Genomic DNA, 114,102 nt, shown 5'->3' on the forward strand with positions numbered 1-114,102 from the left:
CGCTGGCAGCCCTTTGCTTATGTGCCTGGCAAGATGTCGACAACACTGTTCGGTACCTTCAGCAGTAAAACCGGTGTCAGCCCCTACGAGATAGATATCAATGAGCAGCTTTCAACGGGTAGTGGCTACTACTCCATTGGTGGCGGGGCGAGTCTTTCGAAGGTACTTGATCCGGTTGTTGTGTTCGGGTCGGTCAGTGCGACCTATAACCTGCCAGCCAAGGATCTGCAACAGGTTCGTGGTGCGCGGCTGCTTGAAGAAGTTGAGCCAGGGTTTGGGCTCTCCGGCTCTGCCGGTTTCGCATATTCGCTTTCCTACGATATATCCCTGAGCATTTCAGCTCAGCTGAGTTACAGCGACGAAACTATTCTCACGTTCTCCAATGGCGACCAGGCAATGGCCCAGGACCAGATGAGCGGTTTCCTGAGTATGTCACTGGGAACCCGTGTCAGCGATACCACAATAATAAACACCAGCCTTGGTATCGGCTTGACGGAGGACACCCCGGACTTCTCCCTGGGTGTGTCCCTACCCATTAATTTCTCCGGCCTCAAAGAGTGAATAGCGCCGCTGACAATTTAAAGGGAAGGGTAGGACTTCATGGGACATAACAGCCACAAGCGGCAGATTCTAGCGGCAATGGTAGCCACAACGCTTTCGTGTGGAGTACAGGCCCAGCTCGCGCAGAACCTGACCATTCACCCCAAAGCTCTGGCGCTGGGTAACGCTGTCACGGCGGATCCACCTGGACTAATGGCGATTCACTACAACCCGGCCGGCCTGACCAAGCTGGATGGCCGTCAGTTTGAAGTGAACCTGTTAAGCATCTATATGGACATTGATGCTGATTTTAATGCGCCAGATGGCTACGAAATATTTGGTATTGATGGCCTGGAAACTGACCCGCTTACAGGAAAGCAGCGAGACCCGGTTGCAAACACCCACAGTCACGCCAACAATGTGGCGCTTTATGTACCCGGCTACGGAATTTTGCGCATGCCCCCAGGGCCTGCTATAGCGCCTTCGGCAGGTTTCAGTATCAATCCTCCAGGTTCCAAGCTGACGTTTGGTAATGCGTTTTATTTGCCAATGGCAGCAGGTTTTTATCGTGAAAAAGATGACCCTGGCCGTTATCAGCCCCAGGCAACTGCACTACAGCGCACAACGTACCTTGCACCAACTGTGGGTTACAAAATCAATGATGAGTGGTCTGTAGGTGCCGGGATACACCTGTCTCACATGGGTATTGCTGCAGACCAGTACATGCGAGCTCCTAACATGCTGCTTGGCGTGGCAGAAGTTCTGCAAGACGCTTTCAACTGTGAAAGTGGTGATGAACCCCTGGCGCCATGGCTGGCACTTTGTGGTGGTAACGTAGGGCCTTGGGACGATATTGGTGCCTTGTCGATCAATGTTCAGGAAACCCTTTCGCCAACCTACACGCTTGGCGTTATGTGGGAGCCGGTGGACTGGTTTGCCTGGGGGGCAAGTTATACCTCCGAAGCCCAAATGAACATGAAGGGCACTTTTGAGATAGAGTACACCGATGACTGGTCCGGGTTCTGGCAGAGTGTTAACGGATCGGTTTTGGGCGCTATTACTTCTGCCATTCTGAGCTTGCCCTCGGGTGCGCCCAGAGAGTCCGGTAACGTGAGCATGGATCTGGTTTACCCCCAACATTTTCAAACCGGTATAAGCGTTGATGTTCACCCGAAACTCACGTTGAACGTAGACGTTGGTTGGACAGATTATGCCCAGTGGGATGCGCTTTTGTTCCGCTTTGACCGTAATCTTGAATTCCTCAATGCAGCGCGAATCCTTTCTCCGGACAACGCCACGCCGAACACCATACGATTACCACTGGGTTTCTCCAGCCAATGGAACTGGGCCTTTGGTGCAGAGTTTCACGCATCCTCACGCCTTGATCTGAGAGCCGGTGTCGAGATCCGGGATTCTGTAATACCGGACGACCAACGCTCGGTTATGGCCCCTTTTGGTGGTGCCAACCTGTACAGTGTTGGAATGGGGTATAAATGGGATAAAAATACAGAAATTGATATGAATCTCAGTTATCTGCATTCTGTAGAGTCGATTCCGGCAAATACCAGCTGTAATATTAACTGCGATAATATTACCAATATTATCTATAACCCATACGCAGGTCTGGATGTGAAAACATCTCTCCGCGTTGTGATGGCAGGCCTCAGCTTTCGGAAAAAATTCTGACGGCACGCCGTTTGGTGCTCAAAAAGGCGTATCCGTGACCACACGTAAATTACTGACAGTTGTTGCATGCATGGTTCTTGGTACGGCGCTATCCGGCTGTCAGATTGGTGGGTCAACGGTATCAGACAAGGAAGGTTATTTTTCCTGGGTGGATGAGCAAGGGCGTGTGCGATACTCGCCCATAGTCGAGGCGCCCGCTCAGGAGTCGCCTGTCAGTGAGAATACTGTCGAAGAGGAATTTACGACCGCCAACTATCCGGACGCAGAAGAGTTAAGGCGTAAGGGATACGTGCGCGATGGGGATGAGCAGCCTTATTTTACGTGGCGTGATGCTGACGGTACCCTTCGGACTACCTACTATCAGCCAGACACCCGAACGGATGAGGAAAAGGGCGCTACTGTGCCAGCCGTGGGTGCGACTCCGGCAACGGTGTATCTGGCCGGCGCCGTACTGGCTGAATCCGCTCCTGTGCCTGGTCACGATCCCGACGCTTTTGCCATTCTGGGGATAAAAGAAACGGGTGTTGATTATCTGACCCGGTTTTCCGAGACCTGTTGCAACACCCTGAACACGGAAGCTCATGAACGCTGGCAGGAAGGGCGTGAATTTGGCGTACGCTTGGAAGAGAGTTCTCCGGAACATCGGTTTCTTACCGGGGTGAGTCCTTACCAATTGATTGCCTTGCCCCAGACAGACCGGATTGGCGGCGAAATGTATCGCGTACGATCCTATGCTAACAAGGGTGTTGTGGTGCTATCCGTGTTGTTTCTCGATAGCGAATTGAAGCCGCTGCGTTTGGTAACCGATATGGTTTCCGATTTTGAACCCGAGAATTGGCACCGCCGTGGGTATCTGGAAACTCACATACCGGTTTCAAACACCCGTAAAAAGGAACATTGGATGCTCCTCTTTACCCGGGATGTGGATTTGCAGGGCCAGACAGTTATCGAAACCCGCCATGGCCTCCTTAGAATACCCCATGTGACCTCAGGTGAGATCGGGCTGACCACAGTGGACGCCCCCTAGGTGCTTCAGTCCTCCGGTTTGCTCAAATCCAGCCATTGTTGCGACAGCCAGTAAAAACCGCCTTCTTTGGCCGGGTGAGTGCAGTTATAGCGGAATCGGCGGCTATTGAAAGGCTTGGGTGCCTTGATTGCGATGTGATTCTCGGCCACCTTGAAATCGATTCTTCCCATACCCGAAGCAAAGCAGGTTAGCCTGGCAGGTTGAATTTCATCCGCGAGAGGTAGGGTAAGCGTTGGGGGGTTGGCCTCCATGATGCCATCAGGCAGATTGTTGGTGTTTATGGGAAAGGCTTTGCTGTTCAGCTTGTCTTTAAGGCCATTGAGTTGCCCATAGGTGTTGGCCATAGGAAATCGTGGCAACCGGGTCTTACCCGAAAGCGGCCCCGTAGCGCCGGAGTGTTGGCCGAACCCGTACCAGCCACGTTTGGCGACTTCTGCTTCAAGGGCTTCGTCGAATTCGCCATAAGGGTATGCAAACAGGGGAGGTGCAGCCCCAAGTTTTTGTTCAAGTTCAGCCTGTGCCGTATCCAGACTAAGAGTTATTCGTTTCTTCCAGTCAGCTTCTGACTCTCCCGGCTTTCGTGCCAGGTGACCGTGCCCGGCACTGTGGTTCGCAATTGTTACCCCATCTTTTGCGGCCACTTCTTTCAGTTGCGCCCATGTCATGTAGCCATGGTTCCCTACGGCGGCTGTGTCTACAAAAATCGTATAGGGCAAACCCCGCTCGTGGAGGATGTCCACACCTGTGCTGTAAACTGATTCGTATGCGTCGTCAAAGGTGATTGCGATGCGCTGGTCTGTCGATGGCGTTTCAGAAAACAGGTTGCTCGTGGCATCGTGTAAATCAACAACTGCAAGCCCCATCTCGGAAATCATGTCCAGTTGGGCTTTGAACAGTGATTCAGAGGTCGTAGTTGAAGGCGGAGTAGATTCGCTAATGTGATGATATTGAAGCACCACCAGATCAGCTTTTACGGAAAAGCTCGCCAGAATGAGTGATATCAGGGCGGCTGATAACCGGGTTTTTCTTGCGTTCATATCTGCTCCACCATTTGGCTGAAATGTGTTTTGAGAATGGCAAATGCCTGGTTAAGCGACTGTATCGCCTCTGTTTCTCCCCCGCGATCTGGATGAGCCTGCATTACGGCCCGTCGAAATGCCTGCTTCACCGTATTAAAGCTGTCGGGAATGGACTCGAATCCAAGAACTCTTGCTGCCTGTAAGGTCTCTGGCTTGCCGGGTCCTGAGCCTGTGTAGCCCGCCCAGAACCGGTCCATCATCTGTTGAACAGTTTCTTTCGGCAACTCGTACTGTGCCAGATCCAGGTAAAAGGTGCGCAGGTTGTCCACTTTACCAGGCACACCTTTCCCGGCGATTGTGTCCTGCCGCTCAATGCGAATACACAAGGGCGAGATATGCAGGCACTCACCTGCCTGTGCCAGAGTGTCTCTGAGAAGGTAAAGCACGTGGAACAGCAAAAAGTGCACCGGGTATAGCTTTTGGACGTCGTGGAACTCCAGATCGCCAATCAGATTCCAGGGCGAACGTTGAAGCTTTTTGATCAGGGAGAGCTCATCTATGCCTGCCGGCGAGCTGCGGAGCTCATGCTCAACAGCCACCAGCATATGCTGAATTTGTTGTTCCAGCAGTTTTTCGGACGAATTTTCGGCTAGCCTTTGTGTCGTGGCCGTAGAGGCCGATGTGATCTTCATAGCAGCAATGTTAGATTACCGGCTGCGTTCAGGGAAGGTTGCTCATCCCAGGAAGTCCCCCTTTGAACAGGGCGATCGAAAGATCGGTCGCCCGTTTTACCTCAATCTCGGTTTGCTCCGGATGTTGGTGAACCCGCTTTGCAACCAAAAGGCTGGTCTCGTAAGCAACGCCGAAGAAAATAGCGCAAAGAAATTCCGGATCGACATCAGGCAAGATGTTATGGGTAATGGCATCCCGAACATCATCTTCAAGGGATATCAAAATCAATTCGAGAATGCGCGAACCAAACAGTTCTTTAAGAGCGCGATCGTTACGGTGAGCAAGCTCGTATACCAGAGGATCCCTTGCGGTGGCACTGTAGAGCGCAAAATAGGAGCGCTGAATAAATTCCTCAAATGTTTCTGCAGAGCGCCGTGAGCTCGAGAGGTTTTCATTCAAGCCGCTAAGGAAGTCTGTGAGCAGAGCAGCAAAGATGTCCTGCTTGCTGCGAAAATAGTTGTAGAAGGTACCCGAGGCCAGATCCGTTTTCTTGATTAGGTCACGAATCGTCGTGTTCTCATAGCCTTTCTCTTGGAAGCAGATTCGTGCTGCACTGAGTATTGAGGCGTGATTACGTCTGCGGTTAAGCTCGCGCTTACCGATAGTTTCTTTCCCTGAGCTCAACATATCCATGTTAGTAACCTGTCCCTGAAAGAAGTGGATGCGTATAATCTCACGATCATTTCCCCACTGAACCCGAAAGATATGCCCGAAGTAATAAATGACAGCTCCGAACACACTTATAGTTCAGTATACGAACGTAATTTGAAATTGGAGCAAAATAAATTGCAAAAACGCCTGCGCCGTGACGTTGGCCAGGCAATTTCTGACTTTTCGATGATTGAAGCCGGCGACAAGGTAATGTGTTGTTTGTCTGGAGGCAAGGACTCATACGCCATGCTGGACATACTTCTCAATTTGCAGAAAAGCGCACCCGTATCGTTCGAGTTGATTGCTGTCAACCTGGACCAGAAGCAGCCGGGTTTCCCGGAAGAAGTTTTGCCGGAATACCTGGGCGCTATGGGAATTGAATATCACATCATCGAGAGAGACACATACAGCATCGTTACAGACAAGGTGCCTGAGGGGAAAACCACCTGCGGTTTATGCTCGCGGCTGCGGCGCGGTATTCTCTACAATTTTGCCGAAGAGCAGGGTGTGACCAAGATCGCACTGGGCCATCATCGTGATGATCTTCTGGAAACCCTGTTTCTGAATATGTTTTACGGTGGAAAGCTGAAAACCATGCCGCCAGTGCTGCACAGCGATGATGGGCGTAATACGGTAATTCGGCCACTGGCATACTGCCGAGAGAAGGATATCGCCAGATACGCAGAACTCAGGGAATTCCCGATCATCCCCTGTAACCTCTGTGGTTCTCAGGAAAATCTCCAGCGACAGGTTATCAAGGACATGTTTCAGCAGTGGGACAAGCAGCATCCAGGCCGGCTTGAATCCATGTTCCGGGCCTTATGTAACGTTGAACCCTCGCACCTTGCAGACCCCAATCTTTATGATTTTCGTGAGGGCAAGCGCCTGGGCGGTGTGCGCCAGGCCGTTCAGACTGCTACGCCCGAGCAAGGCACGGAGCAAAGCTATGGCCGCCTGGATGTTTTGAATATCTAGCGCCCATCGGGTTCACCCGTTGGGAGGTCGAAAGATCGGCTTAATGACCAATCAGTGCCATAAGCGGCAGCGTCCAGAGCCCAAAGAGAATCAGCAGGGCTCCGGTGAATTTGCGGAATGCCTGATTGCTTTTTAACCCGCTGATCCAGTTTGCAGCATAACCTGCGCCGAGCATGGAGGGCAGGGTGCCCAACCCGAAAAATACCATGGTCAGTGCGGCAGAACCCACTGTAGGTTGTAAGGCTGCCCAGCCCAGCGTGCTGTACACTAGCCCGCATGGCAGCCAACCCCAAAGGGCGCCGAGAGCGAGTGCCTGGCCCGCATGATTAATTGGTAGAATTCGGCTGGCGAGGGGCGATAAGCGCTTCCAGAGCGGAGCGCCAATGCGCTCCACATAGCGAATACCCTGCCACCATTGCCCCATGGATAGCCCCATAGCTATCAACAGTAGACCTGCAACCGAACGTAGCGCTATGCCGAGCTGTGTCCATTGATTTGCAGCGGTTGTGCTAAGCAGCGCGATCAGTGCCGCAATCAGTGCGTAACTGGCGATTCGCCCAATGTTATAGGCAAGCAGTAGTACCGACTGCCGTATGCGAAACCCCTTGCCAACGGGCAGCGCCATTGAGAGAGAAGCGCTTATACCTCCGCACATGGCAAGGCAGTGGGTGCTGCCAAGCAGTCCGATAAGAAAAGCACTGGGATAGCTTAGATACAGTTCCGGAGTCATGGCTGGCCAGGCTTGACCTCAGAACTTCCATCTTGATCCTGGGCGCCCTCGCTGGGTAAATCTTCAGCTTTTTTTTGCTCCTCTGTTCGCGCCTCCTCAGGAATCATGTCTTTGTCATCATCGTATAAAATCCGGTGTGCCGGGCCCTCCAGATCATCGTATTGACCATTCTTGACGGCCCAGGAAAACAGCAGAATGCCCATCACCACCAAAATCAGCATCACCGGTATCAGGAACACTACGACTTCCACGGAATAAACCTCATAATTAAAACCAGATGTTCAAGGTATCAGGGCGCAACCTGCGCGCCAACTTGCAATTTTTTGCTGTGAGTTTTGATGCGGGGTTGTGTACCAAGGCGCAACGCGTTGAGCACCACAATCAATGAGCTGAGCGACATGCCTATTGCTGCCAGCCAAGGTGGAACCAGGCCAGCAGCAGCGAGTGGCAAGGCGCTGACGTTATAGACCAATGCCCAAGCCATGTTCTGGCGGATGATTTTTCGTGTGCGGCGGCTGGTGTCCAGCGCCGCTACCAGTTGCATGAGCTGACCATTAAGCAACACTGCATCTGCTTTCAGCTGCGTCAGGTCTGCTGCCGTGCCCATGGCAACCGATATACCTGCACCAGCCATAGAGGGAAGGTCGTTGAGGCCGTCCCCAACCATCATTACCTGATGCCCTTCTGACTTCAGTTTTTGCAGAACCTCAAGCTTTTGCTCTGGTGAAGCTTGGCCAATCGCTTCATCGATACCCAGCATGTCAGCAATCTCGCGAACATGGCCGGAACGGTCACCACTGAGGAGCAAGGTTCGGATACCTGCATACTGAAGCGCTTTGACTGCCTGAGCTGCATCCTCCCGGGGCTGATCATCAAGCCAGAAACTGGCAAGCCACTCAGTGTCCGATGCCAGCCAGATTTCCATGCCTGTGTGAGGTTCAGATTCTGGCTCTGGCGCGTCGAGGTGTTGCGCTACAAAAGCTTTGTGTCCGATGAAAAGTGCCTGATCACCCAAGTGGCCAGAAAGTCCGCCGCCCAAGTGATTGCTTACCTTGTCAATTGCCGCTGATGGGCGGTTATGAAATACCTGTGCTATCGGGTGCTCAGAATGCTGCTCCAGGCCAGATGCCAAGCGTAAGCAGGTGTCTTTGTCTTTGCTTCCAATAACGCGGGTGTCAATCAGGCTCAATTTGCCCCGGGTCAGTGTGCCTGTTTTATCAAAGATCACCGTGTCGATGGCATTCATGGACTCAAGCGCATGGCCACGGGTGGGAAGAAAGCCCAGCCGCCGCAGTTTGACTGTGGCGGAGGTAATTGCTGTAGGCGTTGCCAGAGATAGAGCACAAGGGCAGGTCACCACAAGCACTGAAAGGGTAATATCAAAGGCATTGTCTGCCCCCGCCAGCCACCAGCCAATCCAGACTACGGGTGCCAGGATCAGCACGCGGCCCACAAACTTTCCTGCAATGCGGTCTGCCATGCGTGCCACGGGTGGTTTTTCCGACTGCACACGATCCAGTATCCGCAGAATGCCTGAGAGTCGTGTTTGAGCCCCTGATTTTTCTACCTGAATATCCAGCGGATTTTCACCATTAACGCTACCGGCATGCACCGTGTCCCCGGGAACCCGAGTCTCTGGCAGATACTCTCCAGTCAGTGCCGACTCGTTGAGAGTCGACTGGCCCTGAAGAATCACGCCATCAACCGGAAGGGTTTCTCCAGGGCGAATGCGCACCACGTCACCGGGCTTTACCTCGTGTGCTGGTATAACCTCTGTATCGTCGCCGGTAACCTTGGTTGCTACCGTTGGGTTAAAGCCTGCCAGGGCATTTCCGGTGAGTCCCGCGCGGTATCTTGCCTGCACTTCAATGTAGCGCCCAAGCAACAGGAAAAAGGTGAACATGCAAACAGATTCAAAATACACCTCTTCACCGCCCATGACGGTTACCCAGGCGCTGGCCACGTATGCGAGCCCGATAGCGATAGCGACTGGAACATCCATGGTCAGATGGCGGGTTTTCAAGTCCCTTAACGCATTACGGAAAAATGATTCAGCACTGTAAAAAACGACAGGAGTGGCTACCAGCAAACCAAACCAGCGGAAAAAAGACACAAGCTCGGGCGACAGGTCGCTGACCAACTCAAAATACAATGGGAACGCGAGCATCATGCTCTGGAAGGTCCCCATGCCCGCAACCGCCAAGCGAATCAGCATGGAGCGATTCTCTGCTTTGAGCTGATCCTCCACTGCATCCGGCTGATAGGGGCGGGCCGTGTAGCCAAGTTCATGTATGGCAATCAGCAAATCGCTCAGGCCAGCTTTGTCCTGTGCCCAAACGAGTCTGGCCCGCTGGGTTGTGTGATTCACAGAAAAAGAGAGCACACCGGGTTGTTTCTTCAGGTGGTTTTCCAGCAACCAGATGCAAGCTGCGCACGTGATACCGCCTATCAGAAGCTGCGCCTCCTGGCCTCCTTTGACCGGAGAAACAAATGCTTGTTGAACCAGTGGGTGGTCAAGCTCCCGAAGTCTGTCCAGCTCAGTGGCTGTAAGTTGGCGAGGAGTAACAGCGGTTTGTGTGCGGAGCTGATAAAAGCCGGTGAGGCCTTCAGTATGGATGGTCTCACACACAGCCTTGCAGCCCTGGCAACAGAAAAACCGAGTTTCGTCATCAAGCTGGAGACTAATGCGCGGCTCGCCATCAGCTGGCTCGCCGCAATGAAAGCAATCCACAGGGCTCACCCTTGGGCAGATCCTTTCGGGCTCATGTGAACCTTGCTGTCGCTCGGCAGGCGAGCCTCACCCTTGAGACGCCAGTGGTTGTCCGGGCCGCGAAGCTCGTAATACCAGCGCCCATTGATGTCCCCAAGCATATTGCCAGTGTAGTGACCATTGCCGTCGCTGCGGAACTGAATGGTGCGGTCGTTCTGGGAAAGCGTTGGGTGAAACAGGTTCAGGATCAGGTAGGGGAAATCAGCAGGCCCTTCCAGTGTGTTCACATTCAGCAGGATGCTGCGCTCTTCAAACGCCATGTCAGCGTTTAGCCCCATATCTGCAGCTGCCTGGTCGCGGGCTATCTCAAGGTTGATACCGCGGCCTTCCTTCGAGTAGTCATCGGTGACCATAGTGTCTCTCATGTTCGACGCTACAACCAGCATGAACATGCTAAAGGTAATGGCGGATAATGGCGCAATGGTCAGGAACCAGAACCAGGGCTGCCGATACCAGGGCGCTACTGTTGCTGTAGGTGCTTGTTGATTCATAACACTCAATCTCGTCTGTTTACAGATTGCCAACGGTGATCACTGAGGGTCACTGCGTTGGACCGACAAATCGGCTTTCAGTTTCCAGCTTCAGTGACGCATCCGTTCCAGACTGTGCATGGAATATTATTTCGTTATTCGACTGCGGGATCGATTCTGGCGGCACATCCACGACTGTCGGTAGTGAGCGGTTTTCGCCACTTGCTACTGACACCTGTGTTTGAGTCAGGATGCGGATGCCTTCGAGGCCCTTTACAGACAAGTTAAATGTCTGGGGTACTTCCGACATGTTCACGATTTTCAAGGTGTAAGAGTTTTCAATACGCCCCTCACCGTTAAAGTTGAACAGTGCTCCGCGATCCCTCAGAACATCCAGTTGGGCCGGAACGCGGGTAGCGATTACGAAGACTATTGCTCCGACCATGGCCGTAAGAACGGCGCCATAGCCAAATGTACGGGGCCGAAGGAGTTTTGACGGCTTCCCTTCGAGTTCGTTCTCGGTGGTGTAGCGAATCAGCCCGCGAGGATAGTCCATCTTGTCCATGATTTCATCACAAGCATCAATACATAGTGCACAACCAATGCACTCGTACTGAAGGCCGTCACGAATATCTATGCCAGTCGGGCACACGTGGACACACTGCCCGCAATCAATACAGTCGCCCAGGCCAACCTCTTCAGGCTTAACGTCCTTTTTACGACCGCCGCGGGGTTCACCCCGGTTGGGGTCATAGGAAACAATGCGAGTGTTGGGGTCAAACATAACAGACTGAAAACGTGCGTACGGGCACATGTACAGGCAAACCTGTTCACGCATCCAACCAGCATTGATGTAAGTGGCTGCAGTAAAAAACGTAACCCAAAAGTAGGCCCAACCATTAGCCTGAAGGGTGAAAAGATCAGAGATCAGTTCGCGAATCGGGTAGAAGTAGCCGACAAACGTAAGCCCGGTAAGCAAGGCAATGAGTAACCAGATTGTATGCTTGGTCGATTTTTTGAACATTTTTTCACGGGTGTTCGGGGCTTTGTCGAGCTTCATCCGCTTGTTCCGGCTGCCCTCAATGCGCTCTTCGACCCACATGAAGATAAACGTCCACACCGTTTGCGGGCAGGTGTAGCCACACCAGACACGACCAAAGAGTGTGGTGATGAAGAACAGGCCAAAGGCACAGATTATCAGCATGCCCGAGAGGAGAAAGAAGTCTCTGGGGTAGAAGGTTGCGCCGTAGAGGTGGAATTCCCGGGCGGGCAGATCAAAATGAATCAGCGGATTTCCGTCCAGGGTCAGCCATACGAACAGGAAATACATGCTCATAAGTACCAGCAAGCTAACGGTGCGGATGCGCTGGAACAGACCTTTTACTTCTTTAACGTAGATCTTCTTCCGGCTGGCATAAAGTTCAACCGTCTCTGGTTGTTTCTTTCCGCCCGGTTGCTCTGAGGAGGGATCGATCTGTTTGACCGGGATTTCATTACTCATGGGTACCTCCAGAAGGAGCTGTAAACGCAGGTGCGGAGCCTAAAAACAGGTTGATGATGATCTTTTCAAGCCTGTGCCCGCATAGACAGACACAGGGTTGAACAGACCATGCCGGGCTTGGCCCGGCAGGAAAGTCAGTTGGATAGGCTGTATACGTACGCAGCCAGAATCTGAATCTGATCGCTGGACAGACGACCGCTTTGGGCGGGCATCTCGTTCTGGCGACCGTGCAGAACTGTCTCTTTGATCCACTCGTAATTAGAGCCGTACAGCCAGATGTTGTCCGTCAGGTCGGGTGCACCAAGCGCCTGCATGCCTTTACCTTCAGGTCCGTGACAAGCAACGCAACCCTGTGCAAACACGGCTTTTCCAGCTTCTGCAGCAGCCGCATCTTTTTCACGACCACTAAAACTAAGAACGTAGTTGACCACTTGATCCACTTGCTCATTGGTCATGTTCGGCATAACGCCTTTAGCCGGCATGTTCCCCATACGGCCATTGCGCAGGGTCTCCAGGATTGCTTCAGGCGAACCGCCCCACATCCAGTCACCATCGGTCAGATTGGGGAAGCCAATCTGGCCACGTGCGGCAGTACCGTGGCAAACAGCGCAGTTGTTTGCGAACAGACGCTGGCCAATCTTTAGCGCGTCTTCATTCTTTGAAAGCTCCACTACCGGAGTCTGACCGAATTGCGCATAGATTGGGCCATACTTCTCTTCAGCTGCAGCAACTTCTGCTTCCCATTGATTGGTCGACGTCCAGCCTAACAGCCCCTTGAAGTTACCCAGTCCTGGGTACAAAGCCAAGTAACCGAGAGAGAAGATTACAGTTGCTACAAACAAGTAGAACCACCACTTGGGTAGCGGGTTGTCATACTCTTCGATGCCGTCGAAGGAGTGGCCCATGGTACGGTCGGTTTCCACATCAGTTGTCTGGCTCTTGCGTGTTGCGAAGAGTAGCCAGGCACAACCAAAGACCACCACGAGCACGATCACACTGATCCAGATGCTCCAAAAGGTACTCATTGTTTATTCTCCGTTTTTTCCTGTTCAAGAGTACGCTTTTCCACCTCGTCATCATCGAACGGCAGGTGGGCTGCTTCTTCGTTTGCCTTTTTGCGGTGGGCACTGAATGCCCACCAGATGATGCCGATAAAAACCGCCATCACCAAAAGGGTATGAACGCCGCGTAACTCGTTAATATCCATCAAATCACCGCTTGTCTGAAAGCACGGTGCCCAACTGCTGCAGATATGCGACCAGGGCTTCGATTTCAAACTTGCCTTCCACCTCACCTGGCCCGCTGGCGATTTGCTCGTCAGTGTAGGGCACACCCAGAGTCTGCAGAGCAGACAGCTTGGCTGCGGTGCCTTTGTGGTTTACCAAATCTTTAAACAGCCACGGGAAGGCAGGCATGTTGGACTCGGGAACCACGCTACGGGGGTCATACAGGTGCTGGCGCTGCCAGGCATCTGAATAACGTCCGCCAACACGGGCCAGGTCAGGCCCCGTGCGCTTGGAACCCCACAGGAACGGGCGTTCATAAACGAACTCGCCCGCAACGGAGTAGTGGCCGTAGCGCTCCGTTTCGGCGCGGAACGGGCGAATTTGCTGGGTGTGGCAGACGTGACAACCTTCACGGATATAGATGTCACGGCCTTCCAGTTCCAGCGCGGATAGCGGTTCAAGACCCTCAATGGGTTCGTTCACTTCCTTCAGGAAGAACAGCGGGAGTACTTCCGCCAGAAAACCGCCGCTAATGACCAGGATGATAAAGACAATCATCAGGCCAATATTTTTTTCTACAATTTCGTGTTTCATCTGGTCTCTCTCCGTTACGCCGCCTGAACCGCTGCATTGTCCTGGGCAACTGCATCTTTCTGGCGCACGGTCATGTAGACGTTATAGGCCATGAACAGCATACCGCTCAGGAAGATAACGCCGCCGAGGAAGCGCACAAAGTAGCCTGGGTAGGATGCTTCAAGGCTCTCAACAAAGCTGTAGGTGAGAGTGCCGTCGTCGTTGACTGCACGCCACATAAGGCCCTGCATGATGCCGTTAACCCACATGGCAACGATGTAAAGAACGGTACCGACTGTCGCCAGCCAGAAGTGAACGTTGATCATGCTGGTGCTGTACATTTCCTTGAGACCCCAAAGCTTGGGGATCAGGTGGTAGATCGCACCAATACTGATCATCGCAACCCACCCCAGAGCACCAGAGTGAACGTGGCCCACAGTCCAGTCAGTGTTGTGTGAGAGAGCGTTAACGGTCTTGATAGACATCATCGGGCCTTCAAAGGTGGACATGCCGTAGAACGACAGGGAAACCACCAGGAAGCGCAGGATGGGGTCGGTGCGCAGTTTGTGCCATGCGCCGGACAAGGTCATCATGCCGTTGATCATGCCACCCCAGGATGGAGCTAGCAGAATCAGGGACATGATCATACTGGCAGTCTGAGCCCAATCTGGCAGTGCAGAGTAGTGCAGGTGGTGACCACCAGCCCAAACGTAAGTCGCGATAAGTGCCCAGAAGTGAACGATAGAAAGGCGGTAGGAGTACACCGGGCGCCCAGCCTGCTTGGGAACGAAGTAGTACATCATGCCCAGGAAGCCGGCGGTAAGGAAAAAGCCTACGGCGTTATGGCCGTACCACCACTGCATCATCGCGTCGGTTACACCAGCGTATGCTGAGTAGGATTTGAAAGCACTGACCGGCAGCGCCATGTTGTTACCAATGTGGAGGGCGGCGATGGTGATGATGAATGCGCCGTAGAACCAGTTGGCAACATAGATGTGTGGCGTGCTGCGCTTGGTAATGGTGCCGAAGAACACCAGAGCGTAAGTAACCCAAACTATCGCGATAGCGATGTCGATTGGCCACTCCAGTTCTGCGTATTCCTTGGTGCTGGTAAAGCCCAATGGCAGCGTGATTGCTGCTGCAATAATGATGGCGGTCCAGCCCCAAAAGGTGAAAGCAGCCAGTTTGTCCGAAATCAGGCGGGCCTGACAAGTGCGCTGTACAACGTAGTACGATGTTGCGAACAGGGCACTACCACCGAAGCCGAAGATAACGGCGTTCGTGTGCAGCGGTCGCAAGCGACCGAAGTGAGTCCATGGCAGATCGAGGTTGAGGGACGGCCAGACCAGTTGTGCTGCAATCAACACGCCCAGTGCCATACCTACAATGCCCCATACCACTGTCATGATGGCGAATTGTCTCACCACCTTATAGTTATATGTCAGGTTCGGATTTTGTGTGCTCATAGCCTTACCAATGGGTTCAGAGAGGGAAATTATGCGGGCGCAAGTATGGAGAAACCATTAGCTGTTTGCAATGACGCGGGTCAACTCATGATAACCGTCAATTGCACCCAGAACAGCAGCATGGCACCTTTTCCCGTGCGTATACCCGCTGAGTTACTATGATAGCCTCGCAGTCGTTCAAGTTGAACTTGTCAAAATTGATTAAGAACAAAAAATACAGCGTGAGGCGAAATAAAACGTGTTGAATTTCAGGTTAAACGCCGCTCTGCGCAAGTACCGTGATGGCTTCATCTTTGTCCATCATGGGGACTAATTCAGCCATCAGATTGCGCCGGTCGTCGGAGTGGTACCAGCGGTTCCAGTCCGTTTCGGAGCGCCAGTTGGCCAGGGTGATCCGGTGGTTGGGGTCGTTTTTATCAACCAGCGTTTCACCGGAAATGAATCCCGGAGCTGCTACAGCACGTTGCAGAACCTTGCGGGAGCGTTCCTCATAGGCAGATTCAAGTGATTCAGCGATATGGCGTTCAATCAGAACCCGGATCATGCAAACCTCCAGATGTTTTAATGGTATAAACAGTAATTTAGCACGTATTTCTGAAAAAACAGATCATGCAGAAGAGGAGATTATTTGTGAGTGCTACCGAGTATGACGCTGAACTCGATACTAGTGGCCTGTTTTGTCCAGAGCCGGTGATGATGCTTCACAATCGCATTCACGACGTCGAGCCTGGAAAAGTTCTGCGAGTTACTGCAACAGACCCATCAACGACACGGGATATACCCAGATTTTGTCAGTTTCTGGGGCATGAACTGGTCACTCACATAGAGCAGGGCGACCAGTTTGTTTATTTCATACGCCGGGGTGAATAAAAGCATTTTTGTGGCTTTGATCTGGCTCGGGGATCAGATGGAGGGTGTGAGCCCATTTACATGATCCATGAACTGACTCCGGTTCATCTCACCCAGAACTCTCTGCTGCGCCATTTCTTCGCCATTGCCATTGTAGAACAGGATGGCGGGCGGCCCGAACAGCCCGAGCTCATCCAGCATGGCTTGCTGAGCCGGGGTGTTATCCGTCATGTCAATTTGAAGCAGCGTGAAAGGTTTGAGTGAGCTAATCACGTCAGCATGGCTAAACACGTTGCGTTCCATGATTTTGCAGGAAATGCACCAGTCTGCATAGAAATCCAGCATTACGGGGCGCCCCTCTTGCCGGGCTTGCGCTAGCAAGGCTTTGATCTCAGAAGGAGTTTCTACCCGGGCAAAGCCTGCGTGGCTATTGGCGTAATCCGCTGGTTGCCCCGGCTCCCCGCTGAAGGTTGTTTTGGCAACGAAAGGATCTAAAGGCGCGAGTGGATTGTTGGCGCCGGCAATAGCGCCTGCCAGCAATGCAAGGCCATAGGCAAAGAAGATCAACCCAAGGCCTTTCCTGGTCCGCTCCCAGCCGGCCTTGGCTGCATCAAAGGCTCCCAGTTGAACACCCGCGATAGCAACAAGTACGCCCCAGAGCGTCAGCCCAAGCCAGCCTGGAACCAGCCGCTCAATCAGCCATATAGCGACTGCAATCAACATAACACCATAAAAGTGCTTGACGGTGGTCATCCAGTGCCCGGTGGATGGCAGAAGCTTGCGCCCACCAACGGCCACAAGGATCAGTGGAATCCCCATGCCCAGCCCAAGCGCAAAAAGAGCGATACCGCCGACTGCAGCATCTTGCGTTGTCGATATGTAAAGCAGGCTGCCCGCGAGCGGCGCAGACACGCAAGGAGATACAATGAGTGCGGACAGAGCGCCTATTCCGAAAACACTGAAGACACGACCGCCCGTTAGTCGCTGGCTCGCGTCATTCAGAGGCTCGCGAATGAATCGAGGTAGTTGTATTTCAAACAAGTCGAACATAGATAGCGCAAATATCACGAACATCAGCGCGAAAACGCTGAGAACCCAAGGGGACTGCAGTTGAGCTTGCAAGTTAAAGCTTGCTCCGAGAAGTCCAGTGACAACGCCGGCCGCCGCGTAGGTGAGCGCCATTCCCAATACATAACTACACGCAAGCAGCATTGCATGCCCGGTTGTACGGGTGTTCTGGCTTGATACCAGTGATGAAATGATGGGGACCATCGGGAGGACGCAGGGTGTGAAGGTCAAACCAAGCCCCAGCAGCAAGAACAGGCCCGCGATCATTAAAGTGGACTGCTGGGATAAAAAGCCGGCAAGCCCGGTGGCGGAGCTTGTGTCTACTTTGGTTGGAGAGCCAGCTTGTCCTGAGCCCGTGTTATCGGGCGCCTGTGCAGCCGATCCAGAGTCCTGGCTCTGATAGAACAGTACCTCACGGGTCTGGGGTGGATAGCAGAGGCCGGCCTCCGCACAGCCCTGATAGGTTACTTCAAAGCGTGCTTCTCGAATGTTGTCAGGTAAAGTGACGGGCACTCTGGCTTCAACCGGGTTAAAGAAGACAGTGGTTTTTCCAAAAAACTCGTCTTCTGTTTCGGTGCCAGGGCTGGAATATTGTGGATTACCGGCACTCACCTCTGTGTTCAGAGGCTTGATGCTGATGCGATCCCTGTAAAGGTAATGCGCCGGTGTAATGTCCCAGAACAGGACAAGCGAACCATCTTCTATACTGTGGCTGAATGGAAGTGCCTCATCTGCCGGGAGGAATTGGTTTCCCTGACTGCCAAACAGGGAGTTACCTCCACTGAACGCCCAGGATGGGCCAGCGACTAAAAGCAGTAGAGCGAAGGCAAGCAGCAGTCTGACGGGGAATCGGCAATGGCGGGTGATGCTGGGCGCTGAGGATAATGCTGTCATGGAGTACACGATATTCCGTTTAGTGTCATGGCAAATTGGGATGCTGGCGTTACATAGTGGGCCAGCGACCCGTCGGTGGTCTGCGAGTGAGTGGACACGGTAGGTAACAGAAAGTTCCCTCTGGCATTGGGCGCGTTAAAGTCGCACAATAGCGCTCCAATGAATCACAGTCCAAACGATCTTATCATGCTGTTTAATGACCTGTTCCGGGAGACTTACCGGACAATTCTGGTCAGGGGCGGCGAAGAACCTGAATACCTGCCTGCAAGCAGTGCCAATGGGCTTGCGCAGATTGTTTTCGCTCACGGGTATTATGCCAGTGCTTTGCACGAAGTGAGCCACTGGTGTATTGCGGGTGAGCACAGGCGCACACTTCACGATTATGGCTACTGGTATTGCCCTGACGGGCGAACTGCTATGCAACAACACGCATTCGAGCAGGTTGAGGTGAAACCGCAGGCCATCGAGTGGCTGTTTTCAATTGCGGCAGGCTCGGATTTTCATATCAGTGTGGATAATCTGTCGGGAGCGGGAGCATCTGACGAGCAAGGCTTCCGATCCAGAGTGTTGGACCAGGCCACGAATTACCTGGCCAATGGCCTGCCGCAGCGAGCGCAAACCTTTTTTGATACGCTAAAGTATTTTTATGGAACCAGTGAGAATATCAGCACGGCTTGGCGCAAAGATGTCCGGCGAGTGGTTCCATTATATTCTGCTAAAGAACACTATGAGGCAAACTGAGACTCCATGACATCTGATCCAAAGAAAACCGCCAATCTGAGGTTCAGTGATCTGAATCTGGACAAGCGCCTGCTAGACGCTATTACTACTATCGGTTTCGAATATTGCACGCCAATACAAGCAGAAACCCTGCCCTGGACACTGGCGTGTCAGGACCTGATCGGCCAGGCTCAGACCGGAACCGGCAAAACGGCTGCTTTTCTTATCACCGCAATCCAGAGCCTTTTGGAAACGCCTATACCGGAAGGCGATCGTTTTGCTTCAGAACCTCGCGTTCTGGCGTTGGCACCTACCCGGGAGCTGGCTATGCAAATTGCCAAAGATGCAGAAGCACTGTGTAAACATACCGGTCATAAAGTGGTTACCGTAGTGGGTGGCATGCACTACGACAAACAACGTGAGCAGTTGCACAACGGCATTGTGGATATTCTGGTTGCAACACCCGGCCGCCTGATTGACTTCCTTGGTTCTCAGGATGTGTTCCTTGACCAGCTCGATATTCTCATCCTCGATGAGGCGGATCGTATGCTCGATATGGGCTTCATTCCGGATGTGAAGCGCATTATCCGTAAGTGCACTCCCAAGGATGAGCGCCAGACGTTGCTGTTCAGTGCAACCTTCAATCAGGACGTTCTGAATCTTGCATCCATGTGGACCAATAATGCCGAGTTTGTGGAAATCGAGCCGGAACAAAAAACCGCGGAACGAGTTGAGCAAACGGTTTACCTGGTGGGTGATGATGAGAAGCTACCCGTGCTTGTGAACTACCTCAAGCGGCCAGAAGTGGAAAAGGCGCTCGTGTTTGCCAATCGACGGGACCAATGCCGTGATCTGGAAGAGGATCTGCGCAATCAGGGCGTTAAAGTTGCTCTTATGTCTGGCGAAATTGCGCAGGCCAAGCGCCTGAAAACTCTTGATCAGTTTAAAGCAGGCAGTATTCAGGTTCTGGTTGCCACCGATGTGGCCGGGCGAGGTATACATGTAGACGGTGTTACCCATGTGTTCAATTATAATCTGCCAGATAGTGCTGAAGATTATGTACATCGCATAGGCCGCACTGGGCGCGCAGGAAAAACCGGCGTGTCTGTCAGTTTTGCAGGGGAAGATGATTCATTTGGACTTCCAGCTATTGAGAAATACATCGGACAGAAACTCAAAACAGCCGTTCCGGAAGAAGAGTTGATGGCCGAAATGGATAACCCGCCAATTACCCGTAGGCGCGGCCGTCGCCCGCAGCAAGGGCAGGGCGGACGTGGACCGGGTGGCCGTAGCCCACGCCCACGCAGAAACTGAGGCATCGAGAACTGACTATGTTGATTGTCGCAGATGAAAACATTCCGCTGCTGGAGGCTTTTTTCGGTGACATAGGTGAGATTCGGCGTGTCTCTGGCCGAACCATGAGTGCTGAGGATGTTCGGGATGCCGATGTCCTGTTGGTGCGTTCTGTTACCCGGGTTGATAGGGCGTTGCTTGAGGGAAGCCGTGTCTGCTTTGTTGGTACCGCTACAATAGGCACAGATCATGTTGACCTTGGATGGCTTGAGCAAAAAGGCATCCGGTTTTCAGCTGCACCAGGGTGTAATGCCAACAGCGTCGTAGATTATGTGCTGGCGGTTTTGAGTCTGTATGCTGAGCGTTGCGTGCTAGGTGATTGGACGCAGCTTAGCGTTGGCATTGTTGGTGTAGGTAATGTGGGAGGAGAGCTTGCAGAAAAGCTCTATCGCCTGGGGTTCAACGTTAAGCTTTGCGATCCACCCCGAGCGGAGCGCGAGCCTGATGGCGACTTTGCTTTTGTGAGTCTGGATGAAGCGCTGGCTTGTGATGTCATCTCGCTGCACACCCCACTGACGCGTGAAGGCAGGCATGTTACCTATCACATGATCGGTCAGAGGGAGCTTGCCGGATTAACCTCTGATCAGCTTCTGATTAATTCCGGGCGGGGCGAGGTGGTCAACAACGCCGAGCTGCGCGACCGTCTGGATGAAGCCGACGCGCCGCTGGTAGCTCTTGATGTTTGGGAGCAGGAGCCAGGGATCGATCCGGAATTGGTGAAAAAAGTCTGGCTGGCTACGCCACATATTGCCGGCTATAGCCTCGAGGGGAAGGTTCAGGGGACTGAGATGATCTATCAGGCGGTAAGCCAACTTCTTGGTCTGCCAACCCGCAAGCAGGCTGGACAATTTCTTCCAGAGCCAGCTCTGAGCAAAGTGTCGTTTACCAGTGCGGCGGAAGAGCAAGCCGCTATCTGTATTGCCTTGCGAGCTTGTTACGATCCGCGTCATGACGATGCGCGCCTGCGACATGCAATGAAGAAAACCTCGGAAGAAGAGCGCAGTGTCGCATTTGATCGACTTCGCCGTGATTATCCGGTTCGGCGGGAGTGCTCAAGCCTGAAAGTGCAGCTAAAAGGCACAAGCAAGTCCCTTCAGGATAATTTTCGCGCCATAGGTTTCAAACTGAAAGTTTGAGTGGTGAAGCTGCAGGCTAGTTGTCGCTGAGCCGCGGTTTAATAGCTTGGTTTGTTCGTGAATAGAGTAGCTCGCACAGCCTGCGCAATGTGCAAGGAATGGCGGTTTTTCAGTGTGGTGCGCAGAAGGTGAATGTGGCTGGAGAAATCTTCCTTTAGCGAAGGCGGCAATGGCCCCCCCGCAAGGTCGCCCGGGCCACTGAGTTCCTGCACCAGAGTGTCGGGCGCTGGCGTGCTCAAGCGTATAAAGGCCTCTTGGCTAAGCACTGCCTGATCAAGCGCGTCTTGCCGTATGGTATCCACATATCGAAGAAACCCTTCTTCTGCCAGCCATAACAGAGTGCCAAAACATGCCATGTGGCGTTTGCTGTGCAGGCCGAACTCATCTGGCTCGTCCGGGCCCGCAATATCCTCTACAAACAAGTTTACCCGCCGGGGGAAGGCGCTGTATAACTGCACAAGAGCAACGGCTGCGTCTTTGTAGAACTCTTCGATATGTATGTCAGCCATAAACCACTTCTTATTTTGCCTGTCGTTTTACTGTCTGTATTTGCTCAGGAAGTTACCGAGCCTGAGCATGGCATCTTCCAACGTGTCTTTGCGGGGCAGAAAAACAACCCGAAGATGTTGCTTGTCATCGACATTGAATGCAGAGCCCTGAACCAGAAGAATTTTCTCTTGTAGCAGCAGATCCAGAACCAGTTTTTCATCATTGACAACCGGGTGTATTTTCGGATCCAGTCGCGGGAACAGGTACAGTGCACCCTGGGGTTTAACGCAGCTCACACCAGGGATGTCGTTCAGCATTCTCCAGGCTGTTTCTCTTTGTTCATAAAGCCGCCCGCCTGGCGCGACAAGATCGTTGATCGACTGGTAACCGCCCAACGCTGTCTGAATCGCTAATTGTGCGGGAACGTTAGCGCACAGCCGCATGTTAGAAAGCATGTCTATGCCTTCCAGCAGATCCTTGGCCCGGTGCTTCGCGCCGCTGATGATCATCCAGCCAGAGCGGTAACCTGCAGCCCGGTAGTTTTTGGAAAGCCCGTTATAGGTAAAGAAGAGCACGTCATCTGCCAGCGAAGCAGTAGAGACGTGCTGTGTGCTGTCGTAGAGGATTTTGTCGTAGATCTCGTCTGAAAGCACAATCAGGTTGTGCTGGCGGGCAAGCTCGATAACTTGTTCCAGCAGTTCCTGGCTATAAACAGCGCCCGTGGGGTTGTTGGGGTTGATCAGCACGATCGCACGGGTGCGGTTTGTTATCTTTTTCCGGATATCGTCGATGTCCGGGAACCAGTTCTGTTCCTCGTCACAACGGTAGTGCACAGGTTTGCCGCTGGAAAGCGTTACGGCTGCTGTCCACAACGGGTAGTCCGGTGCAGGGATAAGCACCTCATCGCCGGTGTTGAGCATGGCCTGCATGGTCATCACGATCAGTTCGCTGACACCATTACCCAGGAAGATATCGTCTATGTCGACCTTCTCGATGCCTCTTTGTTGGCAGTAGTGCATGACCGCCTTGCGAGCAGAAAACAGGCCTTTCGACTCTACGTAGCCCTGAGCTTGCTGCATGTTGTAGATTACGTCTTGCTGGATCTCTTCGGGAACATCCAGCTCAAATGCGGCAGGATTGCCAATATTGAGCTTGAGTACCCGGTGTCCTTCTTCTTCTAACCGGCGCGCTTCCCGCATCACTACGCCACGTATTTCATAACACACGTTATCCAGTTTGGCGGATTTGTAGTAGTTCTGCATAAGACCCGGGCTTCCTCAGTCAATAAACGTAAAACAGGCAGCTGCCGTAAAGGCAAACCTCTATTCTAGCGGAGGCGGGGGTAACGGCAACAGGGGAATTGTGATGAATTATGGCGGGTTAGCACTATATTGCTTCAAAATTGCTTCAATTTCTGCTTGAGAAAAACCTTGCATGACTATGCTTTCCCATATAGCCTCCAATTAAATCGTGCACAATATAAAAGTGCCAGCGTGAAAAGCACCTGCATTCGCAGGTATTCATGATTCAGCCTAGGAGAAGCAGGTGGCTAGCAATTCCATATATGACTTCACTGTTCGAGACATCAAAGGCAATGAAAGGGCCATGGCCGATTATCAGGGCAAGGTTCTGTTGATAGTCAATACCGCGAGCAAATGTGGATTGACACCGCAGTTTGAAGGCTTGCAGTCGTTGCATGAAGAGCTGGGTGAGCAGGGCCTGGAAGTGCTCGGATTTCCGTGCAATCAGTTCATGAATCAGGATCCTGCTGATGACGATGCTATCAGCGAGTTCTGCAGCCTGAACTACGGTGTCGATTTTCCGATGTTCTCAAAAATTGACGTAAACGGAGATACCGCACATCCCTTGTTCAAGTTCCTGAAGGCGGAGGCGAAAGGGCTTCTTGGATCGGAAAAAGTGAAATGGAATTTCACGAAATTTCTGGTAGGTCGCGATGGTAAGGTTTTGCACCGTTACCCGCCCACCACCAAGCCTGAGGACATCAAGGCCGATATTGAGAAACTGCTGTAGGTAGTGATTTTGGACGATTTGCTAGCGCTGGATAACCAGATTTGTTTTAGTCTTTATACGGTCAACCGGGCGATTACCTCACGGTATCGGCCCTTGCTGGCAGAGCTTGGGCTAACTTATCCCCAGTATCTTGTGATGCTCGTACTTTGGGAGCGCGCCCGAACGGGCCAGGCAACTCGGGTTTCAGATCTTGGGAGCCGGTTACGGCTTGATTCAGGCACGCTTACGCCATTGCTGAAGCGACTGGCTCTGCGCGGACTCATCAATAGAGAGCGTAGTCGGGCAGACGAACGAGTGGTGGCAATATCGTTGACCCTTCAGGGTTCAGATCTCCGAAAGCGTGCGGCAGAGGTACCAGTGAAACTGCTCTGCGGCCTGGATGTTGAACCAGAGCGCCTGATTGCTCTGAAGCATGAGTTGGATGACGTGCTAAGGGCTATTGAGACTCAGGGTGCTGGAGCGGTGCCCAACGAGTGATCGCCTCACTCAGTTGGCTGCGGTTGTAGGGTTTGGTGATGTAATCATTCATGCCGCTGGCAAAGCAATCATCCTTGTCTCCCTGCATCACGTTGGCTGTAACTGCGATTATCGGCAGGTTTTTCCAGGAAGGGTTTTTGCGGATTCTTCGTGTTGTTTCGTAGCCATCCATCACTGGCATCTGACAGTCCATAAGCACCAGGTCGTAATGCAGTTGCCCTAGAGCTTCCAGTGCCAACTGGCCGTTCTCTGCAATGTCGACGTGGTGCCCCATTTTTTTCAATAGGGAGCGGGCCACCATTTGATTTACTTCATTATCTTCAACCAGCAGTATCCGTAACGGGTCTTGGGACGACTCCGTGCCCTTGGTTAAACCGAAGGCCTTTGAGGGTTGTTCCGTGCTCTTGATGTCCTTGTTGTTATATACCGGCAAAGGCAGGGTCACAGTAAAGGAGGTCCCTTGGTGTTCTTTGGATTCGACTGTTATTTTACCATGCATGCGCTCAACTAATTGGCGGCAAAGTGTCAGGCCCAAGCCTGTGCCGCCATACAAACGTGTGGTTTGTCTGTCGGCCTGAGAGAAGGGCGAGAAGATCCGGCGCAGGCCTTCTTTGCTCATTCCTATACCGGTATCGGACACGTTAATAGTCACGGTGCCAGCGGCGTAACTTGCGTCTATGCGAACGCTGCCCTTATCAGTGAACTTGATCGCGTTGCTTAACAGGTTGTTCAGTATTTGACGGACCCGGGTCGGGTCACCCAGGAATTGGCTCGGAAAGCCAGGTTCGGTTTCTGCAACGAGTTCAATCTCCTTTTTCCGGGCTTGCTGAGTATGCAGTGTTGCACACTCGTCAATTAAGCCGCGCACATCAAAGGGAATGGTTTCCAGGTTGAGCTTTCCGGCTTCGACTTTTGAAATGTCGAGAATGTCGTTAAGAATGCCAAGCAGGCTTTCACCTGCAGAAAAAGCGATTTCAAGGCGGTGGCGTCTGCTGGCGTCAGGCTCACTCTCCATAGCGAGTCCCAGCATGCCAAGCACGCCGTTCAGGGGGGTGCGTATTTCGTGGCTCATGCTGGCGAGGAAGTTTGCCCTTGCCCGGGCTCTGCGCATGGCGTCTTCTTTGGCTCGTATCAGTGCCCGGTTGCCCCGCTGCAGTGCCTGATTCTTGTCGGATATTTCCCGCGTCCGGCTTTCGACCTCATGCTCCAGTTCGCTGGAGTAATTTTTCATGGCACTTTCTGCTTCCCGCAGTTGGGCCAGGGTGATATCTATTGTTTCCAGATGCTGGTTGATGATCCCCACCATTGCGCCAATCTCATCCTGTTGGTGGCCTGGGGGGATGGGTAACCGTATCTTTTCCGGCGAACCTGCCTTTACTTCGCTCAGTGTGCTGATGACACTGAGCATTGGTCTTGTCAGCAACAGATAAAAAATGCCAAGTAAGGAAGCTGAAAGAATCAGGCTTTTCAGAAACCCGCTAATCAGCGTGTAACTCGCGCGCTCTAAAAACTGCAAGCCGTAGTGGTAAGTATCAATGGTTACAACAAGTTGCCCCAACGAGAGGCTGCTTAGCTGGGTAACCCGCAGTTGCTGGCTGAACACCATGCTTGAGCCAAACAGCCGGTCACTGATCCAACGATAGGGTGAGTCCTGGCTGCGCTTGCTGGCAGCCGCCATGGTACTGCCATCACTATCGACAATTCTGGCGTCAATGGTGGCCGGGTGTCGGAGGAGCCCGTGCAGCAACTCTTCAGCCAAGCGAATATCGATGTTATAGGCAATCTGGGAAGCGGGGCTGTGGCTGATTTCTATCAGCGCTTGAATGTCTCCCTCCATGGAGTGCCGGGCGGCAAAGTAATCCAGGGTGATTTGTACAATATTAAGAATAACCCCAAGCACCATCGCGATCAAAACCGTGTCGCGGGTCAGGCGATACGAAAGGCGGTGTTTGAAGCCTTTAGTCATCGTAGTCGGCTTTTTTCTTCCAATCTTCATCGTGAAGAAAATCGTCCCACTGTTTGTCGAGCTGTGAGCCAGATTCTGAAGCTTTGGCGTTATCCCCTTCTATGATCAGCGCTTCCAGCTCCTTGATCCGTATTCTGAAGCTTTTGACTGCTTTAACGGCAAGCGGGTTGTCCTGGGATTTGCCCATTTCTGTACTGGCCAGATGGTAAGCGTGGATGGCTTTGCGTATCTCGTTCTGACGGATAAGGTCGCGGGCCTGGAAAACATGCAAATCGGCATGAGTTTTGTGTACCAGAAACAAAATGTACTTGAGGTTTTTCCTGGCTGTTGCGCCGTCTATGCGGCCACTTTTGTGCATGGATTCAATCAGTTTGAACAGGTTTTGCAGCAGCTCTTTGGCGTAGTTCGATTTCTCAACTGAGTCGATCTTTACAGGCCTTACCTCGTCGCGGTTTTCCCGAACCAGGGTTTTTCTTTGTTGTGCAGACTCGCGCCACTTCCCGATGGGCAGGTCAGATTTGAGGCCGGCCAGGTCATTGCAGATATCTTCCATGCGTTTGAGCAATAAAAGCTTGAGTTCAGGAGTCAGATATTGCCCGGGAATATCAGAAAGAAGGCGGTCACACCGCTTATAGTTGTCTCTGAGCGCATTGATTTTCCGAAGACGCTCAATTCGTGCCTTTTCGCGCATTTGACTGACGACAATAACGACAATCGATATTACAACAATGGCTGCCAAGGCAAGAACAATAGTAGTGGTATTCATTTTAGTGTGATAACCCCGGCTTAATGGCGAGCAAGACTCGCGACAGAATTCTGGCGCGGCAGACCGATACTTCCGACAAGTGTCAGAAAGATTAGCAGAAATTCCGCATTGAATCCTGAATCATAAATGAAAGATCGTTTTGTTTATTGATTCTGTGAATTGTTCGCATGCTGTATATTAAAGGAATGAATGGTCGCGAGGCATGTATTCGGCCAATGGTTTTCCTTATGTCCGGGAGTTGCTTATGAATCTTTCACGTATTGATCTCAACCTGCTTGTTTATCTTGATGTTTTGCTGAGGGAGCGTAACGTAACCAAAGCGGCAAATCATCTTGGTATTACCCAGCCGGCAATGAGCAACAGCCTGCGCCGTTTGCGGAATTTGTTTGGAGATCCTTTGCTGGTGCGAACAAGCGAAGGCATGACCGCTACAGAGCGCGCACAAGAACTGCAGCCGTTGGTAAGAGGTATCCTGGCTGACATTGAGCAGGCAGTGCAGGAAAAAACGCCTTTTGAAGCCCTTGAAAGCCAAAGGGTGTTTCGCATTATGGCCAGTGACTATGCAGAATCCTGTCTGATGCCCAGGGTATTACGGCGAATCCGGCAGGAGGCGCCCCATGTAACTCTGGACGTTCTGACTCCGAGTGATGTCAGTTTTCTGGATGTGGAGCAGGGGCGTCTGGACATGGCCATTAACCGATTTGACAAAATCCCCCAATCGTTTCACCAGAAAACACTGTGGATCGAGTACTTTGCCTGTTTAATGAATGCCCGGAACCCGATACTCAAGCAGCCTTTTACCTTGGATACCTATTTGGATGCCAGCCATATATGGGTTAGCAAAACCGGCTTTGGTGTAGGTGTCGGGGTGAACCCGAACGATGTGCAACGGCTTGGTTGGGTTGATGAGGCTCTGACTCGCATGGGTAGCAAACGCCAGATTTCAGTGTTCACCCGGCATTATCAGTCAGCGATGCTGCTAGCGGAGCAGCACGATCTCATTGCCACGCTGCCGTCCCGGGCTGCCTGGCTGCAAAAAGACAATGCCAACCTGGTTGTAAAGATTCCACCTTTTGAGATTCCCCCTTTCGAATTGAAAATGGCTTGGAGCCCATTGTTGCAGCATAACTCGGACCATCAGTGGCTGCGTCGGTTGATAACAGAGGTGGCGGAAGAGGTTGATGAAGAGTTTGCACCCTTTGGAGCACGCTTTGAGTCGGCAGACACGCCCATGGCGCACCAATCAGATAGGGAGTTCCCGTAGTTCAAGGGAATTGTGACCAGTGTTCCACATACGCTGGAATTCTTCAGACAGCATCCGCACACGTCCGTTGTCGGAGAAGCCTGCAAATCCCGTTGGGCGGGTAAAGTCATGCCGATATAATACGCCTTCGCGGTCCGCAAGAAGGAATGGATGGTCTTCATGGGAGAGGTTACTGTTGATCAGCCTGAGGTCAATACGACTGGGCAATCGCCGCATAAGCTCCACGAGTTGGTGACGGCGCTTTATCAGCGGCTTGTCATCATGGATCAGCAGGCGAATTTCACTGTGCCTATGACGGCGGGCAAGGCCGGATATCAGTTCCCGGAACCTGGTGCGGTCATAAAGATCATGGTCCAGTATCCGGTCATACAGCCACAGCCGCTGGCTGGTTTGGCCAACCATAGAGTCCATCAGGCCAACAAGACTGCTCGCATCATCAAAGAGCCAGGAGTGGGCATCTGCACCCAGTTGCAAGGGCTTAGGTCTCTCCAAGCTGATTTTGAGCCCAATTAGCGCTGGTGCCAGACAGCGCATGTCCAAATGAGGTATGCCGGCATCGTCGTAGGGCTCGGAGCAAACATGAAACCCGGAGCGCTGATAAAACTCAATGGCGTGCTGCTGAGCAGACAGTTTTAATTCCTGGTACTCCCCGGCGGACGCTGTGATCAGGTGCTGAAGCAGAGCCTCACCGATACCTCGTCCGCGAAACTGCGGCAGTACGGCCATGCGCCCTATGTGGCCGGTTTCGTCCAGGGTTGAAAACAGTCTGGCCACGCCTGCCGGTGTGTTGTCTGGTAGCACCGCAAGAAAGTGATCGGCGATTTCGTCAGTGCTGTCCCATTCCAGCTCTGGCGGGACCCTCTGTTCTTCAACGAAGACTTTCTGGCGGATCTCCCGGATATGCCGCGGAGCAAGTTGCCAGCTGTATTTGCGAATCCTTATGGTCATGGCTTCACTCGAAATATACAGAGCCTTGATTATAAAGGTTGGTCAGCAGGCCGAGCAGAGCGGAGTCTTCGGCAAATTGCTTTAGCGCGTCCTTGTCGATGCGCGCCCCGGCACATATTAAAGGCGCAAAAGGGCGTGCTTCGCCTCTGAGCAAGAATTGCTCACCGTCAACAAACAAGGCAGTTTCGTCGTTTATCTCGTGATACGCAAAGCGGGAACCTTCATTCCAGCGTAATTGCTCGCCCGCGCGCATGGCCTCCGCCAGGTCGTGATCAGTCGCAGGTTCGTCGGCTGGCACCACCACATCCATGTTTTTGGGTGCTGTAGCGTATTGCCCAAACCATAAGGCTAGCTGGCGCTTATCCTCAAGCTTCTCGGTCAGAATGGCTTGTAGCCGGTCAATTACCGTCGGGGCGATAGTGCCGGGGTTCTCCTGAACCTGCAGGTCCGGGTCATTCATGTGCTCATCAGCCCCGGGCTGATTACACAGGAAGTCGGTAAACCCCGTAAGCAGGTCGTCTATGGTAGGTGCACGAAACCCTACGGATAAGGTAATACAATCATTTTCGGCAATGCCGTGATGGCCAATACCCGGGGGTAGATACAGCATATCGCCGGGTTCCAGAGTGACGGTTTCTTCGCCTTCCCAGCTGCTGAGGATGCGTAGGGGCGTGCCGTCTACTCGGGGTGACGTTGCGTCGCAGCGACCACCGAACGTCCAGCGACGATTGCCCTGTCCTTGCAGCAGGAATACATCGTATTGATCGTAGTGAGGGCCTACGCTGCCACCCTTGGGCGCATAGCTGGCCATAATGTCGTCCAGGCGCCAGTTGGGAACAAAGCGAAAGTGCTCCAGTAGATCGGCAACCTCAGGAACCCAATGATCCAGCCCCTGAACCAGCAGTGTCCAATCTTGCGCCGGCAGCTTGCTGAATCGATCTTCCGGGAAGGGGCCGTTATGCAGCTGCCAGGGCTTACCGTTATCATTTTCGATAATGATGCGGGACTCCACACCCTCTTCGCAGGCAAGGCCCGCCAGTTCTTCTGCATCGACAGGGCACTGGAAGCCGGGAAATGCCTGGCGGATGACCAGAGGCTTTTTCTGCCAGTAGTCCCTCAGAAATTCCGAAGGCGAAAGTCCGCCAAGCATATCCATGGTGCGCTTCCTCAAGTTAGATATTGCGAGCCTGATCAACGGCGTTGCCGATGTAGTTGCCCGGAGTGAGTGCCATCAGTTCCGCTTTGGCGCTGTCTGGCATCTCAAGGGTTTCCACAAAGTTCTGGATCACCTCGGGCGTCATGGCTTTACCGCGGGTCAGTGCCTTGAGTTTTTCGTAGGGCTTCTCAATGTTGTAGCGGCGCATTACCGTCTGGATCGGCTCTGCAAGCACTTCCCAGGCGTTGTCGAGATCTTCGTCAAGGCGCGCAGGGTTGATCTCCAGCTTGCCCAGGCCTTTCAGGGTGGCTTCGTAGGCAATCAGGCTGTGGGCAAAGCCGACGCCCAGGTTGCGCAGAACGGTGGAGTCGGTCAGATCGCGCTGCCAGCGGGAAATCGGTAGCTTGGCAGACAGATGTCCAAGCACTGCGTTAGCAATCCCGAGGTTGCCTTCGGAGTTTTCGAAATCAATCGGGTTAACCTTGTGGGGCATGGTGGAGGAACCCACTTCGCCTTCAATGGTTTTCTGCTTGAAGTAACCCAGTGAAATATAGCCCCAGATATCCCGGTCGAGATCAATCACGATGGTGTTGAAGCGGGCAACGGCATCGTACAGTTCGGCGATGTAGTCGTGGGGTTCAATCTGTGTGGTGTACGGGTTGAAGTCGAGGCCGAGGCTTTCAATAAACGCCTTGGCGTTGGCGGCCCAATCTACTGCAGGATAAGCAGAGATGTGCGCGTTGTAGTTGCCTACGGCGCCGTTGATCTTGCCCAGTATCTCTATGTCACCAATCTGCTTGATTTGCCGGCGCAGGCGGTACACCACGTTGGCGAACTCTTTGCCTACGGTGGTTGGTGATGCAGTCTGGCCGTGGGTGCGAGACAGCATGGGCTGGTCAGCGTGCTCTTTGGAGAGGTCGCCCAGCATATCGGCAACCCGGTTCATGGCTGGCAACAGGCCTTTGTCCAGACCTTCACGTAGCATCAGGGCGTGGGACAGGTTGTTGATGTCTTCCGAGGTGCAGGCGAAGTGAACGAATTCGGTGACTGCGTGCAGTTCCGGAACCTCGGCGATTCGCTCCTTGATAAAATACTCAACGGCTTTTACGTCGTGGTTTGTGGTGCGCTCGATCTCCTTGATACGCTCAGCATCTTGCAGGCTGAAACCATTGACCATTCCATCAAGGAAAGCGTTCGCTTCAGTGCTGAATGCTGGAACCTCAGTGATCTCTGGGTGCGCCGCCAACTGCTGGAGCCACCGGATTTCTACCGTCACACGGTTCCTGATCAATCCGTACTCGCTGAAAATACCGCGGAAAACGCTGACTCTGCTGCCATAGCGTCCATCGACCGGGGAAATGGCGGTCAGGGCGTTGAGTTCCATTGAAAACCTCTCAAATAATCAAAGAATCGAATCAGAAAAAAATGGGATAATCCATAATACACCAGCATGGCTGGTGAATCAGTCGCAACAGATCAGTTATCAAAAGAGCGGTTGGCTTTCTCTGCGAGTTGCCGGGCATGCTGGATCACCTTGCGGCGTGCCAGAATCAGTTGCCAGCGGCGTCCTCCGGATTGCCTCCAGAGCACTGCTGAGCGGATGCCCGCAAGCAGGAGTGCGCGAACTTTTGCTGCATTATCATCCTGTTGTAGCAATGATGGGTTACCGCTAACCTGGATGCGCAGGCTGAAGGTGCTGATGGTATCTGTGTAAATAGAGGCCAGATTGCTGATCAGGTTCGGATGCACAAAACCAAAATGACTGGCGGTGTGCCGGGCCTGCTCAATGCGGCTGCCAATCACTTGCAGCATATCCTTGTTCCGGTTGAGCTTGGATTCCAGGTGAATGAGGTTCAGTACATAGCGCAGCACCTCGATATCCTGCTGTTTTTTTTGTTCGCTCATAACCGCCGAAAGCGTAATCAGGCCTTCACGAATATCCGTCAATTCACCGCCATAAACATCAAGGGTGTTAGCGGGTTGGGTGGCAAACAGTGAGCGCAGGCAGGTTTCCATGCTGGTTTGGTTACAGCTACCGTTATTGGCAATTTGCTGGACCAGGTTGGCAGCTTGAAATACGCCCGCAAGTGCAAGGGTCTGGTCGTGTATCGACCGGCTCATAGGTGAGAGTCCTGAGTATGTGCAATGCGATCTGGCAGGGCTTCTCCGTCGCGCCAGGTTTCCGTAATAACGCCACCACCCAAGCAGATGTCACCGTCATAAAAAACAACGGACTGCCCCGGTGTTACAGCTCTTTGGGGAGCATCAAAAACAACTTGCACACCGCCGTCAATTACTGTGACTTCACAGGCCTGGTCCGGTTGACGATAGCGAGTTTTTGCCATACAGCGAAAGGACTCTGCTGGCGGCTCACCGGCAACCCAGTCGATCGGGTCGGAGAGTAAACCGCGAGAGAAAAGAAGTGGGTGATGCTTGCCCTGTACTGCAAGCAATACGTTGCGGTTCAGATCTTTCTCGGCCACGTACCAAGGCTCATCACTGAAGTTACTCAACCCACCGATACCAAGGCCTTGGCGCTGACCAATGGTGTGATACATAAGGCCCTGGTGACGGCCGATTTTAATACCATCCGGGGTTTCAATGTCACCTGGTTGCGCTGGCAAATACTGTTTCAGGAAGTCGCTGAATTTGCGCTCTCCAATAAAACAGATGCCAGTGGAGTCTTTTTTATCATGGGTGATGAACCCTTGTTGCTCAGCAATCCTGCGAACTTCGGGCTTTTCCAGTTCACCTACGGGGAACAGGGTTCGAGCGATTCGATCACCTGACACTGCATGCAGGAAGTAGCTCTGATCTTTGTTGCCATCCAGACCCTTTAGCAAATAAGCTTTACCTGAGCCGTCTGAAAGCGGGCGCTGGCGGGTATAGTGCCCGGTAGCGATATAGTCAGCACCCAAGGTGATGGCGTAGTCAAGAAATGCCCGGAACTTGACCTCTTTGTTGCAAAGAATGTCCGGGTTAGGGGTGCGGCCCGCTTTATATTCAGACAGGAAGTGCTCGAAAACACGATCCCAGTATTCAGCGGCAAAACTCGCAGTATGGAGTTTGATTCCGATAGCATCGGCCACAGCTTGGGCATCTGCCAGATCGGTCATGGCAGTACAGTATTCGGTGCCGTCATCTTCATCCCAGTTCTTCATGAACAGGCCTTCGACCTGATACCCCTGATCCTTTAATAGCCAGGCCGCAACCGATGAGTCGACACCGCCGGACATACCGACGATAACTTGGGCGTTTTCGGGTGAGCGGGATTGGGAAGATGTATTCGTCATGATAATTCGGGGCACCGGTGAAAAACGCGATAGTTTACCATTTCGCACCGGTTACGTCTGCGAATCAGCGATCACATCCAATGGAAAGCATCGACCACTTCGGTAATCCTCTATGCTTTTGAGAACCAGAGGGCTGCGCAACTTGTCACCTAGCTGCCGAATGTCGTCGAGTGATAGCCAGTGCGCAGCAATAATGCCTTTGTCCAACTCATCGGTTACCTGCTGTTGTGCCTTGCCAATAAAACAGAAGCGGTAGTAGGTCACTCCGTTTGCCGGTGCTTTATAAGTATAAAAGCCCAGAAAGTGTTCGGGCTCAATTTCCCAGCCGGTTTCCTCCAGAGCTTCACGTCGAACAGCATCCAGAATGGGTTCGTCTTCCTCAACATGGCCAGCTGGCTGATTGAAGACAATTTTACCACTGCTGCGCTCTTCAACCATCAGAAAGCGGCCTTGGGTATCTTCAACCACCACGGCTACCGTTGCGTGTGGGGTCCAGGTCATGGGTTTCGTCCTCTCCTTGGTTTGCTGGTCGAGTGCTTGTGTCTCGGGCGTTTTCCGGGTTGTGAGGTTGCAGGTAAGTGGATGGGTATTGTTCGGGATTCGCCCGGTGCAAGCCCATCCAGCGACCAGTCGCCAATACGATAGCGGATCAGTCGTAATGTTGGAAACCCGACGGCGGCGGTCATTCTCCGAACTTGCCTGTTACGCCCTTCGGTGATGGTCAGTTCAAGCCAGCTCGTGGGTACTGTGTTGCGTTGGCGCACTGGTGGAACCCGGGGCCAGATGTCCGGTTCTGCTATTTGTCTGGCTTTTGCTGGCCGTGTGGGCCCGTCTTTGAGCGTCACGCCTTGAGCGAGCTTGTCTATAGCGTTGTTTGAAATGCTGCCTTCAACCTGAACCCAATAGGTTTTTGGTACCTTCTGCCCAGGCGAGGCAATTCGGTGTTGGAGCATGCCATCACTGGTAAGTAGCAGAAGCCCCTCGGAATCGTAATCCAGCCGTCCTGCTGGGTAGATGCCCGGAATGCGAATCCAGTCAGCAAGAGTGCCCCGTGGCTTTTGCCTGCCAGCCATGGATTCATCAGTAAACTGACAGAGCACCTGGAAGGGTTTGTTGAATAGAATGAGGTCTGCCACAGAGTCGGCTCCAGGGCGGTGTAACAGTATGCGGCGATAAAGGTTACGCAGAAAAAGCAAGGTTTGAAAGCGCAAGGCAGACATATTTACCTTGCGCGAATAATTAAGCCCACCGGGTTGGTCCGGCAGAAAGATTCAGTCTGCGGGGGGCTTACCTGAGGTGTTTATCAGGAATTCGCGGCGCGAGATTGATAATGTCCTGGATCAGTTGCCGGCGCGGCCGCATCGGTTGCGCCCGCTTGCGTCTGCCCATCGGCCTGTTCATCGGGCACGATGTTCACAGCATGGACACCTTTGTCGCTAGGCTTTTTCTCGAAACTGACTGTCTGGCCTGCTTTCAGTGTCTTATAGCCATCCATCTGCACAGATGAAAAGTGGGCAAACAGGTCGTCACTGCAGCCATCTTCTATGATGAAACCGTACCCTTTGGCATTGTTGAACCACTTTACTTTGCCTCTTGGCATGATGAACTCCCCTGTTCTTTTGCTGTCACTTGTTGTTGTTAGTCATGAAAACCGGCTCTGAGTCTTAATTTTGCCAGTTTCAGTTGCACAACAATGTTACATGAAATGCTCATATGTTTACATTATTTAACACTACAGGTTAACTGTCGGCGAAAGCTTGGGTCGAGTCAATAGCCTGTATTGCGGTATTGTGTGGTTGAACCTAGTCCGGAAACGGTATCATGTTCGTATAGTTGATTATTTCACGCCCGGGTCTGGAACTGACTTGAAAACCCGGGACCAGGCAACCACATTAATGATTGAAGGACACCGATAACCGGAAAAGAATGATGCGGACTATCGAAAATTCTCTACTAGTATTAAACCAAGGGGAGGAAGAACTGCCTGGGCGTCATGATGAGCTCAGCGTTGCTCCCGAAAAGCCTGCACTGAAGCGTCCGGCACAATACAAGGTGATGCTTCTGAACGACGATTACACACCCATGGATTTTGTTGTGGATGTGTTGATGACATTCTTCGGAATGAATGAAGAAAAGGCGACGCAGGTGATGCTGCTCGTCCATACGCAAGGAAAAGCCGTATGCGGGGTTTATACCCGGGACATCGCGGAAACAAAGGCGGCACAGGTGAACCAGTATTCCTCTGAATGCGAACATCCGCTCCTTTGCGAGATTGAATGTGCAGACTGATAGACGTTGGGGTGGCCTATGCTGAGCAAAGATCTTGAAATTACGCTGAATACGGCTTTTAAAAGTGCCCGCGACAAACGCCATGAATTCATGACCGTAGAGCATTTATTGTTAGCTCTGTTGGAAAATGAATCTGCAGTGGGTGTGCTCAAAGCCTGTGGCGCAGATCTCAAACAGCTCCATGATGAGCTGGTCGAATTTGTGGACTCTACAACACCGCTGATTCCAGGTAGCGACGATGAACGCGAGACCCAGCCAACGCTCGGGTTTCAGCGAGTATTGCAGCGTGCTGTGTTTCATGTGCAGTCCTCTGGCAAGAAAGAGGTTACCGGTGCCAATGTGCTGGTCGCCATTTTCAGCGAGCAGGAAAGTCAGGCCGTGTACGTGCTGAAGAAACAGAGCATTGCACGGATTGATATCGTTAACTTTGTGTCCCACGGGATTTCCCGTGTTCAGGGCGCTGAAGATCAGGAAGGTATCGAGCAAGCCTCCCAGGAAGAAGCAGGCGAAGAGGGCGGGCAGTCCAAGCCGCTGGAAACATACGCAACCAATTTGAACGAGCAAGCACGTCAGGGCCGCATTGATCCGTTGATCGGTCGCGAGCATGAGGTTGAGCGCGTGGTGCAGATTCTGGTTCGCCGGCGCAAGAACAACCCGCTGCTGGTGGGTGAGGCTGGTGTGGGCAAAACAGCCATAGCTGAAGGTCTGGCCAAGCGTATTGTGGATGGTCAGGTGCCAGAGATTATTGCAGATGGTGTTGTATATTCGCTGGATCTTGGCGCTTTGCTTGCAGGAACCAAGTACCGTGGCGACTTCGAGAAGCGCCTGAAGGCTCTGCTGGCAGAATTGAAGAAACAAAATCATGCCATTTTGTTTATTGATGAAATTCACACCATCATCGGCGCAGGCTCTGCTTCTGGCGGTGTGATGGACGCCTCTAACCTGCTTAAACCAATGCTGGGTTCAGGGGAGATTCGCTGCATAGGCTCCACTACCTATCAGGAATTTCGCGGTATCTTCGAGAAGGACAGCGCTTTAGCCCGTCGCTTCCAGAAAATCGATGTGAACGAGCCGAGTGTTGAAGATACCTATCAGATTCTCAAAGGCCTTAAGCCGAATTTCGAAAAACACCACGATCTGGAATACACAGACCAGGCCTTGCGGGTGGCTGCCGAACTGGCAGATAGGTACATCACAGATCGCCACTTGCCGGACAAAGCCATCGATGTGATCGATGAAGCGGGTGCAAGGCAGCGACTGATGCCCGAGGACAAGCGTGTGAAAACGGTAGATGTCGCGGAAATTGAAGATGTCGTTGCCAAAATTGCACGTATTCCGCCCAAGAACGTGTCCACCAGCGACAAGGATCTGCTGCGCAACCTGGAGCGTGATCTCAAGATGGTGGTGTTCGGTCAGGATCCAGCTATCGAGTCTCTCACCATGGCCATCAAGCTTGCTCGTGCTGGCCTGAAGGCGCCAGAAAAACCGCAGGGTTCTTTCTTGTTTTCCGGGCCTACCGGTGTTGGTAAAACAGAGGTAACCAAGCAGCTTGCGAAAGCCCTTGGTGTTGAGCTGGTTCGGTTTGACATGTCTGAGTATATGGAGCGTCATACCGTCTCTCGCCTGATTGGCGCCCCTCCGGGATATGTGGGCTATGACCAGGGTGGGTTGTTAACCGAAGCCGTTAATAAGCACCCACATTGCGTTTTGCTGCTGGATGAAATCGAGAAGGCGCACCCGGAAGTGTTCAACCTGCTTCTGCAGGTTATGGATCATGGTACTTTGACCGATAATAACGGGCGTAAGGCTGACTTCCGCCACGTTATTCTCGTGATGACCACCAACGCCGGAGCTGAAAGCATGGCCCGTCGGTCTATGGGCTTTAGCGAGCAGGATCACAGCAGTGATGGCATGGAGATTATCAGTAAAACCTTTACGCCAGAGTTCCGTAACCGCCTGGATAGTATTATCCAGTTTGGCGATTTGCAGAAAGGCACTATCACTCACGTAGTGGATAAGTTCCTGACCGAGTTGCAGGCGCAGCTGGATGAAAAGCACGTGGTGTTGCATGTGGATGATGCAGCCAAGCTGTGGCTTGCTGACAAGGGCTATGATGTCACTATGGGTGCACGCCCCATGGCACGGCTGATCCAGGATAAGATCAAGCGCCCGCTTGCTGAGCAGATACTGTTTGGCCGGTTGTCAGAGAAGGGCGGGGATGTGTTTGTCCACCTCAAGGATGACGAGTTGGTGTTCGACTATGAGGACGAACCTGCTGAGGCCCTCTAAGGTGGCTGGCAGCTCTGCTGCTATGTATGGGCACTAACAAAAAACCGCTGCAGTAATAGTAATGCAGCGGTTTTTTTATACTTCAATGTCGCCTTTGTCTTAACGGGCGCGGTATACAATCCGGCCTTTGCTCAGGTCGTAAGGTGTAAGCTCAACCTTGACCTTGTCGCCGGTGAGGATGCGGATGTAGTTTTTGCGCATCTTGCCAGAGATATGAGCGGTAACAACATGACCGTTGCTCAATTCGACCCGGAACATAGTGTTTGGAAGGGTATCAAGAATAACACCTTCCATTTCAACGACATCTGACTTCGCCATTCAGTAAAAACCTCTATTGGGAAAACTTTTCGTAATTTTAAATTGCGCAATTCTGCCTGATTTGTAGCCGTTTGGCAAAGAGAGTTCTTTGATACACGTAAATAAGGGGGGCAATAGTCTCATGTTTTGGTGCTATTCGGTTTCTAAAGTTCGCCACTGGCCATCGTGCAGCGCTTCCATGGGTTTAAAGCGAGTTTTGTAGTTCATCTTCTGGCACTCTTTGATCCAGTAACCCAGATAGAGGTGCGGCTGTTCACGCTTTTTGGTTTCTTCAATCTGCCAGAGCACGGCGAAGGTGCCCAAGCTACGGCTCTCCAGTGCAGGATCGAATACGGTATATATGGCGGAAAGTCCGTCGTCCAGAACATCCACTGCAGCAAGCCCTACCAGCGCTCCATTTTTGCGCATTTCAAGGAACCAGGAGTCAGTGGAACCTTCTACCAGAAAAGATATGAACTGTTCCCGGGAGGGTGGGTACATGTCGCCATCTTTATGGCGTATCTCCACATAGTTGGCATAAAGTCGATAATAATGCTCACTGAAGCTGGCAGGTACCAGTGTGCATTCAATGTCGCTGTTTTTTTTCAGCACCCTGCGCTGGTTTCGATCCGGGCGGAATTCATTTACGTTCAGTCGTACCGGGATGCAGGCGTTGCAGGCTTCACAATGAGGTCTGTAATAATGCGAACCGCTGCGCCGAAAGCCCAGTGCAGTAAGCTGGCTATAGAGTTTCCTGTCGATGTGGGCGCGCGGATCGACGAACATGGTTGTCGCTTCGCGATCAGGTAGATAGCTGCAGTCGTGGGCTGGTGTTGCGTAGAACACCAGGGTTCTCAGACTACTCATTTATGCCTCCGGCAGGTTCCACTGCCAGTCGAATGTCCAGTTGGTCTGGTTCGGTTTTTTGTCTGCGTGCTCACTGATTATAGATAAGAACTCGCTCCTGGGTAGTGTGCGTGCACCCATGCTGAGAAGGTGGTCGCTTTCAACCTGGCAGTCCATGATGCGGTAACCCCAGATTTTTAGTTGATGGGCCAGGTGGACCATTAGTACTTTGGAGGCATTGGTTTCCAGGGAGAACATGGATTCGCCAAAGAAGCATTGCCCAATGGCCAACCCGTACATGCCGCCGGCCAGTTCGCCTTTGTTGTTCCAGACTTCTATGGAGTGGGCCACGCCCTGGCGATGGAGGGCGGAGTAACTGGCAATCATGTCATCGGTTATCCAGGTACCTTCGCTGCGCGTGGAGGCACACAGGCGAATTATGCGGCCAAAGACCTGATCGGCGGTTACGCTGAAGCGACGTTGGTTTAAGGTTCGGCGCAGGCTCCGGGATATGTGTATGTCTTCGGGGAAGAGTACGCAGCGTGGGTCTGGGGACCACCAGAGTATGGGTTGGTCGTCGCTGTACCAGGGGAAGATGCCGCTGCGGTAGGCGAGGATCAGGCGTTCTGTGGAAAGGTCACCACCTAGAGCAAGAAGGCCATCGGGGTCACCGAGGGCTTCTTCGGCTGGGGGGAACCACAGGTAGTCGGGGTCTAGCCAGGGTAGTGAGGTCATCCTGCTTCAGTTTTGTACCGGGTTAGTTTGCTTCTTGGAATTGGGAGTGTCAGCCGGAGGGTGGGGCCTTCTGAAACACGCTGTGAATACGTCCTTGTACGCTTGGCTCCGCCATCCATGGCTCCGCACAGTTTCAGAAGGCCCCACCCTCCGTCTTCGTCAGACTTAAATATTGCCTGCTCTTGGTGCAATTTAAGTAAGCATAGCCTCACCTGCCTTATCGGCGGGAAAGCTACCTTATTCAGTTTCGCTGAATTAGGTTTAACCCTGCTGATCCAGAAACTTCTCGGCATCCAGCGCAGCCATGCAACCAAAACCGGCTGAGGTTACAGCCTGGCGGTAAACGTGGTCGGCTACGTCGCCGGCAGCGAATACGCCCGGGATGCTGGCCTGGGTGGCCATGCCTTCGAGGCCGGACTGGATTTTGATGTAGCCGTTTTCCATGTTCAGCTGACCTTCGAACAAGCCGGTGTTGGGTTTGTGGCCGATAGCGATGAAGACGCCTGCCAGGTCCAGTTCACGGGTGGAGTCGTCCTTCATGCTTTTGATGCGCATGCCGGTAACGCCGGTACCGTCGCCCAGGACTTCGTCGAGGGTGTGATCCCAAACGATGTTGATGTTGCCGTTTTCGGCTTTGTCGAAGAGTTTGTCCTGCAGAATTTTCTCTGCGCGCAGGCTGTCGCGGCGGTGTACCAGGGTGACTTCGTCGGCGATGTTGGAGAGGTACAGGGCTTCTTCAACGGCGGTGTTGCCGCCACCGATAACGGCGACTTTCTGTTTTTTGTAGAAGAATCCGTCGCAGGTGGCGCAGGCGGATACACCCTGGCCTTTGAATTTTTCTTCGGATTCCAGGCCCAGGTACATGGCGGATGCGCCGGTGGCGATGATTAGCGCGTCGCAGGTATATTCACCGCTGTCGCCTTTGAGGCGGAATGGGCGGGTCTGCAGGTCGGCTTCGTTGATGGTGTCGTAAACGATGTTGGTTTCAAAGCGCTCGGCGTGTTTGAGCATGCGCTGCATCAGTTCCGGGCCTTGTACGCCGTCGTTGTCACCGGGCCAGTTGTCTACATCGGTGGTGGTGGTGAGCTGGCCGCCAACTTCAATGCCGGTGATAAGGGTCGGTTGGAGGTTGGCTCTGGCTGCGTAGACAGCGGCGGTGTATCCGGCGGGGCCAGAACCGAGGATGATTAGCCGGGAATGTTTGGTTTCGCTCATGGGGGGTCTCTCGTTAATTCGGTATGTGTCGGGCTCATTCGGAGCCAATATTGCGAGGAAGATCAAAAGCCTATCACGAATGCAGCAAGCTGCCAGTTGTTTTGGTCAATTCCCCTGATAAAGCCATGCTATCTACCTGCCCGGTCACTCCAGAACAGAGACGCTGGCCAGAAGTTGTCTTACCCGCTCTGCGCTTTTGCCGGATTCGCCTTGTTCCAGGCGGTGCTCGGCAATTGACGGAAATACGGCCTGAATGTCGTCCGGCAGGGCGTGTTGGCGACCTTGCATCAAGGCCCAGGCTTTTGTGGCTCGAAGTAGTCCGAGACCGGCTCTGGGCGACAAGCCGTAAAGCAACCCGGGCATCCGGCGGCTTTGATCCAGCAGGCGCTGTATGTAATCCAGTAACGCCGGGCTGGCAGTGACGCGGGTTACCTGTTCCTGAAGTTTTTCCAGGTCGGTTTCGGTAAGCAGGGTAGCAAGCCGGTCGGTCAATATGCGGCGGTCTTCACCTTCCAGCAACTCCCGCTCGGCTCTGGGGTCGGGGTAGCCAAGTCGAATACGCATCAGAAAGCGGTCAAGCTGGGATTCCGGTAGTGGGTAGGTGCCGCCTTGTTCTGTGGGGTTCTGGGTGGCAATCACAAAGAAGGGGTGTGGCAATGGGCGGGTTTCGCCTTCAATGGATACCTGGCGTTCTTCCATGGCCTCAAGCAAGGCGCTTTGCGTTCGTGGTGAGGCACGGTTGATTTCATCCGCAAGAATAACCTGTGCAAAGATAGGACCCTGGTGAAATACCAGGCTCCCGGCTTGCTTGTCGTACATGGAGTAGCCCAGTACATCTGCCGGCAGCAGGTCGTTGGTGAATTGAATGCGCTGATAGCTGAGGCCCATCACTTTCGCCAACGCATGTGACAACGTGGTCTTGCCCATGCCTGGAATGTCTTCAATCAACAGGTGGCCGCTGGCCAGCAGGCCGCAGAGAGCCAGGCGAACCTGGCGCTCTTTACCTAGCAAGATCTGGTTCAGTTCGGTAACTACGTTGTCCACCAGGTTTTTCATTCCGGGTTCAGTCCCTTACTCTTTTGAGAATGTCGCCATAAGCGTCGATGCGCCGGTCTCTGAAGTATGGCCATATGCGTCGAATGGACTCGCTGCGGTGGCAATCAAGGGTGACGCTCAGTATGCACTCGGTGTTGTCGTCGGCGCGAGCCAGGAATTCCCCCTCGGGGCCGCAAATAAAGCTGTTACCCCAGAACAGAATGCCGTCAGATTGCCCGCTGGGGTCCGGTTCTGAGCCAACCCGGTTGGGGGCAATCACCGGCAGGTTGTTGGCCACAGCGTGCCCACGCTGAACGGTAATCCAGGCCTCCAGCTGGCGGGCTTGTTCATCCGGATCATCGGTTATGTCCCAGCCGATGGCGGTAGGGTAAATCAGTATCTCAGCTCCGGCCAGTGCCATCAGGCGAGCGGCTTCCGGGTACCACTGGTCCCAGCAGACGAGAACCCCGAGTTTACCTACGGAGGTGTCGATGGGAGAAAAACCGCTACGACCATCGTTAAACTGGGCATCGCCGGGTGTGAAGTAAAACTTTTCATAGAAGCCTGGATCGTCCGGAATATGCATTTTGCGATACAGCCCTGCAATAGAACCATCGCTCTCAATAACCACCGCAGTGTTGTGATAAACGCCGTTCATGCGCCGTTCGAAAATGGAACCCACGATGACCACCCCAAGCTCTCGAGCGAGGCTTGAGAGCCTCTCGCTTGTGGGGCCCGGGATGGGTTCTGCCAGGTCGAATATATCGGTGTTTTCAGTCTGGCAAAAATACTGGGTGGCGTGAAGCTCCTGCAGGACGATCAATTGAGCACCGCCAGCAGCGGCTTCACGAAGCAGCATTTCAGAGGTGGCCAGGCTGGCGGCCTTGTCTTCGCTACAGGCTTGCTGAACAGCGGCAACTTTGAGTTGGTCAGCACGCATGCTGCGATTCCGGTGGTTGCTCATAGTGTGACGACTCCTTCGGGAATCTGCATGGTAACGCAATGCAGGCTGCCATGTTGCTTCACCAGTGGGCGGCAATTTATGGGGATTATCTCCCGGTCAGGGAATATTCCGCTCACAATACGAATAGCGTCTTCATCTTGAGGTACATCGTATATTGGTAGTAGTACTGCGCCGTTAATGATCAAAAAGTTGGCGTAAGTTGCCGGGAGGCGCTCGCCTTCATCACCAAGCACCGGGTCGGGCCAGGGTAGAGCGGTGAGCTTGTAGGGCAAACCATCGCGCTGGCGGAATTCCTGAAGGTCTTCCTCCATGGCTGCCAGAGCACTGTAGTGTTCGTCTGCCACATCCGGGCAGGTCACGTAGCAGATATGATCCGGGGCGCAAAAGCGGGCCAGAGTATCTATGTGGCTGTCGGTGTCGTCACCCGCAAGATAGCCGTGGTTGAGCCAAAGAATGCGATCTGCACCCAGAGTTTCGGCCAGGAGTCGTTCAATGGCACTGCGATCCATGGATGCATTGCGTGTAGGGGTCAACAAGCACTCGCTGGTGGTTAGCAAGGTGCCTTCGCCATCGGATTCGATGGAGCCACCTTCCAGTACAAAGTCCACTGCCTGCATGGGGGTGTTTCCAAATACACCAAAATTGGCAAGATGACGGTTCAGGGCGTCGTCTTTTTCCCAGGGGAACTTGCCGCCCCAGGCGTTGAACCGAAAATCCAGCAGGGTCGGAGCGCCGTCGGTGATTACGGTAATGGGGCCGTGATCCCTTGCCCAGGTGTCGTTTGCGGGTGCAGGCACGGCATGCACACAACCGGGCAGGTTTTGTCTGCTGGCCCAAGCGTTGAGATCGCGCTCAAGATCCTGCAATCGGATCACGTGTTCACAGCTGATAACCAGATGCTGGAAGCGCAGAATCGAGCGGGCAATTTCAAGAAATACGGGCTCAACCTCGTCGATAATTCCTGCCCAGTCAGTACCTGGGTGGGGCCAGGTAAGTACAACGGCACTCTGGGGTGCCCACTCAGCGGGCAACACGCGTCTGGATGTCACGTTACAGTCACCTTAAAATTGCAAAAGCCGCCATTCTAACCAAATGGCGGCGTATCGTCAGGGGGTGTATCCGGTGGTGCCGGGCGGAAAGGGCTTGGTCTGATAAATTCAGCGCTTGGGTGTGAGCACAGAGTGGATCACCCGGTCGCCCTCGAAATACACCACAAATTTGCCATAGTGCCACTGACTGATGGGCGGTTGCCCTATTGGGCCTTTTATGGAATCCGGCTGCCCCCAGGAAGCTCGTACCGACGCCTGCGTCATACCGGTGCGCGGCATGCTTTGCTGGTTCCTGTCGGCCTGGCTGCCCACAGGTACTCGAAGGTCTTCAGCGAATGCGCCTGAAAGCGGAGTCAGTGTGAGTATGATTGCAGTTGCCAGTGCGCCAGCCAGCGCTCGCTTCATTGTCATTGGTGATTCTCCATTAATTCGGGGGTCTCCGGTAAGCACTCCGGGACATGGATAAAACGTAATATCCGAGAAATACAGGCAAAAGTCACATGTTTTCGCCAGTTTACTCTTTTTGCCGTTGGCGAATCTGCAAGCGCATCACATGTCGGGCGATTTGCTGGCGATCACTATCATGAATCCGGATAAAGCCTGTGTGAACCCTTGCTCTGCCTGTTTCGTCGGCTTGTACGTCCAGAACCTGTGCCATGGCACGGGGTTGGAATAGTTCGGGGAGCAAGGTCATGCGAACTGCAAGCCGGTCCCCAGTCTGCCATGCTTGTGGGTCGCTGGAAAAGGCCAGGCCGCCCTCGCTTAGAGTTACGTCTTGCCAGTCGCCCGGTTGCAAGGGATTTTGCTGAAAGGCCATAATGCGCGCAAGCGTATCCAGCTTGCCGTTCAGGGACTTTACTAATCCGGTCAGCTGGCGATCCTGATCTGCAATGCTGGCGAGCTGAGATTTTATATCCTGATCGAGTCGCCTGAAATCGGCCCTCAGATCTTCCAGGTGGTCATCATCGAAAAGGTTGCTATCGGGATCGGCTGAATGCGGCAGTTTGCGGGCTTCCAGGCCAATCCGGTCTTCGATGCGGAAAAATTCCCGACGCTCAGGTAGATTGTCTGCCGATTCTGAAGGTGTGTCTTCGGTGTGCATTCGAGGCTCCGCGGGCAAGTATTTTAGCCAGAATGAAAAGTTTAGCAGTTTCCCGCTCCGCTGAAAGGCTGCGGCAGGGAATTCCAGACCACGACCGACCTGAAGGTAGCGACAGGCACCTCTCCATGTTCAGACCCTTATCGTTTTATATCGGCTTGCGGTATACCGCAGCCAAAAGACGCAACCACTTCATATCCTTCATATCCCTCACCTCCATGATCGGGCTGATGCTGGGGGTTGCGGTGCTTATTATTGTGTTATCCGTGATGAATGGTTTCGATCGGGAGCTCAAACAGCGAATCCTGGGCATGGTGCCCCACGCAGTGATCCAGGGCAGCGGACCGCTGGATGACTGGGAGTCGGTAGATGCTCAAGTGCAGCAGCATCCGAGAGTGCTGGCGGCCGCTCCGTTTGTTCAGGGGCAGGGCATGGTCACCGGTGGTGGCGATGTGCGGGGTGTAATGTTAAATGGCATTTTGCCTGAAGAGGAACGCTCCGTTTCCATCATCGAGAACCACATGATTGAAGGCAGGCTGGATGACCTGATTTCCGGTGAGTTTGGCATCATCGTGGGTCGAACCATGGCTGCCAGTCTCCGTCTGCAGTTGGGTGACAGAGTGACCGTGGTGCTACCGGAGGCGTCAGTGACACCCGCCGGCGTACTGCCCCGCCTCAAGCGCTTTACGGTCAAAGGTGTGTTCAGTGTTGGCGCCGAGCTGGATGGCAACTACACACTTATTCATATGGATGATGCTGCAAAGCTCATGCGAACCGGCGGGAAAGCCCAAGGTGTGCGGCTGTTGGTAGATGATCTGTTTGCAGCTCCAAGGGTTGCTGAACAAGCTGCAAGAGGGCTCTCCGGGCGCTACTATGTTTCCGATTGGACTCGAACCCATGGCAATCTGTTCCAGGCCATTCGTATGGAAAAAACCATGATTGGCCTGCTGCTGATGTTCATCGTCGCGGTAGCTGCGTTCAACATTGTTTCTACGCTGGTGATGGTTGTAACTGACAAAACGGCGGATATTGCGATTCTGCGCACCATGGGGGCAACGCCGGGGCGTATCATGAGAATTTTTATTGTGCAGGGCGCAGTGATCGGTTTTTTCGGAATCCTGATTGGCACCACCCTTGGTGTGTTAGGTGCGCTCAATATCAGTGCTTTCATATCCTGGCTTGAAGGTGCCATTGGTCAACAGTTCTTGAGTGCAGATGTGTACTTCATCAGCTATTTGCCTTCACAGCTTCAATGGCAAGACGTGGCCATCATCAGCGGTGCTGGTCTTGCCATGAGTTTACTTGCGACCATTTATCCGGCGTGGAGAGCTTCACGGGTAGACCCTGCAGAGGCTCTTCGTTATGAATAAGGACACTGATGCCATGAAGGAGACAGCTCTTGTCATTGACTGCCGGCAGGTTACCCGCACCTACACCCAGGGGCCGGAAAAACTGACCATATTCTCGGACATCTCCCTGGAAGTTGCAGCCGGTGAAACTGTGGCTATTGTGGGAAGCAGCGGCGCCGGAAAAACAACGCTGCTGAACCTTCTCGGCGGGCTCGACAAGCCCTCCACCGGGCAGATTTCAATCTGCGGAAAGGATATTCATCGTTTATCCGAGGCGGGCAGAGCGCGGTTTCGCAATCGCCACCTGGGGTTTGTTTACCAGTTCCACCATCTGTTGCCGGAATTCACCGCGCTTGAGAATGTCATGATGCCCTGTGTTCTCGGTAGCCTGTCAGTTAACGATGCGCGCGCCCGGGCCGAGGCAATCCTGCAAAGAGTTGGGCTTGCTGAGCGGTTGGAACATAAGCCCGGGGAACTCTCAGGAGGAGAGAGGCAACGTGTGGCCATCGCCCGCGCGTTGGTCAACGAGCCGGATTGTGTGTTGATGGACGAGCCCACAGGCAACCTCGACGAGCATACGGGCGAGGGGGTTCGAGCGCTTATTGAATCTTTACGGGATCAATTGGGGACTGCGTTTGTCATGGTTACCCATGATATGAAAATGGCGCGAAGCCTTGGGCGGGTGCTGAGACTTGAGCAGGGCCGGTTGGTTCAGGAGGCTTGATCGCGGGAGCGCCGCAGTTCCCTGCGCGCCCTGCGGCGCAGTTGCCAGTCTGTGCGGATTTTCCGGCGCCAGAGGAATTGTATTGCCAGATAGGCTATGCATGCAGAAACGGTGGCCACAACCATCGAGCCAAGGTATAGCGGAATGCCAATTTCCAATAATCTCTCGCTGAGCCAGGGCCACGAGAGCTGCAGGTCGAAGCTCAGTACTGGCCGGTTAAGTGCCCAGGCACCTACCTTATAATTGAAATAGAACAAGGGGGGCATGGTAATCGGGTTGCTGATCCAGACCAGCACAACAGACAGCGGCAGGTTCGCATTGAACCAAATGGCAAAGAAAGCGGCTGCAAGCATCTGGAAAGGCATGGGGATTAAAGCGAAAAACACCCCGATCAGAAATGCCCGGGAAACACTGTGTCGGTTGATGTGCCATAGGTTGGGTTCATTCAGGATATCGCCAAGAAATCCAAGCGATTGCATCGCTTGCACCTTTTCAGGTGATGGCAGATAACGTTTCATGAACTTCTTTGGCATTGGGAAGCTCTACCTTCAAGTAGAATGAAACTCTGGCGGCTAAGGATGTTGCCGACAGATGAAATTATCAGGAGGACAAGGATTGTCCGGAAGCTCTACAGTATTGGGCGTTTTCGCCTTTTCCTGCGGCGTCATCTTACTTTATAGATTGGAGGTGTTGCCAGCTCAAGTATGGTTGCTTGCCGCCGCCATACCGGTTTTATTGTGGTTTTCACCGCTACGAAGGTTATTGCCACAGTCGTTTCTTTCCCTTGTGGCAGGGCTTTTGTTGGGTGTGGCCTGGGCGGGCTTGTGGGCCCACGAACGCCTTGAGCAAAGGCTTCCTGAGGGGGTTGAGGGCGAAAAGGTCCAGGTTTCAGGTTACGTCTGCAGCCTTCCTTCGGTTGGCAGTTTTAACAGCATTCGCTTCAGCTTCTGTGCGACTCAGTGGTACGGGCTTTCACTGACCCCGGAAGCGCACAAGGCTCTCCCCAAAAAGTTGCGCCTGGCATGGTACGGCCAGCCTGGGGCCATGCTTCCCGATAATCAATTACGACTCACGGTGGTCCTGAAGAGGCCCCATGGCTCTTTGAATCCCGCAGGCTTCCGTTATGAGGACTGGCTTTTTCGCCAAGGCTATCGCGCGACGGGCTCTGTGCGGCATGCGACTCCGGACTCTTCTGTCATCTGCTCATACAAGTGTCTGTATCATTACTATTACGCCAGTTTGGCGCATTGGGTAGATCAGCGCTTTGGTCATGCCCGCCACCATCCTTTAATTGCTTCTTTGATGATTGGTAATCGCGGGCATCTGACTTCAGAGCACTGGGATGTTTTAAAGGCGACTGGCACCATACATCTGGTCGCTATATCGGGCCTTCACTTGGGGTTAGTGGCCCTGGGAGGCGGCTTCGTTGCTCGCCGATTCCTGCTTGCAGCGTTCTCTTACCGGCTTAGTGAGCGCTCCGTGCGTTTGGCTGTGTTTACCGTAGTGTTTAGTGCTTGCTTGCTATACGCGCTGGCAGCGGGTTTTACGGTGCCTACACGCAGAGCGCTGGTTATGGTGGCAGCTGGCAGTTGGATGTTGTTGAAAGCCCGTGAGGTTTCTGTGTGGCAGTCCTTTGTAATGGCGCTTGGACTTGTGCTCTTGCTTGATCCATTTGCCTCGCTGGATCAAGGGTTCTGGCTGTCGTTCGGGGCTGTGTCTGTACTGATTTATGTTTTCGCCGGCCGATTGGGTGGCACAGGCTGGCTGGCGGGCTTGTTTGTAGCTCAGGGAGCTGTGTTTGCCGGGCTTTGGCCGCTACTTGAAATGGTCGGGCAGGGCCAGCCGGTTGCCGGCTTACTTGCCAATATTTTGGCCATCCCCTGGGTTTCGATTGTTCTAATGCCTGTACTCCTGATTGGTGGGATTTTGGTAGCACTGTTTCCAGTTCTGTCAGAGCTGGTCATTCCTCTGATGGATGCAGCGCTTGGCGTTATGTCGGGGTTTCTTGGATGGGTTGCCAGCATGGCTTGGCCCGTATTTTATGGAAGCATTTTCGAAATTATCGGATTTGCGGTGTTGGTGTTGCTCATAACATGGGTTCCCTTTCGGGCGTTCAAGGCGGTCGGTATAGCTATCGCGTTAAGCTGGAGCCTTGCAGCAAGCTTTCCCGCTGATTCGGGTAACCCGAGTGTTGCGCAACCCGAAGTCAGAGTTTGGGATGTGGGCCAGGGTCTCTCAGTTATGTTGAGGGCTGCCGACCAGGTATGGCTTTATGACACCGGGCCAGAGGTGAAAGGCGTTTTCTCAGCCGCGGAATCCGTGCTGATACCCAATCTCAAGGCTCTGGGAATCAAACGTATCGATACGTTAGTTATAAGCCATGCCGACAGCGATCATTCCGGCGGAATTAACCAGATTCTGGCAGAGTTTAACGTTGGCCGGATTGTGACTGGTGAGCCCTCCGCGGTTCGTTCCAGGCTCGAGCGAGGCGAGCCAGTGAGTGTTGTTACGTGTGCGGGCGAGGATGTGCTGGGAGATGAGTTGCTGCTCTCATTCTGGCGGGCAGAAGGCAAGCTCAAAGGCAATGATGCATCCTGTGTTCTTGTTGCACGGCAGGGTGATGTCGTGGAGTGGTTTTTCCCTGGAGATATCAGTTCTGGCACTGAGGCCTTGTACCTGGAGGCGTCCAGAGCAAAAGTACAGGATCGCCGGCCCCCGGATCGCGTTGTAATTGCGCCTCATCATGGCAGTAAAACGTCATCTTCCGAGGCTTGGGTTCGAGAGCTTGCGCCAGGGCTGGTGATCTACACAGCCGGATATCGGCACCGATACGGCCATCCTCATAAAGACGTAACTGCGCGTTACCGGAGTGTCGGTGCTCTTGCGCTTAACACAGCTTGTTCGGGCAGTCTGGTGATGAAAATGATTGACGGGGTTGTGGAAACCACAGAAGCCCGCCATACGGCGCCCTTCTGGATTGCTGGCCCGGGCCTCACCAGAGCCGAGTGTAAAATACCGTGACATTGCGGGTGTGGCCTCGACCTGCAGCTATGCTAAAGTAGCGCGGCTTGTTAACAATCAGGGAGATCAAGCGTGTTCGAGCTGTTGAAAGCTGGTGGCATTCTTATGGTGCCAATCGTTGCCTGTTCCATTTTGGCACTTGCGATTATTCTGGAACGTTTCTGGACCCTACGGGCGTCCCGGGTTGCGCCACCTCAGACCATTAATGAGCTTTGGCGCTGGATCAAGAAAAAAGAACTGAATGGCCGCAAACTGAAGGCGCTGCAGAGTTCTTCCCCTTTGGGGCGTGTGCTTGCTGCCGGGCTCATGAATGCCAAACATGGCCGTGAGATCATGAAAGAGAGTATTGAGCACGAGGCCACGCAGGCTATTCACGAACTCGAGCGTTTTCTGAATCCGTTGGGAACAGTCGCAACAATAACGCCGCTGCTTGGTCTCCTGGGCACGGTCATCGGCATGATCAAGGTTTTTGCAGAGATCCAGCTAGCGGGCGTGGGTAATGCGGGCAATCTTGCGGGAGGTATATCCGAAGCCTTGATAACTACCGCTGCTGGATTGAGCATCGCTATCCCGGCATTGATTTGTCACCGTTATTTCATCAGGCGGGTAGACGAGCTGGTGGTAGGCATGGAGCAAGAAGCCATCAAGCTGGTTGAAGTTGTGCACGGTGACCGCGAAATTGACGTAGAAGGGGCCTGAACGCCGTGAAGTTCACACGCCAGAGAAGCCAGGAAGTTGGGGTTGACCTGACGCCGTTGATCGATGTGGTGTTCCTGCTGTTGATTTTCTTTATGGTCTCAACAACCTTCACTCGGGAAAGCCACTTGCAGGTAGAGTTGCCGGAGGCCAGCGGTGAACCATCTTCGGCTTCAGAGGTAAAGCAGATAGACGTTGTTATCAACGCCGAAGGACAGTACATCCTTAATGACAAGGCTTTGGTGAACAATCGCCGTGAGACCCTTGAGCGGGGAGTGAATGAGTTGTCCGAAGGCGACACCGCGCTGCCGTTCGTTATTACGGCTGACGCTCGCACTCCCCATGAGTATGTGGTCAGAGCCATGGACGTTGCGGGGCGCCTGGGCTTTGCCAGGCTGAGCATTACCACAGAACGTGAGGCCGACAACCAGTGAGCGATGCAGTTCCGCCACCAGTCCCCCAGGTTAAACCCGGTGATAGCTGGCAAACATACAAGCGCCTGTTGGCGTATGTTAAACCGTTTTGGCTGGCGTTTTCTCTGGCGGTTGTGGGCAATGTTATTTATGCAGCCGCCTCCACAGGCATGGCTGCGGCTATGGAGTACGTAATAGCTGCGATTGAAAACCCCACCGAGCAAAACCGGATTCTGCTGACGGCATTGATTGTGGGGGTGTTTGCCTTCCGTGGGCTGGGAACCTTCATGAGCCAGTATTTCATCAGTTACGTTGGCCGGCAGGTCATCAACTCCCTGCGTACCGATGTGTTCAACCGGCTAATGACCCTGCCGTCCCGTTATTTTGACGAAAACGCGGCCGGGCGACTGGTTTCAAAGCTGACCTTTAACGTAGAGCAGGTGGCAGAGGCCTCAACCAATGCCATCACGATTACCCTGCGGGAAGGCCTGACCATTGTCGGCCTGCTCGGCTTTATGCTGTATACCAACTGGAAGCTGACGTTGGTTTTTCTCGCCGTCGGGCCCTTAATCGCAGCGGTAGTAACCTACGCCAGCAAACGCTTCCGTAAAATCAGCCAGCGTATTCAGGGGTCCATGGGTGACATAACCCATGTGGCTTCGGAGTCTATTTCCGGCTATCGGGTGGTTCGTACATTTGGTGGTGTCGAGTATGAAAAGGCGCGTTTTCAGGAGGTTAATGATAAAAACCTGAAGCAAAGCCTGAAAATGGCCTCAACCCAGGCGATCAGCGTTCCTGTGATTCAGCTACTGGTGGCCATTGCGATTGCAGCGCTTGTCTGGACCATGCTGGCCCCGGAGATACGGGGCGAAATGACCACCGGGCAATTGGTTGCTTTTATTACGGCCGCCACCACCATGGCCAAGCCGATCCGCCAGGTAACCTCTGTGCATGCCAAGATTCAAAAGGGGGTTGCCGCCGCTTATGATGTCTTTGAAACCATTGACGAGGCGCCGGAACAGGACCCTGGTACTTTCGCCCCGGAACGGGTGGAGGGCAATATTGAGTTCGACAAGGTATCGTTTCGCTACAGGGACCAGTTCGACAATGTACTGGAAGACATCTCCATTGATATACCTGCAGGGCAGAGCGTAGCGCTTGTGGGGCGCTCTGGTAGCGGTAAATCAACGCTGGTAAGCCTGCTGCCCAGGTTTTACGAGTACACCGGTGGTGATATTCGCATTGACGGCCATTCCCTCAAGGATTTTTCCCTGAAAGCATTGCGGCGCCAGATAGCGCTGGTAACTCAGAACGTGGTGCTGTTTAACGACTCTATTGCCGCCAACATTGCCTATGGCGCACTTCGTCAATGCAGCCGGGAAGAGATTCGCGACGCAGCAGCCAAAGCCCACGCCCTGGAGTTTATCGACCGCATGCCGGAAGGGCTCGATACCATGATTGGTGATAACGGCGTGATGCTTTCCGGTGGCCAGAGGCAACGGCTGGCCATTGCCAGAGCCCTGCTGAAAGATGCCCCCATTTTGATTCTGGATGAAGCAACCTCGGCGTTGGATACCGAATCTGAACGACACATTCAGAAGGCTCTGGAAACAGTGATTCAAGGGCGAACTACTCTGGTTATTGCTCACAGGCTTTCAACCATAGAAAGCGCCGACAGGATTCTGGTTATGGATAACGGGCGCATTGTGGAATCCGGGCGCCATGAAGAGCTTCTTGCCTCCAATGGCGCCTATGCCCAGTTACATCAAATGCAATTCAGTGAACACTCATGAGCGGCTTGGTAGATCGCCTCTGGTACGGTAAAGGCCGGCCCCTGTTCTTGTTGACTCCTTTTTCGTGGCTCTACCGTTCTGTTGCTGAAGCAAGGCGGCGCAAAGCGACCAGGGAATATACCCAAAAGCTACCGGTGCCTGTTGTAGTGGTGGGTAACATCACCGCCGGAGGTACGGGCAAGTCGCCTTTGACTGCCTGGCTTGTGAATACCATGAGGGCGGCCGGCTGGCATCCTGTCGTTCTCAGCCGGGGGTATGGTGGCAAAGTTTCAGATCTCCCGCTACTGGTAACCCAGGATACATTGCCGTTCATTGCAGGCGACGAACCAGTAATGTTGGCTCAGGCAACGGGTGCACCTGTGGTGGTTGACCCGGACCGGCGCCGGGGTGCTGCGTTCGTCATCGACAATGCACTGGGTGATGTTTTGATCAGCGATGATGGGCTTCAGCATTACAAGCTACCACGTGATATTGAGATATCAGTGTTTGATGGCACTCGCGGTGTAGGCAATGGCGCACTGATCCCCGTGGGACCACTGCGTGAACCACTAAGCAGGCTGGATACGGTTGATTTTGTGATCGTGAACGGTGCAGCCAAAGCCGATGGGGCTGGCCGTGTTCCCCCGGAAGCGATGGCGGATATCAAACACCCCCACATGTATGCCATGAACCTTCAGCCTACGCGCCTGGTTAATCTGAAAACCGGAGAAACCCGTTCGCCTGAAAGCCTCCAGGGTCAGAAAATCCGTGCAATCGCCGGTATAGGAAACCCGACGCGTTTTTTTGATACGCTCAAGGCACTGGGTGCAAAGTTAATTGCCGTGCCTTTTCCTGATCATCATCGTTTTCGCCCTGAAGACCTCGGATCTGAAGCCGGACACATGTTGGTGATGACAGCCAAAGATGGTGTTAAATGCAAAAGCTTTGCACCGGATAATGCCTGGGTGCTTCATGTGGAGGCAAGTTTGCCCGAGGCCTTTTCAGAGGCAGTTCTTGAACAATTGCGGGCGAGCTTCTGAGCGCCTGTTTTCTAACTATCAGTGAGATTGCACTATGGACAAAAAGCTTGTGGCGCTGCTTGCTTGCCCGGTTTGTAAGGGTGAATTGAAGCTCAACGAGGCGAAAACAGAACTTATTTGCTACCAGGACGCCATGGCGTTTCCGATTCGTGAAGGCATTCCAGTCATGCTCGCGACGGAAGCTCGCACCCTCTCTACTGACGAGCGCCTACACAAAAGCTGAATAACCCTTTCTGCAGGATCGAACCCCTATGTCTTTTACGGTTGTGATTCCGGCTCGTTATGCCTCCACTCGTTTACCCGGTAAGCCGCTGCTGGATATTGCTGGAAAGCCGATGATTCAGCATGTTTGTGAGCGCGCCTCCGAAAGCCAGGCAAGCCGCGTGGTTGTAGCCACCGATGATATGCGTATCCAGGCGGCTTGTGAGACCTTTGGCGCGGAGGTGGTTATGACATCGCCCAATCATGTCAGCGGTACCGATCGCCTTGAAGAGGTGGTGCGCAAGCTTGGATTGGATGCTGACCACCGTGTGGTGAATGTGCAGGGGGATGAACCCTTGATTCCGGCTGCACTGATAGACCAGGTGGCTGATAACCTGGAGCGCTATCCGGAGGCTGCAATATCGACACTCTGTGAACGACTTCATGACGTGGAGCAGGTGTTCAACCCGAACGTGGTTAAGGTGGTATTTGATGTTGAGGGCATGGCGCATTACTTCAGCCGTGCCCCGATTCCCTGGGCACGTGATCACTGGCGCGATATTGGCAAAGATAACCTGACATCGCCCAGCGCCGGGGCTGCACTGAAGGACGGTACCGGATACTTCCGCCATATAGGCATATACGGATACCGCGCAAGGGTGCTTGGCGAGTTTGTTTCCTGGGCACCAGCGCCTACCGAGCAGGCGGAATCACTGGAGCAGCTCAGAGCGCTGTATAACGGCGCCCGTATCCATGTGGAGGTTGCCGTTGGAACGCCGCCGGCGGGCGTAGACACAGAAGCTGATCTGCAGCGTGTAAGAGCCTGGTTGGCTAAATCGATTAAAGCAGGAGAAAGTGAGGAATGAGTATGCAAGCCAGTGTGCTTTTTGTGTGTCTTGGCAATATCTGCCGTTCTCCAACCGCAGAGGGTGTATTTCGTAAACTGGTGGAGAAGGCTGGATTGCAGGAGCAGGTTTACATTGATTCCTGCGGCACCAGTAATTGGCACATAGGTAAGGGGCCTGACCCCCGCTCAATAGAAGCGGCAAGTAGCCGTGGGGTTGATATCACTAACCTCAAAGCGCGGCAGTTTACCGAGAAAGATCTGGATACCTTTGATTATGTAGTGGTGATGGATCGCCAGAACCTGGCCGATGTAAAAGACATCTGGCACCAGAATGGCGGCTCCAAGCCCACATTGTTTCTTGAGTACGGCAGCTCTGATCTCACTGAGGTTCCCGACCCTTACTACGGAGGTGAGGAAGGATTTGAGCATGTGCTTGATCTGATTCAGGAGGCTGGAGAGGGTTTGCTTCGGGATATTCAGGAGCGTATGGCGTGAGCCACGGGGCGGAACTTCAGGAGATGGTTGGGCTTTCAAAGCTCAATACCCTGTGCGTGTCCGCAACAGCAAAATACTACATAGATGTTGAAAGCCTGGATGACCTGCATAACGCACTGGCGTTGGCGCAAAAAAAAGGACACCAGACGCTGGTTCTCGGGAGCGGCAGTAATCTGGTTTTTGCCGGGGACTTCGATGGCCTGGTGATTCGAATGCGAATAGCGGCGCGCTATTGGGAGCAGGTTGACGATACAGGTGCGACATTGGTTCTGGGCGCCGGTGAGAACTGGCATGACGCCGTACTCTATGCAGCAGGAGCCGGGTATCGGGGCATTGAAAACCTGGCGCTGATTCCCGGCACGGCGGGAGCGGCGCCGGTGCAGAATATCGGTGCTTATGGTGTGGAGCTTTGCGATACCCTGATTTCTGTAACGGCCCTGGATCGTGAATCCAACGAGCTTGTGTGCCTTGATAATTCGGAGTGTGGCTTTGCCTACAGGGATAGCCTGTTCAAGCGCTCGCCCGGGCGTTACATCATTAGCGAGGTCAGGCTCCGGCTGTCCCGAACAAAACCCTTGCAGCTTGGTTACAGGGATCTTGAGGAATACCTCGGAGATACCGCCTCGCAGGATATGGATCCTTTAACGGTAGCGGAAGCCGTGATGGCGGTTCGCCGCCGAAAATTGCCAGACCCGGAAATGATTCCCAACGCAGGCAGTTTTTTCAAAAATCCGATTGTGCCTTCCGAGAAGTTCGATGAACTGCAAACCAGGTACCCACAGGTGGTTGGCTACCCCCAGAATGCCACGGTAAAGCTGGCGGCCGCCTGGTTGATTGATCAGTGTGGCTGGAAAGGCTATCGCAATGGCAAGGTGGGTGTTCATAACCGACAGGCATTGGTGCTGATCAACCACTCGGGCGGAACCGGGGCAGATATACTGGAATTGGCTTCTGAGATTCGTGAGTCGGTGCAGGAGCGCTTCGGTGTGGCTCTGGAGATGGAGCCTGGAGTGGTCGGGGGCTGAATGCCTCGAACGAGTACCAGGCCCCGCGTTGCCTGTGGTTCAAGGCCTTGTAGCCGGCCTTGAACCCGATTTCATTACTTTCTCTTCGATCAGACTTTCAGAGGCGATGCCTTGGTAAGCACCGGCAGAGCGTCTTCAATGGCAATGTCCTGCTTGTCTGCGTCTCTGCGTCCTTTGTACTCCAGGGTACCGGCCGTTAAACCACGGTCAGAAATGACAAAGCGATGGGGGATGCCCATCAGCTCCATATCGGCAAACTTCACGCCCGGGCGCTCTTTGCGGTCGTCCAGCAGTACATCGTAGCCGGCCTGCTGCAACTGCTCATAGAGCTTCTCGCCAGCTTCCGCAACCGCAGGGGTTTTGTGGGCATTAAGTGTAACGATGGCCACCTGGAAGGGCGCGATAGCATCCGGCCAGATAATGCCTTTTTCATCGTGATTCTGTTCAATAGAAGCCGCCACGATGCGGGATACGCCAATGCCATAGCAGCCCATATCCATGATTACGGTTTTGCCGTTCTCATCAAGAACCGTCGCGTTCATGGCGGTGCTGTACTTGTTGCCCAGTTTGAAAATATGGCCAACTTCAATGCCTCTGCGGATCTCCAGAGTGCCTTTGCCATCCGGGCTGGCATCGCCTTCAACAACGTTACGGATATCTTCAACCCGGCCCAGGGGCAGGTCGCGCTCCCAGTTAACGCCCGTCAGGTGGTAGCCTTCTTTGTTGGCGCCGCACACAAAATCTGCCAAGTGCGCTGCGCTACGATCCACAATTACTGGCACATTCAGGTTTACCGGGCCGATGGAGCCGGCTTTGCAGCCGATAGCAGATTCTATTTCTTCATCGGTCGCCATGGTCAGGGGTTCTGCCACGCCTTCCAGATTTTCTGCTTTGATTTCGTTCAGCGTGTGGTCGCCACGCAATATCAGGGCGATCAGGCCAGCATGGCCTTCTTCATCGGCTTGCGCTTTAACCAGCAGGGTTTTCACCGTGCGGGTGGCGTCGACGTTCAGAAATTCTGAAATGGCTTCAATAGTCCGCTGGTCCGGCGTTGCTACTTCCTTCAGTTCTTCAGCCGGAGCCGGGCGATCGCCAGTCGGAGCAACCGCTTCGGCCTTCTCAATGTTAGCGGCATAGTCGCTCTCTGTGCTGAAAACGATATCGTCTTCGCCAGAATCTGCGAGTACGTGGAATTCATGGGATGCACTACCACCAATGGCGCCCGAATCAGCCTGTACCGGGCGATAGTTCAAGCCCAGGCGATCAAAGATAGCGCAATAGGTGCGGTGCATAACCTGATAGGTTTCATCCAGAGACTCGGCGTTCACGTGGAAAGAATAGGCGTCTTTCATGATGAACTCGCGGGCACGCATAACACCAAAGCGGGGACGGCGTTCGTCGCGGAACTTGGTTTGTATCTGGTAGAAGTTGGCCGGCAATTCCTTGTAGCTGTTCAGCTCATTGCGAATCAGGTCGGTAATGACTTCTTCGTGGGTAGGGCCAAAGCAGAAGTCACGGCCATGGCGGTCGTTCATCCGCAGCAGTTCGCCGCCGTACTCCTCCCAGCGGCCAGATTCCTGCCAGAGTTCTGCTGGCTGAACCGCCGGCATCAGCACTTCCTGAGCGCCGCTTTTGTCCATTTCTTCACGAACAATCCGCTCAACCTTGCGTAAGGTTCGAAGGCCCATGGGTAGCCAGGTGTAGAGACCTGCCGCCAGTTTACGGATCATGCCTGCACGCAGCATCAACTGGTGGCTGATAACCTCCGCGTCAGACGGTGTCTCTTTCTGGGTTGCAATCAGATAACGGCTTGCTCGCATTGTGGTTTCCGTTCATTGGTGTTTCGTAGAAGGGTATTTTATAAAGTGGCGTTTATTGTACGGAGCCAACCGCACAAGGTACAGATTGTACGTGTAGTATCAGGATAAATACCCCAGTGGCAGGGCGGTTGTATCTATCACCCGTTTGAGCACGAAGCTTGAATGAACACCACTCACGCCCTGAATCCGGGTAATACGGTTGAGCAAAAAGTGGTGATAGTGGTCCATGTCTGGCACCACCACCTTGAGCATGTAGTCAGCATCGTGACCGGTCACCAGGTAGCACTCCAGGATTTCCGGGTATTCGTTTACCTGCTCCTCAAACGACGCAAAGCGCTCCGGCGTATGCCTGTCCATGCCAATCAGAAGCACCACCGTCAGGGACAAGCCCAGTTTTTTGTGATCAAGGACCGCAGCCGTGCGCACAATAATACCGGCATCCTCAAGCGCTCGAACACGCCTCAGGCAAGGAGAAGGGGATAGTCCTACTTTTTCTGCCAGTTGCTGATTTGTCAGGGAGGCATCGTTTTGTATCTGAGCCAGAATTCGCCGGTCTATTTTGTCAATTTGTATGAGTGTTTCTTTGTTTTTGAGCATAATCTTGCCGTATATGGGTATTTGTGAGAATAACTGACTATAAAATTAGCCTGATAGAGCGAAATTCGCAATCACCTGTCGCCCGGAACAGGTTAAACTGTTAGTTCCTTCTGATTACACCCGAACTGTTACGGAGTACAACAAACATGGCTTTTGATCATCGCAAATACGTGCCCTTCCAACCGATCGCTAAAACTGACCGTCGTTGGCCAGACAAGGTAATCGAAAAAGCACCCACCTGGTGTGCGGTGGACCTTCGCGATGGCAACCAGGCGCTGGTTAAGCCCATGAATGTTGCCCAGAAGCAGCGCCTGTTCGATTTGCTGGTCAAGCTCGGGTTCAAGGAGATCGAAATCGGTTTTCCGGCCGCGAGCCAGCCAGACTTTGATTTTTGCCGCAAATTGATTGAGGAAAACCGGATTCCTGAGGATGTAAAAATCCAGGTGCTGACCCAGGCGCGCCCAGAGTTGATTGAGCGCACCTACGAGGCGCTTAAAGGCGCAAAACGCGCCATCGTTCATGTTTATAACTCCACCTCAACAGTGCAACGGGAGCAGGTATTCGGGCTGGATCGTGCGGGTATTCGTGATATCGCGGTGAATGGCGCAAAACTGGTTAAAGACTTGGCTGCGCAGCACCCGGAAACAGAATGGACGTTTCAGTATTCTCCTGAAAGCTTTACAGGCACGGAGATGGATTTTGCCGTTGAGGTTATTGATGCAGTAACCGGCGTATGGCGCCCGGAGGAAGGGCAGGCGGTAATTATCAACTTGCCAGCAACTGTCGAAATGTCTACGCCAAACGTGTTTGCAGATCAGATTGAATGGGTGTGTGACCAGGTTCGCCATCGCGAGCATATAAGCATTAGTGTTCACACCCACAACGACCGCGGTTGTGGCGTTGCTGCGGCGGAACTGGCCGTTATGGCCGGAGCAGATCGCGTGGAAGGTACGCTGATGGGCAATGGCGAGCGCACCGGCAACATGGACTTGGTCACTATGGCTATGAACTTGTACTCCCAAGGCATTGATCCGATGCTGGATTTGTCAGGCATGGCAGAAATAACCGAAGTTGTTGAAGCCTGCACTGAAATTTCCACCCATCCGCGTCATCCATACGCTGGCGAGTTGGTATTTACAGCCTTCTCCGGCAGTCACCAGGATGCCATTCGCAAGTGCCTGGCACTGAGAAACGAAGGTGATAAATGGAACGTGGCGTACTTGCCCATTGATCCATTTGACCTGGGGCGCAGGTACGAAGAAGTGGTTCGTATCAATAGCCAGTCCGGAAAGGGTGGTGTGGCCTATGTTCTTGAGCGGGATTACAACATCAGCTTGCCGAGATGGTTACAGATTGAATTCAGTAAGGTGGTTCAGCAATCTGCGGAAACCAACGGCGGTGAAATTGATTCTTTGTCGATTCATAACCTGTTCGAGCAGCGGTATCTGAAGGTGCGGGATGAGTGGGCATTGCGCGGCTATGATCTGCATAGGGATGAACAGGGCGTTTACGCCGAGGTAACGTTTGGCAGAGAGTCTGCACCGATGCGCCTTGAGGGTCGCGGTCTTGGCGCTGTGGAAGCGGTCTCTGCCGCGTTGGAGAAGCGCTTCGGGCTTGCTATAGCCGTAGAGGCTTACGACGAGTTTGCCCTGGGGGAGGGTACCCGCGCCAATGCTCTGGCCTGCATACGCCTGACGGCCGGAGACAAGCTTTGCAGTGCTGCTGCTTTGGCTGAAGATACCACCTCGGCTACTTTGCAGGCGTTGTTGTCTGCGGTCGCCCTGGCGGTTGAGCTGAAAGCTATGGGCGAAAGCCAGGAAGCCAAGGCTGATCCAGCTATAAGTGCGTAAGCAGAAACCAATAAAGCAGAAAACAACAAGCCGGCACTCGTGCCGGCTTGTTGTTTTCTCATTCCCGTGAGGGGCAGAGAACGAAGAAAAACGCCTTATAGAGGCGTTACGTTTTCCGCCTGTGGGCCTTTGGGGCCCTGTGTTACGGTAAACTGCACCTGCTGACCTTCTGTCAGTGTGCGGAATCCGCTTGAACTGATGGCGCTGTAGTGAACGAAAACGTCACTGCCGCCATCTTGAGCAATGAAGCCAAAGCCTTTAGCTTCGTTAAACCACTTTACGGTGCCTGTTACTGTATCTGACATTGAGCTTTCCTGTATCTCTGAGATTTCCCCCCACGGGGCGCTGAAGATTTTCCACAGCAAAATCAGTATAGACCGACTTCATGGGTCGTCAACACGAATATCAGCGGTGGAGTTGCTCACTGATTTCCTCAAGAATGACAGGATCATCAATGGTGCTTGGTACGGCGTATTCTTCTCCGTCGGCAATCTGGCGAATAACCCTTCGCAGAATCTTTCCCGAGCGAGTCTTGGGCAGGCGGTCTACGACCAGGGCTCTGCGGAAACAGGCGATTGCGCCTATCTTCTCACGGACCATCTCGACGAGCTCTTCTTCCAGTTCGTCGTGATCAATGGTAGCTCCGTCTTTTATCAGCACCAGGCCCAGAGGAATCTGGCCCTTCATGTCGTCATGGGCGCCCACTACGCAACATTCGGCAATGGCGGGATGGGACGCAACCACTTCCTCCATTTCACCGGTTGAGAGGCGGTGGCCAGCCACATTGATGACATCATCTGTGCGACCCATAACGAAGACATAACCGTCTTCATCAATATAACCTCCATCGCCTGAGCTATAAAAACCCGGTATCAAATTCAGATAACTGTCCTGGAAGCGCTTATCATCGCCCCACACAGTTACCAAGCAGCCAGGCGGAAGAGGAAGTTTCACTGCAATCTGGCCTTGTTCTCCCGGAGGTACCCGGTCGCCACTGGCATCCACAATCTGTACGTTATAGCCGGGTGATGGAACGGTTGCCGAGCCGGGCTTGGTGGGCAAAACTTCAATCCCAACCGGATTGCAGCAAATGGCCCAGCCGGTTTCTGTTTGCCACCAGTGATCCAGTACGGGGAGCTGAGTATGTTCCCGGAGCCATTCATAGGTGGGTGGGTCCAGTCGCTCGCCTGCCAGGAATATGCGCCTAAGGGAGCTGATGTCATAGCGGGAGAGTTGATCAGCTTCAGGATCTTCCTTGCGCACCGCACGAAAAGCCGTAGGTGCCGTGAATAACAAGTTTACTTTGTGCTCTTGCACCACGCGCCAAAAGGCGCCGGCATCAGGGGTTCTTACTGGTTTACCCTCATAAAGTATGGTTGTGCACCCGGCAAACAGTGGCGCGTATACAATGTAGCTGTGGCCAACTACCCAGCCCACATCAGAGGCAGCCCAGAATACGTCGCCCGGGTGAGCGTCATAAACCAGCTTCATGCTGTACTTGAGTGCTACTGCATGGCCGCCGTTGTCTCTTACGACACCTTTAGGTTTGCCGGTAGTGCCAGAGGTGTAAAGCACATAAAGTGGATCAGTGGCTTTCACAGGCACAGGGCCGGTGGGCTCAGCGCTTGCCATCAGGTCGCCCCAATCGTGATCGCGACCAATCTGCAGTTGAGCTTTTACCTGCGGACGCTGATAAACCACGCAGAAATCCGGCTTGTGGGACGCCTGCTCAATGGCTTTGTCCACAAGCGGTTTATATTCGATGACCTTTGTAACTTCTATGCCACAAGATGCCGTAATCACCGCTTTGGGTTGAGCGTCGTCAATTCTTACCGCGAGTTCGTGGGCAGCAAAGCCGCCAAACACGACCGAGTGAACCGCACCAATACGGGCGCAGCCCAGCATCGCAATAGCAGCCTCCGGAATCATCGGCATATAGATGATTACTACGTCGCCTTTATTGATTCCTTGTGCTTTCAGGGCCCCGGCAAAACGTGCGACTTCGTCAGTGAGTTCTGAATATGTATAGCTGCATTTGGTGCCTGTTACTGGCGAGTCGTAAATGAGAGCTTTTTGATCCCCACGTCCGGCGCGTACGTTGGCATCCAGAGCTACGTCAGAGGTATTGAGAGTGGCATCCGGAAACCAGCGGCCATGGCCATTATCGGTGGCTTCCCAGATACTTTCAGGCGGCTGGAACCAGTCAATACTGCCCGCCTTGTCGCGCCAGAACTCTTCCGGGTTATCAATGGATCTCCGGAACTCTGAGTTGTAGTCCATACCTTCTGCCTCGTAGTGCTTGAGAGTTTTTATTGTCAATAAATCAACTTTAGGCTCTTTGAGGCGGTGATCCAGTAGACCATCGGATTAGTCTTTGGTGGGGGTGAGCCAGTTGCTCTGTGTGTTGACGGATTTTACCTCGGCGGTAACAGTGCCGTTTGCAACATGAGCAGAGATCTGATCGCCGGCGGAAACGTCTGGTGCGTTACGGATGATCTGGCCACGTTCATCGCGCACAATGGCGTAACCGCGCCCGAGGGTAGCCAGAGGGCTGACCAGGTTAAGGCTCCCGGCTGTATGTTCCAGTTTGTCCTGAAGTTTGGCCAGCACCCCCTGCATGGCCTTGTCCAGTTGGGAGGTGGAACGCTCAAGGGTTTCGCGGTTGCTTATAAGTTGTTTGCGAGGGGACTGCATGGCAAGCCGTTGCGCCAAATGAGTGCTGCGTATCCGGGACTGGTTCATGCGTTGCGCCATGGCTGAGCCAAGCCGTAGATCCAGGCCATCCAGGCGCTGGGCTTTTTCCTGAAGTTCCCGCCGTGGGTCCCGAAGGCGCGCAGAAAGATGCTCCAGCTTGGCACCCATTCGCTGAAATGCTCTCTTAACGGCATTTTCAAGCCGGAACTCGCGATCATTCACTTGCCGGAGCAGGTCTTTTTGGTCGGGTGTGACTTTTTCTGCGGCGGCGGAGGGCGTGGGTGCCCGAAAATCTGCTACAAAGTCGGCGATGGTGATGTCGGTTTCATGGCCAACAGCGCTCACTGTTGGAATAGGGCAGGCTGCGATGGCTCGGGCTACCGCTTCCTCGTTAAAACACCAGAGATCTTCCAGTGAGCCCCCACCTCTCCCGATAATCAGTACATCAGCCACCCCGTGTGCCTGTGCAAGGCCAATGGCCCTTACGATTTCGGCTGTAGCAGGCTGGCCCTGAACGGTTGTGGGGTAGACGGTAACCGGAATGCCAGGGCAGCGCCGAGCGAGCACGGTAAGAATATCGTGTATGGCAGCCCCCGTTGGAGACGTCACTACGCCGATATGTGAGGGCAGCGTGGGAATTGGCTTTTTACGAGCCGTTTCAAACAGGCCTTCGGCCTGCAGTTTGCGTTTCAATTTCTCAAAGGCTTGTTGCAGTGGGCCAAGACCTGCAGGTTCAATGTGCTCGACAATAATCTGGAAGTCGCCGCGGTTTTCGTACAGGGTCACTTTCCCGCGAATACGAACCTTGTCGCCTTCCTTGGGAATGCTGCGAATGCGCTGATTCATGCCACGGAACATGGCACAACGAATCTGGCACTTTTGATCCTTCAGGGAAAAGTACCAATGGCCGGATGAGGGGCGTGACAAGCCGGAAAGCTCACCTTCAACCCATACCTGCATGAAGCTGGATTCCAGCAGGTGCCTGGCCTGATGGTTCAGTTCGCTGACTGAAAGTGCTCTGGGCCGGGTATCCTGAAAAGCATCGTTCACCAAAAACTCCTGATCGGCTTATACGCAATAGCCGAAAAAAATGGGTGTAATTTACTGGAATTTCAACTACATGCGGTAAATGACAGGAAATTGTGCAGTTTACTGGCCTGCAACACACCTTTATAATAGGCCGATTACGCATTTTACTTTGCGGCTGCACTCTGTTTTATCTCCGGGTGCCGCACGGAAGGTTCAAATTTAGCACGTTCAAAAGGCCGATCCCAATGCTGCGAATTGTCGAAGAAGCTCTCACATTTGATGATGTTTTGTTGGTGCCCGGTTATTCCGAGGTTTTGCCGCATCAGGTAGACCTGCGCACCAAACTTACCCGGACGATTACGCTGAACATACCGCTGGTTTCTGCGGCCATGGATACGGTTACCGATGCAGAGTTGGCAATTGCCATGGCCCAGGAAGGTGGTATAGGCATCATGCACAAGAACATGAGCCCTGAGCTGCAAGCAGCTGAAGTTCGCAGGGTCAAGAAGTTCGAAAGTGGCGTGGTAAAAGATCCCATCACCGTTAGCCCCAAGAATACCGTGCGCGAGTTGGTGGAAATTACCATGGCCAACAACATTTCCGGCTTGCCGGTGGTTGATGGAACCGAGCTGGTTGGCATAGTTACGGGCCGGGATATTCGTTTTGAAAGTGGTATGGATACACCTGTACACGAGATCATGACACCGAAAGACAAGTTGGTGACGGTGCAGGAAGGTGCAAGCCTGGATGAAGTTAAAGAGCTGCTGCACCGCCACCGTATTGAAAAGGTGCTGGTGGTCAATGCGGACTTTCAATTGCGCGGTCTGATTACCGCTAAAGATATTCAAAAGTCGAAAGACTACCCGTTGGCGTGCAAAGACAGCCAAGGACGCCTGCGAGTGGGCGCAGCAGTTGGAACCAGCGGCGATACAGAGGCACGTATTATTGCGCTGGCCGATGCAGGCGTGGACGTGATTGTTGTAGACACAGCTCACGGCCACTCGCTTGGTGTAATCGAACGCGTGCGTTGGGTCAAAAAGCATTACCCGGAGCTACAGGTGATCGGCGGCAACATTGCTACCGGTGAAGCGGCGATAGCGCTGGCTGATGCGGGTGTCGATGCCGTGAAAGTGGGTATCGGCCCTGGCTCTATCTGTACCACCCGCATTGTAGCTGGCGTGGGTGTGCCGCAGATTTCTGCCGTGTCCAACGTAGCGGAAGCCCTGAAAGACCGCGATGTTCCCATTATTGCGGATGGTGGCGTGCGCTTCTCTGGCGATATCTCCAAGGCTGTTGTTGCCGGCGCTCACTGCGTTATGATCGGCAGCCTGTTGGCGGGTACAGATGAGGCGCCTGGCGAAATCGAGCTCTATCAAGGTCGCAGCTATAAAGCCTATCGCGGTATGGGCTCACTGGGCGCTATGGGGCAGGGGTCCAGTGACCGCTACTTCCAGGACGCCAGCAAGGGCATAGAAAAACTGGTCCCGGAAGGCATCGAAGGTCGTGTGGCCTGTAAAGGCCCGATGCGCAACATTATCCACCAGTTGATCGGTGGCTTGCGTGCGTCCATGGGCTACACCGGAAGCGCGAGCATGCCAGAAATGCGCACCAAGCCTCAGTTTGTCCGCATTACCGGTGCCGGCATGCGTGAGAGCCACGTGCACGACGTAACCATTACCAAAGAAGCGCCAAACTATCGCGTTAGCTGAGAACAAACAGCATGAGTGCGGCTCAGGACAGAGTCGCACAGCTTACTTTTTCCGAGGAATCTATGGCTCACAATATTCACGACCACCGTATCCTGATTCTGGATTTTGGTTCTCAATATACGCAGCTAATTGCCCGTCGGGTGCGCGACATAGGTGTTTACTGTGAAGTCCGTGCGTTCGATATTACCGATGAAGAACTGAAAGAGTTTAATCCGAAAGGCATTCTGCTGGCCGGCGGCCCGGAGTCAGTAACAGAACTGAACTGCCCCCGTGCGCCAGAAGGTTTGTTCGACCGAGGCATTCCGGTGCTGGGCATCTGTTACGGCATGCAAACCATGGCCGAGCAACTGGGCGGCCGGGTTGCCAGTTCCGAAAAGCGTGAGTTTGGCTATGCGCAGGTAAAAGTGCGTGCCAAAGGCCCTCTTCTGCAAGATATTACCGACCACCTGACGGCAACGGGTGACTCCCTGCTCGACGTGTGGATGAGCCATGGCGACAAGGTTGTGGCTATGCCGGAAGGCTTTGAATTGCTGGCCTCTACGGAAAGCGCCCCTATTGCAGCCATGCAAGACGTGTCTCGCAACCTTTACGGGTTGCAGTTCCACCCGGAAGTGACCCACACCCTGCAAGGCAAACGCATTCTTGAGCACTTTGTTCTGTCCATCTGCGGCTGCGAAGCTCTCTGGACACCCGCCAAGATCGTTGACGATGCTGTCGCCAAGATTCGCGAGCAGGTAGGTACCGATAAGGTGCTGCTGGGTTTGTCGGGTGGTGTGGATTCCTCGGTGACTGCTGCACTGCTGCACAAGGCTATTGGAGACCAGCTTACGTGTGTGTTTGTCGATAATGGCCTGCTTCGCCTGAACGAAGGCGATCAGGTAATGGATATGTTCGGCAACAGCATGGGTGTGAAAGTTATCCGTGCCGATGCGGAAGACCTCTTCCTTGAAAAGCTTAAGGGCGTTAGTGATCCGGAGCAGAAGCGTAAGGTAATCGGTAACACCTTCATCGATGTGTTCGATGAAGAAGCCGCCCGTATCAAGGATGTTAACTGGCTGGCCCAAGGCACCATCTACCCGGACGTGATCGAATCTGCCGCATCCAAAACCGGAAAGGCTCATGTGATCAAGTCTCACCACAACGTGGGCGGCCTGCCGGAAACCATGAAGCTGAAGTTGGTAGAGCCTCTGCGCGAACTGTTTAAAGACGAAGTGCGCCGTATTGGCCTGGAGCTCGGCCTGCCGTACGACATGGTGTATCGCCACCCATTCCCGGGGCCGGGATTAGGTGTGCGGATTTTGGGGGAAGTGAAAAAAGAATACGCTGAGATTCTTCGCCGTGCTGACGCCATCTTCCTGGAAGAGTTGCACCGCGCCGACTTTTACCACAAAACCAGCCAGGCGTTTGCTGTATTCCTTCCGGTGAAATCTGTCGGTGTTGTGGGGGATGCCCGTCGTTACGAATGGGTCATTGCTCTGCGCGCCGTTGAAACCATCGATTTCATGACCGCTCGCTGGGCGCATCTTCCGTACGAGCTTCTGGAAACCGTATCTAATCGTATCATCAATGAGATCAGTGGAGTGTCACGGGTTACATACGACGTTTCTTCCAAGCCCCCGGCCACAATCGAGTGGGAATGATGTTTTCCCGGGTCGCGTCTGGTTAGTAATGCATGGATTCAAATTTCAAACCCCCATAACTGGGGGTTTTTTTATGTCTACGCAGAAGATGTACAAACTGTGACCAATTGCCGATTTTAGAGGCTAATACCATCTGGTATTCTGCGATTAAAGCTGCACCTCAAAGCGCGGGAATATGCAGAGTGTTTAACGGTTTCTTCGTACCACGAAAAAACAAGGCAGGTTAGAGATATGTTGAAAGGGCAGCCAGCAACCAGAGAATCTGTCCATCAATTGTTTGATGCCGTAGACGCTATTTCTGTTCAGGGATACGATCAGGAGCGTAGGGTAATATATTGGAATAAAGGCAGTGAATTACTTTATGGATACACCTCAGAGGAGGCGCTGGGGGGGAAATTAGAAGACCTGATTATTCCTGAAAGCATGCGTGAAGGAGTTATATTTGCCCACAGGAGGTGGGTGGTTGATGGTATTAAAATTCCTGCCTCAGAACTTGTTTTGCGTAATAAGAACGGACAAGGTGTAAACGTTTATTCAAGCCATGCAATGTTTGTAAATGAGCGCAATGAGTGCGAAATGTATTGCATTGATATTGACTTGGCTGATGTTAAAAAGGCCCAGGCCGAAGCGGCATTGAAGGACAATTGGCTCAAGGCTGTACACGAAGCCACGCCTGATCTTTTTTTGCTGATGAAGGAGAACGGACACATTGTAAACTTCCATGCCGGTGATTTTGAAAAGCCTTACGTTAATCGAGATGGGATTGTTGGAAGTAATGTTGTACATGTTTTCCCGGAAAAGGTTGCGTCCAGATTTCAGGCGCACATTGCCCAGTCAATAGAAAAAGATTGTGTGGCCAGCTTTGAGTATGAGCTGGAGTTGGCTGAAGGCACGAGTTACTTCGAGGCCAGGCTCAGGCACTTGAATAGCCACAGACAGGTAGTCGCTATTGTTAGAGATATAACTGAACAATATAAGGCGTCTGAACTGATAAAAAGGCAAGCTTATTTTGATGCTTTAACCTCACTACCTAACCGGTTTCTGTCCCTTGATCGCTTGTCACAAATGATCAAGGATATGGAGAGGCAAAAGAAGAAAGCTGCCGTCGTATTTCTGGATATAGATGATTTCAAAAAGGTTAACGACTCCTTGGGTCATGAGGTAGGAGATAAACTGCTGGTTGAGGCCGCTAACAGGTTGAGTCTGACGGTCCGAAAGTCCGATCAAGTGGGTCGTTTGGGCGGTGATGAATTTATCGTTTTATTGCGGTCACTGAACGACGGTTACGACGCAGTTCATGTTGTAGAAAATTTGCTGGATGTTTTTCGAGAGCCTTTCAGAATTGATGGCAGAGAGCTGATTCTGACAACAAGCATTGGTGTTGCTGTTTATCCGGAAAATGGTAATACCGCCACTGACTTGTTGCGTAATGCCGATACCGCCATGTACCAGGCCAAAGCCTCTGGACGAAACACGTTTTCGTTTTTTACAAAAACAATGAATGACATGATTGTTCGCCGACTGGAGGTGGAAGAGCAATTGCATGGCGCATTGGAACGTAATGAATTTGAGGTTTACTACCAGCCTAAGTTCGACGTCCAAAGTGGCGATATGATTGGCGCAGAGGCATTACTGCGCTGGCATAATCCGGCTTTAGGAAGTGTAGGGCCAGATGAGTTCATCCCTATCGCGGAACATACCGGCTTAATTGTGCCTCTTGGAAGATATGTTATTCAGCAAGCGCTCAGGTTTTTGGTCGAGTGGAGGAGCTTGAACGAGCGGAGCTACATAATGGCGGTAAACCTGTCTCCCCGCCAATTCAGGGATAAAGAGCTGGTTGGTTATGTCGAAAAATGTCTCAGAGATGAAAATGTAGCGCCCGAATGCCTGGAATTCGAGATTACTGAAGGCGTGTTGATGGCGGGCCAGTCGTATGTAGATGATTCACTGAACGCACTTCATCGGCTAGGCATCAAGTTATCTATGGATGACTTCGGAACAGGGTATTCATCTTTAAGCTATTTGCGACAGTATAAGTTCGATGTGCTGAAGGTTGATCGTAGCTTTGTTAGCGGGATTACCAGAAACAGGGAGGATCGGGACCTGATAATCGCAGCTATAGCAATGGCTCATAGCCTGGGGTTGCGTGTTGTGGCAGAGGGGGTAGAGACGGGCCAGCAGCTTGGCTTGTTGCGTGAATTAGGATGTGATACTGCTCAGGGTTATTATTTTAGTAAGGCTTTGCCTGCACAAGCGATGTTGGATTTTCAGCATTCATAAACTCACAACGCAGATTCTGCGTTGTGAGTCTTCTCCTCGGGTGGCAATCGGCTTCAGGCACTTACTCAGCCGTTAACAGCATTTTGATAGCTTGCTCTTTTGCCGCTTCGCTGAAGATGTCGTAAGCCTTTTCTATTTCGTCAAGCTTGAAGCGGTGAGTGACCAAATCTTCTGGCTTGACACCGCCACTTTCCACTACTCTCATCAATACAGGAATGGTGTCCGTATTCACCAGGCCCGTGCGCAATGTTATGTTCTTGATCCACAAGTCCTGCAGCTTGAACTCAACGCTCTTGCCGTGCACCCCTATATTGGCAACATGGCCGCCTGCGCGCACAATGCTCTGGCAGACATCAAAGGTTTCGGGGATGCCCACCGCCTCCATGGCAACGTCGACCCCTTCGCCATCAGTCAGCTTGTTGATGGCTTCAATTGGGTCGCTGGCTATGGTGTCTGTGGCGCCGAGCATCTTGGCCATGGCCAGGCGATTTTCGTCCGGGTCGACCATGATTATTCGCGCGGGTGAGTAAAAGCGCGAGGTCATCAGGGCGGCTAATCCAATGGGGCCAGCACCGACTATGGCGACTGTGTCACCGAGTTTTACTTCACCGTTGAGGGCGCCAATTTCGTGCCCGGTGGGCAGAATGTCGCTGAGCATTACGGCTGCAGCGCGATCCATATCGTCCGGCAGCAGATAAAGGCTGTTATCCGCATGGGGTATGCGAACGTATTCCGCTTGGGTTCCGTCGATCAGGTGGCCCAGAATCCAGCCTCCGTCACGGCAATGGGCATAGACGCCGCGCTTACAGTAGTCGCAGCGGCCACAGGAGGTAACGCAGGAGATCAGCACTTCGTCTCCAACCTTGATGTTGCTTAAGCCTTGACCGACCTGTTCTACAACGCCAAGGCCTTCGTGACCCAGAATACGGCCGGGGGTGACTGCAGGCACGTCGCCTTTCAGGATGTGCAAGTCGGTACCGCAGATGGTCGTGTGTGTGATGCGAACCACCGCATCCGTGGGGTTTTCAATTATTGGCTTTGGTTTATCTTCCCAGCTGCGTTTGCCAGGCCCGTGAAATACCATTGCTTTCATGACGCTCTCTCCTTTGATGGTGCAAAGCTGCCAGCCACAACTATGGCCTATCTCACCATGCACGGGTTGGAATCCCATTCATTGATTCAAGTCAATATAAGGTGAGATGAGATGGCTGAATTCAAAGGGGAGTGCGAGGATTGTCCTGTGATTGGGGCAGCGCCATACAGGAGAAAAAGATGAAGAGTCATTACGAGCTCTCTCAGTATCTGCAGCAGCGTGGGGCGCTCAAATCCCCTCTACTGATCGAGAGTTTTAATGCCATTGACCGCAAAGACTTTGTCAGCCCAAGCTTGCAGGATGAGGCCTATGAAGATCATCCACTTGCCATCGGGGCAGGGCAGACGATCTCCCAGCCTTACACCGTTGCATTTATGCTGGAACTTCTTGAGCTTGGAGAAAGCGATCATATTCTGGACATAGGTTGTGGTTCGGGCTGGAGCACTGCGCTCCTGGCCCAAGCTGCAAAATCAGGTTTTGTGACAGGGGTTGAGCTGCTTCCTGAACTCCTGGATCTGGCCCGTAGCAATCTCGAAAAATACCCGTTTACCAATATCAGGCTGGAGTTAGCCGGCGAGGCCCTGGGTATTCCAGGGCAGACGTTCGACAAAATCCTGGTATCTGCCGCCGCAGAAGAGCTGCCTTCTGAGCTGGTTGATCAACTCAAGCCTGGCGGCATCATGGTGATCCCTGTTCAGAATGACATGGTTGTCATCTTCAAGCGTAAGGACGGCAGCACTGAGCAAAAAAAGTTCGCCGGCTTTCGGTTTGTTCCGCTTATTTACTGAGCGTCAGGGGCCGGTCAAGTGCCCTGAGTAAGCTTGCGTCGTGCTGATAGACATCGGGGCGGAAAACCAGCTCGCCGTCCGTGCCGGGGTGGACGGTCCAGTAGTGCAGAGTGACCGGAACCGACCGTTTCAGATGAACCTGGCGGGTTTTGCCTTCGGCAATCAATGAATCAATATCGGCTGCGGTGCCAGTGTCTTCAAAAAGCAGTCGCGCGAGTTCTCGCACTCCTTGGACTCGGATGCAGCCAGAGCTGAACGCACGCTGTTGGCGCGAAAACAACCCCTGGCTCGGCGTATCGTGCAGATACACCGAGTGATTGTTGGGAAAGCGCAGTACCACTTGCCCCAAGGCGTTTGTCGGCCCTGGATCCTGGCGCAGCATAATGCCGCCCGGGTTCCACCAGTCAATGGAATCAGGATCCAGCCACTGGCCAGAGAAGTTGAGCACGCGAATGTTTTGTCGGTCCAGGTAGTTGAGGTCGTTACGTATCCTGGGCAGCATATCTTCGCTGTATATAGTGGGCGGCACTGTCCAGGTTGGATTGATTGTCAGGTGGGTAATCGCTGAACGCAGTGATGGCGTGCGCCTGTAGGGTTGGCCCACCACGATGCGGGAGCGCCATATTTTGCCATTGGGCCGGAAATAGCTGATGCGATAACCCGCGATATCCACCAGCACAAAATTGTCCGCTTCGCCGTGCAGCATCCAGCGGGCACGCTCCAGATTTGCCCGAATCTGATTGATACGCACAGTGACCGGAACGTTCATTGCGGCCCGGGTTTGTCTGCCAACGATTCCATCTTCCTCAAGAAGGTGGTGTTGCTGGAAGCGTCGTACTGCATTGACAAGATCTTCGTCGTATTCATAGGTTTCAGGCAGGCTATGATTGGTTGGTGTGGCCGCCAACTTATCCGCGTCAGCGACGGCAAGTTCGCCGGTGATCGTTAGTCGTTGGCGCAGCAGAGCCACATCCTTATGAATGTCACCGGGCCTGAGTGACTGCTGGCGGTTAGGGAGTTCGGGCCAGCCACCTTGTCGCTCCAGATGGCGATATTGCGCCAGCCCCGCACGCAGGCGCTGATAAGGCGCCGCTCCGGGCCGTGCCAGAGCAAAGGCTTGCTCGAAGCGCTGCGCATCTATCGCCCGGGATATTGCTGGCAGGTTCAGTGGTGCGGCTATGATGGGCGTTTCCCATTCCGGATCAACGCTGTAGGGGTCAACTTTACCGCGCTGAAGGTGGTGGAGTACCGTTAGGAGCAGACGGCTGGCGCGCAATTCAAACTGGATTTGATCTTCCAGGGTTGCGGCGGCAGTTTGAAGCTCGCGATGCATTGATATCAGAGCAGCCGGCCGATAATCCGCAGCGTTTAAACCGTCGTTTTCCACCGTGCTGAGCGCAGAGGAAAATCCGGTAACGGCTTCGGTTTGTATCCACGCAGGGCGGCCCTCTCTGGCGGCATAAAAGTCTTGCACGATAGCCTGCTCGGTCGGCAAACGGTTTGCGAGCGCTTCCAGCAATGCTCGATCGCGTTCATAGGCGTGGGCGGATGGTGTTGGATGAAGCAACAGCATGATTGATAGACTTATAGTCATTAAGCGAATACCGACAGCCATCTCCCTCTCCTGTATGGTGCTGACAGAGCCTTTCCATTACGAAACTTATGGTTATAATACTACCCGATCTCAATACAGGTTTTCTTAATGCCCACGAATGTCCTGAGCCGATGGCTTTTTGGTACAGTTTTCTGCAGCCAGCTCTTGCTCGGCAATTTGCCTGCGTTGGCTAGCGACTATCAAGCTGGGACAGCTTCCGTGCATTCTACAGAGCACCCATTGCAGCTCGATAAAACACTTGTCAGGCTGGCACCTCAAGCCAACCCCCATGTTCTGCAGCTGGCGGCCCGAGCCATATCTTGCGCTGCGCCCGATGCTGAGCGTTTAGCGGTCATCGACTTCTCTTTGCCGTCTAAGCAGTCCCGTCTTTGGGTGTTTGATCTTAAGAATGAGGTGCTCTTGTTCAAGGAACTGGTTTCTCACGGCCAGGGATCCGGCAATGCCATGGCCAGCCAGTTCTCCAATGTGCCGGAAAGCCATCAATCCAGCATTGGTTTGTTCCGCACTCTCAATAGTTATCACGGCAGGAACGGCTATTCCTTGCGCCTTGAGGGTTTGGAGTCCGGCGTCAATGATCTCGCGTATCAGCGCGCCATCGTGATTCACGGCGCCGATTATGTCAGCGAGAGCTTCATTGAAAAAACGGGTCGTTTGGGCCGCAGCCACGGCTGCCCGGCAGTTCGCCAGGAGATCGCCGGAAAGCTGATCGACAGTCTTAAAGAGAATCAATACCTGTTTACTTACTATCCGGACTCGGAATGGCTGGCCAGCTCCGAATTCCTGAGCTGTGATCGTAGCGCTGGCCAACTCGCCCTGAACTGATCTGTATTAAACATCTTTGCTCCCGAGACCTGGGGGCGACCTCGAGCAATTGTTTCGCCCCCACAAAACCAATAGGCCTCCTTGTTTGCAGAAAAGATAGTGGTCAATTACTATCTTTATGTCGAGCAATTTATAAAAGCGAGAATCCAATGGCCAGCGGGCGGTTCAATAATACAAAGATGGTGGCTTTAATCGGCCTGTTGGGCGGAGTTCTCCTGATGGCGGTTCTTGTTTTCTTGAAGGAGAGGCCGGCACACAGCGAATTGAGTGCACCGCCTTTGGCGCTGACGGTTATAGAAGTACAAACCATGCCGTTCGCTCTGACTGCGCGCGGCTTTGGCATTACTCAGCCAGTACAAACCTGGCAGGCCGTTGCCAACGTCGCCGGGCGCGTTGTTCATCGTCATCCGGAGCTCAATAGCGGTACTTTGCTGCCAGCCGGCACCCTGTTGTTAGCACTGGATCCGGGGCGCTATCAGTTGGCGATTGCCGAGACGGAAGCCGAACTGGCCTCGCTGATGGCGGAGCAGTCTCAGCTTGAGGCAGAAACACGAAATACCCGCCACCTGCTGGAACTGGAAAGTGAGCGGCTGCAGTTGTCTGAAGATGAACTCGACCGGATTGCACGGCTCCTTGAGACTGGCGCCGTATCGCGATCGAGAATGGATGAGCAGCGCCGGGCCACCCTGGCGCAGCGCCAGCTTGTTCAGTCACTGGACAATCAGCTCTCCCTGTTGCCCTCAAGGCAGCAATATCTTGATGCTCAGATACAGCGGGCTAACACGCGCCTGGAACAGCGGCGTCAGGATCTTGAGGATACGCGCTTTGTTGCCCCCTATGACCTGCGTGTGCGTTCTGTGGAAGTGGAAGAACACCAATACGCAGCCCTCGGGCAACCGCTGTTTCTTGCCGACAGCATTGAACAAGCGGAGGTTGAGGCCCAGGTGCCCCTGGCCATGTTGCGCAGGCTTATGATGGCGGTTTCGACACCGGTTGATTCGCCGCAGACGGCGCTGGATATCACCGAACGCATCGATTTTCCGGCCATTCATAGTGAAGTTGAACTGACCGGATTTCCCGGTATGCGTTGGCCTGCAACCGTTAGCAGGGTGGCAAGTGGCCTGGACCCAGGCACCCGCAGTGGGCGTGTGGTGGTTACGGTAGACGAGCCTTACAGTCTTGCCAGTGCGCCTCAACGCCCTGCACTTCAGCGTGATATGCACGTGCAAGTCAGCTTTGCTGTCGAAAGCCCTCAATCTTTGCTGGCGATACCGTCTTCCGCGCTGCACCAGGGGGAGGTTTACTTGCTGGGCGAAGATAACTTGCTGCAAAGGCGTCCGGTTGCGGTGGCTTTCCAGCAGAATGGCCTGGCCGTTATAGAGGACGGTCTTGCGGTCGGCGAGTTGTTAATCACTGATGACCCCGTGCCCGCCATTGCGGGCATGAAAGTCGAGCCACATCGTAACAAGGATCTTGAACAACAGCTTAAGCAGCTGGCTTCGGGTGCAGCGCAATGATCCGCTGGTTTGCAGGCCACCCCACAGCTTCCAATCTGCTGTTGTTATTACTGCTGGCGGCTGGGCTGTTTGCGGCACCAAACCTCAAGCGGGAAACCTTTCCGGACTACCGGCCCGTTGAGGTCAGTATCGACGTTGTTTACCGTGGAGCCAGTGCAGCAGACGTGGAGGATGCCATCTGCGGACGTCTGTACGATGTGGTTAAAGGTGTTGATTACCTGGACGAAATAAAGTGTGTGGCACAGGATAACCTGGCCCGTGCTGTTGTCTCCATGGAGGCTGCCGGGGATTCGATCCGTTTTCTGAGTGACATCGACACTGAAGTCAATGCGCTTACTGATCTGCCTGCACGAGCCGAAAGGCCGGTGGTGCGGGAACTGCATCGCAGTGATTTGGTAGCGGCCGTTGCCGTCCACGGCGATATGGCACCCAATAGGCTGGAAGATTACGCACTGCAGCTTGAAGAACGCATCATGGCGTTGCCCGGCGTGGCCCAGGTTACTCTGCAGGGGCTTTCCCAGCGCCAGTGGCAGGTAGAGGTGTCACGGGCTTTGCTGGCGCAGTATGGGTTGTCGGCCAGTGATCTGGGAATGCGGCTTCGGCAACAGAGCATTGATGTGCCGCTGGGCACACTGGAGACTTCGGATCGCGACATTTTGCTGCGTTTTACCGACCAGCGGCGCAGCCTGCAGGAGCTTTCAGATCTCGTGGTGGTTTCAGGCAGGGGCGGTGGTGAGCTTACCCTGGGCCAGATCGCTACACTGCGGGAAGCCGGGGAAAAGCCGGAAGCTAAGATTCATTTCAATAACCAGCGCGCGATCGTGCTGGAAGTCAGCAAAACCCTTCGTGATGACTCGTTGAATGTGCTGGAGGGGCTGACGACGTTGATAGATGCTGAGAGCCAGCGTATCGGCGGGCCTTTGCAGCTGACCCTTACCCAGAACATGACCAGTATTGTCCGGGATCGCCTCGAAATGCTGGTGGGCAATGGCATAGCAGGGCTTGCGTTGCTGATTGTGGTTCTGGGTCTGTTTTTCCGCCCACGCCTCGCCCTCTGGGCCGTTCTGGGCCTGCCCGTGGCCTTTGCAGGTGCGTTTTTTATGATGAGCCTGGCCGGCTTATCCTTGAATATGATCACTCTGGTGGCACTGTTGATGGCGATTGGTATCGTAATGGACGATGCCGTAGTCATCGCCGATAACATTGCGGTTCAGGCCCGCGCAGGCGCTTCGCCTCTGGACGCGGTAGTGGAAGGCACACGGCAGGTGTTGCCCGGGGTGGTATCCTCTTTTCTCACGACCGTCTGGGTATTTGCGCCTCTGGCGTTTCTTGTGGGGGAATTGGGCTCGGTGCTCAAAGTGCTGCCGGTGGTTCTGATTGCTGCCTTGTTCGCAAGCCTTATCGAGGCTCTCTGGATTTTGCCGCATCATCTCAGAGGCAGTATTTTATCCATACAAGCGCCAACACAAACCCGTTTTCGCACCGCCTTTGACCGACACTTTGAGGCTTTCCAGGACCGCGTCGGCAGGCTGGCAGATACAGCCGTGCGCTGGCGGTATGCTGTGCTGGGTGGTGTGTTGTTCATCTTGCTGGGTACCGCTGGCTTTATGAGGGGCGGTCATGTAAGCACAGAAGCCATGCCGGATCTTGACGGCGACACGCTGGAAGCACGGCTTTTGCTGCCTCAGGGCTCGCCACTGGAGCGCACAGAAATGGCTGCCACTCAGGTTGCAGACGCCATGTGGCATCTCAATGATACCCTGACGCCTGAGCAACCTGACGAAGCCGCGCTGGTGAATGCGATCCAGGTGCGTTTCAATTACAACCCCAGCGCTCAGGAGACCGGTGCTCACGTTGCGACGGTGATGGTCGATCTGCTCAGTGCCGAGGTGCGAACCATGACACTGGATGAGCTGACAGTTGCCTGGCGCAAACAGATCGGTGTTATCCCCGGGCTTTCAAGTCTGATTATTCAGGAGCCGGGTTTCGGCCCCGCCGGCATACCCATCGAAGTGCGACTGCAGGGGTCGAGTCTTGACGATCTCAAGGCAGCTGCTCTGGACGTGGGCGATCACCTGAACGGTTATGATGCCGTTTATAACATCATCGACGATCTTCGCCCCGGCAAACCACAACGAACATTTTCTCTCAAAGAAGGTGCCGCTGCGTCAGGGCTGACCGCAGAAATGGTTGCATCACAATTGCGTGCGGCATTTCTGGGGGAGATTGCCGACACCCAGCGTATTGGCAGGCGTGATGTTGAGGTTCTGGTTCGCCAGGCGGAGGGTGACAGATCCAGCCTGGACGATCTTGCTGATCAAACCATTTTGCTGCCCGATGGCCGCCAGATGCCGCTGGAAGTTGTGGCCGATATTCATGATCAGCGCGATTGGGCCATGATTACTCGCGTTGACGGTCAGCGCACAGTGACAGTTCAGGCCAATGTGGATGCGAGCAAGGCGAGTGCTCAAGCCGTTGTAAACGATATGCAGGGTGAATGGTTGGCGGAATTAAAACAGCGTCACCCGAATGTTGAGGTCAGTTTCGAGGGGCAGGTGGCCCGTTCAGCAGAAACCGGTGGCTCCATCGCCCGGGGGTTGTTGATCGGGTTGCTGGGTGTATTTGTAATACTGTCGTTCCAGTTCCGCAGTTATGCCGAACCGCTGATTGTAATGCTGGCGATTCCGATGGCGTTCGTGGGCGCGTTATGGGGGCATGTGCTGCTGGGCTGGTACATTTCCATGCCGTCTATGATCGGTGCTGCGTCGCTGGCTGGAATCGTGGTTAACGATTCCATTCTGCTGGTTCAGTTCATCAAAGAGCACCGTGGCAAGGGGGTGAGTGCGGTTGTTGCGGCGGGGCAGGCAAGTCGTGACAGGCTGCGGGCCATCCTCATCACGTCTACTACTACCATCGCAGGATTATTGCCCTTGCTGGCTGAAACCAGTGTGCAGTCAGCCGCTATCAAACCCCTCGTGATTTCGGTGGTGTTCGGCCTGCTTGCAACCACTGTTCTGGTGCTGGTGATGATTCCCGCTGTGTATGTGTTGTTTGATGATTGGGGGTGGACAAGAAATGAACCTGCTGAGAACGAATAGCCCGAAGAGGGAACAATGGAAAAGATAAGACAAAAGAACCTTCCTGCCGACGAGCGTCGTAACGTGACGGTGGAGGCCGTGATTGATCTTGCTGCCTCAACAAACCCGGGTGATATAACAACAGCAGCCATAGCCAGGCACATGAAGTTGACCCAAGGAGCGCTCTTTCGGCATTTCCCGAACAAGGAGGCAATTTGGCAGGCCGTTATGAGATGGGTGGCTGAGCGACTGATGACGCGCATCGAGAAAGCCGCAGAGGGAATAGAGTCGCCTCTTGAAGCAATGCAGGCCATGTTCATGGCCCACATAGCTTTTGTTTCTGAGCATCCCGGGGCGCCCCGCATGCTTTTTGGTGAGCTTCAGGGTGCCAAGCCAACGCCGGCAAAGCGGCTGGCCCACGAACTGATCAAGCAATACTCAGAGCGCTTGAATGGTCTTTTGAATGCGGCAAAATCCCGCGGGGAGTTGCCCCCTGAGCTCGATAACCAAGCCGCAGCCACTTTGTTTATAGGCACGGTTCAGGGATTGATCATGCAGTCGCTAATCTCTGGTGATATGGCGCAAATGCGCCAAGCTGCACCAGGGTTATTTGCCATTTATCGTCGGGGAATCGTTCACCCATAGTCAGAAGGGCCGCAAAGATGGCTTGGCTTACCCGGTTTGCTTGGTAAAAAAGCCGATTAATGGTATTTTCGTGGCGCTTATTGGGCCAGCCAGCATCATATCTATACAGGGCTGCTTTCAGCAGAGCCGCGTTTATGCCGGAAACACAGAACACCGATGAATACTGGATGGCGCGGGCGCTTACGCTGGCAAACCAGGGTGCATCTTTGGGCGAGGTGCCGGTTGGCGCTGTTGTGGTTCGGGATGGAAAAGAGTTGGGTACAGGCTTCAATGAGCCAATTACAGGTTGTGACCCAACTGCTCACGCAGAAATTTGTGCCTTGCGCGATGCAGCAGCGAGAATCGGGAATTATCGCCTCACCGGTGCAACGCTATATGTAACCCTGGAACCTTGCACCATGTGTGTTGGCGCAATAGTACACAGCCGAATCAGCCGACTTGTATATGGCGCTCTCGAGCCTAAGGCTGGTGCAGTTGAATCTGCCCGACGCACACTGGATGAGCCGCAATTTAACTGGCAGGTGGAAACGGTGGGTGGCATTCTTCAGAATGAGTGCAGCCAGGTGATCAGTGACTTTTTCAGCCGTAGGCGGGCCGAAATCCGGCAGCGGCGCAAACAGCATTCAGGGAAGGAGTAGTTCTGTATGAAAGTGCTCGTAACCGGCGGCGCCGGATATATCGGCAGCCATGTGGTGCGTCAGTTGGCCGAAGCTGGCCATGATATCGTTGTGTTCGATAATCTCTCAACGGGCTACCGCTGGGCTGTAACTGCCGGGGAGTTGGTTGTGGGTGACCTGGCCAACGAAGCCGAAATTGACCGGGTGTTTTCCGATCACCAGTTTGAGGCAGTTCTGCACTTCGCAGCAAATATCGTCGTGCCTGAGTCTGTTTCCAACCCACTCAAGTATTACAGCAATAACACCCGCAACACGCTGAATCTTCTCAAAGCGGTTGATAAGTACAAAGTGCCGTACATGGTGTTTTCTTCAACGGCTGCTGTGTACGGAATGCCCGAGCAGACAGTGCTTACTGAAGATCTGCCATTGGACCCGATCAACCCGTATGGCGCCTCGAAAATGATGAGCGAGCGGATGATCACAGACTATGCAGCGGCGTCCGGTCTTGATTACGTTATTCTCCGCTACTTTAACGTAGCCGGTGCCAACCCCGATGGCCTGCTGGGGCAAGCTACCCCGGAAGCGACCCACCTGATCAAGGTCGCGTGCGAATGTGTTACCGGCCAGAGGGACGGAATGAGTATATTCGGCACAGATTACGACACCAAAGACGGCACCTGTGTGCGGGACTACATTCACGTTGAAGATCTTGCCAGTGCCCACGTTATGGCGCTCGATTATATGGCCAAGGGTGGTGAATCAAAGATACTGAACTGTGGTTACGGTCGCGGTTTTACTGTGCGAGAAGTCATTGATGTGGTGCGCAAACAGTCTGGCGTTGATTTTCCGGCCGTTGAAGTCGGTCGCCGTGCTGGAGATCCGGCAGCGTTGATGGCTGATAACGCATTGATTAAAGAGACTCTGGGCTGGCAGCCTGCTTATGACGATCTGGACACGATTGTGGGCACTGCGCTGGCGTGGGAAGCAATTTGGCAAAAGAAAAAAGCCGCTTCCGGTCAGTAAAAAACAATTTTGATCACATTGATAATGTCGGGATTTAAAGGATGAAAATAACGATTTTTGGTACGGGTTATGTTGGGCTAGTGACTGGAGCCTGCCTGGCAGACGTTGGCCACGAAGTACTTTGCATGGATGTTGATCTGGCAAAGATCGACAAGCTGAAGAATGGCCAGATTCCCATTTTTGAGCCAGGTCTCGATAACATCGTAAAGCACAACGTAGACGCCGGGCGGCTGGAGTTCACTACAGATGTTGAGGAAGCCGTCAAGCACGGCGCCCTGCAGTTCATTGCTGTGGGCACGCCCCCTGATGAAGATGGCTCTGCCGATATGCAGTACGTTACGGCCGTAGCCAAGTCTATCGGTCAGTACATGGAAGATTATAAAGTCGTTGTGGACAAATCCACAGTACCTGTTGGGACAGGCGACAAAGTGCAAGCGGCAGTGCAGGCGCAGCTCGACAGCCGTGGCTTGGATCTAGAGTTCGATGTGGTCTCCAACCCTGAATTCCTGAAAGAAGGCGCAGCAATCAACGATTTCATGAAGCCTGACCGCATCGTGATTGGCACAGACAGCGAAAAGGCCGCGGATCTGCTTCGGGAAGTGTATTACCCGTTCAACCGCAGCCATGATCGCATGATCTTCATGGATATTCGTTCTGCTGAGCTAACCAAGTACGCCGCCAACTCCATGCTGGCCACCAAAATCAGCTTTATGAACGAGATTGCCAATCTGGCTGAGCGCCTGGGTGCTGATATTGAAGCGGTTCGCCGCGGCATAGGTTCAGACCCCCGAATCGGCTACCACTTTATCTACCCCGGCTGCGGCTACGGCGGGTCCTGCTTCCCTAAAGACGTTCAGGCTCTGGCACGTACAGCGGCAAGCTGTGGCTATGATGCGCGCTTGCTCAATGCGGTAGAGGAAGTGAACTACGCTCAGAAGCATGTTCTTTTTGACAAGATCAGCCACTATTTTGATGGCGACCTGAAGGGCAAGGTTGTGGCAATCTGGGGGCTGGCATTCAAGCCGAATACCGATGATATGCGTGAAGCCTCAGCCCGCACCTTGATGGAAGATCTATGGAAGGCCGGCGCCACGGTTCAGGCGTTTGATCCGGAATCCATGGAAGAAACCCAGCGCATCTATGGCGATCGTGCAGATTTAACCCTGTGTGGCACCAAAGAACAGACCCTTCGCGGCGCGGACGTGTTGGCAATCTGCACTGAGTGGAAAGAGTTTCGCTCGCCAGATTTTGATGCCATCAAATCAACACTGCGTGAGCCTGTTATATTTGATGGTCGCAATCTTTACGAACCGGAAATACTGGATCGCCACGGGTTGATTTACTACGCGATTGGTCGCGGACGTAACCAATTCCAGTCGTGATGATCTGCCCGCAGGGGGAAACACGGAGCCAGCGATGATACAAGGTCAGGAATTTCGTCTTCACGAACGGCTGGCAGCCGACACCATCAGCTTGGGTCGCAGCAAGCTGTGTGAAATCCTTTTGATGAACGATCAAGCCTGGCCCTGGGTTATCCTGGTACCTGCGGTTGCAGGCATTCGGGAAATATACGAACTCAACCCCGAGCAGCAGCACCTGTTGCTTCGAGAGTCGTCGGCTCTGAGCCGTGGCATGATGGCGGTTTTCGGAGGCGATAAGATGAACGTCGCAGCCCTCGGCAACATGGTGCCCCAGTTGCACCTACATCATATTGTTCGCTTCGAGGGTGATCCGGCATGGCCGGGCCCGGTTTGGGGAAAGCAACCACCGGTTCCCTACGATGAGGGACGGCTTGCCAAGGTGAAGCAGGCGCTTGTTCCAGTGTTGTCAGAACTTGGCGTCGCTTGATCAGTTCAGGTTGCTAATGGCGCCGGTTACCGGATTGATGCGTGCTTAGCCATCATTTGCGAGCCAATAAGGATCATTCTGAGCTCGGTTTTCAGTTTGATCTTTAATTCTTCGCGCTCTTTGGGCGTTGCGTCCAGTGCATCTGCACCCTGGTTAAACACCAGCGTTACCATAGCTTCTGCAACCACGCGGGCATCAGACAAGGGCTTATCCCGCTCTTCCGCAAAGCGCCGAAGGTCATCGGCCAATTCCGTCACGAAATGATCAATCTCGGCTTTAATGGCGGTTCGGAACGGCTTGGAGCCCCCGGTTCGCTCCCGAAGCATCAACCTGAACAGGTTGGAGTTTTTGTCAAGATACTCCATAAAGGTTTCGATGGAGGTTGAGATGGCGCTGCCATCACGGGCAATGCGTTTGCGAGCCTGTCGCATCAGTTGCCTCAGAGCTACGCCACCTTCGTCCACGAGTACCAGCCCCAGCTCATCAAGATCCGCAAAGTGACGGTAGAAAGACGTTGGCGCAATGCCTGCCTCACGGGCGACTTCCCGTAGGCTAAGACTCCCGAATCCGCGATCCGGGCTCAGTTGCGCCAGGGCGGCATCCATTAGTGAACGCCGGGTGAGAAGCTTCTGCTCGGCTCTGGTTGACAAGGTTAGGGCTCCAGCAATAGGTGAGTGCCGTAGTCTAGCCGTCTGTTACCAGTGAGGGAACCCGCCATTGGTTGCCTGGCACATAAATTTCAGTGCCAGCTGTCTTGCGGGAAACATGCCTGATTTTCGTAACCAATATGTTTATAATAAGCCTCTTTTTGAGAAACTCTCTTGCCAGTTTTATTGGCAGGCAGGAATAAAGTTAGCGGCAAGCGGGCGTATGGGCTTTCCGAAACCGTGCGGAGCCATGGATGGCGGAGCCGAGCGTACAGGGAGGTATTCACAGCGTGTTTCGGAAAGCCCATACGCCCGCTTGCTTGCACGCTGAATCGAACATCAACATTAATCCAAAACACCAGACACTACGGGAACCGGTATGCGCAGTCATTATTGCGGTGGGATCAATGAATCTCACATCGATCAGGAAGTTACACTCTGCGGATGGGTACACCGCCGCCGCGATCACGGTGGGGTTATCTTCCTGGATTTGCGTGACCGCGATGGTATTGCGCAAGTTGTGGTAGATCCGGACACCGAGGAAAGCTTTGCGCTTGCAGAGAAAGTGCGTAGTGAGTATGTGGTGAAGATTAAAGGCCTGGTGCGCCGTCGCCCTGCAGGCACTGAAAACAGCAATATGCCTACGGGCCAGGTTGAAATGCTCGGCAAGGAAGTCACCATCCTGAACGCCGCAGCCACACCTCCATTCCCGCTCGACGAGCATGTAGACGTTGGCGAAGATGTGCGCCTGCGCTATCGCTTTGTGGATCTGCGCCGCCCGGAAATGCTGAACCGCCTGCGCTTTCGTTCACGGGTAACCAGCTATATCCGCAACTACCTCGACAGTAACGGCTTCATGGATGTGGAAACCCCCATCCTGACCCGCGCAACGCCGGAGGGCGCCCGTGATTATCTGGTGCCGAGCCGCACCCACGAAGGTTCTTTCTTTGCGCTTCCGCAATCGCCTCAGCTGTTCAAGCAGATGCTGATGGTGTCTGGTGTAGATCGCTACTACCAGATTGCCAAGTGCTTCCGTGATGAGGACTTGCGTGCAGATCGTCAGCCTGAATTTACCCAGGTAGACATCGAGGCGTCATTCGTTAACGAAGAAGATCTGATGAACCTGAACGAGGACATGATTCGTGCCCTGTTCAAAGACGTCATGGGCGTTGAGTTGCCGGAATTCCCACGCATGCCCTATGCAGAAGCTATGGATCGCTTCGGCAGTGACAAGCCGGACTTGCGTATCCCGCTTGAGCTTCAGGATGTGGGTGATCTGGTTGCCGGTGTTGATTTCAAGGTGTTTGCAGGCCCGGCAAACGACCCGAAAGGTCGCGTGGCAGCTCTGCGGGTACCCAAAGGTGGCGAGCTGAGCCGTAAGCAGATCGATGAGTACACCAAATATGTGGGCATATACGGTGCTAAGGGCCTGGCGTACATCAAGGTCAACGAGCTGTCCAAAGGCGTTGAAGGTCTGCAATCACCCATCGTGAAGTTCCTGGGCGATGATGTTGCAATGGCTGTAATCGAGCGTACCGGTGCAGAAGACGGCGATATTGTGTTCTTCGGCGCAGACAAGACGACAGTGGTTAACGAAGCGCTGGGCGCGCTGCGAATCAAGGTGGGACACGACCTGGATATGCTGACCAGTGAGTGGGCGCCAATGTGGGTTGTGGACTTCCCGATGTTTGAGGTTCTGCCGGATGGCGGTTTGACCGCTATTCACCACCCCTTCACAGCGCCAAGCTGCAGCCCTGAAGAATTGGCTGCTAAACCGGAAACGGCTTTGTCCCGTGCTTACGATATGGTTCTTAACGGCACCGAGCTGGGTGGCGGTTCTGTTCGTATCCACAGTGATAAAATGCAGCAGGAAGTGTTCCGGATTTTGGGCATCAGTGAAGAAGAATCTCGCGCCAAGTTCGGGTTCCTTCTGGACGCACTCAAGTACGGTTGCCCCCCCCATGGTGGTTTGGCTTTCGGCCTGGACCGACTGCTGATGTTGATGACGGGCGCGAGTTCGATTCGCGATGTGATTGCCTTCCCGAAAACCCAGAGCGCAACCTGCCTGATGACTCAAGCGCCGGGTGAGGTAGATGAAAAGCAGCTGCGTGAGCTGAACATTCGTCTGCGTAAAAAGCCTGTAAAAGGCTCTGATGACCAGGCTGCACAAACCGAAGAGAAGTAAGCAGGGCATTGATGTGGCGATTATTCTGGGTGTCGACCCCGGCTCAAGGATCACCGGTTACGGTATTATCCGGGCTGAAGGCCGGCACATAGAATACATCGACAGTGGCTGTATCCGCATGGGTGAGAAGCCCATGCCGGAGCGCCTCAAGATCATCTTCCAAAGCCTGGCGAGCTTGATTGGCGAGTTCCGGCCTGAGGAGTTTGCCATTGAGCAGGTGTTTATGGCCCGCAATCCAGACTCCGCACTCAAGCTAGGGCAAGCCCGTGGTGCTGCTATAGTCAGTGCGGCCACCAGCGGGTTGGTGGTGCATGAATACTCAGCCCGGCAAGTAAAACAAGCGGTGGTGGGCAAGGGCGGTGCCGAAAAATCCCAGGTACAGCACATGGTTCAGGTGTTGCTGTCACTCTCCCGAAAACCCCAAGCTGACGCCGCCGATGCTCTGGCCATCGCCTTGTGCCATGCGCACATGAATCAAAGCATACTGAGAGTGGCAGGGAGTGGCGGCAAGTCGCGCAGCGGTCGCGTGCGACAACAATAACAGCTCTGCGGAGCGGCAGGAGGTAATCCTTGATAGGTCGTATCCGAGGTATTCTGGTCGAAAAAACACCCGGGCAGGCACTCATCGAATGCGGTGGCCTGGGTTACGAAGTTGATATTCCTTTCACAGCCTTTTACCACCTGCCAGAACCCGGGCAGGAGGTTACCCTTCATACACATTTTGTGGTTCGCGAAGACGCTCAAAGCCTGTACGGATTTGCCTCACGGCTTGATCGTGATTTGTTCCGGTTGCTGATTAAAGTGAACGGTGTAGGCCCCAAGGTGGCTACCGGGATTCTTTCTGGTCTGGATGCGCAGCAGTTTATCCGCTGCGTGGAAGGGCGTGATATCAAGTCACTGGTGAAGCTCCCCGGGGTTGGCAAAAAAACCGCAGAGCGCCTTTTGATCGAGATGACAGATCGGATCAAGCAGCTTGAGGGGCAGTTTATACCTGCTTCCGCGGGAGCAGATGTGGGTAGCGATGAGGCTCTCCAGTTGGCAGTTACCACGCATAATCCCGCCGACGAAGCAGAGGCGGCGCTGATTGCGCTTGGATATAAACCTCAAGAGGCCGCACGGGCAATCAGCAAGGTGGCTGAAGAGGGCATGAGCAGTGAGGCCTTGATTCGTCTGGCTCTGCGTAACATGATTCCAGCATGATGACCTGACTTTAATGTGTCGCCTGTATAGCGCCAAACCTGTAGAGAGCGTAACGTGACACCCAGTTGGCTGTTTGTACAATTGAGTCACTTTTGGTTTGAAGTGGCAGCCTATTGATTTCCCTTGAGCGGATATGTAAATGATTGAATCCGATCGGCTGATCTCAGCCCGGGCAGGAGACAACGAGGAGATTCAGGATCGCGCGATCCGGCCAACGTTGCTGGCAGAGTATGTGGGGCAGCCCGCGGTACGGGAGCAGATGGATATCTTCATCTCGGCAGCGCGGGGCCGTGGGGAGGCGTTGGACCATGTACTTATTTTCGGACCGCCGGGGCTGGGCAAAACCACACTGGCCAATATTATTGCCAACGAAATGGGCGTGTCGATCAAAACCACGTCCGGGCCGGTGCTTGAGAAGGCTGGGGATCTCGCCGCCATGCTCACCAATCTGGAAGAGGGCGATGTCCTCTTCATTGACGAGATTCATCGCTTGAGTGCAGTGGTAGAAGAAATACTGTACCCGGCCATGGAAGACTACCAGCTGGACATCATGATTGGTGAAGGGCCGGCAGCCCGTTCGATCAAGCTCGACCTGCCACCGTTTACGCTGGTGGGCGCAACCACCCGCGCAGGCCTGCTAACCTCACCCTTGAGGGACAGGTTTGGAATAGTTCAACGCCTCGAATTTTATAACACGGCAGATCTTACCCACATTGTCGGTCGGTCCGCTCGGCTTTCAGGTGTGGATATTGATGAAGAAGGTGCCTACGAAATAGCGCACCGTTCCAGAGGCACCCCCCGCATAGCCAATCGCCTTTTGCGACGGGTAAGAGACTATGCAGAAGTGCGCGCGGACGGACATATCAGCGCAGACATTGCCGACCAGGCGCTGAATATGCTGAAGGTAGACAGCCAGGGCTTTGATCATATGGACAGACGCCTGCTGTTAGCAATGATCGAAAAATTTGACGGCGGGCCAGTGGGGGTCGAAAGTCTTGCTGCTGCGATCAGCGAAGAACGCGGAACCATCGAAGATGTTCTTGAGCCCTTCCTGATTCAGCAGGGCTTTATGGTTCGCACGCCCCGTGGTCGTATGGTGACATCTCATGCCTATCAACATTTCGGCATAGTGAGGGAACCCGCGGAACCAGAAGGAGGTTCCCTTTGAGCGATACTGGCGCCCCAGCTGGCTTTCTATGGCCTGTCCGGGTTTACATTGAGGATACCGATGCTGGCGGTATTGTGTTTCACGCCAAGTATCTTCATTACATGGAGCGTGCCCGCACAGAATGGGTGCGCAGCTGTGGAGTCGGGCTTCGAGCCGGGTTGGCAGACAATATAAGCTATGTTGTTCAAAGGCTGTCTATTCACTACGCAGTACCTGCAATGCTCGACGATGAGTTAATGGTTAGTGCTGAGCCAGTGGCCTTTGGTCGTGTCTGGATGGAATTCAGGCAGAGAGTATTGCGCAAGAGTGATAACAAATTGCTGTGTGAAGCGAGTGTACGAGTGGCTTGTATTGCTCTTGATAGCGGGCGGCCAAGGCGCTTGCCGGAGAACATGCTTGAGCTGCTGGAACAAAATCGTTCGAAGCTCGACTGAAGAAAATTAATCAAAACACGAGATAACCCAGGAGTAAGTGGTGGATTCGGAACTATCAGTCTGGAGTCTGATTGCAAATGCCGGTGTGTTGGTTCAGCTGGTTATGTTGTTACTCGTTGCCGCATCGGTGATTTCCTGGGCGCTTATTTTTCAGCGTTTGCAGGTGTTTCGAAAAGCCCGGCAGGCGCAGTTGGCGTTTGAAGAACGCTTCTGGTCTGGAATGGATCTGGGGCAGCTCTACCGTGAAGTCAATGCGGACCCTACACCTTACTCTGGTATGGAAGCGCTATTCCGTGCCGGGTTTAAAGAATTCTCAAGGCTGCGCCAGCAAAGCCGTGATGCCGATGCAGTTATGGAGGGCACTCAGCGAGCTATGCGAGTGGCCTTCTCCCGTGAACAGGAGCGACTTGAAACCCACTTGCCGTTTCTGGCGACTGTGGGCTCAACAAGCCCCTATGTAGGCCTGTTCGGTACCGTGTGGGGCATTATGAACTCATTTCGTGGCCTGGCTCAGGTTCAGCAGGCAACGCTGGCAACGGTCGCACCTGGTATCTCTGAAGCATTGATTGCTACAGCCATGGGTTTGTTCGCGGCAATACCGGCGGTTATTGCATACAACCGCTTCTCTGCAACCTCAGATGCCTTGCTGAAGAATTATGAAACCTTCGCAGAAGAGTTTTCCAGCATCCTGCATCGCCGTGTTCACAGCGCCGAGAAAGGCGCATCCTGATGACGTTTTTGGTTAGCAGATGGAGCGCACCGCTATGAAAGGCATGGGAATGATGCCCGAGAATCGGAAAAAGCCGATGTCGGAAATCAACGTTGTTCCGTACATCGACGTAATGCTGGTGCTACTGATTATATTCATGGTCACGGCACCTATGCTTACGCAAGGCGTGAAGGTTGATCTTCCGGAGACGTCTTCACAGCCGATTCACGCTGACAAGAATGTTGAATCGATCATTGTATCGGTCGACTCAAACGGAGCCTATTACGTAGAAATTGGTGATAAAGGTAGTGATCCCATGGCCCTGGCTGAAGTTCGGGCGCAGGTAGCAAAAATTCTTTCTGAAAGAGCGTCTCGCGACATTCTCGTGCGTGGTGATGAGAACGTCGATTACGGCACCGTGGTTCGTTTGATGGCAGCTCTTCAGGGGGCAGGGGCGACCAGTATAGGGCTGATAACCGATGCAGCCCCGGACGAAACGTGAGATCAGCGCAGGCGGAGTTGTTGTGACAGGTCAGGAAAGGGAATACACCAGCACCGGAGTGCCGCCCTGGAAGTCACCAGTTGCACTTTCTGTGGCTTTGCATCTGCTTATTGCTGGCGTTGCACTGGCGGGGTGGTCTTGGTCTTCTCCCATCAAGGAGCCGCCGCCCAGTAGTATCTCGGCGCGCTTGATTACCCAGCAGAAGCCGGAACCGAGCCCGGTTGTTGAGCCGATAGACCAGCCAGACAAAGAGCAGAAGCGTAAGGAGCTGGAAAAACAGAAGCAGGCAGAACTGCAAAAACGCCAGAAAGAGGAAGAAGCGCGCAAGGCTGCGGAGCAGAAAAAGCGCGAAGAAGCCAAGCGGAAAGCTGAAGAGCAGGAGCGCAAGCGCAAGCGCGAGCAAGCCAAAGCTGAAGAGTTGAAGGTTAAAGAAGCCCGGGAAGCCGCGCGCCAAAAAGCAGAAGCCGAAGCAAAAGAGCGCGAGCGCCGTGCGGCAGAAGCGGAAGCTGAAAAGAAACGACAGCAAGAAGCCAAGCGTAAGGCAGAAGAAGAAAAACAGCGCAAGGAAGAACAGCGAAAGCGCGAAGAAGCCGAGCGTAAAAGGCAGGAAGAGCTGGCTCGTAAAGAAGCGGAGCGCAAGCGGATGGAAGCAGAGCGTAGGCTACAGGAGCAGCAACTGGAGGCTCAGGCAGAACAGGCCAGAAAAGCCCGAGCGGATGAGGCTCGCCGCCAGGAGCAGGCCGCAGCTGCCAGGGCCCGTGAAGCCCAGATGCTGTCTGAGAGTCAAAAGTATCAAGCATTGATACGTGAAAGGCTCAGCCAGGCATGGTATCCGCCTTCATCAGCCACTGAAGAAATGACGGCGCGTTTGCAGATTACTTTACTGCCCACCGGTGAGCTGGCCAGTGTAAAACTGGTGGCCAGTAGCGGGAACACAGCGTTCGATAATTCTGCCTTGGGTGCAGTAAGATCTTTGAATCGGTACCCGGTGCCATCTGAGCGGGACACGTTTGAAACCTATTTCCGCCAGTTTACGATCGAGTTCAATCCTCGAAGATTGAGATAAGGATGCGGGCAATACCATGAAACACAAGACGTCAATCAAGCTACCAGGGGCAGTTTTTACGGCGGTTGTCGTGATGCTTGTGGCAGCCACCAGTGCTCAAGCCGAACTGTTGATCCGAATTACCGAGGGGGCAGACTCTGCAATTCCGTTATCTGTGGTGCCGTTTGCAGAAAATGGCACCATGCCTGCCGGCGATAAGCTGAGCAGCATTGTGCAGGCGGATTTGGCAATGAGTGGTGAGTTTCGCCCTTTGCCTCCAGAGAAAATGCTAAGCCTGCCGTCGAAACGCTCTGAAGTATATTTCCGGGACTGGCGGCTGCTTGGTCAGCGTTATGTGCTCGTGGGTGAGCTTACCCGTAACGGTGACAGAGTCCAGGCTCGTTACGAGCTGTTTGATGTTAACCGTGAAGAGCGGATTCTTGGTGAAACCGCAGCAGCGCCAGCGTCAAACATGCGCTCTCTGGCCCATCACGTTAGCGATAAGGTGTATGAGGCCATCACCGGCGTTCCTGGAGCGTTTTCGACCAAACTGGCCTACGTAACCCTCGAGCGGTTGAATGGTAAATCGGTTTACCGGCTGCAGGTGAGTGATATAGACGGCAAGCGCGCCAGAATCCGTCTTGAGAGCAAAGAGCCGATTCTATCGCCGGCATGGTCACCAGATGGCAAACAACTGGCCTACGTGTCTTTTGAAACTGGCAAGCCGGTTATTTTTGTTCACCATCTCAGCTCGGGCCAGCGCACGAAAGTGGCAGACTTTCCCGGATTGAACTCTGCGCCTGCCTGGTCTGTTGATGGTCAATCGCTGCTGATGACCTTGTCAAAAGACGGTAATGCTGAGATTTATGAAATGAACCTTCAATCCCGCAAGGTAACAAAACTCACTAATCATTGGGCCATCGACACCGAAGCTGCCTGGGATAGCGCAGGGAAGGGTATTTTCTTTACCTCGGATCGTTCAGGTGGACCACAGGTCTATTACATGGCTAAGCCCGGAGCTGAGCCAAGACGCCTTACGTTCGGCAGCCGCTACAATGCTCGTCCTCGCCCGGACAGTACCGGCAAATATGTGTATTACGTGCACCAGCGTGACCGGGCCTTCACCATTGCCCGCACTAATCTTGAAAACGATGAAGAAACGGTGCTTACGCGCACAGAATCCGATGAGTCTCCCAGCGTGTCGCCAAATGGCCGCATGTTGATTTATGCCACTAAACAAAGTGGTGAAAGCGTACTGACTGTTATTTCAGCAGATGGCGGTGCCGCCTACAGCCTTCCCGCGTCGAAGGGGGATGTTCGAGACCCGGCGTGGGGACCTTTTGTTCAGTAGCGGGTGGTTATACAGGCATCCAACTGAAAAAGCAGAAGTTCAAGTCAACCAACGGAAAGGAAATAATCATGAAGTTGTCAGCTCAATCCAAAGTAATTGCACTGCTGTTTTCTGCAGGCCTCTTCGCTGGTTGTAGCACCACTGGCGAAAGCATGGAAGACGGGGCTTACGGTTCCGATGTTCAGCCTATCGACCAGGACGGCGGTTCTACCGTCTACGGTGGTGGCGATCAGGGTGGTATCTCTTCGTCTTCAATGACGGAAGAAGAGCGCATGGAAATCCAGCAGCAGATGGAGCAGGAAGCCTTGCGCGACATTACAACCTTCTATTTTGACTTCGATACCTCCGAGATCAAGCCTGAAGCCCGTGACGTACTCATGGCCCACGCCCGCTACCTGTCCGGTAATCCTGGCCAGAAGGTTCGCCTTGAGGGGCATGGTGATGAGCGTGGTTCCAAGGAATACAACCTGGCTTTGGGTGAGCGCCGCGCGAACGCCGTTCAGCGTTTCCTGATTGTAAATGGGGCTTCACGGGGCCAGATGGAAACCATAAGCTATGGTGAAGAGAAGCCGGCGGTAATGGGCTCGACAGAGAGCGCGTGGGCACAGAACCGCCGTGTGGAACTCGTATTCGAGTAAACCCACATACAACATCAGGTTAAATCCATGAGAAAGCAGCTCATGGCGACAGTGTTTTTCCCGCTTGCCTTAGGGCAGGCGGGAATGGCGCTGGCGCAATCATCTACATCCGCATTCCAGAGCAATGCCTCAGAAGCTCAGCGCAAGGCTAATTCCAGCCAGGCCACGTCTGAGCTGTTTTATATGATCCAGCAACTCCAGGGCGAAGTACGGCGCCTGCAAGGTGAAACTGAAGAGCAAAGGCATCTTATAAAACGCCTGCAGGATCAGGGCAGGGACCGCTACATTGATCTGGACCAGCGAATTCTCGACCTTTCAGAGAAGGTGTCTTCTCAGCCCCGAGTCGCAGATAGCACAGGCAAAGGAACCGGAAATAAAAAAAACTCAGCTCAAATACGTGAGTATCGTCAGCCTGATGCAGAAGAGCGTAAGGCATACAACGAGATTCAGAATCTTATCCATAGCCAGAAAAAGTACGACGAAGCCATTAGCCGGCTCTATGAATTCATAGACAAGTACCCTGAAGGGGATTTAACGGTGAATGCCTACTATTGGCTGGGAGAGGTGTACCTTGTCAAACCGCAGCTGGAGCAGGCGCGACAGGCATTCTCCATTGTGGCAACCCGTTATGCGGACCATCGCAAAGCATCGGACGCTGTGTATAAACTGGGGATTACTCTGGATCGGCTCGATAAAAAATCCGAGGCTCGCCAGCAGATGGAGCAGGTTTTGAATGACTATCCGGAAAGTGATGCTGCAGGTCTTGCGAGGAAATTTCTGGGCGCGAATAAGGGCTGATATTCGACGATTTAAAAAAATATTGGAAAACATGGCGCGAAAGGGTTGAACGTCGGGGAAAAATCATTACTATATGCGCCTCGCTTGGGTCGTTAGCTCAGTTGGTAGAGCAGTTGGCTTTTAACCAATTGGTCGATGGTTCGAATCCATCACGACCCACCATATTCGATATTCCAGGGCAGTTGCTGAGCCGCTTTGGAATCGATCAGGGTCCAACACTGATCACTTTTTTTGGGTCGTTAGCTCAGTTGGTAGAGCAGTTGGCTTTTAACCAATTGGTCGATGGTTCGAATCCATCACGACCCACCATTTTTCAGCGCTTGAGTCGTTCAAACCTGGCGCTTTGAAAGAAAGACCAAAAAGTTAGATTTTATAAAGCTGCAGAGATGCAGCTTTTTTTTGCTTTGCATTTGCCCCTCCCTTTTGTGTTATCTGCCCGAATCAGACACACCTTCTCCAAAATCTGAAAAAACCTGCGGTTTTCAGCTATACATTGATCAGCATCAATTTTCTGTTGATGAGTTTCCGTGCCGACTGGCTTTTATCCGGTACTGGTCTAGTCTGAACATGGGTTCAGATTTAATCGTGTTTAAACCACCAGCCAGTAAAACGCTAAACAAAGCGGAGCACTCATGGTATCTGCATTTGGTTCTGGTGCCTCATCCGGTATAGAACGCATTATTCAGGAGTATGTCCCGGGTAAGCAGGTAACCTTGGCGCATTTGCTCGCGAATCCCACTGAAGATCTTTGTCATAAGGTTGGTGTCGAGCACGCGGAAGCAATTGGCATCCTTACCCTGACTCCCGGCGAAACAGCGATTATCGCCGGAGATGTGGCGACCAAATATGCGTCAGTAAAGATTGGATTTCTGGATAGGTTTTCGGGCGCGCTCGTGCTCACTGGCAGTATAGGGTCGGTAGAGGAAGCGTTAAGTGCCATTTTGTCTACGCTGGAGTCGTCATTGGGGTACAGAGTATGTCAGGCAACCCGGACGTAAGTGAAAGCAGGCTGACGCCAAACCTGGCTGATTTCGTGGTGGTGGGCGACGTGGGCAGCGGCAAAACGGCACTGACGCTTGCGCTGCTCGAATCCAGTGAGCCGGTAATGAAAACCCAGGCTGCCGTGTTTCACCCCAGCCAGGTGGTCGACACGCCAGGCGAGTTCACCAGCCGCCCCGCATACTACGGCGCCTTGCTTTCTACCATTGTCGACATCAGCACGGTTGTGTATTTGCAGCCGGCTGATAGCAGGGCCTTCTCATTGCCACCGGGGCTTCTGCATGTGTATCCCGACAAGCGTGTTATTGGCGTCGTCAGCAAAATTGATTTGCCAGATGCCGACACCGAAGCGGCCTGCCGGGTGCTGGCGGACCATAATATTTCCCCGCCGTACTTTCTTACTTCAACCGCAACGGGCGAGGGGATTTCTGCCTTGCGATCTTTTCTGATCAGTTTGCAAACACCGAATGCCAGTATTGGTGCCGGCGAAGAGTGTGCTGAGTGCGCTAGTGCTGGCGAAAACGAGTTTTGATACGAATCTGATAGGGGCCGGATTATGAAATCTCTGTTAACGGCTGAGACAATCAAGGAGCTTCACCAGAAAGGACAGACGTCGGTGGAGATTGTTCCGCGGCAAACAATCATTACGCCAGAAGCGCGGGATGTGGCTAAAAAGCTCGGAATGAACATCGTTGATGTTCCGGTTGGCAGCAAGTGCCACAAGGATCGCGAGCCTTTGGTCGACAAACACTCTGGCAGTCTGCAAGCGATAAAAAAGGCGGTCAGGGAAAAACTGCCCGCCGCGCACCAGAATTCCAGTTTGCTTGACCAGCTCATCGAAAAAGCGCTTAAGGAACTGCAGCACCAAGAGGAGGTGGGTCCCTCCTTTGAGCGGGAGAAAGCACCCAATGGTGTCGTTCTTGTACGTGGCAGTTCTGTTAAACCCGGAAAATTCGAAGGCGCAAAAGGTAAGCCAATAGGGCTGACGGATGTGATTGGTGCTGCCGATAATAGCTCCATTGCAGCCGGGTATATGCAATGGGAAAACTGCAGCTTCCCCTGGACCCTCAACTACGACGAAATTGATGTGGTTCTGGAAGGCGAACTGCACATTACCTGCGGCAATAAGACGCATATCGGAAAGCCGGGGGATGTGTTCTTTATACCCAAGGGTGCAGCTATCGAATTTGGGTCGCCCGGGAAAGTACGTTTTGTGTATGTGACTTATCCTGCGGATTGGTCAGCGCAATAAAAGGGGTTGTAGCTATGCCATCCTGGATTACAGAAACCAGTTTGCGAGCCGAGCATGGTCTGGCCCATGGCAGTGAAGTGCACCTGCCTGAAGGAGCCAAGCTTACCCCGTCTGCAAGTCAGCTGCTCGCTGAGCGCAAGATACGCATCAAGTATATCGGTGATGACGGTCGGCTGTTTCTACCCGATGAAGCCGAGACAGGTGCCAATCAGAAAACGCCCGTTCATCCTCTTACCAGCGCGAACAAACGCCCAGGGAACATTTGCGCGGTTTGCAACAGCCAGGTCCAGAAGAAAACCCAGTTATTGACCCTGCTGGATGGCGAAAAGCTGGTCCCCAAAACCCACCCCGTGATCGCACTGCGTGGCAAGCTTGATACGCTTATTTCCCAAACAGTGTGGGTGCAGGGCCAATTTTCGGAGAGCTTTGAGAAGCATCCGGCATTACGCCATGCACTAGCAGACCTGAGGTCCTTCATGGGTAACCTGCTGCGCAGTGAAGTCACCGGTGAAGAGCAGACCCAGATCAGCATGGGCGACCTGAATGACGAAACCATTCACCGCATCTCCCATAACCCCCTGAAGTATCTTGGTCACGATCACATAGTTCCCGAGCTGAAACATGGTGTGAACGTGTCGCTACTGAATGTTCTCAGGGCTATGGCCCGGGAAGCAGAAGTCGTGGCCTGTCATGCATTTCAAACAGACAGTTTTGATCTCACACGGCCGGATATTGTTCAGGGGCTGAACCGCCTGAGCAGTGCTTTATACGTTCTTATGATTATGACCCTGGTGGTTGAAACAACCGGGTCTCTGCCGGACCTTGGAGGAATTTCATGATCCGGATGATGGAGCAGTGCCGGAGCGCCTGTCGCAAAGCCCCCAAGCGCATTGTTTTTCCTGATGCGCTTGATGTGCGGGTTTTGCAGGCGGCAAATGAACTGAAAAAGCAAGGGTTGGCGGAACCGGTTTTCCTGTGTAATCCGTTTGAATTTCGTGATTACGCTCACAGCGCAGGTTTGGCGATGTCGTCATTTTCAATCGTAGACCCGCTGCGCTCATCCTGGATGGATTCTTTTATCAGTGCCTACCTGGATGAAAACGAGGGAGTCGGCAGGGAAGAGGCTTATACGCTCCTGAGCGATCCACTGTATTTCGGCGCCATGATGGTTAAGTGCAAACAAGCGGATATCTGCATCGCGGGAAATGTGTCCACCAGTGGCGACGTAATCCGCGCAGCCATCAAAGTCATCGGAGTTAAGGGCGGTGATAAAACCGTGTCCTCATTTTTTCTGATGTCTACGGCGGAGGGCACTGATTTCAGATTGTTCGCCGATGCCGGCGTGATACCTGAGCCTACCGTGGAGCAGCTTGCGAGCATCGCCATCGATTCGGCCCACAGTTTCGAAACCCTTACGGGTGAGAAGGCGCGGGTTGCGCTTCTGTCGTTTTCTACCAAGGGCAGCTCGCAGCACCCTGCTGCCCAGCGCATACGGAAAGCCTTCGAGCTGGCTAGCACACGGGAACCATCACTGATCATTGATGGAGAATTGCAATTTGATACGGCTATTGTGCCTTCGGTTGCGCTGAAAAAAGCACCCGAAAGCCCACTGAAAGGTAACTCGAATGTTCTGATATTTCCGTCACTCGATGCGGGAAATATCGCTTACAAGGTTGCCCAGCGCTTGTGCAACTACATGGCGCTGGGGCCGATGCTGGTCGGTTTGGCGAAACCTATGCATGATTTATCACGGGGCTGTACTGCCGACGAAATCGTCGATGTGGCCGTTGTGGCGTCATGCCTGGTAAATAAAGAGTAGTAATACCCTGAGGAGATTTAACCATGAATGAAGCACTTGGAATTATTGAAACAAAAGGCCTGACAGCTCTGATTGAAGCCTCTGACGCGATGGTCAAGGCTGCCAGGGTTGAACTTGTTGGTTACAAGCAGATTGGCAGCGGCCTTGTCACTGCCATGGTCCGGGGTGATGTGGCGGCCTGCAAGGCTGCGACAGACGCCGGTGCAGCTGCCGCGCAGAGACTGGGTGAGCTGGTGGCTGTACATGTGATCCCACGTCCGCATGGCGATCTGGAAACTATTTTCCCGATCAATCCTGCGGCGAAGTCTTCATCTGGTTCCTGAGGAAGTCAGGGGACCCTGACAAAGGTTTATGCCGATGAACGCAGTCTGGAAGCAGACTTCAGAAAAAGCCGTAAGGCATGAGGGTACAAGAATGATGGAAGCACTGGGCATTATTGAAACCAAGGGCCTGACGGCTCTTATAGAGGCCTCAGATGCCATGGTTAAGGCTGCCAGAGTAGAGCTGGTGGGCTATGAGCAAATTGGTCATGGCTACGTCACTGCGTTGGTTCGAGGTGATGTGGCCGCGTGCAAGGCGGCGACTGACGCAGGAGCCGCCGCAGCACAAAGGCTAGGTGAGCTGATAGCGGTCCATGTTATTCCACGGCCACACGCAGATCTGGAAGCCATTTTTCCGATTCTGCCGAGAAAAGCGGCAGAGCCGGGGAAACCGAACCAGGGGAAGAAAGCATAGGGCCAAGGTTAACTGATCTGGAAGAAATCCCATGAGACTTGCAAAGGTTATCGGTCAAGTCGTTGCTACTGTCCGCAGCGAGCGTTTAGGGATGGATAAGCTGGCCTTGGTCAAGTTTATCGATCAGGACGGAAAGGAAGAGAGCTCAGTTATGGTGGCAGCTGACAGGCTGGGCGCGGGGGAAGGTGAATGGGTGCTTGTGGTCAGCGGCAGCTCCGCCCGGATGTCAGTAGACGGCACCGGCCAGACACCCGTTGATTTGAGCATCGTGGGTATTATCGACGAAGTGACCGGCGGCTCAAAAACCTGGTTTCAGAAGTACCAGCGAAACTATTAGGCCACGGTTATAGGGTTGTCATCAGTTTCAGGGCAACCATGGGGGGAGATGGAAGATGCAAACGGATGCAAAGCAGATTGAGTCCATCGTACGCCGCGTTATTGAGCAGTTGCATTCTCCGCAGCGTGACGGTGAAAACTATGGCGTGTTCAGCACGCTTGATGATGCCGTAGCCGGGGCTCAGAGCGCTTATAAAAAGATACGGACGATGGCGCAGAGAGAAGCGATCATCGCGGCTATCCGGCGCATGGGTAGTGAGCATGTTAAAGAACTGTCCGAACTTGCCGTTCAGGAAACGGGGTTTGGTCGGGTTGAAGATAAAATACGCAAACACCAGTTGGTTCTCGAAAAAACACCCGGGATTGAATCCATAGTGCCCACGGCCGTTACGGGTGATCACGGGTTGTCGCTTATTGAGAACGCACCCTGGGGTGTAATAGCGTCCGTTACACCTTCTACCAATCCGTCTGCAACCATCCTGAATAATGCTATCAGTATGATTGCGGCCGGTAATTCGGTTGTGTTTTCCCCGCATCCAGCAGCCAAGGCCGTATCGCAGCGCACCGTGCAGTTAATTAACCGTGCCTCTGAAAGTGTGGGCGGGCCTGCAAACCTCGTAACCTGCGTTGAAGAACCCACGATTGAAGCAGCCACAAGGCTGTTCAGCTTTCCCGGCATCCATCTGCTTACCATTACCGGCGGCGAAGCCGTAGTGAATGCAGCCCGCAAAGTAACCGACAAGCGCCTGATTGCCGCAGGGCCGGGTAACCCTCCGGTTGTGGTAGACGAGACTGCAGACATAGAGCGAGCGGCTATCAGCATCGTTCAGGGGGCTTCGTTTGACAACAACATCATCTGCGTTGATGAAAAAGAAATAATTGCCGTAGAGTCGATTGCGTCAGAGCTGAAAACGGCCATGTGCCGGCACGGTGCTGCGGAGATCAATGCAGATCAGGCTGACGCTGTAGCGAGGCTCGTTCTGGCCGGATACCCCGGTCCGAATCCGCATCCGAAACCGGAATGGGTTGGGCGCGATGCTGAAAAAATCGCGGCCGCTGCAGGTTTCAATGTTCCGGCGGGCACTCGCTTGCTCGTTACCGAAACCGAGCGCGATCACGCGTTCGCCACCACAGAGATGATGCTCCCGGTAATTCCTCTGATACGCGCCCGTGACGCAGACCAGGCAATTGATTGGGCAGTGGAACTGGAAGCAGGCAATCACCACACGGCAGCCATGCATTCCCGCAATATCGACAACCTTTCCCGTATGGCCCTCGAAATCGATTGCAGCCTGTTTGTAAAAAATGGTCCCTGCCTTGCCGGATTGGGTGCGGGAGGAGAGGGGTGGACATCCATGACGATATCCACTCCTACCGGAGAAGGCGTTACCAACGCGAGCACGTTTGTACGCAAACGGCGCTGCACCATGGTGGATTCGTTCCGGATCGTCTGACAAGGAGAGCGTAATGAGCAGGACAATGGCCGAGGTTAACAAGTTGCTTGAGAAAACTGCCGGCCTGATCAACAAGGACACCGCCAGCCCTTTCCAGGGAAAAGTCAGAGTAGGTGTCGACCTGGGTACAGCCGACATTCAGACCATTGTGCTGGACGCGAATGGCAACCCCCTTGCCGGCTATATGGATTGGGCCAATGTCGTTCGTGATGGGGTTGTGGTGGATTTCTTCGGGGCCAGCCAGATTGTTCGGGAACAGGTGCGGCGAGCCAGTGAAAAGCTGGGCATTACTATTGAGCATGTCACCACATCCTTCCCACCAGGTACTGATTCCCGCATATCGACGAACGTAATTGAGGCCGCCGGCCTTGAAGTGGCAGATGTTATTGATGAACCCAGCAGTGTTGCCCGGCTGCTGCAACTTGATCATGCCGCAGTGGTAGACATTGGGGGTGGTACAACCGGAACGGCCATTATCGAGAAGGGCGAAGTCGTTTGCTCCCGGGATGACGCAACCGGTGGGCGGCATATCACGCTGACCCTCGCAGGGCACTTCGGCATCCCCTTTGAAGAAGCAGAAGAAATGAAGCGCGCCACGAAAGACCTGGCTTTGTCCCGACTGGCGTCGCCAGTCATTGCGAAAATGGCGGACATCGTTCGAAGCCACATTGCGGACTCTAAAGTGCCGGCTATCTATCTGACCGGAGGCTCCTGTGCGTTACCGGGATTCCTTGAAGCCTTTGCGGCGGAGTTTCCGGATATTGAGGTTGTGCTTCCATCGCACCCCCTTTACTTGACGCCTTTGGCGATCGCCAGTTATTCGAGCGCTCTCCAGGCCAAAGCGGCGAGGGTTGGTTGATATGAATTCGCGAGAGCAGGCACTGGACAATGCGTTGATTGAGAGCATCGTTACCCAAACGGTGGATGAGTTGGCGCCCCGTGGTCTGTTCAATTTCAATGCGCCCCGCCAAACCCTGATGGGCGAGGGCGCCATCCTGAAAATTGGCGACAAGCTTCGCCAGCTAGGCGCCTCGCAGGTGCTAGTGATTGCCGACCGCGTGGTGCATGAACAGGGATTGATGCGGAGCATGGAAAGAAGCCTGGAGCGAGCAGGCATCAAGTTTACTATCTATCCGTGTATTACCCGGGAGCCTGACGAAACCCTGGTTGCTTCTGCCACTGAGTTACTCGCCCGCAACCAGGCTGACTTTGTGTTGGGGTTTGGCGGTGGATCTGCGCTTGATGCCGCCAAGGCCATCGCCCTTGCGGGAACCAGCCAGAGCAGTTTGCAGCAGTTGGCGGAACCGGGTTTCGCCGGTCGCCGGGTTATAGGTTTGGGAGCCGTGCCAACCACTGCAGGCACAGGATCGGAAGTAACGGATATCAGCGTCATTATGTGTGCTGACCGCTGGCACAAATTTGTAATCAAACATGTGGACTTGATGCCGGATCTCGCCATTGTCGACCCGGGACTGATGCTGGATCTGCCTCCTTTGGTCACAGCTGCTACGGGTATTGATGCTCTGACTCATGCCATAGAGGCCTATGGCGCGCGAAGCTCCCATCCGCTGGCAAAAGCCTTGGCTATCTGTGCCGTACAGAGCATCGCTGAGGCACTGCCCATTGTAGTGGGCAACGGTGGCGATATTGCAGCTCGGCTGACTATGGCAACCGCTGCCTATAAAGCCGGGCTGGCATTCAGTAACTCCGGGCTTGGCCTGGTTCACGCAATATCCCACCAGATTGGTGCCCGCTATCGGCTAGCCCATGGCATCGCTAATGGAATACTCCTGCCTTATGTCATGCGATTTAACGCTCTGGTGTGCCAACGGGAGTATGCCGCCATAGCCCACATGCTGGGTGTTACTCGCACGGGAATGACCGAGCGGGAGCAATGTATGGCGTCCATCGATGCTGTCCGGCAGCTGTTGGCTGATCTTGGTTTACCCGGAAACCTTGCAGGCACCAACATTCACCGGGACGACTTTGCAGCCATTGCAACCGATGCCCTGGCGGATGTGTGCATCCGGGACAACCCAAGAAATGTAACCGAAGCGGATATCGTGACATTACTCGAAGAGGCGTGCGGCAATAAGAATAACTTGTGATTCAACTGTTTGCAGGAAGGCGGAGAACCGACTATGGAAATGTTAAACCAGATCATTCTTTATATCATGATGACCTTCATGGTCATCGGTGCACTGGACCGGGTGTTCATGCAATTCGGTGGCTCTGAACCGGTTCTTGGAAAACTTGGCCTTCGCGGCGTAGGGCGTTCCATTTCCGGTGCAGGCAACGAGTTTGAAGAAGGTTTCCAGGCCATGGGCGCACTGGCACTGGCCATGGTCGGTATTATTGCCATGGCGCCAGTATTGGCGAAGATATTGTCTCCGGTTGTAGTGCCCATCTATACCTTCCTTGGCGCTGACCCTGCAATGTTCGCCACTACACTGCTTGCCAACGATATGGGGGGCTACTTTCTGGCGAAGGAAATGGCCACGGCGGTAGACGGCAGCATAAACTATGGAGCCTGGATGTACGCCGGTCTGATTCTCGGCGCCATGATGGGCCCCACCATTGTATTCACCATTCCTGTTGCCGTTGGCATCATCAAAGAACAGGATCGCCCCTACCTGGCTTCCGGGGTACTCGCGGGCATTGTGACCATTCCCATTGGCTGTATTGCTGGCGGGCTGGCTGCCATGGCGTCAACAGTTCTTATACCCGGTACTGAAGAGGCCATACAGTTCAACCTGCCGCTGATTTTCATGAACCTAATCCCGGTTATTATCGTGTCTGCCCTGATAGCAGCCGGCCTGTGGTTTATGCCCAACAAGATGATCAACGGATTTTCAATTTTTGCGAAATTCCTGGTCGCCTTTATCACCATTGGTCTTGCCGCTGCTGTGCTGAAAACCACACTGGGCATAACGCTGATTCCCGGCATGGATCCGATTTTCATGTCGCCAGGTGATGAGCCAGGCATAGATATGCGTGCGATCGAAGTCATTGGTTCCATCGCTATCATCCTGTTGGGTGCCTACCCGATGGTGTTGTTGCTGACCCGCTGGTTCGAGAAGCCATTGCTGAAGATGGGCAACGTGCTGGATGTGAACCCGACGGCAGCCACTGGCCTGATTGCCACCCTGGCCAACAACATACCCATGTTCCAGGTAATGAAGGATATGGACAGCCGCGGCAAGATTCTTTGCTCCGCGTTTGCCGTCAGTGCCGCGTTCACCTTTGGCGACCACCTGGGTTTCACCGCAGCAAACAAGCCAGACATGATCATGGCTGTCATCATCGGCAAGCTCGTTGGTGGCATCACAGCTGTTCTGTTCGCGATGCTGCTTGCAGACCGGATGATTGCGTCTATTGAAAAGAACGGCAAGCCGGCCTCTGAGTCATCCACCCCAGAAGAGGCGGAAGGTCAACTGTGAACAGAAAAACCGTACACAGTGTCGGTATTGATATCGGCACTACCACAACCCAGGTGATTTTTTCACGGCTCACCATGGTAAATCGGGCGCCTGTTACTCAGGTGCCCCGGTATGAGTTTGTGGAACGGGAAATCTTTTATCAGAGCCCTGTCAGGCCAACACCTTTGCAAGACGAGGGCACTGTAGATGTGCCCATGCTGCAGGGTTTTATCGATGAGCAATTTGCGGCAGCAGGTGTTGCTCTGGACGACATCGAAACCGGCGCGATCATTATCACCGGCGAAACCTCCAAGGTGAAGAACGCCAAAGATACCGTATTGGGGTTGGCTGAGCGCCTTGGTGATTTTGTGGTGGCAACTGCGGGGCCTAACCTGGAGTCTGTCATCGCCGGCAGGGGCAGTGGTGCCGGAGAATATTCGAAGCGGAACCATGCCCGGGTACTGAACATAGATATTGGTGGTGGAACCAGTAACTACGTGGTGTTTAACGGTGGCCGCGTGGAGGACACAGCCTGCCTCAATATTGGCGGGAATCTCATCAAAACAGATCGGTCGGGAGCGATAACCAGAATTCGGGAGCCGGCAAAGCACGTCATTGAATCCCTGTTCGGAGAGGGGCTTTCGGAAGGCCGCACCAGTGTGGATCAGCTTGAAAAGATCGTCGACCGTATGGCGCAGTTGGTTGTTGATGTCATCGTTGGAAATCACTCAGAGCTGTGCCAAAAGTTGATGATGACCCCTTACCTCAGAGAGGTCAGTGAGTTTGATGCGGTGTTCATAAGCGGCGGCGTAGGTACCAGCTATTACAGCCTGAAAACTGAAGAGATTGATCCCTTCCATTGGCAAGACATAGGCGTATTGCTCGGTGGTGCGTTACTGAAGCATCCCACGTTATCTGGCATGAATGTCCGGGTACCTTTGCAGACCCAGCAAGCCACGGTGATCGGCGCAGGTGCGTATTCTATGTCGCTCTCCGGAAGCTCAATCTGGCTGAATGTTGATTCGCTGCCTATCCGCAATATACCGGTGGTGGAGCCGCAGATTGACTGGGAAGCCAGCGATCAACCACCGGTATGTCAACAGATTATCGAAGCCGCAAAGCGCATGGATTTGCGTTTGCGCGAAGACAGCTATGCGATCGCCTTGGGCAGGGACATGCCTATGAGCTATCGAGCGGTGCATCACACAGCAAAAGAGATTGCAGACTATTATCAGCAGCATGGCAATCGCCAGGCGCCTGCAATCATTGTGACTGAAAATGATCTGGGCAAGGTACTGGGGATGGAGCTGCAACCCCTGGTCGACCCACAGAAGCTACTGGTTATTGATGAAGTGCGTGCCGTTGCCGGTGATTACATTGATGTCGGCGAAAGTTTTTTTGGCGGGGAAGTTGTGCCATTAACCATCAAATCTCTGGCATTTCCTGCCTAGAGGGGGAGGTTTTCATGATCTTAAAAACAACACTGTTCGGACAGGTTTATCAGTTCCGTGACGTAAAGGATGTGCTCGCGAAAGCAAACGAGCTCCGTTCCGGCGATGTGCTTGCAGGAGTGGCGGCAGAAAGTGCGCAACAGCGTGTGGCGGCAAAGCAGGTGCTGAGCGAAATGCGCCTGGAAACACTGCGGGAAAACCCGGTGGTTCCTTATGAAGAAGATGCAGTCACCCGCGTTATACAAGATGGCGTAAACAAAGGTGTTTATGAAGATATCCGGCACTGGACAGTCAGCGAACTGAGAGAGTACATCCTCTCTGATGTGCCAACCCGGGAAGACTACGAGAGATTGCGCAAGGGCTTGACGGCAGAAATGGTCGCCGCGGTATGCAAAATCTGCTCGAACGGCGACCTGATGATAGGTGCCAAAAAGCTCTATGTAATCTCCAAGGCGAATTGCACCATCGGCTCGCCCGGGACCTTCTCCGCCCGTCTGCAGCCGAATGATACCCGTGATGATATCGACAGCATCATGGTTCAGATCTACGAAGGCCTCACCTACGGCTGCGGTGATGCAGTCATCGGGGTTAACCCGGTTACTGAATCTGTGGAAAACACCATCCGCATTCTTAACAGCATCCAGGAAGTGACCGATAAGTGGAGTATTCCCACTCAGGGCTGTGTGCTATCCCACATCTCGAACCAGATGGAAGCCCTGGAAAAAGGCGCTCCCGGCGGATTGCTGTTCCAGAGCCTGTCGGGTACCGAAAAAGGCCTGAACGAATTCGGTGTGACGGTGGATCTGCTGGATGAAGCCTATGAGATGGGCAAGCACTACTGCAAGCTCGCTGGCTCCAACATGATGTACTTCGAGACTGGGCAGGGGTCTGCGTTGTCTGCCAACGCTCACCACGGCGCTGATCAGGTGACCATAGAGGCGCGAAATTACGGCCTGGCAAGGCGTTACAAACCGCACATGGTGAACACGGTAGTGGGCTTTATAGGGCCGGAATACCTCTATAACCATCAACAGATTACACGGGCAGCACTGGAAGACCATTTCATGGGCAAGCTGACCGGTATTTCCATGGGCTGTGATGCCTGCTACACCAACCACGCTGAAACCGATCAGAACTCTAACGAAAACCTCGTGGTTCTGCTGGCCGCAGCCGGTTGTAACTTCGTGATCTCTCTGCCCTTGGCCGACGACATCATGCTGAACTATCAGACCAACAGTTATCACGATATCGCAACCGCGCGACAGCTGCTTGGCTACCGTCCCGCCCCGGAATTTGAGGCCTGGATGGAGACCATGGGCCTGATGAATAACGGCAAGCTCACCGCCCGTGCGGGCGACCCATCCATCTTCTTTGATTGAGGTGACGACCATGGACGAGCAAACAATTCAGAGTATCGTCAATTCGGTGCTGCGTGAGCTGGGCGAGGAGGCACCCCCGGCGGGGCAGGTAACCCGTGTTCAGCCCCAGAGCAACGGTTCACAACAAAACAACCCTCCAGCCTACAAACCCTCTGCAGCCGCCGGTCAGCAGTCGGAAAATCAAGGTGACAGCCTCGAAGATCTCAGCCTGGAAAAATTTATTCGCTGGAATGGAGTCGAGGATGCGCATAACCCGTCGGTAAATGACGATATGGTCAAACAGACGGCAGCACGGGTATGTCAGGGGCGGGCCGGCCCAAGGCCCCGCACTCGTTCGCAGCTGCGCTTTCTTGCTGACCACTCGCGCTCAAAAGATACGGTGGTCAAGGAGGTCACTCCGGAGTGGCTTGAAAAGCAGAATTTGTGGGAGGTTCAAACCAGCATTACCGATAAGGGCGAATATCTCACACGCCCCGATCTCGGCCGTAAGCTTTCCGATGAAGCCAGAAAGATCATTGGTGAGCGCTGCAAGAAATCACCGCAGGTGCAAGTGGTTATATCAGACGGGCTCAGTACCGATGCCGTAACCAATAACCTGGATGAAATCATCCCGCCTCTTATGAAGGGTCTTGAAAGCGCCGGCTTTTCCGTTGGTACCCCCTTCTTTCTGCGTTATGGCCGGGTGAAAGCCCAGGATGAAATAGGCGATCTGCTGCAGGCGGAAGCCAACCTTCTGCTGATTGGAGAGAGGCCCGGGCTAGGGCAGTCTGAAAGTCTGAGTTGTTACTGTGTTTACAAGCCTACCGCTGATACGGTGGAGTCAGACCGCATGGTTATTTCCAATATCCACAAAGGCGGTACACCGCCCATAGAAGCGGCAGCCGTTATCGTTGATCTGACACGGAAAATGCTGGAACAGAAAGCGAGTGGGCTAAAGATGAAACGCTGAAGCCAAGGGCTCAGGCACATAGTTCGGAGTTTTTATAAAAAGACTCCCGGCAAGATACGAAAGGAGCACCATCATGGCAATTCGGGATGAAATCAGAGCAACGGTACTGGCTACCCGTGTTATTGCGTCGGTTGATGACGCAATGATGAAACAGTTTAATCTCAAAAAAGAGCAGCGCTGCATTGGAATGATTACTGCCGACAGTGATGACGTTACCTATGTGGCACTGGATGAAGCAACAAAAGCAGCACAGGTTGATGTGGTGTATGCACGATCGTTCTATGCGGGTGCTGCCCATTCATCGGGCCTGTTATCCGGCGAGGTCATCGGCATCATCGCCGGGCCGGGGCCTGCAGATGTTATTGCCGGGCTCCAGCGTGCGCAGGAAGTTATCGAGAACGAAGCCTGCTTCTACTCCGCCAACGAAGAAGGCAGTATTGCGTATTTTGCCCATCTGGTATCCGCCACAGGGGGCTACCTGTCGAAAGAGGGTGGCATGAAACGGGGCGAATCCATGGCGTATCTGATTGCGCCGCCACTGGAGGCGATGTTCGGTATGGATGCAGCGTTAAAGGCCGCTAGCGTAAAAGTGGCTACTTTCTTTTCGCCACCTTCCGAAACCAACTACGGTGGCGGGTTTTTGACCGGTAGCCAAGCGGCTTGCAGAGCAGCCTGTGAGGCCTTCGAGGAGGCAGTTCTGGCGGTTGCCGGAAACCCAATTGATATATGAGTGGCTCTATGCATATGAACGCTCTAGTTGAAAAGGTCAGGAATGCGGGTGTCGTCGGCGCTGGTGGCGCAGGGTTTCCCACGTACGTGAAAATGCAGACGCAGGCAGACGTTCTGATTGCCAACGGCGCTGAGTGCGAACCCCTGCTTTACAAGGATCAGACGATTATTCAGCGGTTTTCAGCCGAACTCCTTCAGGGAATGACGCTATTGATGGAGCAAACAGGTGCTGGTCGGGGCGTAATCGCCATCAAGGACAAGCACGAGGATTCAATCGCTCACATCGAAGCTCTCCTGCCGGAGAACATTGAACTCAAACGAATGCCCAACATGTATCCGGCGGGCGATGAATATGAGCTGGTTTACGAGATAACCGGTAACCGTATCCCGGCGGGTGGCCTGCCCAAGGATGTCGGTGTCGTTGTTCAGAATGTAGAGACGCTGGTGAACATTGCCCGGGCTGCAGAAGGTAAGCCTGTTACCTGTACCATGATTACCGTGCATGGAGAGGTCGAGAATCCCTTCACAGCCTGGTTGCCGATCGGTATGCGCTTTGCGGATGTCATCAGCTTGGCAGGGGCCATAACCTGTGATGACCCAGTGGTCATAGATGGCGGTGCGATGATGGGTGAGGTGGTTGACGACCTGGATATGTCAATTTCGGCCGTGAGCAGTGGATTGCTGGTACTGCCTCGAGACACCAATCTCGTGAAGCGGCGCTCGGAAACCGAGCAGCAATACAAACGTATCGGTAAATCCGGTTGTGACCAGTGCACCTTGTGCACCGAAATGTGCCCCAGATACCTGCTTGGCTACCCGATACAGCCGCATCTGGTTATGCGATCACTGCTGACTACCGGTGAGGTCAGCGAGACCTTGTCGGTTCATGCCCAGGCTTGCTGTGAGTGTAATATCTGCACTTTATGGGCGTGCCCGGAGCAACTGAACCCCAGGGATATCTGTGTCTCAACCAAGCGCGATCTCAAAAAAAACGACCTGTGGCTCACGCCACAGCAGTTGCAAGGCCAGACCCGTGAAGTACACAGTATGCGTGAATACCGGGCAGTGCCATCAGAGCGCCTGACCCGCAAGTTGGGGCTGGCAAAATACGACAGCAAAACGGCACATTGGAAAGATGTGGATGTGGTGCCTTCCCGGGTGATTATTCCATTACACCAGCGCATGGGCGCGCAGCCCGAAGCGATCGTTAAAACCGGGGAAACAGTCGCAGAGGGTGCTGTGATTGCAGCACCGCCGGGCGATGGAATGGGCGTCCCCCTGCATGCCAGCATCAGTGGTAAGGTAACATTGCTGGACGGCTTCATTGAAATTAACGCTGCAAACTGACGCGGGCTCTAACAGGAATTGATCATGAGTAACAAAAGTGCGATCGGAATGATTGAAATGAATTCAATCGCGAAAGGCTACGCGGTCGGCGATGCAATGTTGAAAGCGGCTAATGTTGAAATTGTTTTCAACCGCACCATCTGTCCGGGTAAATTCATGGTTATGGTGGCAGGTGATGTAGCTGCCGTTGAGTCTGCCATGTCTGCTGGCATGGAACTGGGGAGCGAAACCATTGTGGACGAACTGATCATCCCCAATGTGCACTCGTCAGTATTTTCCGCTATCAGTGGTACCCGGGTTATCGAGGAAACCGCAGCACTGGGTATCATCGAGACCTTTTCGGTGGCCACGATTATTCAGGCGGCAGACGCAGCAGTCAAAGCGGCCAATGTTGAGTTGATCGATATTCACCTCGCCATGGCGATTGGTGGCAAAGGCTTCCTGACTTTGACTGGCGATGTCGCTGCCGTTACCGCAGCGGTGGAGGCGGGCACAGATTTCATCAAGAGTAAGGGCCTGCTCGTGGACAAAGTGGTGATCCCCCAGCCGCGCAAAGAGATCTTGACAGACAAGTTATAGCCCGGGCAGTGATACTCTTGCCTGAAGTGATATACTCATGTGCAGAAAGTAACTGAGAGTACCCGTACATGACTAAAGCTGAAGACCGAATCCTTGTTCAGGAACACCTGGCCCATGCAGCAGAGCCAAAGCAGCTCAGCGTGGATGAAAAGGCGCGGCTTGAAACCCGTATCAAGGCTGTCCTCAAGGAAAAAGACGCCGTGCTTGTGGCGCACTATTACACTGACCCTGACATTCAACGCCTCGCAGAGGAAAGCGGCGGCTGTGTCGCCGATTCCCTGGAGATGGCCCGTTTTGGCAACCAGCACCCGGCAAGCACTGTCGTGGTAGCGGGTGTGCGCTTTATGGGTGAAACGGCAAAAATCCTGAACCCGGAAAAAACCGTTTTAATGCCAACGCTTGAAGCCACCTGTTCGCTCGACGTGGGTTGTCCTGCAGACGAGTTCTCGGATTTTTGCGATCAACACCCAGACCGCACTGTGGTGGTGTATGCCAACACCTCGGCAGCCGTGAAAGCTCGCGCCGACTGGGTGGTTACGTCAAGCTGTGCGCAAGCGATCGTGGAAGACCTGGATGCACGGGGAGAGAAAATACTCTGGGCTCCGGACAAGCATCTTGGCCACTATGTGCAGAAAACCACCGGGGCCGACATGCTTCTGTGGGACGGATCCTGCATTGTGCACGAAGAATTCAAGCACCGCGGGCTGGAAGATCTCAAAGCCCTTTACCCGAATGCCGCCATTCTGGTTCACCCGGAATCGCCAGATGCGGTTGTGGAACAGGCGGATGTGGTTGGCTCAACCTCACAGTTGATCCACGCGGTACAAACTCTGCCGAACCAGGAATTCATCGTTGCTACAGACAATGGCATTTTCTACAAAATGCAGCAGCTTGCACCGAATAAAACGCTCATAGAAGCGCCTACAGCAGGTCATGGTGCCACCTGCCGAAGCTGCGCCCAGTGCCCATGGATGGCAATGAATGGCCTGGAAAACCTGCTGCATGTGATCGAACATGGCGATCAGGAGGTGCTGGTGGATGGGGAAACTCGCGAGAAAGCCCTCAAGCCTCTGCAGCGCATGCTGGACTTCACTGCCGGGATGAACCTGCAGGCTGCAGGGAACGCCTGATTCCAGCTGCCTCAGCGCGATTGAAGGCGGCTGGTGATTTCGCCTAGTCGCTCGCTCACCACTTGTCTTTGGGCCGAGCCGGCAGGCAGTTTTTCCTGTGCCTGCCGGAGCTGCCTTTGGGCAGACTGCAAATCTCCCATGAGAGCATCGTATTCTGCCCGGGCCCGGTGAACGCCCACAATGTTACGGGCCATGCCCTCGGCTTCTGCCAGCCGCAGCCACAGATATTCCTGTTGCGGCATTCTGCGGGTCAGTTGTTTCAAGTGCCCGGCCGCCTGAGTACCGTTGCCCGCAGCAATTTCCACATCTGCCAGGGTTGAAGTAATCGGATAATTGCCGGGATTTCGGCTTAAGGCTCTTGCAAGAACGGCTCTGGCTTCACCGAGTTTGTTCTGCCGGATCCTTATCTCTGCCAGGGTCACCTGAAAGGTAATACGGCCCGGATTGCTTTTAAGTAGCTCGTTGATCACCTCGGCCGCCTGTTCAAGCTGGTTGTTGCTGAGATAGGCGACGGCCAGTCCGTAACGAATCGCCTCATTACTTTGAGCGTCGGGCTTTCCCAGATAGCTTTCAAAGGTGTCTACGGCAACCTCGGGTGAGGCCGCATAGTGCACCTGTAAACGGCTGCGCACCAAATGGTATTCCTGGCCGTCGCGAACGGTCTTCTCGGGATACTGTTCTGCACGGTTGCGGGTGTCGGCTACCCGGCTCTGGGTCAGAGGGTGAGTTGAGAGATACTCAGGCATATTGTTTCCCTGCAACCGGTTCTGCCGCATCATGACCTCAAACATTTCGGGCATTCCTCTCGGGTCCATCCCTGCCATTGCCAGAATATCCAGGCCCACGCGGTCTGCTTCCTGCTCGTGTAAGCGGCTATAGGCCAGCATGTTCTGTATTGCCAGGGCCTGAGTGCCGGCAATAGCAGCAATGCCTATATCGGATTGAGTGACCGCAGAAAGCACGATACCGGCAATCATTCCGGCAAGGGTGAGGGGCGCGCTGGTTTCCTGTTGCTCCAGGCGCCGGGCAAAATGACGCTGGCTGAGGTGTGCAAGTTCGTGGGCGAGCACGGATGCGAACTGCTGCTCTGTGGCTGCGTTGAGAAACAATCCGCCGTTAACGCCTACGATTCCCCCTGGTACCGCAAACGCGTTGAGGGCAGGGCTATCAATAAGCGCCAGGGTCAGGTCGCGGTTTTCCAGCGGCGCTGAAGGCACCAGCCGGTAAATAATGGCACTGAGATAATCGTAAACCAGAGGGTCGGTTATTCGTGGTGCCGACCGTCGGATCGAAATCATTACCTGTTGCCCGATGTCGCTTTCCTGCTGCCCGGAAATAAGGCCGCCTCCGGTTCCGCCGATGTCTGGCAGGCGGGTATCCTGGGCCTGCAGAGCAGGGCTCGTTACCAGCGCAAAAATCAGAATGATGGCTGCTGAAAGCCTGGGGTAACAGCGAAACTCCCTCAGAACGTCATTCATGTAGTGCGGTGTGCTCCTGATTAACAGCTATTGTGATGCAATACAGTACCACTGGAGGCATAATGCCGGCTTGCAACTTTCATGTCTTGTAATGGTGCACCTTCTGTATGGCTGATCGTACACTGGATACGTCCGGGCTTCGCTGTCCCATGCCCTTGCTGAAAACAAAGCTTGAGCTCAATAATATGTCTCCTGGCGAAAAGCTTGAAGTAATTGCTACAGACGCAGGCTCTGCCCGCGACATCCCGGCCTTTTTGGAGTTGTCCCGTCACCGATTGGTGAACTCCTCGGAAACGGATGGCCATTTCCGCTTTGTTATTGAGTGCGGCAGCTAATCTCCCGGAGTTCCTTGATGTTCAGAATTTTACGCGGCCTTGCGCACAAATACTTTTCAGATGAAGAAGCTGTAATTCTTTTCCTGATTTTGGTGATAGGCACATTCTTTGTTATCTGGTTCGGGGCCATGCTGGCACCTGCCATCGCCTCCCTCATCATCGCCTTTATTCTGCAGGGACTCGTTACCCGACT

At 53.6% G+C, this 114,102-nt stretch carries 114 protein-coding genes and 2 tRNA genes (2 of these 116 running past the window's edge); 71 read left to right on the plus strand and 45 right to left on the minus strand.

The features are described from left to right. The 3 genes in view from CDH47_RS09490 to CDH47_RS09500 are tightly spaced (at most 39 nt apart) and all read left to right on the plus strand, a layout consistent with a single transcriptional unit that may run on beyond the window. Window positions 1-561 carry the 3' portion of a flagellar protein FilC gene (locus CDH47_RS09490; RefSeq protein ID WP_100639630.1) on the plus strand. It extends 450 nt beyond the left edge of the window, so 561 of the gene's 1,011 nt are visible here — the last part of the coding sequence; its start codon lies off the left edge, out of view; it ends in the stop codon at window positions 559-561. Between the two features lie 39 nt (window positions 562-600). Next, window positions 601-2,226, plus strand: a complete 1,626-nt coding sequence (locus CDH47_RS09495; RefSeq protein ID WP_100639631.1) for an OmpP1/FadL family transporter — start codon at window positions 601-603, stop codon at window positions 2,224-2,226. 34 nt (window positions 2,227-2,260) lie between these two features. Next, a complete protein-coding gene (locus tag CDH47_RS09500) occupies window positions 2,261-3,253 on the plus strand; it encodes a MalM family protein (protein ID WP_239985685.1) in 993 nt (330 codons plus the stop codon). A 5-nt stretch (window positions 3,254-3,258) separates the two neighbouring features. On the opposite strand, the gene CDH47_RS09505 is transcribed toward CDH47_RS09500, so the two are convergent. Genes CDH47_RS09505 through CDH47_RS09515 form a run of 3 tightly spaced genes read right to left on the minus strand, consistent with a single transcriptional unit; the run spans window position 3,259 to window position 5,637 of the window. Continuing rightward, window positions 3,259-4,290: a polysaccharide deacetylase family protein gene (locus tag CDH47_RS09505; RefSeq protein ID WP_100639632.1), complete on the minus strand. Its 1,032-nt coding sequence runs from the start codon at window positions 4,288-4,290 to the stop codon at window positions 3,259-3,261. Further along, the gene (locus CDH47_RS09510) at window positions 4,287-4,964 is read right to left on the minus strand and encodes a DNA-J related domain-containing protein (RefSeq protein WP_100639633.1); all 678 of its coding nucleotides are present in this window, start codon (window positions 4,962-4,964) and stop codon (window positions 4,287-4,289) included. The genes CDH47_RS09505 and CDH47_RS09510 overlap by 4 nt, the downstream gene beginning before the upstream one ends. 28 nt (window positions 4,965-4,992) lie before the next feature. Further along, window positions 4,993-5,637 (minus strand): TetR/AcrR family transcriptional regulator, encoded by a 645-nt coding sequence (locus tag CDH47_RS09515; protein WP_100639634.1) that lies wholly within the window; start codon window positions 5,635-5,637, stop codon window positions 4,993-4,995. Between the two features lie 72 nt (window positions 5,638-5,709). On the opposite strand from CDH47_RS09515, the gene ttcA reads away from it, so the two are divergent. Next, window positions 5,710-6,630, plus strand: a complete 921-nt coding sequence (ttcA, locus tag CDH47_RS09520) for a tRNA 2-thiocytidine(32) synthetase TtcA (RefSeq protein WP_193601630.1) — start codon at window positions 5,710-5,712, stop codon at window positions 6,628-6,630. 40 nt (window positions 6,631-6,670) lie between these two features. On the opposite strand, the gene CDH47_RS09525 is transcribed toward ttcA, so the two are convergent. The 10 genes from CDH47_RS09525 to CDH47_RS09570 all read right to left on the minus strand — a co-directional run bounded on the left by CDH47_RS09525 (window position 6,671) and on the right by CDH47_RS09570 (window position 15,910). Further along, window positions 6,671-7,360: a sulfite exporter TauE/SafE family protein gene (locus tag CDH47_RS09525; RefSeq protein ID WP_100639635.1), complete on the minus strand. Its 690-nt coding sequence runs from the start codon at window positions 7,358-7,360 to the stop codon at window positions 6,671-6,673. After that, window positions 7,357-7,611: a cbb3-type cytochrome oxidase assembly protein CcoS gene (gene ccoS, locus CDH47_RS09530; protein WP_100639636.1), complete on the minus strand. Its 255-nt coding sequence runs from the start codon at window positions 7,609-7,611 to the stop codon at window positions 7,357-7,359. The genes CDH47_RS09525 and ccoS overlap by 4 nt, the downstream gene beginning before the upstream one ends. A gap of 38 nt (window positions 7,612-7,649) precedes the next feature. After that, window positions 7,650-10,100, minus strand: a complete 2,451-nt coding sequence (locus CDH47_RS09535) for a heavy metal translocating P-type ATPase (protein WP_100639637.1) — start codon at window positions 10,098-10,100, stop codon at window positions 7,650-7,652. Beyond that, a complete protein-coding gene (locus CDH47_RS09540; protein ID WP_100639638.1) occupies window positions 10,097-10,621 on the minus strand; it encodes a FixH family protein in 525 nt (174 codons plus the stop codon). The genes CDH47_RS09535 and CDH47_RS09540 overlap by 4 nt, the downstream gene beginning before the upstream one ends. 49 nt (window positions 10,622-10,670) lie before the next feature. Next, window positions 10,671-12,101, minus strand: a complete 1,431-nt coding sequence (ccoG, locus tag CDH47_RS09545; protein WP_100639639.1) for a cytochrome c oxidase accessory protein CcoG — start codon at window positions 12,099-12,101, stop codon at window positions 10,671-10,673. Window positions 12,102-12,235: 134 nt separating this feature from the next. Then, complete coding sequence (ccoP, locus tag CDH47_RS09550) at window positions 12,236-13,126, minus strand: cytochrome-c oxidase, cbb3-type subunit III (RefSeq protein WP_100639640.1); 891 nt, start codon at window positions 13,124-13,126, stop codon at window positions 12,236-12,238. Beyond that, entirely contained in the window at window positions 13,123-13,308 is a 186-nt protein-coding gene (locus CDH47_RS09555; protein WP_100639641.1) for a cbb3-type cytochrome oxidase subunit 3, read from the minus strand. The genes ccoP and CDH47_RS09555 overlap by 4 nt, the downstream gene beginning before the upstream one ends. 4 nt (window positions 13,309-13,312) lie before the next feature. After that, a complete protein-coding gene (ccoO, locus tag CDH47_RS09560; protein ID WP_100639642.1) occupies window positions 13,313-13,921 on the minus strand; it encodes a cytochrome-c oxidase, cbb3-type subunit II in 609 nt (202 codons plus the stop codon). A 14-nt stretch (window positions 13,922-13,935) separates the two neighbouring features. Next, complete coding sequence (gene ccoN / locus CDH47_RS09565; protein WP_100639643.1) at window positions 13,936-15,366, minus strand: cytochrome-c oxidase, cbb3-type subunit I; 1,431 nt, start codon at window positions 15,364-15,366, stop codon at window positions 13,936-13,938. Window positions 15,367-15,619: 253 nt separating this feature from the next. After that, a complete protein-coding gene (locus CDH47_RS09570) occupies window positions 15,620-15,910 on the minus strand; it encodes an antibiotic biosynthesis monooxygenase family protein (RefSeq protein ID WP_100639644.1) in 291 nt (96 codons plus the stop codon). 86 nt (window positions 15,911-15,996) lie between these two features. On the opposite strand from CDH47_RS09570, the gene tusA reads away from it, so the two are divergent. Then, a complete protein-coding gene (gene tusA / locus CDH47_RS09575; protein ID WP_100639645.1) occupies window positions 15,997-16,236 on the plus strand; it encodes a sulfurtransferase TusA in 240 nt (79 codons plus the stop codon). Window positions 16,237-16,269: 33 nt separating this feature from the next. Here tusA and dsbD read toward each other — a convergent pair whose 3' ends face one another. After that, window positions 16,270-18,177, minus strand: coding sequence for a protein-disulfide reductase DsbD (gene dsbD / locus CDH47_RS09580; protein ID WP_100639646.1), 1,908 nt, complete (start codon window positions 18,175-18,177; stop codon window positions 16,270-16,272). A 159-nt stretch (window positions 18,178-18,336) separates the two neighbouring features. On the opposite strand from dsbD, the gene CDH47_RS09585 reads away from it, so the two are divergent. The 3 genes from CDH47_RS09585 to pdxB are packed head-to-tail and all read left to right on the plus strand — an operon-like array spanning window position 18,337 to window position 21,386. Further along, window positions 18,337-18,918, plus strand: a complete 582-nt coding sequence (locus CDH47_RS09585) for an elongation factor P hydroxylase (RefSeq protein ID WP_100639647.1) — start codon at window positions 18,337-18,339, stop codon at window positions 18,916-18,918. A 6-nt stretch (window positions 18,919-18,924) separates the two neighbouring features. Then, entirely contained in the window at window positions 18,925-20,211 is a 1,287-nt protein-coding gene (locus tag CDH47_RS09590) for a DEAD/DEAH box helicase (RefSeq protein ID WP_100639648.1), read from the plus strand. Between the two features lie 17 nt (window positions 20,212-20,228). Further along, complete coding sequence (gene pdxB, locus CDH47_RS09595; RefSeq protein WP_100639649.1) at window positions 20,229-21,386, plus strand: 4-phosphoerythronate dehydrogenase PdxB; 1,158 nt, start codon at window positions 20,229-20,231, stop codon at window positions 21,384-21,386. Between the two features lie 38 nt (window positions 21,387-21,424). On the opposite strand, the gene CDH47_RS09600 is transcribed toward pdxB, so the two are convergent. Both CDH47_RS09600 and CDH47_RS09605 read right to left on the minus strand, forming a co-directional pair. Next, window positions 21,425-21,895 (minus strand): hypothetical protein, encoded by a 471-nt coding sequence (locus CDH47_RS09600; protein WP_100639650.1) that lies wholly within the window; start codon window positions 21,893-21,895, stop codon window positions 21,425-21,427. A 27-nt stretch (window positions 21,896-21,922) separates the two neighbouring features. Continuing rightward, window positions 21,923-23,137 carry a pyridoxal phosphate-dependent aminotransferase gene (locus CDH47_RS09605; protein ID WP_100639651.1) on the minus strand — a complete coding sequence of 405 codons (1,215 nt, stop codon included), beginning with the start codon at window positions 23,135-23,137 and terminating at the stop codon, window positions 21,923-21,925. Window positions 23,138-23,420: 283 nt separating this feature from the next. Here CDH47_RS09605 and CDH47_RS09610 point away from each other — a divergent pair, with 283 nt between their 5' ends. Together CDH47_RS09610 and CDH47_RS09615 are read left to right on the plus strand one after the other, a co-directional pair. Next, on the plus strand, window positions 23,421-23,906 hold the full coding sequence (locus CDH47_RS09610) for a glutathione peroxidase (protein ID WP_100639652.1): 486 nt from the start codon (window positions 23,421-23,423) through the stop codon (window positions 23,904-23,906). A gap of 6 nt (window positions 23,907-23,912) precedes the next feature. Beyond that, window positions 23,913-24,383: a MarR family winged helix-turn-helix transcriptional regulator gene (locus tag CDH47_RS09615; protein WP_239985710.1), complete on the plus strand. Its 471-nt coding sequence runs from the start codon at window positions 23,913-23,915 to the stop codon at window positions 24,381-24,383. Here the strand turns inward: CDH47_RS09615 and CDH47_RS09620 are convergent. Together CDH47_RS09620 and CDH47_RS09625 are read right to left on the minus strand one after the other, a co-directional pair. Continuing rightward, the gene (locus CDH47_RS09620) at window positions 24,343-26,349 is read right to left on the minus strand and encodes an ATP-binding protein (RefSeq protein ID WP_100639654.1); all 2,007 of its coding nucleotides are present in this window, start codon (window positions 26,347-26,349) and stop codon (window positions 24,343-24,345) included. The genes CDH47_RS09615 and CDH47_RS09620 overlap by 41 nt on opposite strands. Then, entirely contained in the window at window positions 26,342-27,115 is a 774-nt protein-coding gene (locus CDH47_RS09625) for a hypothetical protein (RefSeq protein ID WP_100639655.1), read from the minus strand. The genes CDH47_RS09620 and CDH47_RS09625 overlap by 8 nt, the downstream gene beginning before the upstream one ends. 244 nt (window positions 27,116-27,359) lie before the next feature. Here CDH47_RS09625 and CDH47_RS09630 point away from each other — a divergent pair, with 244 nt between their 5' ends. Then, a complete protein-coding gene (locus CDH47_RS09630) occupies window positions 27,360-28,379 on the plus strand; it encodes a LysR family transcriptional regulator (RefSeq protein WP_100639791.1) in 1,020 nt (339 codons plus the stop codon). Here the strand turns inward: CDH47_RS09630 and CDH47_RS09635 are convergent. The 8 genes from CDH47_RS09635 to CDH47_RS09670 form a co-directional block, all read right to left on the minus strand. Continuing rightward, window positions 28,359-29,327, minus strand: coding sequence for a GNAT family N-acetyltransferase (locus CDH47_RS09635; protein WP_100639656.1), 969 nt, complete (start codon window positions 29,325-29,327; stop codon window positions 28,359-28,361). The genes CDH47_RS09630 and CDH47_RS09635 overlap by 21 nt on opposite strands. A gap of 4 nt (window positions 29,328-29,331) precedes the next feature. Continuing rightward, the gene (locus tag CDH47_RS09640) at window positions 29,332-30,483 is read right to left on the minus strand and encodes a JmjC domain-containing protein (RefSeq protein WP_100639657.1); all 1,152 of its coding nucleotides are present in this window, start codon (window positions 30,481-30,483) and stop codon (window positions 29,332-29,334) included. Window positions 30,484-30,499: 16 nt separating this feature from the next. Then, window positions 30,500-31,867, minus strand: a complete 1,368-nt coding sequence (gene purB, locus CDH47_RS09645) for an adenylosuccinate lyase (protein WP_100639658.1) — start codon at window positions 31,865-31,867, stop codon at window positions 30,500-30,502. Window positions 31,868-31,959: 92 nt separating this feature from the next. After that, window positions 31,960-32,604, minus strand: a complete 645-nt coding sequence (hflD, locus tag CDH47_RS09650; protein ID WP_100639659.1) for a high frequency lysogenization protein HflD — start codon at window positions 32,602-32,604, stop codon at window positions 31,960-31,962. Beyond that, window positions 32,601-33,776: a tRNA 2-thiouridine(34) synthase MnmA gene (gene mnmA, locus CDH47_RS09655; RefSeq protein ID WP_100639660.1), complete on the minus strand. Its 1,176-nt coding sequence runs from the start codon at window positions 33,774-33,776 to the stop codon at window positions 32,601-32,603. The genes hflD and mnmA overlap by 4 nt, the downstream gene beginning before the upstream one ends. Before the next feature lie 51 nt (window positions 33,777-33,827). Continuing rightward, entirely contained in the window at window positions 33,828-34,277 is a 450-nt protein-coding gene (locus CDH47_RS09660) for an NUDIX hydrolase (RefSeq protein ID WP_100639661.1), read from the minus strand. Continuing rightward, the gene (locus CDH47_RS09665; protein WP_100639792.1) at window positions 34,274-34,912 is read right to left on the minus strand and encodes a pseudouridine synthase; all 639 of its coding nucleotides are present in this window, start codon (window positions 34,910-34,912) and stop codon (window positions 34,274-34,276) included. The genes CDH47_RS09660 and CDH47_RS09665 overlap by 4 nt, the downstream gene beginning before the upstream one ends. A gap of 167 nt (window positions 34,913-35,079) precedes the next feature. Next, complete coding sequence (locus CDH47_RS09670; RefSeq protein WP_100639662.1) at window positions 35,080-35,376, minus strand: cold shock domain-containing protein; 297 nt, start codon at window positions 35,374-35,376, stop codon at window positions 35,080-35,082. A gap of 329 nt (window positions 35,377-35,705) precedes the next feature. Between CDH47_RS09670 and clpS the strand changes: the two genes are divergently transcribed. Together clpS and clpA are read left to right on the plus strand one after the other, a co-directional pair. After that, on the plus strand, window positions 35,706-36,065 hold the full coding sequence (gene clpS / locus CDH47_RS09675; RefSeq protein WP_100639663.1) for an ATP-dependent Clp protease adapter ClpS: 360 nt from the start codon (window positions 35,706-35,708) through the stop codon (window positions 36,063-36,065). Between the two features lie 18 nt (window positions 36,066-36,083). Continuing rightward, window positions 36,084-38,354, plus strand: a complete 2,271-nt coding sequence (gene clpA / locus CDH47_RS09680; RefSeq protein ID WP_100639664.1) for an ATP-dependent Clp protease ATP-binding subunit ClpA — start codon at window positions 36,084-36,086, stop codon at window positions 38,352-38,354. Between the two features lie 99 nt (window positions 38,355-38,453). On the opposite strand, the gene infA is transcribed toward clpA, so the two are convergent. The 9 genes from infA to CDH47_RS09725 all read right to left on the minus strand — a co-directional run bounded on the left by infA (window position 38,454) and on the right by CDH47_RS09725 (window position 45,597). Beyond that, window positions 38,454-38,672, minus strand: a complete 219-nt coding sequence (gene infA / locus CDH47_RS09685) for a translation initiation factor IF-1 (RefSeq protein ID WP_096781506.1) — start codon at window positions 38,670-38,672, stop codon at window positions 38,454-38,456. A gap of 132 nt (window positions 38,673-38,804) precedes the next feature. Then, on the minus strand, window positions 38,805-39,518 hold the full coding sequence (locus tag CDH47_RS09690) for an arginyltransferase (RefSeq protein WP_100639665.1): 714 nt from the start codon (window positions 39,516-39,518) through the stop codon (window positions 38,805-38,807). Continuing rightward, complete coding sequence (gene aat, locus CDH47_RS09695; RefSeq protein WP_100639666.1) at window positions 39,519-40,232, minus strand: leucyl/phenylalanyl-tRNA--protein transferase; 714 nt, start codon at window positions 40,230-40,232, stop codon at window positions 39,519-39,521. A 261-nt stretch (window positions 40,233-40,493) separates the two neighbouring features. Then, window positions 40,494-41,447: a thioredoxin-disulfide reductase gene (trxB, locus tag CDH47_RS09700; protein ID WP_100639667.1), complete on the minus strand. Its 954-nt coding sequence runs from the start codon at window positions 41,445-41,447 to the stop codon at window positions 40,494-40,496. Between the two features lie 144 nt (window positions 41,448-41,591). Then, a complete protein-coding gene (locus CDH47_RS09705; protein ID WP_100639668.1) occupies window positions 41,592-42,503 on the minus strand; it encodes an AAA family ATPase in 912 nt (303 codons plus the stop codon). 7 nt (window positions 42,504-42,510) lie between these two features. Beyond that, window positions 42,511-43,446, minus strand: coding sequence for a carbon-nitrogen hydrolase (locus CDH47_RS09710; RefSeq protein WP_239985688.1), 936 nt, complete (start codon window positions 43,444-43,446; stop codon window positions 42,511-42,513). Further along, window positions 43,443-44,495 carry an agmatine deiminase family protein gene (locus CDH47_RS09715; RefSeq protein ID WP_193601633.1) on the minus strand — a complete coding sequence of 351 codons (1,053 nt, stop codon included), beginning with the start codon at window positions 44,493-44,495 and terminating at the stop codon, window positions 43,443-43,445. The genes CDH47_RS09710 and CDH47_RS09715 overlap by 4 nt, the downstream gene beginning before the upstream one ends. Window positions 44,496-44,603: 108 nt before the next feature. Further along, a complete protein-coding gene (locus CDH47_RS09720) occupies window positions 44,604-44,906 on the minus strand; it encodes a hypothetical protein (protein WP_100639669.1) in 303 nt (100 codons plus the stop codon). Between the two features lie 103 nt (window positions 44,907-45,009). Continuing rightward, window positions 45,010-45,597: a PilZ domain-containing protein gene (locus tag CDH47_RS09725; protein WP_100639670.1), complete on the minus strand. Its 588-nt coding sequence runs from the start codon at window positions 45,595-45,597 to the stop codon at window positions 45,010-45,012. 125 nt (window positions 45,598-45,722) lie between these two features. Between CDH47_RS09725 and CDH47_RS09730 the strand changes: the two genes are divergently transcribed. Then, window positions 45,723-46,964, plus strand: a complete 1,242-nt coding sequence (locus CDH47_RS09730; protein WP_100639671.1) for a lipoprotein-releasing ABC transporter permease subunit — start codon at window positions 45,723-45,725, stop codon at window positions 46,962-46,964. Window positions 46,965-46,977: 13 nt separating this feature from the next. Continuing rightward, a complete protein-coding gene (gene lolD / locus CDH47_RS09735; protein ID WP_100639795.1) occupies window positions 46,978-47,667 on the plus strand; it encodes a lipoprotein-releasing ABC transporter ATP-binding protein LolD in 690 nt (229 codons plus the stop codon). On the opposite strand, the gene CDH47_RS09740 is transcribed toward lolD, so the two are convergent. Continuing rightward, window positions 47,655-48,200: a DUF2062 domain-containing protein gene (locus tag CDH47_RS09740; protein WP_100639672.1), complete on the minus strand. Its 546-nt coding sequence runs from the start codon at window positions 48,198-48,200 to the stop codon at window positions 47,655-47,657. The genes lolD and CDH47_RS09740 overlap by 13 nt on opposite strands. A gap of 58 nt (window positions 48,201-48,258) precedes the next feature. Here CDH47_RS09740 and CDH47_RS09745 point away from each other — a divergent pair, with 58 nt between their 5' ends. The 9 genes from CDH47_RS09745 (at window position 48,259) to murB (ending at window position 57,177) form a co-directional block, all read left to right on the plus strand. Continuing rightward, a complete protein-coding gene (locus tag CDH47_RS09745) occupies window positions 48,259-50,688 on the plus strand; it encodes a DNA internalization-related competence protein ComEC/Rec2 (RefSeq protein WP_100639673.1) in 2,430 nt (809 codons plus the stop codon). A 72-nt stretch (window positions 50,689-50,760) separates the two neighbouring features. Further along, complete coding sequence (locus CDH47_RS09750) at window positions 50,761-51,387, plus strand: MotA/TolQ/ExbB proton channel family protein (RefSeq protein WP_100639674.1); 627 nt, start codon at window positions 50,761-50,763, stop codon at window positions 51,385-51,387. A gap of 5 nt (window positions 51,388-51,392) precedes the next feature. Continuing rightward, window positions 51,393-51,818: an ExbD/TolR family protein gene (locus CDH47_RS09755; RefSeq protein WP_100639675.1), complete on the plus strand. Its 426-nt coding sequence runs from the start codon at window positions 51,393-51,395 to the stop codon at window positions 51,816-51,818. After that, window positions 51,815-53,590: a lipid A export permease/ATP-binding protein MsbA gene (gene msbA / locus CDH47_RS09760; protein WP_100639676.1), complete on the plus strand. Its 1,776-nt coding sequence runs from the start codon at window positions 51,815-51,817 to the stop codon at window positions 53,588-53,590. Before CDH47_RS09755 ends, msbA begins: the two co-directional genes overlap by 4 nt. Then, window positions 53,587-54,609 (plus strand): tetraacyldisaccharide 4'-kinase, encoded by a 1,023-nt coding sequence (gene lpxK / locus CDH47_RS09765; RefSeq protein ID WP_100639677.1) that lies wholly within the window; start codon window positions 53,587-53,589, stop codon window positions 54,607-54,609. Before msbA ends, lpxK begins: the two co-directional genes overlap by 4 nt. 34 nt (window positions 54,610-54,643) lie before the next feature. After that, entirely contained in the window at window positions 54,644-54,832 is a 189-nt protein-coding gene (locus tag CDH47_RS09770) for a Trm112 family protein (RefSeq protein WP_100639678.1), read from the plus strand. A 28-nt stretch (window positions 54,833-54,860) separates the two neighbouring features. Further along, a complete protein-coding gene (gene kdsB, locus CDH47_RS09775; protein ID WP_100639679.1) occupies window positions 54,861-55,676 on the plus strand; it encodes a 3-deoxy-manno-octulosonate cytidylyltransferase in 816 nt (271 codons plus the stop codon). Beyond that, window positions 55,673-56,152, plus strand: a complete 480-nt coding sequence (locus CDH47_RS09780) for a low molecular weight protein-tyrosine-phosphatase (protein WP_100639680.1) — start codon at window positions 55,673-55,675, stop codon at window positions 56,150-56,152. Before kdsB ends, CDH47_RS09780 begins: the two co-directional genes overlap by 4 nt. Then, entirely contained in the window at window positions 56,149-57,177 is a 1,029-nt protein-coding gene (gene murB, locus CDH47_RS09785; protein WP_100639681.1) for a UDP-N-acetylmuramate dehydrogenase, read from the plus strand. Before CDH47_RS09780 ends, murB begins: the two co-directional genes overlap by 4 nt. An 89-nt stretch (window positions 57,178-57,266) precedes the next feature. Here the strand turns inward: murB and CDH47_RS09790 are convergent, their stop codons facing one another. Together CDH47_RS09790 and CDH47_RS09795 are read right to left on the minus strand one after the other, a co-directional pair. After that, window positions 57,267-58,997: a proline--tRNA ligase gene (locus CDH47_RS09790; protein ID WP_100639682.1), complete on the minus strand. Its 1,731-nt coding sequence runs from the start codon at window positions 58,995-58,997 to the stop codon at window positions 57,267-57,269. Window positions 58,998-59,096: 99 nt separating this feature from the next. Continuing rightward, a complete protein-coding gene (locus tag CDH47_RS09795) occupies window positions 59,097-59,594 on the minus strand; it encodes an Lrp/AsnC family transcriptional regulator (protein WP_100639683.1) in 498 nt (165 codons plus the stop codon). 146 nt (window positions 59,595-59,740) lie between these two features. Here CDH47_RS09795 and leuA point away from each other — a divergent pair, with 146 nt between their 5' ends. Further along, on the plus strand, window positions 59,741-61,444 hold the full coding sequence (gene leuA, locus CDH47_RS09800; protein WP_100639684.1) for a 2-isopropylmalate synthase: 1,704 nt from the start codon (window positions 59,741-59,743) through the stop codon (window positions 61,442-61,444). Window positions 61,445-61,539: 95 nt separating this feature from the next. Here the strand turns inward: leuA and CDH47_RS09805 are convergent, their stop codons facing one another. The 3 genes from CDH47_RS09805 to xseA all read right to left on the minus strand — a co-directional run bounded on the left by CDH47_RS09805 (window position 61,540) and on the right by xseA (window position 65,191). Continuing rightward, complete coding sequence (locus tag CDH47_RS09805) at window positions 61,540-61,749, minus strand: cold-shock protein (RefSeq protein WP_100639685.1); 210 nt, start codon at window positions 61,747-61,749, stop codon at window positions 61,540-61,542. A 100-nt stretch (window positions 61,750-61,849) separates the two neighbouring features. Next, window positions 61,850-63,763: a propionyl-CoA synthetase gene (locus tag CDH47_RS09810; protein ID WP_420843674.1), complete on the minus strand. Its 1,914-nt coding sequence runs from the start codon at window positions 63,761-63,763 to the stop codon at window positions 61,850-61,852. Between the two features lie 48 nt (window positions 63,764-63,811). Next, on the minus strand, window positions 63,812-65,191 hold the full coding sequence (gene xseA / locus CDH47_RS09815) for an exodeoxyribonuclease VII large subunit (RefSeq protein WP_420843675.1): 1,380 nt from the start codon (window positions 65,189-65,191) through the stop codon (window positions 63,812-63,814). 221 nt (window positions 65,192-65,412) lie between these two features. Here xseA and guaB point away from each other — a divergent pair, with 221 nt between their 5' ends. The 3 genes from guaB (at window position 65,413) to CDH47_RS09830 (ending at window position 70,796) form a co-directional block, all read left to right on the plus strand. Then, window positions 65,413-66,876 (plus strand): IMP dehydrogenase, encoded by a 1,464-nt coding sequence (gene guaB, locus CDH47_RS09820; RefSeq protein ID WP_100639688.1) that lies wholly within the window; start codon window positions 65,413-65,415, stop codon window positions 66,874-66,876. 62 nt (window positions 66,877-66,938) lie between these two features. Continuing rightward, complete coding sequence (gene guaA / locus CDH47_RS09825) at window positions 66,939-68,516, plus strand: glutamine-hydrolyzing GMP synthase (RefSeq protein WP_100639689.1); 1,578 nt, start codon at window positions 66,939-66,941, stop codon at window positions 68,514-68,516. A 231-nt stretch (window positions 68,517-68,747) separates the two neighbouring features. After that, window positions 68,748-70,796, plus strand: a complete 2,049-nt coding sequence (locus CDH47_RS09830; RefSeq protein WP_100639690.1) for a sensor domain-containing protein — start codon at window positions 68,748-68,750, stop codon at window positions 70,794-70,796. A gap of 61 nt (window positions 70,797-70,857) precedes the next feature. On the opposite strand, the gene CDH47_RS09835 is transcribed toward CDH47_RS09830, so the two are convergent. Next, window positions 70,858-71,889: a zinc-dependent alcohol dehydrogenase family protein gene (locus CDH47_RS09835; protein ID WP_100639691.1), complete on the minus strand. Its 1,032-nt coding sequence runs from the start codon at window positions 71,887-71,889 to the stop codon at window positions 70,858-70,860. Window positions 71,890-72,068: 179 nt separating this feature from the next. Between CDH47_RS09835 and pcm the strand changes: the two genes are divergently transcribed. Beyond that, window positions 72,069-72,677, plus strand: a complete 609-nt coding sequence (pcm, locus tag CDH47_RS09840; protein ID WP_100639692.1) for a protein-L-isoaspartate O-methyltransferase — start codon at window positions 72,069-72,071, stop codon at window positions 72,675-72,677. Here pcm and CDH47_RS09845 read toward each other — a convergent pair. Next, window positions 72,667-74,292 carry a L,D-transpeptidase family protein gene (locus CDH47_RS09845; protein WP_100639693.1) on the minus strand — a complete coding sequence of 542 codons (1,626 nt, stop codon included), beginning with the start codon at window positions 74,290-74,292 and terminating at the stop codon, window positions 72,667-72,669. The two genes, pcm and CDH47_RS09845, sit on opposite strands and share 11 nt — an antisense overlap. A gap of 87 nt (window positions 74,293-74,379) precedes the next feature. Between CDH47_RS09845 and CDH47_RS09850 the strand changes: the two genes are divergently transcribed. The 8 genes from CDH47_RS09850 to CDH47_RS09885 all read left to right on the plus strand — a co-directional run bounded on the left by CDH47_RS09850 (window position 74,380) and on the right by CDH47_RS09885 (window position 83,841). Then, the gene (locus CDH47_RS09850; protein ID WP_100639694.1) at window positions 74,380-75,114 is read left to right on the plus strand and encodes a murein L,D-transpeptidase catalytic domain family protein; all 735 of its coding nucleotides are present in this window, start codon (window positions 74,380-74,382) and stop codon (window positions 75,112-75,114) included. A 218-nt stretch (window positions 75,115-75,332) separates the two neighbouring features. Beyond that, window positions 75,333-76,631 (plus strand): efflux RND transporter periplasmic adaptor subunit, encoded by a 1,299-nt coding sequence (locus CDH47_RS09855; protein ID WP_205077564.1) that lies wholly within the window; start codon window positions 75,333-75,335, stop codon window positions 76,629-76,631. Then, on the plus strand, window positions 76,628-79,729 hold the full coding sequence (locus tag CDH47_RS09860; protein ID WP_100639696.1) for an efflux RND transporter permease subunit: 3,102 nt from the start codon (window positions 76,628-76,630) through the stop codon (window positions 79,727-79,729). The genes CDH47_RS09855 and CDH47_RS09860 overlap by 4 nt, the downstream gene beginning before the upstream one ends. Before the next feature lie 15 nt (window positions 79,730-79,744). Beyond that, entirely contained in the window at window positions 79,745-80,353 is a 609-nt protein-coding gene (locus CDH47_RS09865) for a TetR/AcrR family transcriptional regulator (protein ID WP_100639697.1), read from the plus strand. 134 nt (window positions 80,354-80,487) lie between these two features. Next, window positions 80,488-80,991 (plus strand): tRNA adenosine(34) deaminase TadA, encoded by a 504-nt coding sequence (tadA, locus tag CDH47_RS09870; RefSeq protein WP_100639698.1) that lies wholly within the window; start codon window positions 80,488-80,490, stop codon window positions 80,989-80,991. Window positions 80,992-80,997: 6 nt separating this feature from the next. Next, window positions 80,998-81,993: a UDP-glucose 4-epimerase GalE gene (gene galE, locus CDH47_RS09875; RefSeq protein WP_100639699.1), complete on the plus strand. Its 996-nt coding sequence runs from the start codon at window positions 80,998-81,000 to the stop codon at window positions 81,991-81,993. 41 nt (window positions 81,994-82,034) lie between these two features. Then, window positions 82,035-83,375, plus strand: coding sequence for a UDP-glucose dehydrogenase family protein (locus tag CDH47_RS09880; protein WP_100639700.1), 1,341 nt, complete (start codon window positions 82,035-82,037; stop codon window positions 83,373-83,375). Window positions 83,376-83,409: 34 nt separating this feature from the next. Next, window positions 83,410-83,841 (plus strand): HIT domain-containing protein, encoded by a 432-nt coding sequence (locus tag CDH47_RS09885; protein ID WP_100639701.1) that lies wholly within the window; start codon window positions 83,410-83,412, stop codon window positions 83,839-83,841. A 26-nt stretch (window positions 83,842-83,867) separates the two neighbouring features. On the opposite strand, the gene fabR is transcribed toward CDH47_RS09885, so the two are convergent. Continuing rightward, window positions 83,868-84,491, minus strand: a complete 624-nt coding sequence (gene fabR, locus CDH47_RS09890) for an HTH-type transcriptional repressor FabR (protein ID WP_100639702.1) — start codon at window positions 84,489-84,491, stop codon at window positions 83,868-83,870. Between the two features lie 376 nt (window positions 84,492-84,867). On the opposite strand from fabR, the gene aspS reads away from it, so the two are divergent. The 32 genes from aspS to nadA all read left to right on the plus strand — a co-directional run bounded on the left by aspS (window position 84,868) and on the right by nadA (window position 112,096). Beyond that, window positions 84,868-86,673 (plus strand): aspartate--tRNA ligase, encoded by a 1,806-nt coding sequence (gene aspS / locus CDH47_RS09895; protein ID WP_100639703.1) that lies wholly within the window; start codon window positions 84,868-84,870, stop codon window positions 86,671-86,673. A gap of 13 nt (window positions 86,674-86,686) precedes the next feature. Beyond that, window positions 86,687-87,214 carry a crossover junction endodeoxyribonuclease RuvC gene (gene ruvC, locus CDH47_RS09900; RefSeq protein ID WP_100639796.1) on the plus strand — a complete coding sequence of 176 codons (528 nt, stop codon included), beginning with the start codon at window positions 86,687-86,689 and terminating at the stop codon, window positions 87,212-87,214. Between the two features lie 29 nt (window positions 87,215-87,243). Next, window positions 87,244-87,873 (plus strand): Holliday junction branch migration protein RuvA, encoded by a 630-nt coding sequence (ruvA, locus tag CDH47_RS09905; protein WP_100639704.1) that lies wholly within the window; start codon window positions 87,244-87,246, stop codon window positions 87,871-87,873. A 139-nt stretch (window positions 87,874-88,012) separates the two neighbouring features. After that, entirely contained in the window at window positions 88,013-89,041 is a 1,029-nt protein-coding gene (gene ruvB, locus CDH47_RS09910; RefSeq protein WP_100639705.1) for a Holliday junction branch migration DNA helicase RuvB, read from the plus strand. Continuing rightward, window positions 89,038-89,475, plus strand: a complete 438-nt coding sequence (gene ybgC, locus CDH47_RS09915) for a tol-pal system-associated acyl-CoA thioesterase (RefSeq protein ID WP_100639706.1) — start codon at window positions 89,038-89,040, stop codon at window positions 89,473-89,475. Before ruvB ends, ybgC begins: the two co-directional genes overlap by 4 nt. Before the next feature lie 40 nt (window positions 89,476-89,515). Next, complete coding sequence (gene tolQ, locus CDH47_RS09920) at window positions 89,516-90,205, plus strand: protein TolQ (RefSeq protein WP_100639707.1); 690 nt, start codon at window positions 89,516-89,518, stop codon at window positions 90,203-90,205. A gap of 34 nt (window positions 90,206-90,239) precedes the next feature. Beyond that, window positions 90,240-90,686 carry a protein TolR gene (tolR, locus tag CDH47_RS09925; protein WP_100639797.1) on the plus strand — a complete coding sequence of 149 codons (447 nt, stop codon included), beginning with the start codon at window positions 90,240-90,242 and terminating at the stop codon, window positions 90,684-90,686. A gap of 22 nt (window positions 90,687-90,708) precedes the next feature. Continuing rightward, a complete protein-coding gene (gene tolA, locus CDH47_RS09930) occupies window positions 90,709-91,752 on the plus strand; it encodes a cell envelope integrity protein TolA (RefSeq protein ID WP_239985690.1) in 1,044 nt (347 codons plus the stop codon). Window positions 91,753-91,825: 73 nt separating this feature from the next. After that, complete coding sequence (gene tolB, locus CDH47_RS09935; RefSeq protein WP_239985712.1) at window positions 91,826-93,082, plus strand: Tol-Pal system beta propeller repeat protein TolB; 1,257 nt, start codon at window positions 91,826-91,828, stop codon at window positions 93,080-93,082. A gap of 68 nt (window positions 93,083-93,150) precedes the next feature. Further along, window positions 93,151-93,720 carry a peptidoglycan-associated lipoprotein Pal gene (gene pal / locus CDH47_RS09940; protein ID WP_100639710.1) on the plus strand — a complete coding sequence of 190 codons (570 nt, stop codon included), beginning with the start codon at window positions 93,151-93,153 and terminating at the stop codon, window positions 93,718-93,720. Between the two features lie 27 nt (window positions 93,721-93,747). After that, window positions 93,748-94,518, plus strand: coding sequence for a tol-pal system protein YbgF (ybgF, locus tag CDH47_RS09945; RefSeq protein WP_100639711.1), 771 nt, complete (start codon window positions 93,748-93,750; stop codon window positions 94,516-94,518). Window positions 94,519-94,604: 86 nt separating this feature from the next. Continuing rightward, window positions 94,605-94,680: transfer RNA gene (locus CDH47_RS09950), tRNA-Lys, on the plus strand. A 71-nt stretch (window positions 94,681-94,751) separates the two neighbouring features. Beyond that, window positions 94,752-94,827 (plus strand) — tRNA-Lys (locus CDH47_RS09955). Between the two features lie 323 nt (window positions 94,828-95,150). After that, entirely contained in the window at window positions 95,151-95,516 is a 366-nt protein-coding gene (gene eutS / locus CDH47_RS09960; protein WP_100639712.1) for an ethanolamine utilization microcompartment protein EutS, read from the plus strand. After that, window positions 95,495-96,049: a EutP/PduV family microcompartment system protein gene (locus CDH47_RS09965; protein WP_100639713.1), complete on the plus strand. Its 555-nt coding sequence runs from the start codon at window positions 95,495-95,497 to the stop codon at window positions 96,047-96,049. The genes eutS and CDH47_RS09965 overlap by 22 nt, the downstream gene beginning before the upstream one ends. Window positions 96,050-96,073: 24 nt before the next feature. Then, a complete protein-coding gene (gene eutQ, locus CDH47_RS09970; RefSeq protein ID WP_100639714.1) occupies window positions 96,074-96,769 on the plus strand; it encodes an ethanolamine utilization acetate kinase EutQ in 696 nt (231 codons plus the stop codon). Between the two features lie 14 nt (window positions 96,770-96,783). Next, entirely contained in the window at window positions 96,784-97,608 is an 825-nt protein-coding gene (gene eutT, locus CDH47_RS09975; protein ID WP_100639715.1) for an ethanolamine utilization cob(I)yrinic acid a,c-diamide adenosyltransferase EutT, read from the plus strand. Further along, window positions 97,605-98,588: a phosphate acetyltransferase gene (pta, locus tag CDH47_RS09980; protein WP_193601635.1), complete on the plus strand. Its 984-nt coding sequence runs from the start codon at window positions 97,605-97,607 to the stop codon at window positions 98,586-98,588. The genes eutT and pta overlap by 4 nt, the downstream gene beginning before the upstream one ends. A gap of 23 nt (window positions 98,589-98,611) precedes the next feature. After that, on the plus strand, window positions 98,612-98,911 hold the full coding sequence (gene eutM, locus CDH47_RS09985; protein ID WP_100639716.1) for an ethanolamine utilization microcompartment protein EutM: 300 nt from the start codon (window positions 98,612-98,614) through the stop codon (window positions 98,909-98,911). A gap of 91 nt (window positions 98,912-99,002) precedes the next feature. Next, window positions 99,003-99,323, plus strand: coding sequence for an ethanolamine utilization microcompartment protein EutM (gene eutM, locus CDH47_RS09990; RefSeq protein WP_153045476.1), 321 nt, complete (start codon window positions 99,003-99,005; stop codon window positions 99,321-99,323). Between the two features lie 31 nt (window positions 99,324-99,354). Beyond that, entirely contained in the window at window positions 99,355-99,660 is a 306-nt protein-coding gene (locus CDH47_RS09995) for a EutN/CcmL family microcompartment protein (RefSeq protein ID WP_100639717.1), read from the plus strand. A 55-nt stretch (window positions 99,661-99,715) separates the two neighbouring features. Next, window positions 99,716-101,113: an aldehyde dehydrogenase family protein gene (locus tag CDH47_RS10000; RefSeq protein WP_100639718.1), complete on the plus strand. Its 1,398-nt coding sequence runs from the start codon at window positions 99,716-99,718 to the stop codon at window positions 101,111-101,113. A 13-nt stretch (window positions 101,114-101,126) separates the two neighbouring features. Continuing rightward, a complete protein-coding gene (gene eutJ / locus CDH47_RS10005; RefSeq protein ID WP_100639719.1) occupies window positions 101,127-101,972 on the plus strand; it encodes an ethanolamine utilization protein EutJ in 846 nt (281 codons plus the stop codon). Window position 101,973: 1 nt separating this feature from the next. Further along, the gene (locus CDH47_RS10010) at window positions 101,974-103,221 is read left to right on the plus strand and encodes an iron-containing alcohol dehydrogenase family protein (protein WP_100639720.1); all 1,248 of its coding nucleotides are present in this window, start codon (window positions 101,974-101,976) and stop codon (window positions 103,219-103,221) included. Between the two features lie 33 nt (window positions 103,222-103,254). After that, window positions 103,255-104,553, plus strand: coding sequence for an ethanolamine utilization protein EutH (gene eutH, locus CDH47_RS10015; protein WP_100639721.1), 1,299 nt, complete (start codon window positions 103,255-103,257; stop codon window positions 104,551-104,553). Then, complete coding sequence (locus tag CDH47_RS10020; RefSeq protein WP_100639722.1) at window positions 104,550-105,983, plus strand: ethanolamine ammonia-lyase reactivating factor EutA; 1,434 nt, start codon at window positions 104,550-104,552, stop codon at window positions 105,981-105,983. Before eutH ends, CDH47_RS10020 begins: the two co-directional genes overlap by 4 nt. Window positions 105,984-105,997: 14 nt before the next feature. Further along, a complete protein-coding gene (locus CDH47_RS10025; protein ID WP_100639723.1) occupies window positions 105,998-107,362 on the plus strand; it encodes an ethanolamine ammonia-lyase subunit EutB in 1,365 nt (454 codons plus the stop codon). 10 nt (window positions 107,363-107,372) lie between these two features. Then, complete coding sequence (gene eutC, locus CDH47_RS10030) at window positions 107,373-108,311, plus strand: ethanolamine ammonia-lyase subunit EutC (protein ID WP_100639724.1); 939 nt, start codon at window positions 107,373-107,375, stop codon at window positions 108,309-108,311. 73 nt (window positions 108,312-108,384) lie between these two features. Then, complete coding sequence (eutL, locus tag CDH47_RS10035; RefSeq protein WP_100639725.1) at window positions 108,385-109,041, plus strand: ethanolamine utilization microcompartment protein EutL; 657 nt, start codon at window positions 108,385-108,387, stop codon at window positions 109,039-109,041. 8 nt (window positions 109,042-109,049) lie between these two features. Then, window positions 109,050-110,387 carry a 4Fe-4S dicluster domain-containing protein gene (locus tag CDH47_RS10040; RefSeq protein ID WP_239985692.1) on the plus strand — a complete coding sequence of 446 codons (1,338 nt, stop codon included), beginning with the start codon at window positions 109,050-109,052 and terminating at the stop codon, window positions 110,385-110,387. A 24-nt stretch (window positions 110,388-110,411) separates the two neighbouring features. Next, window positions 110,412-110,966: a BMC domain-containing protein gene (locus tag CDH47_RS10045; protein ID WP_100639727.1), complete on the plus strand. Its 555-nt coding sequence runs from the start codon at window positions 110,412-110,414 to the stop codon at window positions 110,964-110,966. 68 nt (window positions 110,967-111,034) lie between these two features. Further along, window positions 111,035-112,096, plus strand: coding sequence for a quinolinate synthase NadA (gene nadA / locus CDH47_RS10050; protein WP_100639728.1), 1,062 nt, complete (start codon window positions 111,035-111,037; stop codon window positions 112,094-112,096). Between the two features lie 11 nt (window positions 112,097-112,107). Here nadA and CDH47_RS10055 read toward each other — a convergent pair whose 3' ends face one another. Then, on the minus strand, window positions 112,108-113,574 hold the full coding sequence (locus tag CDH47_RS10055; RefSeq protein ID WP_100639729.1) for a M48 family metalloprotease: 1,467 nt from the start codon (window positions 113,572-113,574) through the stop codon (window positions 112,108-112,110). A 107-nt stretch (window positions 113,575-113,681) separates the two neighbouring features. On the opposite strand from CDH47_RS10055, the gene CDH47_RS10060 reads away from it, so the two are divergent. Continuing rightward, entirely contained in the window at window positions 113,682-113,909 is a 228-nt protein-coding gene (locus CDH47_RS10060; protein WP_100639730.1) for a sulfurtransferase TusA family protein, read from the plus strand. 17 nt (window positions 113,910-113,926) lie between these two features. Further along, window positions 113,927-114,102, plus strand: the beginning of a protein-coding gene (locus tag CDH47_RS10065; protein ID WP_100639731.1) for an AI-2E family transporter. Its footprint extends 904 nt past the window's final position; only the first 176 of its 1,080 coding nucleotides appear in the window; the start codon lies at window positions 113,927-113,929; its stop codon lies beyond the right edge, outside the window.

The sequence above is a fragment of the Marinobacter salexigens genome, assembly GCF_002806945.1.
Classification (GTDB): domain Bacteria; phylum Pseudomonadota; class Gammaproteobacteria; order Pseudomonadales; family Oleiphilaceae; genus Marinobacter; species Marinobacter salexigens.

Bases quoted from the DNA above. Each gene is read 5' to 3' on its own strand.
- eutS (WP_100639712.1), top strand. From the start codon at position 95,151: ATGGTATCTGCATTTGGTTCTGGTGCCTCATCCGGTATAGAACGCATT.
- guaA (WP_100639689.1), top strand. From the start codon at position 66,939: ATGGCTCACAATATTCACGACCACCGTATCCTGATTCTGGATTTTGGT.
- CDH47_RS09505 (WP_100639632.1), bottom strand. From the start codon at position 4,290: ATGAACGCAAGAAAAACCCGGTTATCAGCCGCCCTGATATCACTCATT.
- CDH47_RS09850 (WP_100639694.1), top strand. From the start codon at position 74,380: ATGCCCACGAATGTCCTGAGCCGATGGCTTTTTGGTACAGTTTTCTGC.
- CDH47_RS09780 (WP_100639680.1), top strand. From the start codon at position 55,673: ATGAGTATGCAAGCCAGTGTGCTTTTTGTGTGTCTTGGCAATATCTGC.
- ccoG (WP_100639639.1), bottom strand. From the start codon at position 12,101: ATGAGTAATGAAATCCCGGTCAAACAGATCGATCCCTCCTCAGAGCAA.
- eutL (WP_100639725.1), top strand. From the start codon at position 108,385: ATGGCAATTCGGGATGAAATCAGAGCAACGGTACTGGCTACCCGTGTT.
- CDH47_RS09860 (WP_100639696.1), top strand. From the start codon at position 76,628: ATGATCCGCTGGTTTGCAGGCCACCCCACAGCTTCCAATCTGCTGTTG.
- CDH47_RS09630 (WP_100639791.1), top strand. From the start codon at position 27,360: ATGAATCTTTCACGTATTGATCTCAACCTGCTTGTTTATCTTGATGTT.
- eutH (WP_100639721.1), top strand. From the start codon at position 103,255: ATGGAAATGTTAAACCAGATCATTCTTTATATCATGATGACCTTCATG.
- ccoP (WP_100639640.1), bottom strand. From the start codon at position 13,126: ATGAGTACCTTTTGGAGCATCTGGATCAGTGTGATCGTGCTCGTGGTG.
- CDH47_RS09730 (WP_100639671.1), top strand. From the start codon at position 45,723: ATGTTCAGACCCTTATCGTTTTATATCGGCTTGCGGTATACCGCAGCC.
- CDH47_RS09570 (WP_100639644.1), bottom strand. From the start codon at position 15,910: ATGATCCGGGTTCTGATTGAACGCCATATCGCTGAATCACTTGAATCT.
- CDH47_RS09805 (WP_100639685.1), bottom strand. From the start codon at position 61,749: ATGTCAGATACAGTAACAGGCACCGTAAAGTGGTTTAACGAAGCTAAA.
- CDH47_RS09740 (WP_100639672.1), bottom strand. From the start codon at position 48,200: ATGCCAAAGAAGTTCATGAAACGTTATCTGCCATCACCTGAAAAGGTG.
- CDH47_RS09540 (WP_100639638.1), bottom strand. From the start codon at position 10,621: ATGAATCAACAAGCACCTACAGCAACAGTAGCGCCCTGGTATCGGCAG.
- CDH47_RS10000 (WP_100639718.1), top strand. From the start codon at position 99,716: ATGCAAACGGATGCAAAGCAGATTGAGTCCATCGTACGCCGCGTTATT.
- CDH47_RS09745 (WP_100639673.1), top strand. From the start codon at position 48,259: ATGAAATTATCAGGAGGACAAGGATTGTCCGGAAGCTCTACAGTATTG.
- pcm (WP_100639692.1), top strand. From the start codon at position 72,069: ATGAAGAGTCATTACGAGCTCTCTCAGTATCTGCAGCAGCGTGGGGCG.
- guaB (WP_100639688.1), top strand. From the start codon at position 65,413: ATGCTGCGAATTGTCGAAGAAGCTCTCACATTTGATGATGTTTTGTTG.
- CDH47_RS09600 (WP_100639650.1), bottom strand. From the start codon at position 21,895: ATGGCTGACATACATATCGAAGAGTTCTACAAAGACGCAGCCGTTGCT.
- CDH47_RS10055 (WP_100639729.1), bottom strand. From the start codon at position 113,574: ATGAATGACGTTCTGAGGGAGTTTCGCTGTTACCCCAGGCTTTCAGCA.
- CDH47_RS09605 (WP_100639651.1), bottom strand. From the start codon at position 23,137: ATGCAGAACTACTACAAATCCGCCAAACTGGATAACGTGTGTTATGAA.
- pta (WP_193601635.1), top strand. From the start codon at position 97,605: ATGATCCGGATGATGGAGCAGTGCCGGAGCGCCTGTCGCAAAGCCCCC.
- infA (WP_096781506.1), bottom strand. From the start codon at position 38,672: ATGGCGAAGTCAGATGTCGTTGAAATGGAAGGTGTTATTCTTGATACC.
- eutM (WP_100639716.1), top strand. From the start codon at position 98,612: ATGAATGAAGCACTTGGAATTATTGAAACAAAAGGCCTGACAGCTCTG.
- CDH47_RS10045 (WP_100639727.1), top strand. From the start codon at position 110,412: ATGAGTAACAAAAGTGCGATCGGAATGATTGAAATGAATTCAATCGCG.
- clpA (WP_100639664.1), top strand. From the start codon at position 36,084: ATGCTGAGCAAAGATCTTGAAATTACGCTGAATACGGCTTTTAAAAGT.
- pal (WP_100639710.1), top strand. From the start codon at position 93,151: ATGAAGTTGTCAGCTCAATCCAAAGTAATTGCACTGCTGTTTTCTGCA.
- CDH47_RS09880 (WP_100639700.1), top strand. From the start codon at position 82,035: ATGAAAATAACGATTTTTGGTACGGGTTATGTTGGGCTAGTGACTGGA.
- CDH47_RS09770 (WP_100639678.1), top strand. From the start codon at position 54,644: ATGGACAAAAAGCTTGTGGCGCTGCTTGCTTGCCCGGTTTGTAAGGGT.
- hflD (WP_100639659.1), bottom strand. From the start codon at position 32,604: ATGAGCCGGTCGATACACGACCAGACCCTTGCACTTGCGGGCGTATTT.
- eutJ (WP_100639719.1), top strand. From the start codon at position 101,127: ATGAGCAGGACAATGGCCGAGGTTAACAAGTTGCTTGAGAAAACTGCC.
- CDH47_RS09710 (WP_239985688.1), bottom strand. From the start codon at position 43,446: ATGAGCAACCACCGGAATCGCAGCATGCGTGCTGACCAACTCAAAGTT.
- CDH47_RS09830 (WP_100639690.1), top strand. From the start codon at position 68,748: ATGTTGAAAGGGCAGCCAGCAACCAGAGAATCTGTCCATCAATTGTTT.
- ybgF (WP_100639711.1), top strand. From the start codon at position 93,748: ATGAGAAAGCAGCTCATGGCGACAGTGTTTTTCCCGCTTGCCTTAGGG.
- CDH47_RS09620 (WP_100639654.1), bottom strand. From the start codon at position 26,349: ATGACTAAAGGCTTCAAACACCGCCTTTCGTATCGCCTGACCCGCGAC.
- kdsB (WP_100639679.1), top strand. From the start codon at position 54,861: ATGTCTTTTACGGTTGTGATTCCGGCTCGTTATGCCTCCACTCGTTTA.
- mnmA (WP_100639660.1), bottom strand. From the start codon at position 33,776: ATGACGAATACATCTTCCCAATCCCGCTCACCCGAAAACGCCCAAGTT.
- CDH47_RS09725 (WP_100639670.1), bottom strand. From the start codon at position 45,597: ATGCACACCGAAGACACACCTTCAGAATCGGCAGACAATCTACCTGAG.
- eutM (WP_153045476.1), top strand. From the start codon at position 99,003: ATGATGGAAGCACTGGGCATTATTGAAACCAAGGGCCTGACGGCTCTT.
- CDH47_RS09995 (WP_100639717.1), top strand. From the start codon at position 99,355: ATGAGACTTGCAAAGGTTATCGGTCAAGTCGTTGCTACTGTCCGCAGC.
- CDH47_RS09865 (WP_100639697.1), top strand. From the start codon at position 79,745: ATGGAAAAGATAAGACAAAAGAACCTTCCTGCCGACGAGCGTCGTAAC.
- CDH47_RS09585 (WP_100639647.1), top strand. From the start codon at position 18,337: ATGAATCACAGTCCAAACGATCTTATCATGCTGTTTAATGACCTGTTC.
- lolD (WP_100639795.1), top strand. From the start codon at position 46,978: ATGAAGGAGACAGCTCTTGTCATTGACTGCCGGCAGGTTACCCGCACC.
- CDH47_RS09885 (WP_100639701.1), top strand. From the start codon at position 83,410: ATGATACAAGGTCAGGAATTTCGTCTTCACGAACGGCTGGCAGCCGAC.
- trxB (WP_100639667.1), bottom strand. From the start codon at position 41,447: ATGAGCGAAACCAAACATTCCCGGCTAATCATCCTCGGTTCTGGCCCC.
- ccoN (WP_100639643.1), bottom strand. From the start codon at position 15,366: ATGAGCACACAAAATCCGAACCTGACATATAACTATAAGGTGGTGAGA.
- CDH47_RS09510 (WP_100639633.1), bottom strand. From the start codon at position 4,964: ATGAAGATCACATCGGCCTCTACGGCCACGACACAAAGGCTAGCCGAA.
- eutC (WP_100639724.1), top strand. From the start codon at position 107,373: ATGGACGAGCAAACAATTCAGAGTATCGTCAATTCGGTGCTGCGTGAG.
- CDH47_RS10060 (WP_100639730.1), top strand. From the start codon at position 113,682: ATGGCTGATCGTACACTGGATACGTCCGGGCTTCGCTGTCCCATGCCC.
- CDH47_RS09660 (WP_100639661.1), bottom strand. From the start codon at position 34,277: ATGACCTGGACCCCACACGCAACGGTAGCCGTGGTGGTTGAAGATACC.
- CDH47_RS09670 (WP_100639662.1), bottom strand. From the start codon at position 35,376: ATGCCAAGAGGCAAAGTAAAGTGGTTCAACAATGCCAAAGGGTACGGT.
- galE (WP_100639699.1), top strand. From the start codon at position 80,998: ATGAAAGTGCTCGTAACCGGCGGCGCCGGATATATCGGCAGCCATGTG.
- CDH47_RS09965 (WP_100639713.1), top strand. From the start codon at position 95,495: ATGTCAGGCAACCCGGACGTAAGTGAAAGCAGGCTGACGCCAAACCTG.
- dsbD (WP_100639646.1), bottom strand. From the start codon at position 18,177: ATGACAGCATTATCCTCAGCGCCCAGCATCACCCGCCATTGCCGATTC.
- CDH47_RS09525 (WP_100639635.1), bottom strand. From the start codon at position 7,360: ATGACTCCGGAACTGTATCTAAGCTATCCCAGTGCTTTTCTTATCGGA.
- eutT (WP_100639715.1), top strand. From the start codon at position 96,784: ATGCCATCCTGGATTACAGAAACCAGTTTGCGAGCCGAGCATGGTCTG.
- CDH47_RS09855 (WP_205077564.1), top strand. From the start codon at position 75,333: ATGGCGGTTCTTGTTTTCTTGAAGGAGAGGCCGGCACACAGCGAATTG.
- clpS (WP_100639663.1), top strand. From the start codon at position 35,706: ATGCGGACTATCGAAAATTCTCTACTAGTATTAAACCAAGGGGAGGAA.
- CDH47_RS10010 (WP_100639720.1), top strand. From the start codon at position 101,974: ATGAATTCGCGAGAGCAGGCACTGGACAATGCGTTGATTGAGAGCATC.
- CDH47_RS09720 (WP_100639669.1), bottom strand. From the start codon at position 44,906: ATGACAATGAAGCGAGCGCTGGCTGGCGCACTGGCAACTGCAATCATA.
- CDH47_RS09590 (WP_100639648.1), top strand. From the start codon at position 18,925: ATGACATCTGATCCAAAGAAAACCGCCAATCTGAGGTTCAGTGATCTG.
- pdxB (WP_100639649.1), top strand. From the start codon at position 20,229: ATGTTGATTGTCGCAGATGAAAACATTCCGCTGCTGGAGGCTTTTTTC.
- aat (WP_100639666.1), bottom strand. From the start codon at position 40,232: ATGACCTCACTACCCTGGCTAGACCCCGACTACCTGTGGTTCCCCCCA.
- nadA (WP_100639728.1), top strand. From the start codon at position 111,035: ATGACTAAAGCTGAAGACCGAATCCTTGTTCAGGAACACCTGGCCCAT.
- aspS (WP_100639703.1), top strand. From the start codon at position 84,868: ATGCGCAGTCATTATTGCGGTGGGATCAATGAATCTCACATCGATCAG.
- CDH47_RS09635 (WP_100639656.1), bottom strand. From the start codon at position 29,327: ATGACCATAAGGATTCGCAAATACAGCTGGCAACTTGCTCCGCGGCAT.
- CDH47_RS09795 (WP_100639683.1), bottom strand. From the start codon at position 59,594: ATGCTCAAAAACAAAGAAACACTCATACAAATTGACAAAATAGACCGG.
- CDH47_RS10025 (WP_100639723.1), top strand. From the start codon at position 105,998: ATGATCTTAAAAACAACACTGTTCGGACAGGTTTATCAGTTCCGTGAC.
- CDH47_RS09790 (WP_100639682.1), bottom strand. From the start codon at position 58,997: ATGCGAGCAAGCCGTTATCTGATTGCAACCCAGAAAGAGACACCGTCT.
- purB (WP_100639658.1), bottom strand. From the start codon at position 31,867: ATGGAACTCAACGCCCTGACCGCCATTTCCCCGGTCGATGGACGCTAT.
- CDH47_RS10040 (WP_239985692.1), top strand. From the start codon at position 109,050: ATGCATATGAACGCTCTAGTTGAAAAGGTCAGGAATGCGGGTGTCGTC.
- ruvB (WP_100639705.1), top strand. From the start codon at position 88,013: ATGATTGAATCCGATCGGCTGATCTCAGCCCGGGCAGGAGACAACGAG.
- CDH47_RS09845 (WP_100639693.1), bottom strand. From the start codon at position 74,292: ATGGCTGTCGGTATTCGCTTAATGACTATAAGTCTATCAATCATGCTG.
- CDH47_RS09625 (WP_100639655.1), bottom strand. From the start codon at position 27,115: ATGAATACCACTACTATTGTTCTTGCCTTGGCAGCCATTGTTGTAATA.
- CDH47_RS09835 (WP_100639691.1), bottom strand. From the start codon at position 71,889: ATGAAAGCAATGGTATTTCACGGGCCTGGCAAACGCAGCTGGGAAGAT.
- tadA (WP_100639698.1), top strand. From the start codon at position 80,488: ATGCCGGAAACACAGAACACCGATGAATACTGGATGGCGCGGGCGCTT.
- eutQ (WP_100639714.1), top strand. From the start codon at position 96,074: ATGAAATCTCTGTTAACGGCTGAGACAATCAAGGAGCTTCACCAGAAA.
- CDH47_RS09515 (WP_100639634.1), bottom strand. From the start codon at position 5,637: ATGGATATGTTGAGCTCAGGGAAAGAAACTATCGGTAAGCGCGAGCTT.
- ttcA (WP_193601630.1), top strand. From the start codon at position 5,710: ATGCCCGAAGTAATAAATGACAGCTCCGAACACACTTATAGTTCAGTA.
- CDH47_RS09495 (WP_100639631.1), top strand. From the start codon at position 601: ATGGGACATAACAGCCACAAGCGGCAGATTCTAGCGGCAATGGTAGCC.
- tolB (WP_239985712.1), top strand. From the start codon at position 91,826: ATGCTTGTGGCAGCCACCAGTGCTCAAGCCGAACTGTTGATCCGAATT.
- ccoO (WP_100639642.1), bottom strand. From the start codon at position 13,921: ATGAAACACGAAATTGTAGAAAAAAATATTGGCCTGATGATTGTCTTT.
- leuA (WP_100639684.1), top strand. From the start codon at position 59,741: ATGGCTTTTGATCATCGCAAATACGTGCCCTTCCAACCGATCGCTAAA.
- CDH47_RS09690 (WP_100639665.1), bottom strand. From the start codon at position 39,518: ATGAGTAGTCTGAGAACCCTGGTGTTCTACGCAACACCAGCCCACGAC.
- tolR (WP_100639797.1), top strand. From the start codon at position 90,240: ATGAAAGGCATGGGAATGATGCCCGAGAATCGGAAAAAGCCGATGTCG.
- lpxK (WP_100639677.1), top strand. From the start codon at position 53,587: ATGAGCGGCTTGGTAGATCGCCTCTGGTACGGTAAAGGCCGGCCCCTG.
- CDH47_RS09640 (WP_100639657.1), bottom strand. From the start codon at position 30,483: ATGGATATGCTTGGCGGACTTTCGCCTTCGGAATTTCTGAGGGACTAC.
- CDH47_RS09705 (WP_100639668.1), bottom strand. From the start codon at position 42,503: ATGAAAAACCTGGTGGACAACGTAGTTACCGAACTGAACCAGATCTTG.
- CDH47_RS09555 (WP_100639641.1), bottom strand. From the start codon at position 13,308: ATGGATATTAACGAGTTACGCGGCGTTCATACCCTTTTGGTGATGGCG.